The organism is Corynebacterium endometrii, assembly GCF_004795735.1.
GTDB lineage: Bacteria > Actinomycetota > Actinomycetes > Mycobacteriales > Mycobacteriaceae > Corynebacterium > Corynebacterium endometrii.
Genome location: NZ_CP039247.1, coordinates 687444 through 802786 on the forward strand (window position 1 = coordinate 687444; position 115343 = coordinate 802786).

100 protein-coding genes, 1 tRNA gene, 3 rRNA genes and 1 pseudogene (1 of these 105 only partly in view) are annotated in these 115343 nt (G+C 59.5%); 47 read left to right on the forward strand and 58 right to left on the reverse strand.

The features are described 5' to 3' along the window. Window positions 1-266: the 5' portion of an acyl-CoA dehydrogenase family protein gene (locus CENDO_RS03110; RefSeq protein ID WP_136140736.1), read on the reverse strand. Its footprint begins 1819 nt before the window's first position; 266 of the gene's 2085 nt are visible here — the first part of the coding sequence; its start codon is at window positions 264-266; its stop codon lies off the left edge, out of view. Window positions 267-315: 49 nt separating this feature from the next. After that, window positions 316-1629, reverse strand: a complete 1314-nt coding sequence (locus CENDO_RS03115) for an acetyl-CoA C-acetyltransferase (protein WP_136140737.1) — start codon at window positions 1627-1629, stop codon at window positions 316-318. 98 nt (window positions 1630-1727) lie between these two features. On the opposite strand from CENDO_RS03115, the gene CENDO_RS03120 reads away from it, so the two are divergent. From CENDO_RS03120 to rrf, 11 genes are all read left to right on the forward strand, one after another. After that, window positions 1728-3053, forward strand: a complete 1326-nt coding sequence (locus tag CENDO_RS03120; RefSeq protein ID WP_136140738.1) for a 3-oxoacyl-ACP reductase — start codon at window positions 1728-1730, stop codon at window positions 3051-3053. Between the two features lie 5 nt (window positions 3054-3058). Further along, complete coding sequence (locus CENDO_RS03125; protein ID WP_136140739.1) at window positions 3059-3973, forward strand: MaoC family dehydratase; 915 nt, start codon at window positions 3059-3061, stop codon at window positions 3971-3973. A gap of 477 nt (window positions 3974-4450) precedes the next feature. Further along, complete coding sequence (locus CENDO_RS03130; protein ID WP_136140740.1) at window positions 4451-6097, forward strand: AbgT family transporter; 1647 nt, start codon at window positions 4451-4453, stop codon at window positions 6095-6097. Continuing rightward, window positions 6097-7476, forward strand: a complete 1380-nt coding sequence (locus tag CENDO_RS03135; protein ID WP_425456196.1) for a M20 family metallopeptidase — start codon at window positions 6097-6099, stop codon at window positions 7474-7476. Before CENDO_RS03130 ends, CENDO_RS03135 begins: the two co-directional genes overlap by 1 nt. Before the next feature lie 178 nt (window positions 7477-7654). Further along, a complete protein-coding gene (locus tag CENDO_RS03140) occupies window positions 7655-8662 on the forward strand; it encodes a siderophore ABC transporter substrate-binding protein (protein WP_136140741.1) in 1008 nt (335 codons plus the stop codon). Window positions 8663-8806: 144 nt separating this feature from the next. Next, window positions 8807-9835, forward strand: coding sequence for an ABC transporter permease (locus tag CENDO_RS03145; protein ID WP_136140742.1), 1029 nt, complete (start codon window positions 8807-8809; stop codon window positions 9833-9835). Next, window positions 9825-10880 (forward strand): iron chelate uptake ABC transporter family permease subunit, encoded by a 1056-nt coding sequence (locus CENDO_RS03150; protein ID WP_136140743.1) that lies wholly within the window; start codon window positions 9825-9827, stop codon window positions 10878-10880. Before CENDO_RS03145 ends, CENDO_RS03150 begins: the two co-directional genes overlap by 11 nt. Continuing rightward, window positions 10877-11632: an iron ABC transporter ATP-binding protein gene (locus CENDO_RS03155; protein WP_136140744.1), complete on the forward strand. Its 756-nt coding sequence runs from the start codon at window positions 10877-10879 to the stop codon at window positions 11630-11632. Before CENDO_RS03150 ends, CENDO_RS03155 begins: the two co-directional genes overlap by 4 nt. A 714-nt stretch (window positions 11633-12346) precedes the next feature. Further along, window positions 12347-13868 (forward strand): 16S ribosomal RNA (locus CENDO_RS03160). Window positions 13869-14330: 462 nt separating this feature from the next. Then, window positions 14331-17401, forward strand: a 23S ribosomal RNA gene (locus tag CENDO_RS03165). A gap of 108 nt (window positions 17402-17509) precedes the next feature. Beyond that, window positions 17510-17627, forward strand: a 5S ribosomal RNA gene (rrf, locus tag CENDO_RS03170). Together the 16S, 23S and 5S rRNA genes form the textbook arrangement of a ribosomal RNA operon. Window positions 17628-18126: 499 nt before the next feature. On the opposite strand, the gene CENDO_RS03175 is transcribed toward rrf, so the two are convergent. The 4 genes from CENDO_RS03175 to CENDO_RS03190 form a co-directional block, all read right to left on the reverse strand. Continuing rightward, window positions 18127-19275, reverse strand: a complete 1149-nt coding sequence (locus CENDO_RS03175) for a pyridoxal phosphate-dependent aminotransferase (protein ID WP_136140745.1) — start codon at window positions 19273-19275, stop codon at window positions 18127-18129. Beyond that, complete coding sequence (locus CENDO_RS03180; protein ID WP_136140746.1) at window positions 19276-19914, reverse strand: DUF3239 domain-containing protein; 639 nt, start codon at window positions 19912-19914, stop codon at window positions 19276-19278. Between the two features lie 2 nt (window positions 19915-19916). After that, window positions 19917-21557, reverse strand: coding sequence for a DNA repair helicase XPB (locus tag CENDO_RS03185; protein ID WP_136140747.1), 1641 nt, complete (start codon window positions 21555-21557; stop codon window positions 19917-19919). Window positions 21558-21657: 100 nt separating this feature from the next. Next, the gene (locus CENDO_RS03190; protein ID WP_136140748.1) at window positions 21658-23802 is read right to left on the reverse strand and encodes a helicase-associated domain-containing protein; all 2145 of its coding nucleotides are present in this window, start codon (window positions 23800-23802) and stop codon (window positions 21658-21660) included. Between the two features lie 65 nt (window positions 23803-23867). On the opposite strand from CENDO_RS03190, the gene CENDO_RS03195 reads away from it, so the two are divergent. Continuing rightward, window positions 23868-24059 (forward strand): hypothetical protein, encoded by a 192-nt coding sequence (locus CENDO_RS03195; RefSeq protein WP_136140749.1) that lies wholly within the window; start codon window positions 23868-23870, stop codon window positions 24057-24059. Window positions 24060-24241: 182 nt separating this feature from the next. Here CENDO_RS03195 and CENDO_RS03200 read toward each other — a convergent pair whose 3' ends face one another. Then, window positions 24242-24868, reverse strand: a complete 627-nt coding sequence (locus CENDO_RS03200; RefSeq protein WP_136140750.1) for a resuscitation-promoting factor Rpf1 domain-containing protein — start codon at window positions 24866-24868, stop codon at window positions 24242-24244. A gap of 514 nt (window positions 24869-25382) precedes the next feature. Between CENDO_RS03200 and CENDO_RS11335 the strand changes: the two genes are divergently transcribed. Next, entirely contained in the window at window positions 25383-25766 is a 384-nt protein-coding gene (locus CENDO_RS11335; protein ID WP_136142119.1) for a cold-shock protein, read from the forward strand. A gap of 84 nt (window positions 25767-25850) precedes the next feature. On the opposite strand, the gene CENDO_RS03210 is transcribed toward CENDO_RS11335, so the two are convergent. Together CENDO_RS03210 and CENDO_RS03215 are read right to left on the reverse strand one after the other, a co-directional pair. Beyond that, on the reverse strand, window positions 25851-26450 hold the full coding sequence (locus CENDO_RS03210) for a DUF2771 domain-containing protein (RefSeq protein WP_136140751.1): 600 nt from the start codon (window positions 26448-26450) through the stop codon (window positions 25851-25853). Window positions 26451-26480: 30 nt separating this feature from the next. Continuing rightward, window positions 26481-27341, reverse strand: coding sequence for a glutaminyl-peptide cyclotransferase (locus tag CENDO_RS03215; protein ID WP_210726561.1), 861 nt, complete (start codon window positions 27339-27341; stop codon window positions 26481-26483). Window positions 27342-27369: 28 nt separating this feature from the next. Between CENDO_RS03215 and CENDO_RS03220 the strand changes: the two genes are divergently transcribed. From CENDO_RS03220 to CENDO_RS03230, 3 genes are all read left to right on the forward strand, one after another. Beyond that, window positions 27370-28071 carry a DUF3027 domain-containing protein gene (locus CENDO_RS03220; RefSeq protein ID WP_136140752.1) on the forward strand — a complete coding sequence of 234 codons (702 nt, stop codon included), beginning with the start codon at window positions 27370-27372 and terminating at the stop codon, window positions 28069-28071. A gap of 101 nt (window positions 28072-28172) precedes the next feature. Further along, window positions 28173-29597: an NCS2 family permease gene (locus CENDO_RS03225; RefSeq protein WP_210726562.1), complete on the forward strand. Its 1425-nt coding sequence runs from the start codon at window positions 28173-28175 to the stop codon at window positions 29595-29597. Between the two features lie 18 nt (window positions 29598-29615). Next, entirely contained in the window at window positions 29616-30422 is an 807-nt protein-coding gene (locus CENDO_RS03230; protein WP_168707160.1) for a TrmH family RNA methyltransferase, read from the forward strand. A 17-nt stretch (window positions 30423-30439) separates the two neighbouring features. Here CENDO_RS03230 and CENDO_RS03235 read toward each other — a convergent pair whose 3' ends face one another. The 3 genes from CENDO_RS03235 to serC all read right to left on the reverse strand — a co-directional run bounded on the left by CENDO_RS03235 (window position 30440) and on the right by serC (window position 33818). Continuing rightward, the gene (locus CENDO_RS03235; protein ID WP_136140754.1) at window positions 30440-31339 is read right to left on the reverse strand and encodes a DUF6928 family protein; all 900 of its coding nucleotides are present in this window, start codon (window positions 31337-31339) and stop codon (window positions 30440-30442) included. A gap of 51 nt (window positions 31340-31390) precedes the next feature. Then, a complete protein-coding gene (sepH, locus tag CENDO_RS03240; protein ID WP_136140755.1) occupies window positions 31391-32560 on the reverse strand; it encodes a septation protein SepH in 1170 nt (389 codons plus the stop codon). 115 nt (window positions 32561-32675) lie between these two features. Next, window positions 32676-33818, reverse strand: a complete 1143-nt coding sequence (gene serC / locus CENDO_RS03245; protein WP_136140756.1) for a phosphoserine transaminase — start codon at window positions 33816-33818, stop codon at window positions 32676-32678. Window positions 33819-34119: 301 nt separating this feature from the next. Between serC and CENDO_RS03250 the strand changes: the two genes are divergently transcribed. The 6 genes from CENDO_RS03250 to CENDO_RS03275 all read left to right on the forward strand — a co-directional run bounded on the left by CENDO_RS03250 (window position 34120) and on the right by CENDO_RS03275 (window position 40392). Next, entirely contained in the window at window positions 34120-35412 is a 1293-nt protein-coding gene (locus CENDO_RS03250) for a citrate synthase (RefSeq protein WP_136140757.1), read from the forward strand. A gap of 187 nt (window positions 35413-35599) precedes the next feature. Then, window positions 35600-35956, forward strand: coding sequence for an FKBP-type peptidyl-prolyl cis-trans isomerase (locus CENDO_RS03255; protein ID WP_136140758.1), 357 nt, complete (start codon window positions 35600-35602; stop codon window positions 35954-35956). Window positions 35957-36076: 120 nt separating this feature from the next. Beyond that, window positions 36077-36943 (forward strand): aldo/keto reductase, encoded by an 867-nt coding sequence (locus CENDO_RS03260; RefSeq protein WP_136140759.1) that lies wholly within the window; start codon window positions 36077-36079, stop codon window positions 36941-36943. Window positions 36944-37400: 457 nt separating this feature from the next. Further along, a complete protein-coding gene (locus tag CENDO_RS03265) occupies window positions 37401-37745 on the forward strand; it encodes a DUF485 domain-containing protein (RefSeq protein WP_136140760.1) in 345 nt (114 codons plus the stop codon). Between the two features lie 3 nt (window positions 37746-37748). After that, window positions 37749-39395, forward strand: a complete 1647-nt coding sequence (locus CENDO_RS03270) for a solute symporter family protein (protein WP_136140761.1) — start codon at window positions 37749-37751, stop codon at window positions 39393-39395. Between the two features lie 82 nt (window positions 39396-39477). Further along, window positions 39478-40392: a hypothetical protein gene (locus CENDO_RS03275; protein ID WP_210726563.1), complete on the forward strand. Its 915-nt coding sequence runs from the start codon at window positions 39478-39480 to the stop codon at window positions 40390-40392. Here the strand turns inward: CENDO_RS03275 and CENDO_RS03280 are convergent. The 3 genes from CENDO_RS03280 to moaA all read right to left on the reverse strand — a co-directional run bounded on the left by CENDO_RS03280 (window position 40355) and on the right by moaA (window position 43019). Continuing rightward, entirely contained in the window at window positions 40355-41344 is a 990-nt protein-coding gene (locus CENDO_RS03280) for a DUF1906 domain-containing protein (protein WP_136140762.1), read from the reverse strand. The two genes, CENDO_RS03275 and CENDO_RS03280, sit on opposite strands and share 38 nt — an antisense overlap. A 115-nt stretch (window positions 41345-41459) precedes the next feature. Then, on the reverse strand, window positions 41460-41981 hold the full coding sequence (locus tag CENDO_RS03285; RefSeq protein ID WP_136140763.1) for a P-loop nucleotide/nucleoside kinase family protein: 522 nt from the start codon (window positions 41979-41981) through the stop codon (window positions 41460-41462). Between the two features lie 3 nt (window positions 41982-41984). Next, window positions 41985-43019, reverse strand: coding sequence for a GTP 3',8-cyclase MoaA (moaA, locus tag CENDO_RS03290; RefSeq protein ID WP_136140764.1), 1035 nt, complete (start codon window positions 43017-43019; stop codon window positions 41985-41987). A 93-nt stretch (window positions 43020-43112) separates the two neighbouring features. On the opposite strand from moaA, the gene modA reads away from it, so the two are divergent. The 3 genes from modA to CENDO_RS03305 are packed head-to-tail and all read left to right on the forward strand — an operon-like array spanning window position 43113 to window position 45812. After that, window positions 43113-43829, forward strand: a complete 717-nt coding sequence (gene modA, locus CENDO_RS11260; protein WP_136140765.1) for a molybdate ABC transporter substrate-binding protein — start codon at window positions 43113-43115, stop codon at window positions 43827-43829. After that, a complete protein-coding gene (locus CENDO_RS03300; protein ID WP_246014361.1) occupies window positions 43822-44628 on the forward strand; it encodes an ABC transporter permease in 807 nt (268 codons plus the stop codon). Before modA ends, CENDO_RS03300 begins: the two co-directional genes overlap by 8 nt. Before the next feature lie 5 nt (window positions 44629-44633). Beyond that, window positions 44634-45812, forward strand: coding sequence for a molybdopterin molybdotransferase MoeA (locus CENDO_RS03305; RefSeq protein WP_136140767.1), 1179 nt, complete (start codon window positions 44634-44636; stop codon window positions 45810-45812). Here CENDO_RS03305 and CENDO_RS03310 read toward each other — a convergent pair. Continuing rightward, complete coding sequence (locus CENDO_RS03310; protein ID WP_168707161.1) at window positions 45800-47569, reverse strand: molybdopterin-binding protein; 1770 nt, start codon at window positions 47567-47569, stop codon at window positions 45800-45802. The genes CENDO_RS03305 and CENDO_RS03310 overlap by 13 nt on opposite strands. A 63-nt stretch (window positions 47570-47632) precedes the next feature. Here CENDO_RS03310 and moaC point away from each other — a divergent pair, with 63 nt between their 5' ends. Both moaC and CENDO_RS03320 read left to right on the forward strand, forming a co-directional pair. Beyond that, window positions 47633-48106, forward strand: a complete 474-nt coding sequence (gene moaC / locus CENDO_RS03315; protein WP_136140769.1) for a cyclic pyranopterin monophosphate synthase MoaC — start codon at window positions 47633-47635, stop codon at window positions 48104-48106. Beyond that, window positions 48106-48579: a MogA/MoaB family molybdenum cofactor biosynthesis protein gene (locus tag CENDO_RS03320; RefSeq protein ID WP_210726564.1), complete on the forward strand. Its 474-nt coding sequence runs from the start codon at window positions 48106-48108 to the stop codon at window positions 48577-48579. The genes moaC and CENDO_RS03320 overlap by 1 nt, the downstream gene beginning before the upstream one ends. Before the next feature lie 18 nt (window positions 48580-48597). Here the strand turns inward: CENDO_RS03320 and CENDO_RS03325 are convergent, their stop codons facing one another. The 5 genes from CENDO_RS03325 to CENDO_RS03345 form a co-directional block, all read right to left on the reverse strand. Next, window positions 48598-48957, reverse strand: a complete 360-nt coding sequence (locus tag CENDO_RS03325) for an antibiotic biosynthesis monooxygenase family protein (protein ID WP_136140771.1) — start codon at window positions 48955-48957, stop codon at window positions 48598-48600. A gap of 145 nt (window positions 48958-49102) precedes the next feature. Continuing rightward, window positions 49103-50623, reverse strand: a complete 1521-nt coding sequence (locus tag CENDO_RS03330) for a tripartite tricarboxylate transporter permease (protein ID WP_246014363.1) — start codon at window positions 50621-50623, stop codon at window positions 49103-49105. 30 nt (window positions 50624-50653) lie between these two features. Further along, window positions 50654-51241, reverse strand: a complete 588-nt coding sequence (locus tag CENDO_RS03335) for a tripartite tricarboxylate transporter TctB family protein (protein ID WP_136140773.1) — start codon at window positions 51239-51241, stop codon at window positions 50654-50656. Then, entirely contained in the window at window positions 51238-52203 is a 966-nt protein-coding gene (locus CENDO_RS03340) for a tripartite tricarboxylate transporter substrate binding protein (RefSeq protein ID WP_136140774.1), read from the reverse strand. Before CENDO_RS03340 ends, CENDO_RS03335 begins: the two co-directional genes overlap by 4 nt. Window positions 52204-52238: 35 nt before the next feature. Then, window positions 52239-53237 (reverse strand): MBL fold metallo-hydrolase, encoded by a 999-nt coding sequence (locus CENDO_RS03345; protein ID WP_136140775.1) that lies wholly within the window; start codon window positions 53235-53237, stop codon window positions 52239-52241. Between the two features lie 112 nt (window positions 53238-53349). On the opposite strand from CENDO_RS03345, the gene CENDO_RS11420 reads away from it, so the two are divergent. From CENDO_RS11420 to CENDO_RS03365, 4 genes are all read left to right on the forward strand, one after another. Further along, complete coding sequence (locus tag CENDO_RS11420; protein WP_168707162.1) at window positions 53350-53589, forward strand: helix-turn-helix domain-containing protein; 240 nt, start codon at window positions 53350-53352, stop codon at window positions 53587-53589. Continuing rightward, window positions 53526-54308 carry a LysR substrate-binding domain-containing protein gene (locus tag CENDO_RS03355; RefSeq protein ID WP_168707163.1) on the forward strand — a complete coding sequence of 261 codons (783 nt, stop codon included), beginning with the start codon at window positions 53526-53528 and terminating at the stop codon, window positions 54306-54308. The genes CENDO_RS11420 and CENDO_RS03355 overlap by 64 nt, the downstream gene beginning before the upstream one ends. 106 nt (window positions 54309-54414) lie before the next feature. Further along, window positions 54415-54837 carry a YidH family protein gene (locus tag CENDO_RS03360; RefSeq protein ID WP_136140778.1) on the forward strand — a complete coding sequence of 141 codons (423 nt, stop codon included), beginning with the start codon at window positions 54415-54417 and terminating at the stop codon, window positions 54835-54837. Then, window positions 54838-55203, forward strand: coding sequence for a DUF202 domain-containing protein (locus CENDO_RS03365; protein ID WP_136140779.1), 366 nt, complete (start codon window positions 54838-54840; stop codon window positions 55201-55203). A gap of 327 nt (window positions 55204-55530) precedes the next feature. Here the strand turns inward: CENDO_RS03365 and CENDO_RS03370 are convergent, their stop codons facing one another. The 4 genes from CENDO_RS03370 to CENDO_RS03385 form a co-directional block, all read right to left on the reverse strand. Further along, window positions 55531-56253, reverse strand: coding sequence for a maleylpyruvate isomerase family mycothiol-dependent enzyme (locus CENDO_RS03370; protein ID WP_136140780.1), 723 nt, complete (start codon window positions 56251-56253; stop codon window positions 55531-55533). A gap of 4 nt (window positions 56254-56257) precedes the next feature. Further along, the gene (locus CENDO_RS03375) at window positions 56258-57085 is read right to left on the reverse strand and encodes a fumarylacetoacetate hydrolase family protein (RefSeq protein WP_136140781.1); all 828 of its coding nucleotides are present in this window, start codon (window positions 57083-57085) and stop codon (window positions 56258-56260) included. 3 nt (window positions 57086-57088) lie between these two features. Then, window positions 57089-58207 (reverse strand): cupin domain-containing protein, encoded by a 1119-nt coding sequence (locus tag CENDO_RS03380; RefSeq protein ID WP_136140782.1) that lies wholly within the window; start codon window positions 58205-58207, stop codon window positions 57089-57091. Between the two features lie 160 nt (window positions 58208-58367). Next, window positions 58368-59120 carry an IclR family transcriptional regulator gene (locus CENDO_RS03385; RefSeq protein ID WP_136140783.1) on the reverse strand — a complete coding sequence of 251 codons (753 nt, stop codon included), beginning with the start codon at window positions 59118-59120 and terminating at the stop codon, window positions 58368-58370. A gap of 114 nt (window positions 59121-59234) precedes the next feature. Between CENDO_RS03385 and CENDO_RS03390 the strand changes: the two genes are divergently transcribed. Together CENDO_RS03390 and CENDO_RS03395 are read left to right on the forward strand one after the other, a co-directional pair. Then, the gene (locus CENDO_RS03390) at window positions 59235-60554 is read left to right on the forward strand and encodes an MFS transporter (protein WP_136140784.1); all 1320 of its coding nucleotides are present in this window, start codon (window positions 59235-59237) and stop codon (window positions 60552-60554) included. Between the two features lie 54 nt (window positions 60555-60608). Next, complete coding sequence (locus CENDO_RS03395) at window positions 60609-61943, forward strand: FAD-dependent monooxygenase (protein ID WP_136140785.1); 1335 nt, start codon at window positions 60609-60611, stop codon at window positions 61941-61943. A gap of 66 nt (window positions 61944-62009) precedes the next feature. Here the strand turns inward: CENDO_RS03395 and CENDO_RS03400 are convergent, their stop codons facing one another. Together CENDO_RS03400 and CENDO_RS03405 are read right to left on the reverse strand one after the other, a co-directional pair. Continuing rightward, on the reverse strand, window positions 62010-62651 hold the full coding sequence (locus CENDO_RS03400) for a YczE/YyaS/YitT family protein (RefSeq protein WP_136140786.1): 642 nt from the start codon (window positions 62649-62651) through the stop codon (window positions 62010-62012). Window positions 62652-62844: 193 nt separating this feature from the next. Next, entirely contained in the window at window positions 62845-64089 is a 1245-nt protein-coding gene (locus CENDO_RS03405) for an IS256 family transposase (RefSeq protein WP_136140787.1), read from the reverse strand. A gap of 337 nt (window positions 64090-64426) precedes the next feature. Between CENDO_RS03405 and CENDO_RS03410 the strand changes: the two genes are divergently transcribed. Beyond that, complete coding sequence (locus tag CENDO_RS03410; protein WP_136140788.1) at window positions 64427-65551, forward strand: MFS transporter; 1125 nt, start codon at window positions 64427-64429, stop codon at window positions 65549-65551. A gap of 498 nt (window positions 65552-66049) precedes the next feature. On the opposite strand, the gene CENDO_RS03415 is transcribed toward CENDO_RS03410, so the two are convergent. From CENDO_RS03415 to CENDO_RS03440, 6 genes are all read right to left on the reverse strand, one after another. Further along, window positions 66050-67393, reverse strand: coding sequence for an MFS transporter (locus CENDO_RS03415; protein WP_136140789.1), 1344 nt, complete (start codon window positions 67391-67393; stop codon window positions 66050-66052). 93 nt (window positions 67394-67486) lie between these two features. Beyond that, the gene (locus tag CENDO_RS03420; RefSeq protein ID WP_136140790.1) at window positions 67487-68497 is read right to left on the reverse strand and encodes an amidohydrolase family protein; all 1011 of its coding nucleotides are present in this window, start codon (window positions 68495-68497) and stop codon (window positions 67487-67489) included. 49 nt (window positions 68498-68546) lie between these two features. Further along, window positions 68547-69074 (reverse strand): 3-hydroxyanthranilate 3,4-dioxygenase, encoded by a 528-nt coding sequence (locus tag CENDO_RS03425; protein ID WP_136140791.1) that lies wholly within the window; start codon window positions 69072-69074, stop codon window positions 68547-68549. A gap of 66 nt (window positions 69075-69140) precedes the next feature. Next, complete coding sequence (locus CENDO_RS03430) at window positions 69141-69554, reverse strand: RidA family protein (RefSeq protein WP_136140792.1); 414 nt, start codon at window positions 69552-69554, stop codon at window positions 69141-69143. A gap of 43 nt (window positions 69555-69597) precedes the next feature. Further along, window positions 69598-70374 (reverse strand): 2-keto-4-pentenoate hydratase, encoded by a 777-nt coding sequence (locus tag CENDO_RS03435; protein ID WP_136140793.1) that lies wholly within the window; start codon window positions 70372-70374, stop codon window positions 69598-69600. 42 nt (window positions 70375-70416) lie between these two features. Next, window positions 70417-71871, reverse strand: coding sequence for a 2-hydroxymuconic semialdehyde dehydrogenase (locus CENDO_RS03440; protein WP_136140794.1), 1455 nt, complete (start codon window positions 71869-71871; stop codon window positions 70417-70419). A gap of 147 nt (window positions 71872-72018) precedes the next feature. Here CENDO_RS03440 and CENDO_RS03445 point away from each other — a divergent pair, with 147 nt between their 5' ends. Together CENDO_RS03445 and CENDO_RS03450 are read left to right on the forward strand one after the other, a co-directional pair. Continuing rightward, window positions 72019-72978 (forward strand): LysR family transcriptional regulator, encoded by a 960-nt coding sequence (locus CENDO_RS03445; RefSeq protein WP_136140795.1) that lies wholly within the window; start codon window positions 72019-72021, stop codon window positions 72976-72978. Window positions 72979-73383: 405 nt separating this feature from the next. Continuing rightward, window positions 73384-74298, forward strand: coding sequence for a 3-hydroxyacyl-CoA dehydrogenase (locus CENDO_RS03450; protein WP_136140796.1), 915 nt, complete (start codon window positions 73384-73386; stop codon window positions 74296-74298). 93 nt (window positions 74299-74391) lie between these two features. On the opposite strand, the gene CENDO_RS03455 is transcribed toward CENDO_RS03450, so the two are convergent. Continuing rightward, the gene (locus CENDO_RS03455; protein WP_136140797.1) at window positions 74392-75456 is read right to left on the reverse strand and encodes an alpha/beta hydrolase; all 1065 of its coding nucleotides are present in this window, start codon (window positions 75454-75456) and stop codon (window positions 74392-74394) included. A gap of 777 nt (window positions 75457-76233) precedes the next feature. Then, window positions 76234-76465 (reverse strand): annotated as a pseudogene (locus CENDO_RS11425) (transposase); the annotation flags it as partial. A 228-nt stretch (window positions 76466-76693) separates the two neighbouring features. On the opposite strand from CENDO_RS11425, the gene CENDO_RS03465 reads away from it, so the two are divergent. Together CENDO_RS03465 and CENDO_RS03470 are read left to right on the forward strand one after the other, a co-directional pair. Then, window positions 76694-76921, forward strand: a complete 228-nt coding sequence (locus CENDO_RS03465; protein ID WP_136140798.1) for a hypothetical protein — start codon at window positions 76694-76696, stop codon at window positions 76919-76921. A gap of 117 nt (window positions 76922-77038) precedes the next feature. Beyond that, the gene (locus CENDO_RS03470; RefSeq protein WP_136140799.1) at window positions 77039-77356 is read left to right on the forward strand and encodes a hypothetical protein; all 318 of its coding nucleotides are present in this window, start codon (window positions 77039-77041) and stop codon (window positions 77354-77356) included. Between the two features lie 628 nt (window positions 77357-77984). Here CENDO_RS03470 and CENDO_RS03475 read toward each other — a convergent pair. From CENDO_RS03475 to CENDO_RS03505, 7 genes are all read right to left on the reverse strand, one after another. Next, complete coding sequence (locus tag CENDO_RS03475; RefSeq protein ID WP_136140800.1) at window positions 77985-78194, reverse strand: hypothetical protein; 210 nt, start codon at window positions 78192-78194, stop codon at window positions 77985-77987. 1462 nt (window positions 78195-79656) lie between these two features. Continuing rightward, window positions 79657-80991, reverse strand: coding sequence for an IS256 family transposase (locus CENDO_RS03480; RefSeq protein WP_210726520.1), 1335 nt, complete (start codon window positions 80989-80991; stop codon window positions 79657-79659). A 267-nt stretch (window positions 80992-81258) separates the two neighbouring features. After that, window positions 81259-81331 (reverse strand) — tRNA-Arg (locus CENDO_RS03485). A 149-nt stretch (window positions 81332-81480) separates the two neighbouring features. Next, window positions 81481-81762, reverse strand: a complete 282-nt coding sequence (locus tag CENDO_RS03490) for a mycoredoxin (protein WP_136140802.1) — start codon at window positions 81760-81762, stop codon at window positions 81481-81483. Beyond that, complete coding sequence (locus CENDO_RS03495; RefSeq protein ID WP_136140803.1) at window positions 81763-82317, reverse strand: dihydrofolate reductase; 555 nt, start codon at window positions 82315-82317, stop codon at window positions 81763-81765. After that, complete coding sequence (locus CENDO_RS03500; protein ID WP_136140804.1) at window positions 82317-83120, reverse strand: thymidylate synthase; 804 nt, start codon at window positions 83118-83120, stop codon at window positions 82317-82319. Before CENDO_RS03500 ends, CENDO_RS03495 begins: the two co-directional genes overlap by 1 nt. After that, the gene (locus CENDO_RS03505; RefSeq protein ID WP_425456197.1) at window positions 83120-83884 is read right to left on the reverse strand and encodes a 3'(2'),5'-bisphosphate nucleotidase CysQ; all 765 of its coding nucleotides are present in this window, start codon (window positions 83882-83884) and stop codon (window positions 83120-83122) included. The genes CENDO_RS03500 and CENDO_RS03505 overlap by 1 nt, the downstream gene beginning before the upstream one ends. A 67-nt stretch (window positions 83885-83951) precedes the next feature. Here CENDO_RS03505 and CENDO_RS03510 point away from each other — a divergent pair, with 67 nt between their 5' ends. From CENDO_RS03510 to CENDO_RS03520, 3 genes are all read left to right on the forward strand, one after another. Continuing rightward, entirely contained in the window at window positions 83952-88871 is a 4920-nt protein-coding gene (locus CENDO_RS03510; RefSeq protein WP_210726565.1) for an ATP-dependent helicase, read from the forward strand. Window positions 88872-88933: 62 nt separating this feature from the next. Further along, entirely contained in the window at window positions 88934-90181 is a 1248-nt protein-coding gene (locus CENDO_RS03515; protein WP_136140806.1) for an alpha-hydroxy acid oxidase, read from the forward strand. Further along, window positions 90174-91022 carry a DNA-formamidopyrimidine glycosylase family protein gene (locus CENDO_RS03520; protein ID WP_136140807.1) on the forward strand — a complete coding sequence of 283 codons (849 nt, stop codon included), beginning with the start codon at window positions 90174-90176 and terminating at the stop codon, window positions 91020-91022. Before CENDO_RS03515 ends, CENDO_RS03520 begins: the two co-directional genes overlap by 8 nt. Here CENDO_RS03520 and CENDO_RS03525 read toward each other — a convergent pair. Continuing rightward, window positions 91019-91669, reverse strand: a complete 651-nt coding sequence (locus CENDO_RS03525) for a DedA family protein (protein WP_136140808.1) — start codon at window positions 91667-91669, stop codon at window positions 91019-91021. The two genes, CENDO_RS03520 and CENDO_RS03525, sit on opposite strands and share 4 nt — an antisense overlap. A 78-nt stretch (window positions 91670-91747) precedes the next feature. Here CENDO_RS03525 and CENDO_RS03530 point away from each other — a divergent pair, with 78 nt between their 5' ends. Together CENDO_RS03530 and CENDO_RS03535 are read left to right on the forward strand one after the other, a co-directional pair. Next, entirely contained in the window at window positions 91748-92161 is a 414-nt protein-coding gene (locus CENDO_RS03530) for a YccF domain-containing protein (RefSeq protein WP_136140809.1), read from the forward strand. Window positions 92162-92385: 224 nt separating this feature from the next. Continuing rightward, window positions 92386-93258, forward strand: coding sequence for an SDR family NAD(P)-dependent oxidoreductase (locus tag CENDO_RS03535; protein ID WP_246014366.1), 873 nt, complete (start codon window positions 92386-92388; stop codon window positions 93256-93258). Between the two features lie 65 nt (window positions 93259-93323). Here the strand turns inward: CENDO_RS03535 and pgi are convergent, their stop codons facing one another. From pgi to CENDO_RS03555, 4 genes are all read right to left on the reverse strand, one after another. Next, window positions 93324-94961, reverse strand: a complete 1638-nt coding sequence (pgi, locus tag CENDO_RS03540) for a glucose-6-phosphate isomerase (protein ID WP_136140810.1) — start codon at window positions 94959-94961, stop codon at window positions 93324-93326. Between the two features lie 145 nt (window positions 94962-95106). Beyond that, window positions 95107-96141 (reverse strand): S1 family peptidase, encoded by a 1035-nt coding sequence (locus CENDO_RS03545; RefSeq protein ID WP_136140811.1) that lies wholly within the window; start codon window positions 96139-96141, stop codon window positions 95107-95109. Window positions 96142-96394: 253 nt separating this feature from the next. Further along, the gene (locus tag CENDO_RS03550; RefSeq protein ID WP_136140812.1) at window positions 96395-97753 is read right to left on the reverse strand and encodes a Na+/H+ antiporter family protein; all 1359 of its coding nucleotides are present in this window, start codon (window positions 97751-97753) and stop codon (window positions 96395-96397) included. 72 nt (window positions 97754-97825) lie between these two features. Further along, the gene (locus CENDO_RS03555; RefSeq protein WP_136140813.1) at window positions 97826-98143 is read right to left on the reverse strand and encodes a chorismate mutase; all 318 of its coding nucleotides are present in this window, start codon (window positions 98141-98143) and stop codon (window positions 97826-97828) included. Between the two features lie 296 nt (window positions 98144-98439). Between CENDO_RS03555 and pcrA the strand changes: the two genes are divergently transcribed. After that, window positions 98440-100923 (forward strand): DNA helicase PcrA, encoded by a 2484-nt coding sequence (gene pcrA, locus CENDO_RS03560; RefSeq protein ID WP_136142124.1) that lies wholly within the window; start codon window positions 98440-98442, stop codon window positions 100921-100923. Between the two features lie 27 nt (window positions 100924-100950). On the opposite strand, the gene CENDO_RS03565 is transcribed toward pcrA, so the two are convergent. From CENDO_RS03565 to CENDO_RS03585, 5 genes are all read right to left on the reverse strand, one after another. Further along, the gene (locus tag CENDO_RS03565) at window positions 100951-101712 is read right to left on the reverse strand and encodes a M23 family metallopeptidase (protein WP_136140814.1); all 762 of its coding nucleotides are present in this window, start codon (window positions 101710-101712) and stop codon (window positions 100951-100953) included. A gap of 408 nt (window positions 101713-102120) precedes the next feature. Beyond that, the gene (locus CENDO_RS03570) at window positions 102121-104883 is read right to left on the reverse strand and encodes an ABC transporter permease (RefSeq protein ID WP_136140815.1); all 2763 of its coding nucleotides are present in this window, start codon (window positions 104881-104883) and stop codon (window positions 102121-102123) included. Between the two features lie 2 nt (window positions 104884-104885). Continuing rightward, window positions 104886-105581 carry an ABC transporter ATP-binding protein gene (locus tag CENDO_RS03575; RefSeq protein WP_136140816.1) on the reverse strand — a complete coding sequence of 232 codons (696 nt, stop codon included), beginning with the start codon at window positions 105579-105581 and terminating at the stop codon, window positions 104886-104888. Between the two features lie 5 nt (window positions 105582-105586). Further along, entirely contained in the window at window positions 105587-106177 is a 591-nt protein-coding gene (locus CENDO_RS03580; protein WP_342773422.1) for a PadR family transcriptional regulator, read from the reverse strand. Between the two features lie 531 nt (window positions 106178-106708). Continuing rightward, entirely contained in the window at window positions 106709-107503 is a 795-nt protein-coding gene (locus tag CENDO_RS03585; protein WP_136140818.1) for a M23 family metallopeptidase, read from the reverse strand. Between the two features lie 486 nt (window positions 107504-107989). Between CENDO_RS03585 and CENDO_RS03590 the strand changes: the two genes are divergently transcribed. From CENDO_RS03590 to purH, 3 genes are all read left to right on the forward strand, one after another. Then, the gene (locus tag CENDO_RS03590) at window positions 107990-109744 is read left to right on the forward strand and encodes a cell division protein PerM (protein WP_136140819.1); all 1755 of its coding nucleotides are present in this window, start codon (window positions 107990-107992) and stop codon (window positions 109742-109744) included. Between the two features lie 87 nt (window positions 109745-109831). After that, on the forward strand, window positions 109832-110440 hold the full coding sequence (gene purN / locus CENDO_RS03595; protein ID WP_425456209.1) for a phosphoribosylglycinamide formyltransferase: 609 nt from the start codon (window positions 109832-109834) through the stop codon (window positions 110438-110440). Window positions 110441-110499: 59 nt separating this feature from the next. After that, window positions 110500-112062 carry a bifunctional phosphoribosylaminoimidazolecarboxamide formyltransferase/IMP cyclohydrolase gene (purH, locus tag CENDO_RS03600; RefSeq protein WP_136140820.1) on the forward strand — a complete coding sequence of 521 codons (1563 nt, stop codon included), beginning with the start codon at window positions 110500-110502 and terminating at the stop codon, window positions 112060-112062. Window positions 112063-112298: 236 nt separating this feature from the next. Here the strand turns inward: purH and CENDO_RS03605 are convergent, their stop codons facing one another. The 6 genes from CENDO_RS03605 to rpmB all read right to left on the reverse strand — a co-directional run bounded on the left by CENDO_RS03605 (window position 112299) and on the right by rpmB (window position 115195). Then, window positions 112299-113054 (reverse strand): TetR/AcrR family transcriptional regulator, encoded by a 756-nt coding sequence (locus CENDO_RS03605; protein ID WP_136140821.1) that lies wholly within the window; start codon window positions 113052-113054, stop codon window positions 112299-112301. 109 nt (window positions 113055-113163) lie between these two features. Beyond that, entirely contained in the window at window positions 113164-113940 is a 777-nt protein-coding gene (locus tag CENDO_RS03610; protein WP_136140822.1) for a hypothetical protein, read from the reverse strand. Window positions 113941-114219: 279 nt separating this feature from the next. Next, window positions 114220-114468, reverse strand: coding sequence for a 30S ribosomal protein S18 (gene rpsR / locus CENDO_RS03615; RefSeq protein ID WP_070767894.1), 249 nt, complete (start codon window positions 114466-114468; stop codon window positions 114220-114222). Between the two features lie 14 nt (window positions 114469-114482). Next, complete coding sequence (gene rpsN / locus CENDO_RS03620) at window positions 114483-114788, reverse strand: 30S ribosomal protein S14 (RefSeq protein ID WP_136140823.1); 306 nt, start codon at window positions 114786-114788, stop codon at window positions 114483-114485. A 3-nt stretch (window positions 114789-114791) separates the two neighbouring features. After that, window positions 114792-114956, reverse strand: a complete 165-nt coding sequence (gene rpmG / locus CENDO_RS03625; RefSeq protein ID WP_040085297.1) for a 50S ribosomal protein L33 — start codon at window positions 114954-114956, stop codon at window positions 114792-114794. A 2-nt stretch (window positions 114957-114958) separates the two neighbouring features. Then, a complete protein-coding gene (gene rpmB / locus CENDO_RS03630) occupies window positions 114959-115195 on the reverse strand; it encodes a 50S ribosomal protein L28 (RefSeq protein ID WP_136140824.1) in 237 nt (78 codons plus the stop codon). Between the last annotated feature and the right edge of the window lie 148 nt (window positions 115196-115343).

Genomic DNA, 115343 nt, shown 5'->3' on the forward strand with positions numbered 1-115343 from the left:
AGGAGCGGTATGAGGGCGTCGCGGTTTTCATCCAGGGTGCCCTCGACTTGCGGCAGGAAGAACTCGTCGTCCAGCATGCGGCGGATCTCCTCGCGGATTTGTCCGAATTGCCCGTCCAGAATCATGCGAAGGTCCTTGGCCGCGGCCGGATCCGGTGTGGTTGGCAGGGTGTGTGGAATGCGCGCTTCGCGATTGTTGCCCTTGGATTCTGCCTTGGCTGACTCGTCATCTGGCTTGGAGTTGCGGTGAATGGTTGGGATAGCCATGGTGTGTGCCTTTCGGTAATCGAGAGGAAAGTTGGAAAAGAAATGAGGATTAGCGTTCGATAATCGCGGTGATTCCCTGTCCGCTTGCCGCGCAGATGGAAATGAGGGTGCGGCCGCCGCCGTTTTCGGCCAGCGTCTTGGCGGCGGTGGCAAGGACTCGAGCGCCGGTGGCGGCGAACGGGTGGCCCGCGGCAAGGGAGGAACCCTTGACATTGAGCTTCGACCGGTCGATGGCGCCTAGGGCACCGTCGAGGCCGAGGCGCGAGCGGCAGTAATCGTCAGACTCCCACGCGGCGAGGGTGGCCAGGACCTGGGAGGCAAACGCCTCGTGGATTTCGTAGTAATCGAAGTCCTGCAGCGTCAGTCCGTTGCGCTCGAGCAATCGTGGGACCGCGTACGTGGGCGCCATGAGCAGACCGTCACCTCCATGTAGGTAGTCCACGGCGGCGGTTTCTGAGTCCACCAGGTAGGCCAGCGGCTCGATGTTGTGGGCGGTGGCCCAGTCATCGGACGCGAGAAGCGCAACAGATGCGCCGTCAGTAAGCGGGGTGGAGTTGCCCGCGGTCATGGTGGCTTGTGCGCCGTGGTCTATGGCATCCTGCTTGCCGAATACAGGCTTGAGCTTGGCCATGGACTCCGCTGACGCATCCGGGCGCAGGTTGGTGTCCCGCGTCACGCCAAGGTAGGGCGTGACCAAGTCATCGAAGAACCCGGCGTCATACGCGGCGGCCAGGTTCCTATGAGAGATGACGGCCAGCTCATCCTGGTCCTCGCGGGTGATACCAAACTCACGCGCGGTGATGGCGGCATGTTCACCCATGGACAGGCCCGTACGAGGTTCGGAATTGGCGGGCATCTCCGGCGCCAGCTGACCCGGACGAATGGAACCGGCGAGTTTCACACGCTCGGCCGTGCTGCGAGCGGCCGCGAGTTTGAGCAGCGTGCGGCGCATTTTATCGCCAACGGCTAGGGGTGCATCGGAGATTGTATCGGTGCCGCCGGCTAGCGCCACGTCATAGCGGCCCGCGGCAATCCCGTCCGCAACGAGGATTGCCGCCGCTAAGCCGGTTCCACACGCCTGCTGTACGTCGATGGCGGGGGTGTATGGCGAAAGCGTGGAGCCCAGCACGGATTCGCGGGTCAAGTTGAAATCGCGGGAGTGCTTGAGCACGGCGCCGGCGGCCACCATCCCCAGTTGTTCATCTTGGAGTCCGTAACGGGCAACAAGTCCATCGATCGCGGCGGTCAGCATGTCCTGGTTAGAGGCATCCGCGTACTCGCGGTTCGAGCGGGCGAACGGGATGCGGTTGCCACCAAGGATTGCTACACGGCGTGGATTGCCAGCCGGTGAATTACTAGACATGGAAACTCCTTTTGTATTTAAAACTGTATGGCGTCCGTCACGTATGGGTGATAGTGTAGCGCACATCACGATTTTTTGAAGAAGGGACTATCGACACAATGTCCAACTCTGGATTGATTGAGAAATTCATCAACTCTGACCTCGCGGGAAAGCTCGGGGTGCCACAGGGGGTGGAGCTCCGCCGCCACGAACCTGGAAAGCCCGCTCTCGACGGTCCTGTGGCTATAGCTGGGGGTGGACGCTTCGGATCTAAACTTGAGGAAACCCTCAAAAATGAATACAAATTCATTCCAGTCGAGGCGGACACCCCACGCGCCGGAATTATCCTCGACGCCACTGGCATTACTAGGCCCGAAGAGCTTGAAACCCTCTACAAGTCCATGCACCCGCAAATGCGGAAGATTAGGAAGAATGCGCGCGTGGTGGTCATCGGCCACACGCCGGAGTTGGTGGGGGATATCGACGCCCGCATAGCGGCCCGTGCCCTTGAGGGCTTTTCCCGTTCGCTCGCTAAAGAGCTGCGATACGGTGCCACGGCGCAGCTGGTCTACGCCGCGCCGGAAGCGGGGGTGGAAGATGTTGAATCCACGCTGCGCTTCCTGTTGTCAGGAAAGTCCGCATTCGTCAACGGGCAGGTGATCCGCGTGGGTGCCGAGGGGGCTGCGGCTGACGTGGATTGGTCCAAGCCGCTTGCGGGCCGCGTCGCCGTGGTAACCGGTTGCGCCCGTGGTATTGGCAAGACTATGGCTGAGGTGCTGGCTCGTGACGGCGCATCGGTCATCTGTGTGGATGTGCCGGCGGCGGGGGAGGCGCTGGTAGAGACCGCGAACGCGGTCAAGGGCACCGCACTGCCGCTCGATGTGACGGACAGCAACGCCGCCGAAGCGCTGGCGAGCCACGCGGACGCGCGTTACGGCAGGAAGATAGACATCCTTGTTCACAACGCCGGCGTGACCCGGGACAAGCTCCTAGTCAACATGGATGAGGGGCAATGGAAGATGGTTCAAAACATCAACCTGGTTGCGCCGGTGCGGATTACCGAGGCGCTCCTTGAGGCTGACGCGCTGGGCGAGAATCCAGCGGTCATCGGGGTTTCTTCGATCGCGGGCCTGGCGGGCAACCGCGGTCAGACCAATTACGCCACCACCAAAGCCGGGATCGTGGGAATGGTCGACGCGCTGGCCGGCCCGCTCGCGGAGCGTGGCGGCACCATCAATGCCGTGGCCCCCGGGTTCATCGAAACCGCCATGACCGCGGCTATGCCCACGGTGCCGCGTGAGGTGGGGCGGCGCTCCAGCACCCTGAACCAGGGCGGACGGACGGTGGACGTAGCGGAAACCGTGGCCTACCTGGCCGCTCGCGCATCCGGTGGGGTCAATGGGAACGTGATTCGCGTCTGTGGCCAATCCATCTTGGGGGCGTAAGCGATATGGACTTCAAGACTCTCGACAAGATTCCTGACCTCGGAGTGGAGTTCCGCAAAATAGTTGCCGATAAGCTGCCTGGAGTAGGAGTAAAGCGCGTAGCGGATAAGGATCCAGCAACCGGCGTAGAGGTCAATGGCGTGACCGTAGACCCCCGTCATCTTGCCGCCTACAATCAGGCGGTTGGATTAAGGACGGGCTCAGAGCTACCCGTGACCTACCCCTTTGTGTTGAGCTTTCCATTGGTCATGCGCGTAATGCGCTCCGGAGACTTCCCGTATTCGCCCATGGGGGCCGTCCATATCTCGAACCAGATTGAACAAACGCGCGCCTTGCGGCTGGGCGAAGAGTTCAAGCTCAGGGTTCACGCCAGGAACGTTCGTGAACACCGTCGCGGTCTACTTGTGGACTTGGTTACGGAAGTCATCGTTGGGGCGGAAACGGTATGGGCTCAGACCTCGACCTTCCTGGGCATGGGGGCCAGACTGGATTCGGCGGCACCTCAGGAGATAAAGGACCGCGGACAAGAGCGCGGAACGTGCCTTCCGGCGGCCGGGGAGGAGCCGGATGTGGCCCAAACGGCGCTGTGGAGGGTGACTGCGGAAGATATCAAGCAGTATGCGGAAGCCTCCGGTGATAAGAATCCCGTCCATGTCAGCGGAATTGGCGCGAGGGCGTTTGGCTTCCCGAACGTCATCGCCCACGGCATGTGGACCGCAGCCAGGATGCTGGCCCCGCTAGAGGGGCGCATCGGTGGGGCGCTGCGCTACACCGTCGATTTTGCCAAACCCGTTGTCCTACCCGCCCGCGTTGCCTTCTGGGCCCGGAGGGATCCGGATGGTGGTGCCTGGAAGCTTGAGGTGCGCAAAGCCAAAAAGCCGGAAAGTGTGCACGCGGTGGCAGAGGTTGTAGAGCTATAGCCCGCCGGCTTCTCTGGACACGCGGTTGTCTTCCCGCCTGGAAGCTCGCTTTCCAGGCGGGCCCCGCACGGGCCGAAATGTGGGCCGATTTTCAACGCCTGGAAATTCCTTGGCCCGCCATCGGGGCCAGTTCCTTGGAACCCGGATTTCCGTGGGGCCACATTCCCTTTGGAAAGCGAGCAAAGTGGGCTTTGCGGCCCTACTGCATCTTGGTGTGGCCGGACTCTGTTCCGCCGCTCGCGCCGTTTGGTCAGTTGAACGGGCCGGGTGCATAACGGTTCTTAAACAATTTTCGGGCGGAAAACCGCAATACCTTGCCGTAGTTAAAGCGATCTCCTAGGGTATAGCCATCTAGTGTGAACTAGGTAACATCCTGTGTTTTTCATGGCACAGGCCAATAAAAGCTGCGCCATCCCGGCCACCATTCGAATTTAGGGCGGTAGGGCAGAGATGGCGCCCCAACGGAAAGGCTTGGCCATGAGTTCAGAGGCTAAGGGCAACGCGGTTACCGTGAACGGAACCGGGCACGGCTCGGATGCACAGGGCGCTTCAAAGTCAGGCGCCCTCGATAAATTTCTTAACGCAGTTGAGACTGTAGGCAACAAACTGCCGCAGCCATTCACGCTGTTTCTCATTCTTTTTCTTATCACGGGCGTGTTTTCATCCATCATGGCGTGGATGGGGACCACAGTCGTTGTTCCCGGGACCAACGAGGAACAGGCCGTTAAGGGCCTGTTCACAGGCGAGGGATTGACTTGGCTCACCACCACCCTGGGCGAAAACTACCTAGGCTTCCCGCCACTAGTTACCGTCCTCCCCATTCTCTTGGCGGTGGGCGTGGCGGAGCGCTCCGGCATGCTTGCCGCGCTCATTCGTAAGCTTTTTGGCTCCGCAAAGCCGGCCGTCCTGCCATACGCTGTGGGAGTTATTGGTGTGACCGGCTCCATCATGGCGGATTCCGCATTCGTGGTCATCCCACCGCTGGCGGCCATGGTGTTCAAGGCGGCGGGCCGCCACCCCGTCGCGGGGCTTATCGGAGGTTTCGCGGCGGTGGGCGCCGGTTATTCCACGGCACTGGTGCCCACGTCCTTGGACGCCCTGTTCGCCGGAATCACCAACGCGGTCATGGAGACCCTGCCCAACTTCGAATTCGCCGATGTTAACGCGGTCTCCAACTATTTCTTCAACATCGCCTCGTCCATCGTGTTGGGTATTCTGGCTGGCTTTATAACTGACAAGATCATTGAGCCGCGCATGTGGAAACAAGATGTCCCCACCGAGCAATCCATGGATGAGGCTGAAGCCGGGTCCAGGGGTGACGTGGACGCCGAAGGCAACCCATTGACCGCCGAGCTGAACAAGGCAGAAAGCAAGGGATTGGTATGGAGCGGCATTGTCGCCGTGCTCCTTACCGCAATCATTTTGGCGGCGACCCTGGTTCCCAATTCGCCGTGGCGCAATGAGGATGGCGGCTTCCTGCCGCAGTCCCCACTGCTGAGCTCCATCGTTTTCATCATCTTCCTCTACTTTATTGTCCTGGGCTTGGTCTATGGCCGCTGTGTGGGCACCGTCAAAGGGGTCAAGGACATGGTGGAGATGATGATGGGCGCCCTAAAGGATATGCTCCCCTTCTTAGTCTTGGCTTTCATCCTGGGCCAGTTTGTGGCGCTGTTTTCCTGGACGGGCATTGGAACCTGGACCGCGGTCAAGGGCGCGGCATTCCTGGAGGCCATTGGGCTTACGGGCTTCCCGGCGATTTTGGCCTTCATTGCCCTCGCGTCCCTGCTGAACCTGCTCATTATCTCCGGCTCTTCGATGTGGACGCTGATGGCCGCGGTATTCGTTCCAATGTTCGCGTTGCTGGGTTACGAGCCGGCATTCATTCAGGCGGCGTTCCGCGTGGGTGACTCCGCCACCCAAATCATCACCCCACTGAATCCATACATGATCGTGATCCTTGGGCTGCTGCAGCGCTACGAACCAAAGGCGGGCATAGGAACCTTGATGTCACGCATGATTCCATTCGTGATCCCGTTCTTCGTCGCGTGGGCGGCGCTTTTGGCAATCTGGTTCTACGCAGACCTGCCGCTTGGACCAGGAAACGCCATTATGATTGGGGGCTAATGATGAATTCTCCAGAACCGCCCCAGTATCCGTCCACCCCTTCGACTGCCTATCTAGACTCAATGCAGGCCGATATCGATGCCGGTATAGCCGCCGCAACGGTTGACCAGCCCGCTGATCGCGAGCAGGAAGCCTACGAAGGGCAACGCCAGCTATGGGAGGTGGTGACTGGCGTGGGGGAGAGCCTCACGGATACCTTGACCCACATCGTCAAGGATTTGCACGCCCACCCCGAGGTTGCGTTCAAAGAAGTGCGCTCCATGAATGAGCTGGCAAACATAGTCGAAGATGCCGGCCATCCGGTCACCCGCGGGGTCTACGGGGTAGACACCGCCTTTGAGGCCGTATGGGCCTCTGATGGCTTTGACCCCCACAGCCATCCGACTATCTCCATCATGGCGGAATACGATGCGCTTCCTGGCCTGGGCCACGCGTGCGGCCATAATGTGATCGCGGCAGCGGGGGTTGGGGCCTTCCTGGCGGCGTCGGAAGTGTTGAAGGGCTCGGGCTTGCAGGGGCGGGTGCTGCTGCAAGGCACGCCGGCGGAAGAGGGGCACACCGGCAAGGAGTACATGATTCGCGGCGGCGCGCTCGAGGGGGTCGATGCCGCGGTCATGGTCCACGGGTTCGGCTACGACGTTGGCTCTCACGCATGGGTGGGCCGCCGAAGCGTGAGCGTGACGTTTAAGGGAGTCGCCGCTCATGCCAGCTCGCAGCCGTTTATGGGGCGAAACGCTCTAGATGCCGCCACCCTGGCCTACCAGGCGATGGGTCTTTTGCGCCAGCAGATGCCGCCTAGCGATCGCCTTCACGCCATTATCACTGAGGGCGGAGACCGGCCCTCCATCGTTCCGCCGGAAGCGAAGATGGATATCTATGTGCGTTCCCTGGGCAACCGCACTTTGATGGATTTGTCTGAGCGGATTGATGACATTATTGCTGGTGCCGCACAGATGACCGGTTGCGGTGTCGAGGCTCGCTGGGATCCTCACCCTATGAGCCTTCCGGTGCGCAATTCCGCCACGCTGGTTGAGCGTTGGACCGCGACTCAGGCCGCGCGCGGGCGCGTCGCGTTACCCGCCGGTACGGTGCCGGATACCCTGGCCGCATCTACGGATTTTGGCAATGTGTCTAATCTTGTCCCGGGTCTGCACCCAATGGTGAAGGTTTCCCCGCCTGAGGTGGCATTGCATACCGAGGCGTTTGCTCATTGGGCGCAGACGGATGACGCGGTGAAGGCGGCCGTGGATAGCGCCATTGGCCTGGCGCAGGTAGCCGTTGACCTGCTTGCCGATGGGGCATTCCTCGAAGCGGCTAAACAGGAGTTCGAGGAAACCGGTGGGGCGGTGTCCGTGACGGAGCTGCTGGCCCAACCCTAAGGGGGTAGAGATCACCCCCGCCCCTCTTTCCAGCAACGGGACTGGAAAGAGGGGCTTTTTGGGTTACGGGAAGGTTTATACAATAAAAATGTTGCGAAAACCTTGTGAGGTTAACCTTACCTAGGTTAGGGTTGCCTTGTTCGAAAATTTCAATGAGCTTGAAAGGCTGTCCATCCTAATGAAGATCCGTCACACGATCGTTGCATCAGCTGCTGCTTTCTCCCTAATCCTCACTGGCTGCTCCGCATCCGAGGGCGGAGAGTCCACCACTGCTTCCTCCGCCGACGCGGCTGCCTCCGCCGAGGGGGTAATCACCGTTGAGGACAACTTTGGCACCAAGGAGATTCCTCAGCCGCTGGAGCGTGTTGCCGCTACGGATAACCGCTCCTTCGAGATCCTGGCGGATTGGGGTATCGAGCTGGTCGCAGCTCCGGTGAACCTGATTCCAAAGACCGTGGATGCATACTCCGAGGAGACCGTGGGGGTTAACTTGGGCTCCCACCGCGAGCCTGACCTCGAGGCACTGGTTGCTGCCGAGCCTCAGGTAGTCATCAACGGCCAGCGCTTCTCCCAGTACCAGGAGGATATTGAGACCCTGGTACCTGACGCGGCGGTAGTGGACTTCGAGCCACGCGACGATAAGGATTTCTTCGCTGAGCTCATCCGCCAGACTGAGGGCCTGGGTACCGTCTTCGGTAAGGAAGAGGAAGCCGCAAAGCTGGTAGAGGATTTCAATGCCGCCCTCGAGCGCGCCAAGGCTGCCTACAACGGTGAATCCACCGTCATGGCGCTGAACGCTTCCGGCGGCGAGCTGGGATACATCGCCCCAGGCGAAGGCCGCTTCTACGGCCCAATCTTCGACGCCCTGGGCCTGAAGCCTGCGCTCGAGGTGGACAACTCTTCCGATGACCACGAGGGCGATGACATCTCCGTTGAGGCGGTTGCTGAGTCCAACCCGGATTGGATCTTGGTTCTGGACCGCGACGGCGGCACCAGCGCGGCCGATGAAGAGGGCTACGTGCCGGCGGAGACCCTCATTAAGGACAACGCGGCGCTGAAGAACGTTACCGCAGTCCAGGATTCCCAGCTGGTCTTCGCTCCCGCCGATACCTACACCAACGAGAACATCATCACCTACACCGAGGTGCTCAACGCCATTGCTGATGCATTCGAGGCACAGCAGTAGTTTCCCTCACTAGAGAGAAAATAAGCCCGGCATATGCAGTGCCGCGCATACAGTATGTCTAGGAATACCCCCTAAAACCGAAAGTCCCCGCTGGTTAACGCCGTGCGGGTGCACTTTCGGTTTTCGGCATGATGGAATGATTTTATGACTGCACTCAACACCACGGCGGGCAATGGGCCCAGCGGTGCACCCAGCGGCAAGGCCACGCCTGCCCGCGTGTCTCGAGGGAAGCTGGTCAACTGGAAGCTAGCCCTAGGCGCGATACCGGTAGTAGCGCTGCTGGTGGTGTCCTTGTTCATCGGCGAGTTTGATATCTTCAACGACGAATTTGGCCGGGAAATGTTCGGAATAACCCGCATTCCCCGAACCATCGCCCTGGTTCTAGCCGGCGCCGCGATGGCCATGTGCGGCCTTGTCATGCAGCTGCTGACCCAGAACCGCTTCGTCGAACCAACCACCACGGGTACCACCGAGTGGGCCGGCTTGGGCCTGCTAGTGGCACTTGTAATGTTCCCGCAATCGACCGTGCTGGAAAAGATGATCTGCGCGGTGGTCTTCTCCTTCGTGGGAACCATGATCTTCTTCACGTTCCTCCGCCGAGTGACCCTTAAATCCTCCCTGATCGTGCCGATTATCGGCATCATGCTTGGCTCCGTTGTCTCCGCGGTATCGTCTTTCTTTGCCCTGGCCACGGATACCCTGCAGCAGCTTGGCATCTGGTTTATGGGATCCTTTACCTCGGTCTACTCCGGCCAGTATGAGGTCCTCTGGGTCGTGCTCATTGTCCTTGTGGCCGTCTTCTTCTTTGCCGATAAGATCACCGTGGCCGGTCTAGGCGAGGACGTTGCTACCAACGTGGGCCTGAACTATAACCGAATCCTGCTCATCGGCACCGGGCTAATTGCTGTGGCCACCGGCGTGGTGACCGTGGTGGTGGGCTCTCTGCCGTTCTTGGGCCTCATCGTGCCAAACATTGTATCCATGTTCCGGGGCGATGACCTGCGCTCCAATCTCCCATGGGTCTGCCTGCTAGGCATCGCCATCGTGACCATCTGTGACATTATTGGCCGCCTGATTATCTCCCCGTTCGAGATTCCAGTATCGGTAATCCTGGGCCTTGTCGGCGCAGTGGTGTTCGTAGTGCTGATTGTGAGGTCCACTCGTGACAAGTAAACCTACCTTCACCACCCCCACCGCATCCGAGATCCCCGATGCGGATCGCAACGTGGGCGCCTTCCAGTCAAAGAGGGCGGCCCGCAAGTATTGGATTCTGCTTATCACCATGGTGGTCCTCGGCGCGCTGTCTGCCTTTGGATTGCTGGCTTATGACAACCCTCTGGAGTACGGCACCCGCGGTTTCTGGCTCATCGCTCAGCGCCGGGCGGATTCGGTTACCGCCATGGCGATTGTGGCGGTGTGCCAGGCCATGGCCACGGTTGCGTTCCATACGGTGACCAACAACCGTATCCTGACGCCGTCAATCATGGGTTTTGAATCCCTCTACGTGGCCATTAACACCGCGACCATCTTTTTCCTTGGCGCGGTGGGGCTCAACGAGGCGCGCAACCTGGGCACCTTCCTGATGCAGATGGCCATCATGATTGCCCTGTCGCTGCTGCTGTATTCCTGGCTGCTCACGAACCGCACCAACAACATGCACGCCATGCTGTTGGTGGGCGTGGTTATCGGCGGCGGATTAGGATCACTGTCCACATTCATGCAACGCATGCTCACGCCTTCGGAGTTTGACGTGCTCACCGCCCGTCTCTTCGGCTCCGTTAACAACGCGGAGACGGAGTATTACCCGTTCGCGATTCCTATCGTGGTGCTGGCTACGCTGGCTCTATTCCTTAACTCCCGCCGCCTCAACGTCATCTCTTTGGGCCGCGATGCGTCCACCAATCTGGGCGTAAACCACAAAACCAATGCCATCTTCACCCTGGTTCTGGTCTCTCTGCTCATGGCCACCACCACCGCGTTGGTGGGCCCCATGACCTTCCTTGGATTCCTGGTGGCAACCTTGGCCTATCAGTTCGCGGAAACCTACGACCACCGCTTCATTTTCCCGATGGCCGTGGCCACCGCCTTCTTCGTGCTCACTAGTGCATACTTCCTCATGCAGCACGTCTTCTACGCGCAGGGCGTAGTATCCATCATCATTGAGCTTGTTGGTGGTTCCGTATTCCTGTTCGTCATCTTGCGAAAGGGTCGCTTGTGATTACTCTGTCAGACGTCACCAAGGCGTATTCATCTGAAACGAACATTGGTCCAGTTAACCTGGAGATTCCTGCGGGCGGTATTACCGCCTTGGTGGGGCCAAACGGTGCTGGCAAGTCCACTCTTCTTACCATGATTGGCCGCCTGCTCGGCATGGACCAGGGTGAGATCAAGGTGGCGGAATACGACGTTTCCACCACCAAGTCGAAGGACCTGGCCAAAATTATTTCCGTGTTGCGCCAGGAAAACCACTTCATCACCAAGCTGACCGTGCGCCAGCTCGTGGGCTTTGGCCGATTCCCGTATTCGCAGGGCCGGCTGACGGAAGAGGATGAGGCGATCATCACCAAGTACATCGACTTCCTGCACCTTGGCCCGCTCGAGGACAGGTACTTGGATCAGCTCTCCGGCGGCCAGCGCCAGCGCGCATACGTGGCCATGGTCCTATGCCAGGAGACGGATTACGTGTTGCTAGATGAGCCACTCAACAACCTTGACATTGCGCATTCGGTGGAAATGATGCGCCACCTCAAAGACGCCGCGCGTCAATTCGGCCGGACCATCATCGTGGTGCTGCATGACATCAACTTCGCCGCACGTTACGCGGACTACATCTGCGCGGTAAAGGACGGGCAGATTGTCGCCTTTGGTTCCCCGCAGGAAATCATGCGTGATGAGATTTTGACCCCGATCTTCAACACGGAGATCAAGGTCATTGAGGGCCCAGAGGGCCTCTTAGCCTGCTACCACTAGCGAGAATGCACAGGGCGTCACCGGTTTATATCGGTGGCGCCTTTTATGCATCTTGCAATCCGGTGCCCCTCTGCGCGGCAGTAGCGGTAAATGCGTTGTTTAACTACAGTTAACCCGCGTAAAAAGCCGCTTTTACCAGGCGATTTTGTAAAGGTGATGGGGAGTGTGTAACTTAGTTCAAGTCGCCAAGAGCGGTTCGGACAAAGAACACCTCAGGGGATGACAACAAAAATTAAACAAGAAGTTGACACCAATCAAACGATTGTGTAACTTTGATTGAGCGCCGCAAAGTGGAGAGTGCTTCTAAAAATTCTCAAAGCTTGTGTGCCAATGATGTTTGAGAACTCAATAGTGTGCCAATGTACTTAATTTTTTCTGCAATGGTTTGTGTTGTGGTTGGTTTGTTTGTGCTGGCTGGGCTTGTGTGGTCTGGTTGGTTGGTGTGTGCCGGGTGGCGTGTTTCGATATGTGCGTCACTGTAAATAATGAATATTGTTTATCGGCTATCACTTGGATGAATCGCTGCAATCTTCGATTGCATGGCCAAGCCTGCTGTGACCCCGTCGGGTAGGGGGTTTGGTTGATTTTTCTTTAGTTATAGTAATTTTGGTCAGCTTTTCAATGAGCGTGAGCTTGTTGAGTAAGTTTGTCTTTATTTTTTGTTAGGTATTGGGCTTTTCACGGCCTTTGGTCTTTATTTTTCTTATAGAGATTTTTGTGGAGAGTTTGATCCTGGCTCAGGACGAACGCTGGCGGCGTGCTTAACACATGCAAGTCGAACGGAAAGGCTTCTAGCTTGCTAGAGGTACTCGAGTGGCGAACGGGTGAGTAACACGTGGGTGATCTGCCCCTAACTTCGGGATAAGCTTGGGAAACTGGGTCTAATACCGGATAGGACCATGCTTTAGTGTGTGTGGTGGAAAGTTTTTTCGGTTAGGGATGAGCCCGCGGCCTATCAGCTTGTTGGTGGGGTAATGGCCTACCAAGGCGTCGACGGGTAGCCGGCCTGAGAGGGTGTACGGCCACATTGGGACTGAGATACGGCCCAGACTCCTACGGGAGGCAGCAGTGGGGAATATTGCACAATGGGCGGAAGCCTGATGCAGCGACGCCGCGTGGGGGATGACGGCCTTCGGGTTGTAAACTCCTTTCGCCAGGGACGAAGCGTTATGTGACGGTACCTGGATAAGAAGCACCGGCTAACTACGTGCCAGCAGCCGCGGTAATACGTAGGGTGCGAGCGTTGTCCGGAATTACTGGGCGTAAAGAGCTCGTAGGTGGTTTGTCGCGTCGTCTGTGAAATTCCGGGGCTTAACTCCGGGCGTGCAGGCGATACGGGCATAACTTGAGTGCTGTAGGGGAGACTGGAATTCCTGGTGTAGCGGTGAAATGCGCAGATATCAGGAGGAACACCGATGGCGAAGGCAGGTCTCTGGGCAGTAACTGACGCTGAGGAGCGAAAGCATGGGTAGCGAACAGGATTAGATACCCTGGTAGTCCATGCCGTAAACGGTGGGCGCTAGGTGTAGGGGGCTTCCACGTCTTCTGTGCCGTAGCTAACGCATTAAGCGCCCCGCCTGGGGAGTACGGCCGCAAGGCTAAAACTCAAAGGAATTGACGGGGGCCCGCACAAGCGGCGGAGCATGTGGATTAATTCGATGCAACGCGAAGAACCTTACCTGGGCTTGACATATACAGGACTGGTGCAGAGATGTATCTTCCCTTGTGGTCTGTATACAGGTGGTGCATGGTTGTCGTCAGCTCGTGTCGTGAGATGTTGGGTTAAGTCCCGCAACGAGCGCAACCCTTGTCTTATGTTGCCAGCACGTTATGGTGGGGACTCATGAGAGACTGCCGGGGTTAACTCGGAGGAAGGTGGGGATGACGTCAAATCATCATGCCCCTTATGTCCAGGGCTTCACACATGCTACAATGGTCGGTACAACGCGTTGCGACATCGTGAGGTGGAGCTAATCGCTGAAAGCCGGCCTTAGTTCGGATTGGGGTCTGCAACTCGACCCCATGAAGTCGGAGTCGCTAGTAATCGCAGATCAGCAACGCTGCGGTGAATACGTTCCCGGGCCTTGTACACACCGCCCGTCACGTCATGAAAGTTGGTAACACCCGAAGCCAGTGGCTCAAACTCGTTAGGGAGCTGTCGAAGGTGGGATCGGCGATTGGGACGAAGTCGTAACAAGGTAGCCGTACCGGAAGGTGCGGCTGGATCACCTCCTTTCTAAGGAGCATTTATTTTTTGCCTGCAGTTGCAGGTCCCGCACAGTGATGTGTGGGTGCGTATTGAGTAGGCGAGTGTTCTACTGTGCGCTTTATTTTTTTAATCGGGTGGAGACACACCACACGATGAACATGTCAATGGTTATGCGGCATGAAGTGTTGTGGAAAAGATTGTTGTGGGTATGTTGGTGCATTGTTGGGTGTCTGGGGCATTATTGTTCCTGGTTTAACCCCGCTAGAGTGATGCTGCAGATAGCACGTGTGTGTTGTGTGTGGTTGATGGTTGGTGGGGGTGTTGTGTGAGAACTGTATAGTGGACGCGAGCATCCATCACGCTGATGCATTGTTGTGTGTTGGTGTGGTGAGTGTATATTTCTTTATTCTTTTTGTGTTTTGTGTAGTTCACCGTGCATTACATGGTCTTCTTTCGCTTTTTGTGTAGGGGTTGTGTGGTGTGCGTTGTGTGTTCGTTATGAAGGGCGCATGGTGGATGCCTTGGCATGCTAAGCCGATGAAGGACGTGAAAGGCTGCGTTAAGCCTCGGGGAGTTGTCAATTAAGCGTTGATCCGAGGATGTCCGAATGGGGAAACCTACTTGTCGTTATGGGCAGGTACCTGCAAGTGAATTCATAGCTTGTGTGGGGGTAACGCGGGGAAGTGAAACATCTCAGTACCCGTAGGAAGAGAAAATAATAATGATTCTGCTAGTAGTGGCGAACGAACGTGGATGAGGCTAAACCGTGTGTGTGTGATACTTGACAGGGGTTGCGCATGCGGTGTTGTGGGCCTAGGCGTATCACAGCTGTTGATGTGGTGCCGCAAGTGATGATTGTTAGTTGAAGTGGTTTGGAATGACCCGCCGGAGAAGGTGAGAGCCCTGTAGGTGAAGGTGATTGTCGTGTGGTTGTCTAGTTGCCCGAGTAGCAGCGGGCTCGTGGAATCTGCTGTGAATCTGCCGGGACCACCCGGTAAGCCTAAATACTTAGCGTGACCGATAGTGGATAGTACCGTGAGGGAATGGTGAAAAGTACCCCGGGAGGGGAGTGAAATAGTTCCTGAAACCATGTGCTTACAATCCGTCAGAGACCGTGAGTGTGGTTGATGGCGTGCCTTTTGAAGAATGAGCCTGCGAGTCAGCGGCATGTCGCGAGGTTAACCCGTGTGGGGTAGCCGTAGGGAAACCGAATCCTAATAAGGGTGATTTTTAGTGGCATGTCCTGGACCCGAAGCGGGGTGATCTACCCATGGCCAGTGTGAAGCGATGGTAAGACGTCGTGGAGGCGCGAACCCACGTAGGTTGAAAACTGCGGGGATGAGCTGTGGGTAGGGGTGAAAGGCCAATCAAACTCCGTGATAGCTGGTTCTCCCCGAAATGCATTTAGGTGCAGCGTCGTATTAGCTTGTTGGAGGTAGAGCTACTGGTTGATTGAGCGGGACTACAATCTTAGCAATGTCAGCCAAACTCCGAATGCCAGCAATGTGGTGTACGGCAGTGAGACTGTGGGGGATAAGCTTCATAGTCGAAAGGGAAACAGCCCAGATCGCCGGTTAAGGCCCCTAAGGGTGTGCTAAGTGGAAAAGGATGTGGGATCGCGAAGACAGCCAGGAGGTTGGCTTAGAAGCAGCCATCCTTGAAAGAGTGCGTAATAGCTCACTGGTCGAGTGGTTCCGCGCCGACAATGTAGTGGGGCTCAAGCACACCGCCGAAGCCGCGGCAATATTTTTATATTGGGTAGGGGAGCGTCGTGTACTGCGTTGAAGCGTTACCGTAAGGCGGCGTGGAGTGTATACGAGTGAGAATGCAGGCATGAGTAACGAATTGAACAGTGAGAATCTGTTCCGCCGGATGACTAAGGGTTCCTGGGTCAAGTTCGTCTTCCCAGGGTGAGTCGGGACCTAAGGCGAGGCCGACAGGCGTAGTCGATGGACAACCAGTTGATATTCTGGTACCCGTAAACACGCGCCCATGGTAAAGCAGTGATACTAACCACCCACAATGTTTCCCGCCTTACTCTTTGAGTAGGTGGGTTACTGCGTGCGTGGGGCCTAAACTGTGGTCCAAGCGATGGGGTGACACAGGAGGGTAGCCAAGCCACTTATTGGATTGTTGGTGTAAGCGTGTAGCCGATGGTGTAGGCAAATCCGCACCTGGTAGGTCAGACGTGACGCATAGCCCTAAACAGGGTGAAGTTGGTGATCCCATGCTGTCGAGAAAAGCCTCTAGCGATGTGTGTTTATGGCCCGTACCCCAAACCGACACAGGTAGTCAGGTTGAAAATACTAAGGCGTTCGGGTGAACTGTGGTTAAGGAACTCGGCAAAATGCCCCCGTAACTTCGGGAGAAGGGGGACCACACGAGGTGACAACCCATGCGGTTGAAAGCGTTGTGTGGTCGCAGAGAATAGAGGGAAGCGACTGTTTATCAAAAACACAGGTCCATGCGAAGACGTTAAGTTGATGTATATGGACTGACGCCTGCCCGGTGCTGGAAGGTTAAGAGGACCGGTTAGAAACCTTTGGTTTCGAAGCTGAGAATTTAAGCCCCAGTAAACGGCGGTGGTAACTATAACCATCCTAAGGTAGCGAAATTCCTTGTCGGGTAAGTTCCGACCTGCACGAATGGCGTAACGACTTCCCTGCTGTCTCAACCACAGGCCCGGTGAAATTGCACTACGAGTAAAGATGCTCGTTACGCGCGGCAGGACGAAAAGACCCCGGGACCTTCACTATAGCTTGGTATTGGTATTCGGTTCGGTTTGTGTAGGATAGGTGGGAGACTATGAAACCGTCACGCCAGTGATGGCGGAGTCGTTGTTGAAATACCACTCTGATCGGATTGGATACCTTAACCTTGGCCCATGATCTGGGTTGGGGACAGTGCCTGGTGGGTAGTTTAACTGGGGCGGTTGCCTCCCAAAAAGTAACGGAGGCGCCCAAAGGTTCCCTCAGCCTGGTTGGCAATCAGGTGGTGAGTGTAAGTGCACAAGGGAGCTTGACTGTGAGAGAGACATCTCGAGCAGGGACGAAAGTCGGGACTAGTGATCCGGCACCAACTTGTGGATGTGGTGTCGCTCAACGGATAAAAGGTACCCCGGGGATAACAGGCTGATCTTCCCCAAGAGTCCATATCGACGGGATGGTTTGGCACCTCGATGTCGGCTCGTCGCATCCTGGGGCTGGAGTAGGTCCCAAGGGTTGGGCTGTTCGCCCATTAAAGCGGCACGCGAGCTGGGTTCAGAACGTCGTGAGACAGTTCGGTCTCTATCCGCCGCGCGCGTTGAAACTTGAAAAAGGCTGTCCCTAGTACGAGAGGACCGGGACGGACGTACCTCTAGTGTGCCAGTTGTTCCGCCAGGAGCACCGCTGGTTGGCTACGTACGGAAGGGATAACCGCTGAAAGCATCTAAGCGGGAAGCCTGTTTTAAGATGAGGTTTCATTCGAGGTCCCCTAAAGACTATGGGGTTGATAGGCCAGACATGGAAGCATCGCAAGATGTGAAGTCTACTGGTACTAATAGACCAAAACAAACACTTATAAACAACACAAACACCAAAAACTAGAAACACGCACGCCGTGCACGCGTCCACTATGCAGTATCTGACACAACACCAGGCCAGCACACACATGTGCCCCGGTGACTTGTCGGTGGTCAATAGCGGCAGGGAAACGCCCGGACCCATTCCGAACCCGGAAGCTAAGCCTGCCCGCGCTGATGGTACTGCAACCGGGAGGTTGTGGGAGAGTAAGTTACCGCCGACACCAAACATAAACAACTACATAAACAACGAGAAAGCGCCGGTAGCCATCATGGCTACCGGCGCTTTCTTCGATCTTGAAACAAAGCCGCGGTTCGGGAAGCCCTGGCTTCTTGCGATCGTTCGGGCCTTTTCTCCCTAATCGCGTTCTTATTCGGTCCTAGCTGGCTTATCACAGGCTCATCACGTCCGCTGCTGGGATAATTTTCGAGGGCCTATCTTTGGTCCGCGTGTGAGCCGCTAGGCAATCGTTGCTAGTCCTTGTAGCATCTAGCCCTAATTACGCTTTTGGCTGGGCAGGGCTTCATTCTTACTAGATGTAGTGGCGAGGTTAGTGGGTTTGATTCTTTCCGGGGTCGCGCGTCTTGCGGTCGCCGCGGTACCCACATTTGGCCAAGGGCTCGGGGCGTGGAGGCGTCACTTACGCCTATGCGAAAGGGCCGTTGCGTTAACTGCGTTGTGTTAGGGCAACGGCCCTAGAGCGGACTCGGGGGAGTGGCGGTCTATATAGAACGCTTCTCAGCGAAAATCTTGAGGCGATTTACTGCCTCCGCGATGACCTCGGGCTTTTTGCAGAAGGCGAAGCGTACCTTGGTGCTCCATTGTTCGGGATGGTCGGTAAAGACCTCCACGGGGATTGCGGCTACCCCGGCTAACTCGGGCAGATCCATGCAGAAGTCAATTCCGCTGGTGTATCCCATCGTCGCGATATCAACGACAATGAAATAAGTCCCGTGGGTGTCGTAGACATCGAAACCGGCGTCTTTAAGGCCCCTGGCCAAGATTTCGCGGCACTGGTCCAGGCCGGCAACCATGCCGGAGAGCCATTCGGACTCCTCGTTGAGAGCGTGGGCCACGGCGGGTTGGAACGGGGTGGCCCCAACGTATGACATGAACTGCTTCGCTTTGACCACGCCATCGAGTAGCTCGGTGGGTGCAATAGCCCATCCGGTCTTCCAGCCCGTTGCGTTGAAGCTCTTTGCCGCGGAGGAAACAGTCACGGTGAGCTCCCACATGCCGGGCAATTCAGCCAATCGGGTATGCTGCGCATCCCCGTAGCGGAGGTTTTCATAGACCTCGTCGGAAAGAACGTAGAGGTCATGCTCAATGGCTAGGCGCGCTAATTCCTCCAGGGATTCACGGCTGAAGACGGAGCCGGTGGGATTATGCGGGGAATTGACCACAATCATGGACGTCTTGTTCGTTATAGCGGCCCTCACGGCTTCCACGTCCACATCCCATGTCCTGCCTACCTCTTTGAGGGGCACCGCGATGCGGGTCGCGTTGGCGAGAGCGATGGCCGCAGCGTAAGAGTCGTAATAGGGTTCCAGCACGATGACTTCGGAGCCGGGTTCTACCAGCCCCAGAACCGTTGCCGCAATCGCCTCGGTAGCGCCCACGGTGATAAGAACGTTGTCCGCCTCCACCCCGCGGTAGGCGGCTACGGCGTCGCGGAGTACCTGCATGCCCATGCCTGGGCCGTATTGGTTGTTGCCGCCGGCGATTTCCTGTTGGGCTATTTCCAGCATCCGGTCTGGGCCGTCAGAATCGGGGAAGCCCTGGCCTAGGTTGATAGCGCCGTATTCCACCGCCCGGGCGGTCATGGTGGCAAAAATAGTTTCAGCGAAAGGCTGCAGGCGTTTGACTACCATTTACAACACCAACAAATCGTATTTAGTGGCCTTGACATCGTTAAGGCGCTTGCGGGATCGCTCGAGGCGCTGCCACTGATCCTGCGGGATGGACTTGCGGGCCACGTTGACCACTTCCTCGTCCGGGGTGCCCCACGCGATTGGCATGGGGGAAATCTGCTGCCAGTGGCCCTGATCGCTTGACGAGTGGTGGCCGCATACGGCAGCCACGGGAACCTTAGTACCAACCACGCGCTTGACGCCGGGAATCTGGTTAATGCGGCGCAGCGCCAAGCCCCAGCGAGGGGTCAGATCCGGATCCACGTTCGTATTGACCAAGGCTAGCAGCACCATGTCGCGGTCCGTGACCTCGGCGATGACTGCCGGGGCTAGCGGGTAAGAATCGTAGAGCTCTTGAGCACCGCCTACCTTGTTGGCCGCTACCACACCGATGATGATGGTTAAGATGCCAAAGACCGTCAGGCCCAGACCAATGGTCAGGTGCCAATCGGACTCAATGAGGAAGAAAGCCGCTATGCCCGCGGCGATGAGCAGGCTGCCCAATAGTATTCCTGAGAGTCGCAACCGGCCCGAATCCCGGAGTAGTTCGTTGTGTTTCTTTGCGAAGGTCTCATCGACCTGGAACTTGAAAATTTTCATTGTTACAAGTCTACTGCGTCAACGAGCCTGTAGGCATAGCCTTGCTCTGCAAGGAATCGCTGGCGGTGGACGGCGTACTCTGCGTCGATGGAATCCCTGGTCACTAGCGTGTAGAAGAAGGCCTCGCGGCCATCGGCCTTGGGGCGCAGGAGGCGGCCCAAGCGCTGCGCTTCTTCCTGCCGGGAGCCGAAGGTGCCGGAGACTTGGATGGCCAGGGCGGCCTCCGGCAGGTCGATGGAAAAATTGGCCACCTTGGAGACCACCAGCGTGGTCAATTCGCCATCGCGAAAGGCCTGGAAGAGCTTCTCGCGCTTGGAGTTGGAGGTCTTTCCATCAATGACGGGGGCACCGATGCGCGCACCTATTTCCTCTAGCTGATCCAGGTAGCCGCCGATGATCAGCGCCTGTTGGCCCTTATGTTGCGAGAGGATCTTGTCCACTACCCGTGGTTTCGCCGATGCACAGGCGGCGATGCGGTAGCGGTCCCGGGAGGAGGCGGTGGCGTAGAGCATGCGTTCATCGGCGTCCATGTTGCAGCGGACCTCCACGCATTCGGCGGTGGCTATGTAACCCTCGGCCTCGAGCTCCTTCCACGGAGCGTCATAGCGTTTGGGCCCGATGAGGGAGAATACGTCGCCCTCCATACCGTCCTCGCGCACCAACGTGGCCGTAAGCCCCAGGCGGCGCCGCGACTGCAAATCGGAGGTCATGCGGAAGACGGGCGCGGGCAGCAAGTGCACCTCGTCGTAGATGATAAGGCCCCAATCCCGGGAGTCGAAGAGCTCCAATGCGCGGTACTCACCCTTGGTCTTGCGCGTGACCACCTGGTAGGTGGCGATGGTGACCGGCTTGATCTCCTTTTTCTCACCGGAGTATTCACCAATCTCATTTTCCGTCAGCGTAGTGCGCCGCAGCAGCTCGTCCCGCCACTGGCGCCCGGCCACGGTGTTGGTTACCAGGATCAGCGTGGTGGCCTTGGCCTTCGCCATGGAAGCCGCGCCCACAATAGTCTTGCCGGCGCCGCAGGGCAGGACCACAACCCCGGAGCCGCCGGACCAGAAGGACTCGGTGGCGTACTGCTGATAATCACGGATCTGCCATCCGGTTTCGTCTAGATCTATGGGGTGGGATTCGCCGTCCACATAGCCGGCTAGGTCTTCTGCGGGCCAGCCCGCCTTGAGCAACTCCTGTTTGAGCCTGCCGCGTTCGGACGGGGGCACGGCGAAGGTCTCATCGTCAATGCGGGCGCCCAGCATGGAGCCGATTTTCTTATGCCGGGACAGCTCCTCAAGTATGGGGGCCTCGGTGGATTCCAGGATGAGTCCGTGGGCCGGGTGGGAGTGGATTCGCACGCGGCCGTAGCGGGACATGGTCTCAGCCACGTCGATCAGCAGCGGTTGGGGGACGGGGAAACGCGAATACGTTTCTAAAACGTCAACTACCTGCTCCGCGTCGTGGCCGGCCGCGCGGGCATTCCACAGGGCCAGCGGGGTGATCCGGTAGGTGTGAATGTGTTCCGGGGCGCGCTCTAGTTCGGCAAACGGGGCCAGCGCGGCGCGGGCCTTGGCCGCGGAGGGATGGTCAACCTCAAGCAAAACCGTTTTGTCAGATTGAACAATTAATGGCCCATTACCCAATGCCATTCCGGCTCCTTGCTTGTCTCCTCATTCGTGCGGCTTCTTTCGCGCCGTATAGCGCCGCGCTCCCCGCGATTATTCCATGTGGGGTGGGCAGGCCCTCACATTAGGCCAGCTCCACGGACGTAATGCGGTGGAGCGGGAATCGAACTGGGCGTCCCCCGACGCTGGCGTCTACCTGGCCACCGGCCACGGAGAGCGGCACGGCGGTGACCTCTTTCAAGGAGCCGTTTTTATCCGCGTAGCCAATCGCTACGGTGCGCCCGCTCCTGGCCGCCGAGTGGAGCAGATCCAGGTCCGGTTCGCTCGCCGCGTTCGGGGAGTTGGCTTCCTCTTGTCCATCCGCCGCACGCACGGCGGCCACGGCGGCGCTGACGCGGTTAGCCGTGACGGCGGGTTCCCGGGGCGCCTTGGCCCGCGGGGTGGGTAGCACCGCGGGTTGCGGGCGCGCGTCAATGGAAACCCCGTGTTCGTCCTCGGCCGCTGGCGCAAAACCCGCGGCGCGCAAGGCTTCTAACACGCTGGCTACCGGCACGGTGGCAATCGCTACGGTGGGCGCCAGTAACCGCAGCTCGGCGACGCTGGCCGCTGCCTGAGCGATGAGGCTTTCATCGTCGCTGCGAACATAAGCCAGCGCGGGACCAGACCGCAATGTGCCGTGCCGGCGAGCTACGTCATCGATGAGGAAGTCGATGGTCTGCGGGACCTCACCCATGTTGTGCTCGCGGAAGAAGTCGTGGATTTCTTGGCCGCTTAGCCCACCGTCCATGCCGCGGCGGATGGAGGCGTCCGTCACGCGGTAGACGCTCGCCAGGCCGGGGGATTCCAGGTCCGCCACCATCTCCACGAGGCGCTGGAGCTCCGGGGTCAGGGGGCCTGGGGCTAGTATCGTCATGTCCGCCTGGGAGATGAATTTATCCACGGTAGGCGGGGTCAGCGCAGGGGCGCACCCTGCGTCCGACGCCACCCCGCTGGCCCGCCCCATCGCCACCACGCCCAGCCACTGCGCCTCATAGCGAAGCTGGTCGATAGTCTCCGTGCGGGTGCGGGAGGCGAAGATGGGGTGGCTAAACCGGAGGTCCTCCCAGAAGTCTTCTTCAGACAAAGCCACCGTGGCGCGGCGGTAGACGTCGATGACCTGGCGGCGCTGCAGGGGCAGGCGCTCGTGAGCGGTATCCGGGTCGAGGCCGCGGGCGGATTCCCATGTGGCCCACGGGGAGCTGAGCCACGTTTCAATCAGCACCTGCCAGCGCTCGCCCAGTGGCTGGTCGTGCCAGGCATAAAACAGCTCGGTGGGGGCTAAGAAGTTGCCTTCCGGCCCGCCCTTTGGTTCACCGCGCCCCAGCAGGCGGGCGTGGAAACCCAAGCCGATGAGCCGCGCGGTTTCCTCTGCGCTCAGATCTATCTGCTTCGCTAACGCGCCGAGTGGCCGGATGCCTACGGTTTTGTCTTTTAGGAGGGCGATGGGGTGGTGGCCAAGCTCCTCGCCCAAGCGGGTCATCGCGCGAACCACATCGAGGCCCGCCGCGGCGCCCGCGTGGTTTACCGATTCATCCTCGACGCCCGTCAGGGGTTCGTCCGCCAGCCGCCCGGAGGGCGTCAGCGGAATGGCGGCGGCGGTGTGGCCGCTTAACGCGGCACGCACGGAGCGCGGCATGCGCACGGTGTGCGTATCGATACGGTGCAGCATCCCCGCCGCGATGAGCTGGGGGACTGGCCGCGACGGATCGGCATCAGGAGCGGCATCCTTGGTTGCTCCTACGCCCCCGCCGGTGAGCAGCGTCTCCAGGATGGCCCGTTGGTCGGAAGGGAGGTCACGAACGTCGTCCGGGGTAAAAGTCGTGGTATCGAGCAACGACCAATCGCCGGGCAGGGCGGGCATGACCTCGAGCGGCACGCGCACCTGGTTCCCGGGCTCTGGGGTATACACAAGGGCTTTGGCGGATAAAGACTCGACCAGCTCCGGGGTGGCGTGCTGCGGCAGCGAGTCCAGCCCTACGGGGTTAATTTCCGCGCCGGCGATCACCAGCGCCTCGAGGGCCGCGAGCTCCGCAGCGGTGCACGAGGTGAGCGCCTGGGCGATGGAGGCGCGCAGCAGGAGGCGGGTGGCTAGGGAGGCGATGCCTGGGGGTAGGGGGAATGCGGCATCCGGGCGCTGGTTCAGGATGGACTCCAATGCGGAATCATCGAGCGAGGCAAGCCACCGGCGGAATTCGGCGGCGGAGGATGGAGAGGTATGTGTGGCTTTCATTGTGGGGTTAATTTTAACGCCGATTCGAGTTACTTTTTCGGCCGGGGTTTGGCAGAATGAAGGGTATGTCGAATGTAGAGAAGAAGGGCCACGTTTCCCCGTCTTGGCCTAAGAACATGGAAGACCGTCACCACGCCGTAACCGAGCTTGTTGCGCCGTTCGCTGGAGCTTCCAGCCCGTGGGGTGATGACACCGTTTTGCCTATGGATCCGGCAAAGCTCAACTACGTTCACCCTTACACCCGCATCAACCGCTAGCCAAAGCGGCGGCGCGGAGCTAGCGTCGGCGGATTTAAAAGGCAGCCCCCACACCCAGGCGGTGTGACGGGGCTACTTTTCGTATCCAGATCCGGAGCGCGCTGTATGTTCGCGGCCCCAAGGAACGCGCAAGGGGATACCGGCTGCATAGCCGGTATCCCCTTGTCTTTTGCGAAGCGAGATTACTTCAGGTCAGCAACCACTGGATCGATGTAGGCGCGGTTAGCCGAGTAGAAGGCGTTGAAATCGTGGCGGTTGGCCTTGTAGAAATTGGTGATCTCTACGGGAACCTTGACGCCGTACCGGGCCAGGGAATCAACGATAGCCGCATACAGGGTGTCCACTGCGAGCTCGTTGGAGGAGGCGGCCGCGGACTGCTTGACTATTGCTGGGGCGTCAGCCGGAGCCTGCGGGGCGGGGGCATTGGGGTGCGGGCGGTCGGTGTTAGCGGCGGAGTTCAGGCCCAGCTTCGCGGAGCATGCGGGCCATGCGCCCCAACCCTGGCCGGCCAGGGTGCGCTCGGCGATGAAGATCTGCTGCTCGCGGGTTGCCTGGTCCGCGGTGGGGGCAAACTCGCCGCCGCCGTATGCCTGCCAGGTGGATGCGGAGAACTGCAGGCCGCCATGGTATCCGTTGCCGGTGTTGATGGCCCAGTTTCCGCCGGACTCGCACTGGGCTAGGCGGTCCCAATCGGAATCCGGGGCTGCGGAAGCGGTTGGAGCCAAAATGGCTGCCGCTGCGCCCACGGCAACGGTGGAGGCGGCAAACTTGGTGGCAATGGAGTTGTTCTTAGCGGAGTGGCGTCCCATAAATAGTTATCCTCTCTAAGCCCGCATAAGTGTCAAAGTTCTCTACGTGTGATGCACGTGAATGCGCTGGATGTGAAGAGTTCATGCCTTGCGGGTGAAAGACTTCTTCGTGAACCGGCTACCAGTTCCATCCCCGAAAATGCGTTTTCGGCGGCGCGAAGTGCTTGTTGGACACTGTAACGGTTTATAACGAAATAGTCACGTTATGAACGCGGTTTTGTTTCGATTGTGATTTCAGGGGTTGGAGTGGCTGGGGGAGACCGGTTAAAAGCACTGGACAATAGGGGGTTTTGGAATCTATCGCGCTGGTAAGTGATTTGGGTCACTTGATGGTGGCATGTTGCGGGTTGAAGGCGGGGAGGGGGCTAACTATTGAAAAATGCTCCGACACGATACACTCATCCTTTCCCTGCCCTTGAGTAAGGATGAAATCTCCTAGAATGGTGACCATGTCCTGCTGAAAGTCATGCAGGACATTGATACGTATTCCATCAACGAGAAAGTGGTGAGCCCCGTGCCAATCGGCAAGGTGAAGTGGTTTGACGCTGAGAAGGGGTTTGGTTTTGCATCCAACCCTGGAAACGAGGATGTCTTCGTTGGTCGAGCTGTGCTGCCTGAAGGTGTAGATGAGCTCCACCCCGGCCAACGCATAGAGTTTGATTTCGCCGCCGGACGCCGCGGCCCACAGGCGCTGCGGGTCAAGGTGCTAGATAGCCCCCGCCGCAAGCATGGGCCCAGCCGGAAGCCGGAGGAATTGGGCAGCATGCTCGCAGACGTGATGACTATGCTGGAAACGCACGTGCAGCCGGCGCTGGATGCCGGCCGCTATCCGGAACGCAAGACCGGCCGCCAGGTGGCCGAGATCCTGCGCGCCATCGCTAAGGATCTTGACGCCTAGGCCGGTTAAACCACGAGAAAAGCCCTTCTGCGCACCACCTGAATTTGAGTGGCGTGCGGAAGGGCTTTTTGGCACTGGGGGAATTTAACGAGCTTCTTGTTCGCCGTTTTGCGGGGCGTTTTGCTCCGCGGCCAATTCCTCATCGGTCATGGTGGACAGGGACCACACGGTGGTAAAGGGCGCCTCTTCGCCGTTGGCGTCAGTGCCGATCATGACCGAGGTGATCTCCACAACCTTAAGCTGCGGGCGCTGGCCAGTCTCCCCGGAGGTGGAAATGTCAATCACGTCCACGGATCCCGGGACCTCTACCTCTGAGGTCTCATTGGCACCGTGGAGTTTTTCATCGTTGGCGGCCACATCATCGTAGATGGTGAGAATCTTCCATTGGTGGTTGGAAACCTCCTCGGGGATCTCGATCTTTAACGTCTCATCCGGCCCCACGGTCAGGTTAGGGACCTCACCCTCCGGGCATTCGAGTCCGGGCTCGCAGGCGATGTAAGGGAAAACCTCCATCGAGTTATCGCCCACCGTGGCGGTGATGGCCACGTCCTTAGGCTCCGCCCCTGGGCGGTTGTTTATCCAGCTCTGGAACAAGACCACGCCCACGACAATGACTACTACGGCAATAATCAGTGCCAAGATCTGGAGTAGGGACTTGCGTTGCGCCTCTTTACGTGTAGCCATGTCAGAAATCCTATCAATTACTCAAATCAATTACTCAAAGGTAACGGTGTACAGGTCCGGCCACCGCTTACCGGTGAGGTAAAAGGCGTCCGTATCGGGGATGTGGGCTATTCCGTTGAGCACGTTATCCGGGTCCGGTTCCGCATTGTTAGCCACCTCGGTGGTATCGATGACCTCGGTCACCGCGCCCGTGGTTGGGTCGATGCGGATAATCTCTTTCTCCATCCAGACGTTGGCGTAGATCTGGCCATCCACGCATTCAAGTTCGTTGATATTGCCTACCGGCTTGCCCTCGAGGGTCACGGTGACCCGGGAGATTTCCTCAAAGGTGGCGGGGTTGAGCAAACGCAGCTCGGGGGAGCCGTCGGACAAGGCAAGCTCATTGCCGAGGTTGCACAGGCCCCAGCCCTCGCCCTCGTAGGACGCCCGGGAGATTTCCTTTAACGTGGACGCGTCGCGCTGGATGGCCTCGCCGGCCTTCCAGGACAGCTGCCAGATAGTGTCATCCACGCGGGTAATGCCCTCGCCGAAAAGGTCCGGCTCCATATCCGCTTGCTGCCTGACCTCCATGGTGGCTGGGTCCACTCGATAGATGGCGGACTCGCCATACTGGCCCGTGCCGATGAGCAGGCTGCCATCCGCGTCCACCTCAAGGCCTTGGGTGAAATACTCCGGGTTAAACGCGCCTACGGACTGCACCTTCGCCGTGAGGCGCTCCGGTGCCTGTGCCTGCCGTCCGGATTGACTGCCCGTTGGGGCGGGCGTGGGGCCGGCAGAGGGGCCACCGCTCGAACAGCCCGCTACCAGCGCGATAACAAGGCCCATGGCCGGCAACGCAAGGACCCCGGTGGCCGGCGAGAGGGGCTGAGATATGCCATTTGGTGTGCGCATGTTATCTATTCTGCCCCACTAAGACATAATGGTGGACGTGTCCCCATCAACTAATCACTCCCGGAACAGAAAACGCCGCAAAGCGGGGCGTAACCCACTCATCGACTCGCGGGCGGTAGCCATTGCCCGCGAGGCCCTAGAGGAATTGGGCGAAGGCGATATTGGCGCCCACATCGGTGTGGGTGGCCTAGGGCCCAACGTGGCTACCCATCGGTTTGCGGCCAGCGTGCCCGGATACGCGGGGTGGGAATGGCAGGCGGTGGTGGCCTGCGCGGAGGGCTCGCGCTACGTCACCGTTAACGAGGTGGCCCTGGTGCCGGGCGAGGACCGGGACGCCCTGAAAGCCCCGGACTGGGTGCCGTATGCGGACCGCGTCCTGCCCGGCGACCTAGGCCCGGGTGACCTGATGCCGCCGGAACCGGACGACCCGCGCCTCGATGGCGAAGGTAATCTAACGGAATTCGCCATTAGGGAAGCGGAAAAACGGTGGCGCACGGGCGAATTCGGGCCGGGCTCTGAGATGGCCTCCAAGGCGCCGATGCAGTGCAAAACCTGCGCCTTCTACGCCCCGTTCAGGCCAAACTTCGGCGTCTGTGTCAATGAATACAGCGCGGACCAAAATGTGGTGCATGCCACTTATGGCTGCGGCGCGCACTCAAAAACCAAGGTCAAGGACATGGAGTCCCAGCCGGTGGCCGAGGCCTTCGACGATGAGCGGCCGATATACTAGCCCCATTGCGGGGGTAGGAGTCTCTTCCTATTCGGGGCGGCGGCCTGCGAAGATGAATCGGTAATTTAATCCTCCTGGCACTAGGTAAAGGGGCTACATCTATGACCGATGTTCTCGACCGATATTTCAAACTAAAAGAACGCGGCACCTCAGTAGGCACCGAGGTCCGCGCGGGCATTGTTTCCTTCTTCGCAATGGCCTACATCCTTCTCCTCAACCCACTCATTCTGGGCACGGTCGAGGACTCGAACGGTGACGTCCTAGGCATTCCACAGGTGGCCGCCGCAACCGCCCTGGTCGCCGGCGTGATGACCATCCTGTTCGGCGCAATCACCAACTACCCGTTCGCCATCGCAGCGGGCCTGGGAATGAATACCTTCGTCGCGGTCACCCTGGTAATGGGGGAGGGGTTGACCTGGCCAGAGGCTATGGGGCTCGTGGTCATTGACGGCATAGTCATCGTGCTGCTGGCCGTCTCCGGCTTCCGCTCCGCGGTCTTCAAGGCCATCCCGGCCTCCATGAAGTCCGCAATGGGCGTGGGCATCGGCCTGTTCATCGCCATGATTGGGTTTGTGGACGCGGGCTTTGTCAAGCGAATTCCTGACGCGGCGGGTACCACCGTCCCCGTTTCCCTGGGCGATAACGGCCACATCAGCGCGTGGCCCACCGCCATCTTCGTGGTTGGCCTCATCATCTGCGGTTTCATGGTGATCCGCAACATTCCCGGCGGCCTGTTCCTAGGCATTGTGATCACCACCATCCTGGCCGTTATCACCGAGTCAATCGTGGGCGCGGGTTCTTCCGCCGACAATCCAAAGGGATGGAACCTGGCCGTGCCGCAGCTGCCAGAATCCCTTGGGGGTATGCCTGACCTGTCCATCGTGGGCGCCGTGGATCTAGCGGGCGCATTCGTGCGCGGGGGCGTGCTGGCTACCTCCCTGCTGGTGTTCGCATTGGTCCTGACCAATTTCTTCGACGCGATGGGCACCATGACCGCCCTGGGCAAGCAGGCCAACCTGGCCGATGAGGAGGGCAACCTGCCGGACATGAAGAAGGCCCTGATTGTTGAGGGTATAGGTGCGGTTGCCGGCGGCGCGGGTTCCGTCTCTTCCAACACCGTCTACGTCGACTCTTCCGCGGGCATCGCGGATGGCGCGCGCACCGGCCTGGCGAACATCGTCACCGGCGTGCTCTTCCTGCTCGCAATGTTTTTGACCCCGCTCTACGAGGTGGTGCCAATCGAGGCCGCGGCGCCCGTCCTAGTCATCGTGGGCGTGCTCATGGCCACGCAGATCACCCAGATCGATTGGAACGAGCTCCACATCGCGATCCCCGCATTTTTGACCATCGTGGTTATGCCGTTTACGTATTCCATCGCGCACGGCATTGGCGTGGGTTTCATCGCCTACGCGTTGATGACCACCTTTGCCGGCAAGGCGAAGCAGGTGCACTGGCTGATGTGGCTGATCGCGGCCCTGTTCGTGGTCTACTTCGCCATGGACCCAATTCTGGCCCTGGTGAGCTAGCCCGGTAATCTTGAGCGCATGACGCGCATCGTGATTGACAACCCTGAAGACCCTCGCCTAGATGACGTTCGCGACCTGAACAGGTCCGATTCCTCAGGCGAGGGTCTTGTCATAGCCGAAGGGCCCTTGGTGGTCTCCCGCCTGGCGCAATCCCGGTTTCCGCTCCGCTGCCTGGTGGGTTTTGCCCCGAAACTGGATGCGTACATCGAAGAGTACGGCGCGCCGGGATGCCCGGTTTACGAGGTGACCCGCGAGACGCTCAAGGCCGTGGCCGGCTTCGATATGCACCGCGGGCTCGTGGCGGCGGCGGACAGGGCGGAGCCGCTGGACCTGGAAGACGTCATCGCCTCCTCCAAGACGGTGGTGATCATGGAGGGCGTTGGCGATCACGAGAACATCGGCTCCATATTCCGCAACGCCGCGGGGATGGACGTAGACGCGGTGCTTTTGGGATCCGGTGCTGCTGACCCGCTCTACCGCAGGAGCGTGCGAGTGTCCATGGGGCATGTGCTGCGCCTGCCTTTCGCCCGCTTCGATGGCGGGTTCACCACGTGGCAGCGCGGACTGCAGCAGCTCGCCCAAAAAGGGTTCCGCTTGGTCTCCCTGACCCCTCATGAGGATGCGGTCCATCTGGCGGACGCCATGGACGGGGCGGAAAAGGTCGCGTTGCTTGTCGGCGCCGAAGGACCGGGGCTTACCGAACACGCAATGAGGGCAACGCACGTGCGCGCCCGCATCCCGATGGCGCCCGGAACTGACTCCCTCAACGTGGCGACGTCCGCCGCGATTGCCTTCTACGAACGTCAACGTTCCTTGCGCGGTTAAGACTGCGCGCCCGCACGCTACTTGTTGCGGTTGTGAAGCCTTTCGGCGAGTGATTCAGACGCGTGGGTCAGCCCGCGGCCGAGCTTCTTTAACAGGACCTTGCCCTCGCGGCCCACGCGGCGGGCCGCATCCGTCGAGGCGGCCTTAAGGCGGGCGAATTCATCACCGGTGGCCGGCTCTGGGGCATCCACGTGCGATTCATAATCGTCATAATCCGAATGGGCGGAGCCCAAGCCAAGCTTGGAAGCGGAGGCGCTGGCTACCTCGGTTACGGTCTTAGGGCTAGGCTTTGGCTCGTCCACCTTTGGCTCGGGGCGTCCGTCTACGGCGTAGCCCACTACCTGGAGGTCCGGGCCGTCCTCGCCAACCTCGACTCCCAGCCAGTGGCGCTGGGCGGACTCCATGAGATCCTGCGGCTGAAATGGCAGCGCGATCCCTCCCTCGGTGGTGGATTTCTCACCCGCCCAATAGGGCCCCTCGAAGGGCTCAGGGAGGCCTTCATCCTCGAAGATTTCGTAGCGGGTGCCGCAGAAGGAGCGCTTCAGCGTGCTGCGATGCCAATGGGCAAAGCCCGCGTAGTCCTCATTCTCATTTGATGCGAAGACAAACACGTCCCTCGCCGGGACCGCAAACAACAGGAGAGGGGACAGCTTGGATAGGCAGAGGCCATCATCCATGATGACGGTCTGAACCACGGTCACGCCGGGGTAGCCGCCGATGTAAAACTCGCCCACGTCGGCCTGGGCGGAACGGTTCAGCGGAAACTGGCCGATTGGGGTCACCGGGAACGCCGGATTGAGCTGGGCCAAGTACTTGCGGCCAAACCCGCGATCAGCCTTGGGCTCCGCTTTCAACACAGCAGCGGGGTCAGCAGCGTTGATGTACCACAGGGTGACAACTGCGCGGGACACATTCACTGGGGCGCTCCTTATGAGTTTGTGAAATTAGATAGCGAATAAGGGTTAGGGTTAATCGCGTGGGCGCTTGGTGTTAGCACGCACGCCCAGAAGAACGTCTTCCCAGTGCGGGGTGACTGCCTTGCGGCGGCGATTCTTTGGCTTTGGTTGTGGGTCGGGATTCTGCAGGAAGTCCTCACCTGCTGCCGAATCCTCAGGCGCCCCGGCCTCCTTCGACTCTCCGCGCTGCCCGCCACGGCCCTTGCCGTCCTTGCGGCGGGCGGCGCGGCGGGACTCAACGGTTGGGATGTCATCGCGGGTGATTTCAGTAGGGGACTGCGCCGAGTTATCGGCGAAATCCTTGTCCTCTGTGGCAAAGCCCGCCGTGTACTCCGCATCAGCGGCATCGTGAGGGGCGTCCTCGAACTCGTCGTAGTACGAGTCATGGCCATCGATGGCCTTGTCGTAGCGGGAACCGCGGCCCACGGAGGTCAGGGAGCGAACCGGCTGAACGAAATCCGGATCGGTCAGGTCTGCGGCCACGGAGTTGCGTGCCACCACGGTTGCCGGGGAGGTCATGGACTGCTTGAAGGTCCACACTGCCTCATTCTCGGACAAGCCAGCCCGCCACGTCACCTTGACCACCCAGGGCTCGCCCTTTTCACGCACGGCGTCCCAGGTTGCCTCGCTCAAGGAATGCCCGCGGGCGGCAAAAGCGGTGGCGAGAATCTCCCATAGGGTCAGCTTGGCGGGGCCATCCTCACGCACCGGGTGCGCCTGCTTTGCCAGCTCGGAGATGCGCTCGCGCTCCAGCATGACCGGATGGGCGAAGGACTCCACGCGGGATTCCACAACTCCCATTTCTTCCGCCAATTCCGCCGCGGTTGCGCCTGCGCGGATGCGGTGCTGGACCTCGGCGGGGCTCATGGTGAGATGTTCAGAGCGCCGCGGCTCAGAATCCGCAGCGGGCTGTGAGCCCGCAACGCGCAGGCCCGTGGGGCCCGCCGAGCCCTCAGCCGCCGCACCCGTGGGCTCGGTGGTCCGCTGAGTTTCTTCCGTGGTACCGCCCTCATTGGTCTCAGAAGGGTTGCCCGCGCCCGCTTCACCATTGCCTGGAACGAGGAGCTCTTTGAGATCATCGGTGACGGCGAAGAAGAACTCTTCGCCCGTATCTGCATTATCGGCACGGAAAACTAAAGAAGTCTCAGTGGACTCGTGACGAGCGAGGAACAACTCGCGCATGGGCACTCCTTTATTAGGGGCATGTGACTAGTCCCACCTTAACGCACAATGCGCCCTCCCCTTCGATGGGTCAGGCGCATGTTGGCGGGGTTGAAACCCCTGTGGCTGTTGTGATTTACGCGTTGGCCGCACCAGCGTCAACGATAAAATCGATTGCCTTAGTTAATTTCACGATGTCAGACGGGTCAATCGCGGGGAACATGCCGATGCGTAGCTGGTTCCGGCCCAGCTTTCGGTAGGGTTCCACGTCCACGATGCCGTGCGCGCGCAGGATCTTCGCAAGTTTGGCCGCGTCAATGGAATCCTCGAAGTCAATGGTGCCCACGACCAGGGAGCGCTTGGCCGGGTCCGCGACGAAGGGCGTTGCCCCGGCCCGGCCCTCGGCCCAGTCATACAACGCGGAGGAAGACTCTGTGGTGCGGGCCACCATGCCATCAAGGCCGCCATTCTCGTTCATCCAGCGAATCTGGTCCTCAAGCATGAGCAGGGTGCCCACGGCCGGGGTGTTGTACGTCTGGTTCTTGCGGGAGTTATCGACCGCGGTCTTAAGGTCCAGGAATGCTGGAATGAAGCGGCCGGAAGCCTTAATCTTCTCGATGCGCTCAATGGCGGCGGGGGACATGGCTGCAAGCCACAGGCCGCCATCCGAGGCGAAGCACTTCTGTGGGGAGAAATAATAGACGTCGGCGTCCGCCATGTTGACGGGGAGCCCGCCCGCGCCGGAGGTGGCGTCTATGACTACGAGCTGCTCCTTATTATCTGGGTTGGGGCGGAGCACCGGCACCATAGCGCCGGTGGACGTTTCATTGTGCGCCCATGCAATAACATCCGCGCCCTCGGCTTCTGCCTCGCGCGGATCGGGGGCATCGCCGGCCGGCGCCTCGGTGATGAGCGGGTCTTCAAGCCACGGTGCCGCACTGGCTGCCTTGGCAAACTTCGAGGAAAACTCCCCATATGTAAGGTGAGCGGACCGGCTTTCTATCAGGCCGAAGGTTGCGGCGTCCCAGAACGCGGTGGCGCCCCCGAGGGAGAGGACAATTTCGTAGCCCTCAGGCAGGCCGTACAGGCAGCTCAATCCCTCACGGATGGAACCTACAACGTCCTTGACCGCCGCCTGGCGGTGAGAAGTACCAATGATAGAGGTCGCGCCGTTGACAATTGCATCAATCTGGGAGGGGCGTACCTTGGACGGGCCGCAGCCGAAGCGGCCGTCTGCTGGGATGAGCTCTGGGGGGAGCTGAAGCTGTTCGTTAGTCATGGGGGAAGTGTACTTACTGGCCCCGGCCTGAGAGGGGTTAATGTCAAAATCACCTAAAACGGGTGTACGCGCCCAACGCCGCAAAACATGCGACGGTTCCGCTCTGCCTAAAAGTAACGTTTGCGTCGATTTGTAGGCGATATCACAAGTTATTGGTAAAGTGGTCGGCGGTGTGCGGTCTGGTACTCTAGACCCATAAAAATCCAATTAAACAGGGCGCTAATAGGCATGCGTACCAATCTCAGACTACGATTGCTGCCGTTAGTGTTCGAAAGTTGTTTTAATAAGAAAGGAATTGCACGTGGCTTCTGAAGACAACAAGGTTGTCCTCCAATACCCTGGTGGCGAATATGAAATGAACATCAAGGAGTCCACCGAAGGTGATTCCGGCTTCGATATTGGCAAACTCCGCAACGAGACTGGCCTAGTTACCTTCGACCCGGGCTACGCCGCCACCGGCTCCACCGAGTCAAAGATCACCTTCATCAATGGTGAAGAGGGCATCCTCCGTCACCGCGGCTACGACATCGCAGACCTGGCGGAAAACGCGACCTTCAATGAGGTTTCCTACCTGCTGATTAAGGGCGAACTGCCAACCCAGGAGCAGCTCACCAAGTTCAACGATGAGATCCGTCACCACACGTTGCTGGATGAGGATTTCAAGGCGCAGTTCTCCATCTTCCCGCGCAACGCGCACCCAATGGCGGTACTGGCTTCCTCCGTTAACATTTTGTCCACCTACTACCAGGATGAGCTCAACCCACTGGACGAGGCTCAGCTGGACAAGGCAACCGTTCGCCTGCTGGCGAAGGTTCCAATGCTCGCCGCATACGCTTACCGCGCGTCCCAGGGCAAGCCCTACATGTACCCAGACAACAAGCTGAATGCGCGTGAGAACTTCCTGCGCATGATGTTCGGTTACCCAACCGAGGAGTACGAGGTAGATCCGGTTGTCACCAAGGCTCTGGACAAGCTGCTTATCCTGCACGCTGACCACGAGCAGAACTGCTCCACCTCCACCGTCCGCATGATTGGTTCCGCACAGGCCAACCTGTTCGTCTCCATCGCTGGCGGCATCAACGCCCTGTCCGGCCCGCTGCACGGCGGCGCTAACCAGGCGGTTCTCGAGATGCTGGATGACATCCAGGCAAACAACGGCGGTGACGCTACTGACTTCATGAACCGCGTGAAGAACAAGGAAAAGGGCGTCCGCCTGATGGGCTTCGGCCACCGCGTGTACAAGAACTACGATCCACGCGCGGCCATCGTCAAGGAGACTGCACACGAGATCCTCGAGCACCTCGGCGGCGACCCAATGCTGGATCTGGCCATGGACCTCGAGAAGATCGCTCTGGAAGACGAGTACTTCGTGTCCCGCAAGCTGTACCCGAACGTGGACTTCTACACGGGCCTGATCTACCGCGCGATGGGCTTCCCAACGGACTTCTTCACCGTGCTGTTCGCCATTGGTCGCCTCCCGGGCTGGATCGCTCAGTACCGCGAGCAGCTTGAGATCAACACCAAGATCAACCGCCCTCGCCAGATCTACACCGGCGAGACCCTGCGCAAGGTAACCCCTCGCTCGGAGCGTTAATTTCACGGTAATTTATGCCTTAAGATTCAGGAAAAATGAATCTTTTTGCAGGGCCGAACTTCGCCTTGTGAGAATACCCAGGTAGAATCACAAGACGGAGGTTCGGCCCTGAGCCGTTTGCATACCTCTTTATAAACTTTGTGGAAACACGAGATGTAAATCGAGAAACTCTAGAAAGAGGGTTCCCATGGAAAAGCCAATCATTGAGCCAAAGTCCGGGCCAGCTCCTGTAGACGTAACTATCGAGGACATCGTTGTTGGTGACGGCGCCGAGGCACAGCCGGGTGGCGTAGTGGAGGTTCACTACGTAGGCGCTGACTACGAGACCAACGAAGAATTTGATTCCTCCTGGGACCGTGGCGATTCCATCGAGTTTCCACTCTCCGGCCTTATCGCCGGTTGGCAGGAGGGCATCCCCGGCATGAAGGTTGGCGGCCGCCGCGAGCTGATCATCCCTCCAGAGGCCGCTTACGGCCCCGCAGGCGGCGGCCACCCGCTGTCCGGCCGTACCCTGGTCTTCGTCATTGACCTGCTGCGCGCCTAATTCATTCCGGGGTCCATAGCGCGCGCCACCCTAGCCTCCTTCGCGGCATCCATCAAGGATGTGGCGGGGGAGGCTTTAGTTTTTCTGCGCGCGGGGGCCGAAACGGGCACAATGGAGCCTATGGCTGACCTATCACAAATCAATGTCCCGACCGTAACGCTTAATGACGACCGAGAAATGCCGTTGTTGGGCCTTGGCACGTATAAGCTCCGTGGGGCCGAGGGGGAGAAAATCGTCCGCCAGGCCATCGAGCTGGGCTATCGCAAATTTGATACCGCGTCAATGTATGCCAATGAGGACATCGTGGGAAAGGCCATTAATGACGCCGTCGCGGCCGGTGACGTGAGCCGTGATGAAATCTTTGTCACTACCAAGTTGTGGAATGATGACCAGGGCCGGGACAACGTGGCCCCGGCGTTCCATAAGTCCCTGACAAACCTGGGTCTTGACTACGTGGATCTATACCTGGTGCACTGGCCGTGCCCGGCGAAGGGGCTGTATGCGGAGACCTTCGATGAAATAGCCCGGATGCAGGGGATGGGGCAGATCGCCTCCATCGGCGTAGCGAACTTCTATGAAGAGACCTTGCGTGATTTGGCTTCTAAGACCGGTGTGGTTCCGGTCTCCAACCAGGTTGAGCTGCATCCGGGTTTCACGCAGCCAGAGCTGCGAAAGGTGCATGAAGAACTGGGCGTGGTGACCGAAGCCTGGGCGCCTATCGCCCGCGGTGCCGTGCTGGATAACCCTGAGCTCAAGCAGGTGGCGGGCGAATTGGGCGCCACCGAGGGGCAGGTGGCCCTGGCTTACCTCATGCAGCTTGGAATTTCCGTGATTCCAAAGACCGCCACGCCGTCACGCCTGGAGGAGAACCTTGGGGCGGCGGGCGTCACGCTCTCCAGCGCACAGATGGATGCCATCGCCGGCCTCGAGGGGCGGGAGGGCTTTGGCCGCATGTTTAACGATCCGCGCCAGTGGCCAGAGGATTAGGCGCACCTTCCGTCAGTATCCGCATACCGCGGGATAAAGCACTGAGGGTGCATAACCTAGATTGATTTAGCCGCTTCCTTAACCCGTAAGGGTAGGGGGCGGCTCTTGCTTGCCTTGGGGCTTGCGGCGCATTTCGGGGGCCCGGTGAAGCGCATGGCCTTGTTAAGGCGGCGAAGGGGTGTGATTCTTGCAACTTTCTAGTTCGCTAAATTCGCAAAATTTTTATGTATGCAAGTCGGGGGTACTTCGCAAGGGGACAAAACGCGACGAAAATTGGCGTAAAGGGGGTAGTTACATCTTGTTAATGTGAATGTTGTAATGGTTGTTTACAACGTTGCAATGTGAGGAAGGTAACTTAACTGGTAGCAAAAATTGTGACGGACTGCACTGTCTAAGTGGAGTGTGACGCAAGTGCTCGAGAATCTAGCCCAAACCAAGCACAGTAAAGGAGATACCGATGTCTGCAACGCCAGCGACCCCATCGCATAAGCGTGAGCCTGCGGCCGAGGATTTCATCGCGATGCGCGATAGCCAACAGTTCGGCGAACTGCGCGGCTCGTATCGCAAATTCGCCTTCCCCATGACCGTGGCTTTCTTCGTCTGGTACGTGGTCTACGTGGTGGCGGCGGTGTTCGCACCGGATTTCATGGCCGTCAAGGTTGGCGATACCTGGAATGTGGCCCTCATCTTTGGCCTCCTCCAGTTCGCTACCACGTTCCTCATCACGTGGATTTACGTGAAGTATGCAAACAAGAATATCGAGCCGCGCGCGGCCGCAATCCGTGAAGAATTGGAGGGCTAAAACATGAATTCTGTGATTCTCGCTCAAGAAGAAACCGCGGCGGGTAACCCAATCCTTAACATCGCGGTCTTCGGCGCCTTCTTGGTCATCACCATGTGGATGGTGCTGCGCGCCGGCAAGACCACCAAAGAAGCCTCCGACTTCTACACCGGCGGCGGCTCCTTCTCGGGCCGCCAGAACGGCCTTGCGATTTCCGGTGACTACCTCTCCGCGGCCTCCTTCCTGGGCATCGTCGGCGCGGTAGCGCTCCAGGGCTATGACGGCTTCCTTTACTCCGTTGGCTTCTTCGTGGCCTGGTTGGTTGCATTGATGCTGGTGGCAGAGCCGCTGCGCAACGTCGGCCGCTTCACCATGGCGGACGTCTTGTCCTTCCGCCTCAAGCAGAAGCCGGTCCGCGTGGCCGCGGCCATCGCGACCCTGTTCGTGTCCCTGTTCTACCTCATCGCCCAGATGGCCGGCGCCGGTTCCCTGGTGTCCGTCCTGCTCAACATCCATGACTTTGTCTGGCAGGCAGTAGTGGTGGGCGTAGTGGGCATCATCATGATCATCTACGTCCTCATCGGCGGCATGAAGGGCACTACCTACGTGCAGATGATCAAGGCCGTCCTTTTGTGCACCGGCATCGTCGTTATGTGCGTCCTGGTATTCTTCGCGGTCAAGGGCGGCTTTGGCACCCTGTTCCAGTCCGCTATCGATATGCACGCAAACTCTGACTACATCAAGGAGGAGGGCTACGCGGCCGAGGCCATCATGGAGCCCGGACTGAAGTACGGCGCGACCACCACCACCAAGATTGACTTCATCTCCCTGGGTATTTCCCTGGTTCTGGGCGTGGGCGGCCTGCCGCACGTGCTGATGCGCTTCTACACGGTTCCTACCGCCACCGAGGCGCGCCGCTCCGTCACCTGGGCGATTGTCATCATCGGTTCCTTCTACCTGCTGACCCTGATCCTGGGCTACGGCGCGGCCGCCCTGGTTGGTCCTGACCGCATCCTCGCGGCGCCGGGTGGCGCAAACTCCGCGGCGCCGCTGCTGGCCCTCGAATTGGGCGGCTCCGTCTTCATGGCCGTTATTTCCGCGGTGGCCTTCGCTACGGTTCTCGCCGTGGTCGCAGGCCTGGCGATTACCGCATCCGCATCCATCGCTCACGATGTGTACCACGCGGTCATCCGGAACGGTGAGTCCACCGAGGCCGAGCAGGTGAAGGTCTCCCAGATAACCGTGGTCATCCTGGGCATCGTGTCCATCATCCTGGGCATCCTGGCCATGACCCAAAACGTTGCATTCCTGGTGTCCCTGGCGTTTGCCATGGCGGCGTCCGCAAACCTGCCAACCATCCTTTACTCCCTGTACTGGCGCAAGTTCAACACCACCGGCGCTGTAGCCTCCATCTACACCGGTGTGGTTGCAACCCTGCTGCTCATCTTCTTCTCCCCAGCGGTCTCCGGTTCCGCAACCGCTATGTTCCCGAACGCCGACTGGGCTATCTTCCCGCTGTCCTCCCCAGGTATCGTCTCCATTCCTTTGGCCTTCCTGGCCGGCTGGATTGGCACCCTGGTGGGCAAGCCGGACAACCTTGAGCACCTGGCCGCCGAGATGGAAGTTCGTTCCCTGACCGGTGTTGGAGTCGAAGCCCCGGTTGACCACTAAAATCCCGCTCTCAGCGTGAATAATTCAGCGCCGCCTCGCCTTTTTATAAAAGTGCGGGGCGGCGTTAGTAATATGATCCTTCGTGTCTAGCCAAACCCCATCCCACAAGCCGGTCCGGCGCGTTATCGCGATCGTGGCAGCGGCCGTTGCGCTGATGGGATTTTCGTTTTATGTGGGTCGGGTCAGCGCTCCGGAGGACCAGGCCCCACGGCCGCTGCCGGCGGTGCAGCCCCTAAAGGCCGGGCCGGGTAGCCCTAGCAATCCCGCACTAAAGAAGTTTGTGGACAATCCCACGGCCTCCCAGCTGAGCTACCTTCGCCTTTCGGACGGTATGCGCATCGGTACCGCCACGGAGCGCTACGCCCGGCCGGCGTTGAGCCTCATCAAGCTCTACATTGCGGAATACGTGATTGAACACGGCACGGAGGAAGAGAAGTTCGAGGCGCTGGCCATGGTGAGCAATTCTTCCGATTCCTCCGCGGAGGCTTTATTCGAAAAGTACCCGGACTCCATCGATGATGTGGCGAAACGCTACGGATTACATTCCACGCGCTCCGATGAACGCTGGGGCTATTCCGTTACCTCCACCTATGACGTGGTGAACTTCATCGCTCAGCTCAAAGAGAAAAACCCAACGCACCCCATCCTCGTGGCCATGAGCCGGGCGGATTCCGTTGCGGCGGACGGCTACCGGCAGAATTTCGGCACGGCGAAGCTGCAAAACGTCATTGGCTCAAAGTTCGGCTGGTCGGACGACTTTGACCTGCATTCCTCCGTCTCGTTCGGTGAGAACTTCGTGGTGGCCGCCGCGGTCAACGGCAGCGCCGATGACCTGACCAGCTTCGTCAAGACCCAAATCACCGGCGAAAAGCTGCGTGAGGCAAGCCTGTACCACGTCAACAGGAGCCGCGCGCAGCGGGGGCTGCCGCCGCTTGAGGGGGATAGGGACGCCGCCGCTACTACCTCACGGCGTTCCGGAGATTCGAAGCAAGATTAGCTATCTGGTTAATCTGGTCCGCGCTCACGGAGGATCCGCCGTAGCTTATTCCGCCGTTGGTTACGCGCGGCAGATTGGGCACGCCGGGCAGGGACTCGACCTGGGAGCTGAGCTGGTTGAGCAGGTCGGCGGTGGCCGGGGTGGTGCTCGGAGCGGCTGGAGCAGCCGGAGCTGCCGGGGTGGTGCTCGGGGTGGCCGCCCCGCCTGGGGTCCACTGGCCCCAGTCGCGGGCGTAGACGTTATTAATGTCCACGGTAATGCCGTCGATGACCCGCTGGCGGCTTTGCGGCAGCTGGTGGATGGTGGTGCGCGGGTGGATCCTGCCGCCCGAGCCCCAGTCATGCATCCAGAAGTAGGTTCCAATGCCATCGGCGATGGCCCAGTCGATCACGTTGTAATTGCCGTACACGCCGGTGGAGTAGCCCGCGGCGGAGAGGGCCGCGGAGAACGCGCGCAGGTACGGGCGGATCTGGTTGTCATACTGGGCGCGGGAGGGGTTGTCATCGATGGCGATGTAGATTGGGCGTCCGGTGGGCCCGCCCGCGGCCCTGTGGAGGGCGATTGCCTGCGGCGCGTGGACCGCGGCACCGGCAGCGCCCTGCAGCCAGTCGGCGGTGTTGGCGCGTCCGTACTGGTAAACGGACGCGGTGGCCAGGCCGGATGCGGCGAAGGACTTGGTCTCGCCGAGCGTGACCGGCTTGCCCGCCATCCACTGGGCATCGGGGCGGCGCTGGGAGACGTAGCGCACGGCGCCCAAGTGCCCCGCGTTTCTTACCGACGCCGCCGAGGGAACGCCCGCCGAATAATCAATAACCGTGCCCAGGATTGGGCCTAGGGCGTGTGCGTGTGCCGCGTTGGCGTTCGCCGCCAGGCCGGTTGCCCCGGCGGCAATGGCGAACGCGCTGGCCTTGAGGAAGCCGCGGCGGTTGAGCGCGGAGGGTGATGTGGTCATAGGGGCTCCTGTTTCCATGATCGCAATCATGAACTCAAATCACTTGAGTCACGGCGGTTAACAGGCGTAACTCTAACACGGCCCGGCGCCGCGCGCATCGATCCACGCGCGCCGCCTAGAGGGTGTTGATCACCAGATTGCGTGTGTCGGCTTCCCAATCGCGGTCGATGACGGTTGCAATAAGCCCCGCCCGGCCCATTGCCTCGCCAAACCGGGCGTTGCCCGCGATGAGTTCATCCCCGCAGAGGCATAGATCATGTGGCCTTCGCTCGGCGGAGTGCGCATGGTCCCGGATTGCCTCGATGTGCTCCCGGATATACCCCTCCGTCATGACGAGGCACACCAGGCGAGTGCCCGGTGGGAGGGCATGCAGGTCGCCGAAGTCCACATAGCAGCCCTCTATGATGACGGACTGGCCATTTTCGTGGCAGGTCAGCGCCATTTCCCGGATGACGGGCCATAGCCACGCCGTGATGGAGGCGTCTGGATCGGTGGGCGAGGCGCCTACCAGGCCGGCCCGGATGAGCCCCATCTTGATGTGGTCCATGGAGACTACTGACACCCCGGTCTCCCGCATCATGCGCTGGCCCAGCGTGGTTTTGCCGGTGTGGGTATCCCCGGTGATGATGGTGATCAACGCCTAACCCCCAATGGCGCTCATGGTCCGGTCGGGCTGCACAAAGCTCGGGGAGCCCAGGGAGGTGACTTTGTTCGAACCGTAGGCCCTTGGCTTGGCCCACATTGCCTCACGCCAGCGGCGGGCTATGGCTTCGTCGGAACTGCCATCGCGCAGCAGCTCGAGCAGGGAGGTCTCCTCGTGGGAGAACAGGCAGGAACGGATGGTGCCCTCCGCGGTGATGCGGGTGCGGGAGCACTGCGCACAGAAGGACTCGGTGACGGAGGCGATGATGCCCACTTGGCCCAGGATTGGACCGCCATCAGCGCCGCGCACGTCCCACAGCTGGGCGGGGGAGGAACCGCGCGGCGCCGCATGCTCGGTGAGTAGGAAGCGCTCACCCAGGCGCGCGCGGAGTTCCGCGCCGCTTACCAGGTTCTCCTTGGCCCAATTGTGGTCCGCGTCCAGCGGCATCTGCTCAATAAACCGCAGCTGCAATCCGCGCCTTAAGCACCATTCCAATAGCTCGGGTGCGTGAGCGTCGTTTATCCCGCGCATCATCACGGCATTGACCTTGACCGGTTCCAGGCCCGCATCCTTGGCCGCCTCAATCCCGCGAATGACATCACCGAGCCGGTCTCGCCGCGTCACGGCGGCGAAATCCTCCCGGTTGACCGTATCCAGGCTGACATTTATCCGGCTAAGACCGGCCGCCTTGAGCCCCTCCACGCGCGCCTCGAGGCCTATGGCGTTGGTAGTAATCGCCACGGGGATCTCCGGATGCAACGCGCGCACCCCGGCGATGATCTCCTCTAGGTCCCGACGTATCAGGGGCTCGCCGCCGGTAAACCGGATGTCAGTAATCCCTAGGCGGCTGACTCCAATATCGGCAAGCCTGATGGCCTCCGCGGCGGTGAGCAGGCTGGACTTTTTCAGCCAGACCATCCCGGCCTCCGGCATGCAGTAGGTGCAGCGGAGATTGCATTTGTCCACCAGGGAAATGCGCAGGTCAGAAGCTATGCGGCCGAAGGAATCCTGCAACGGGCCTTCCGTGACCATGCCAGCCTCCTTCACATGGAACAATGGGATAGAAACGGTGAGTTGGCGTAGAGTTACAAGCCAGACTACAGGGTAGGCCACAAGGAGGGTTGCGTGAGAAAAGCGGCTGTCATCGCTGCGGCCTTCCTCGTCTCATCCTGCGGCGCGGGCCAGCAGGAAGCGGTGGTTTTCGCGGCTTCGTCCCTCAACGGTGTGGGGGAAGAACTCGAGGAGGCCTTTGAACTTGCTAATCCCGGCACTGAAATCACCATGAGTTACGCGGGCTCCGCCGAGCTGGTGCGCCACCTTGCCGCCGGTGCACCCGCGGACGTGCTAATTACGGCCGATGAGATAAGCGCCGAAGAATCGGGGCTCGACGCCCGCCCCGTGGCCACCGGCCGCCTGGTGCTCGCCCTGGCGCAAGGGAATCCGGCGGGCCTGACGGACCCGCGGGATGTGGGCTCGGCCCGCTTGGCGCTGTGCGCCCCCGAGGTCCCCTGCGGCCGGCTAGCCCGCCAGTTTCTCGAGGGCCCCGCGGCAGGCCAAGAACTTGCCCTTGAACCGAGTATGGAATCCAGCGTGACGGACGTGGCCACCAAGGTCACCACCGGCGCGGTCGATGCAGGTTTTATCTACGAGGCTAACGCGAAGGCTCTGGGCCTTACCTACCTGCCCTTGGACGGGGTGGCGGCGAATGTCTACCCCGCGGCCCTTACCAGTCGGGGCGCTGACAACGAAGCGGCCCAGGCCTTCTACCATTGGCTTACCGGCCCCGAGGCGCAGGAGATATTCAACCGGCACGGATTCGAAACGGTGGGCGGCGGTGAGTAGGGGAGCAAAGAACTACTCCACGCCTACCGGCTCCGGGGGCCTCGTAGCCGCCGCCCTGGCGTTTATCCTCAGCCCGCTCATAGCTTTCGTCGCGGCCGTACCGTGGGGCGGATTGGGCACCGTGCTCGGACAGGAGGCATGGGCGGCCCTAGGGTTATCGGCCGGCACCTCGGCGTTAAGCACCGGACTATGCGTGCTCTTCGGCCTGCCCGTGGCCCTGTGGTTGCGCCAGGTTGGCCTGCGCCGGCCCGTCCTGGCGGGGGCAGTCAATCTCGCGGTTCTAATACCGTTGGTGCTCTCCCCGGTGCTCACAGGCCTATCCCTCACCCTGCTGTGGGGGCGAACCGGGGTAGTAGGAGGGGCCCTCGACGCGCTAGGGCTTCCCGTGGCCTTTAGCCCCGCCGCCGTGGTGATAGTGCAGGTGTTTGTGTCCCTGCCATTCTTCGTGGCGGCCGTAGGGGCCGCGCTGCGCGCGGTAGACCGCGAATGGGAAGAGGCCGCCGCGCTGGATGGAGCCACGAGAAGCCAAACGCTGCGCTACGTGGTCATTCCGGCCGCCGCGCCGGGCATCATCACCGGTGCGGTACTAAGCTTTGCCCGTGCGCTGAGCGAATATGGCGCCACGCTCACCTTTGCCGGAAATATCGCCGGCAAGACCCAAACCATTCCCTTGCTGGTCGCACTGGGGCTGGGCGCCAACGATATGGATGCGGCCCTAGGCGCCGCCGTGCTGCTGCTGGGGCTGTACGTCCTGGTGATCGCCGTTATCGTAGCCATATGGCTGTCACGAAAGGACTAACCGTCATGGGACAATCGCGCACTCCTGAACAACACGTGGACGCCGTTAAAGCCCTGGTGGGGCGGCGCCCGCAAGTGAGCCTATCCCCAGTCGAGGCACTGGGCAGGGCGTTGAGCAGGGACGTGGTGAGCCCGGGGGATTCGCCGGCCTTTGATAACTCCCAAATGGACGGGTACGCGCTGGGTGAAGCGCACCTGGCCGGCGGCTCCTTTACCGTGGGCCCCTCAGTGGCCGCGGGGGCAGACCCTGACGCGGCGGTCCCGGAGGGCATCGGGCAGCAGATCATAGCGATCATGACCGGGGCCAAGCTGCCTCGCGGAACGCGGGCAGTGGTGCCGGTGGAGCGGTGCCGGCCGCCGGAGTTTATCGAGGAAGGCCCGGTGATGGTGCCGGCCACCCAGCGGGGACAGTTTGTACGCCGGCGCGGTAGCGACATCCGCGAGGGCGCCGTCCTGTTCGAGGCAGGCCACGTGGTTAACGCGCGCACGGTTGCCGCCTGCGCGTTGCTGGGCGTAGACGTCCTGCCCGTTGAGCGCCCGGCGTCTATTGTGGTCTGTACCGGCGGCGATGAAGTGGGCGGTGCCGGTGCGGCCTCGATCCCGGACGCCAACGGACCGCTCATTGAGTCCATGGCGGCCGATGCGCGAATAGAGGTAACGGCACGCATTTCGACTCCGGATGATCCCAGCACCTTGCGCGCGCGCCTAGAAGAGGCGGTGGCTAAACACAGCCCCGACGCGGTAGTGACATCCGGGGGAATCAGCCACGGAAAGCGGGAGGTGGTCCGCCAGGTGCTGGAGCCAACCGGTGGATGGTTCGGCCATGTCTCGCAGCAACCCGGCGGTCCACAAGGTTTGAGCAGTTTCAAAGGGACACCGGTGATAAGCCTGCCCGGCAATCCCGTCTCCACCGCCGTAAGCTTCCGGCTGTTCGTGGCCCCGGTCCTTGGCCACGCGCCAGGCACCATCCGCGCCGAACTAGCAGCGCCGGTCCGCGGGATTGAGGGTCGCGATTGCTTTTACCGCGGGGTCCTTGAGTTTGACAAGGCGCGCGCGGTGGCGCGCGTCCTAGAGGGCGCGGGGTCACATCTGATCGCCCAGTCGGCCGCGGCGACGTGCCTTATCCGAATTCCCGCCTCCGCCGACTACCAGGCCGGAGAAAGCGTCGCGGTCTACCCCTGGTGAAGCGGCAGATAGTTGACTAAATCACCGGCCTTCGCACCGGCGGGGTCAATGACTAGCAGGCAATCCGCGTTGGCATAACCGCTGAGCATGTGGGAATTAGTATTGGCCATGGGGGTGGCCCTGCCGCCGCCGAGGCTGGCCGGGATGAGGCGGACCCTGTCGCGGTGAAGCGCATGGAACTCGCCGTCAAGCGTGCAGGTGCGTACCGCCGGGAATCCTTGGCCGCGGGCGCCGGCAAACGCGGGAGCGGCAAAAGAATGCAAAGCAACGTGGGCGGCCAGGGGGTTGCCCGGCACCCCGATAACCAACTGTAAGCGTCCCCGCACACCGCGGCTGGCTATCAAGGTGGGGTGTCCGGGCTGGCAATGGATGGAATCGGCGAGGATTTCATCGGCGAGTTCGGTGATGCACGTCCGCGCGAAATCCTGGCCGGAACGTCCCGAACCACCGGTGACCAACACCACGTCCGCGGTGGAGGATGCCAGCCACTCCCTGACCTCATCCGGCGAATCCGGCAGGCGGTCCATGCGGCCGACCCGCGCCCCCATTTCAGAAATCAGCGTGGGGAAGGAGGAGCTGAAAGCATCACGGACCTCCCCCGGGCCGGGGATACCGGAGGTGATGACCTCGTTGCCGGTAAAGGCGCAGTCCACCGTCAGCGGCCTATCCGCCACCACGCTGTCCACACCGCACGCGGCGAGCAACGGCAGGTGGCGCGCGTGCAGCACCGTGCCAGCCTCAATTATGACGTCTCCCTGGGCTAGCTCCTCGCCAGCGTGGCGGACATCCGCGCCGGGGCTTATGGCGTGGCCATCGAGCAGTTCCACGCCCTCGCCTACCATTCGGGCGTGCTCGGCGCGGACGATTGCCTCGGTCCCATCGGGCAGGACGGAACCGGTCAGGATCGGCAGAGCCTGCCCGGGGCGCAACCGGCCGGATTTGCGGTGAATATTGCGGCCCTGTGCGCCTGTGGCCGCGGGCTCTAGCAGGCGCCACGGGCCGGGACCGGCAACGGCGAATCCGTCCATGGCGCTAGAGGAGTAATGGGGGACGGGGATGGGAGTGCACGCAGGTTGGGCGAGCCGGAGCCCAACCGCGGGGACCTGCTCCTCCGCACGATTTAGCCCTATTGACCGCCCGGCGTCATAGACCCGCTGGCGCGCAACAACCCAGCGCGCAGCCCCTGGGGCCACCCCGAAGCCGGCGTTCGTCGCGTCATCCCACGTGTCCACGTCCCGAGCGGCATCGTCACCCAGGGCAATCTCGCGCAGGTCGAGCCCGTCAAGGCAGCGTTTTACGGATCCGCCGCGTACCCCGTCGAACGCGGTGCGCGCGGCATCGAGGCGTAGCCGGCATAGCAGCGGCTGGGGATACCCGCCCGCGACGGCGATGAGCCCGTCCCCGTGAAGTTCGGCCTCGAGGAGGCCAGCAACCTCCGGGGAGGGCATGTCCGCGGCGAGGATCAGCACGGAATCTTCAGGGCCGCCGCCAATCGTGGCCAGCCCCGCGGCGATGGCCGATGCCGGCCCGCTTTGCGGGGGAGCCTCCCGCACTCGCCTCACCCCGGCCGGCAGATCCATCGCGGGGCCCACTACCACGCGCCGGGCGCAGCCCGCGGTGACTCTAAGCGCCACATCGATCAGGCGCTCGCCGCCGTCCATACGCTGGAGAAAAGGCTTGTCAGGCACCATGATGGGGGCGGACCGGTGGACGCGCGAGCTGCGGCCGCCGGCCAGGATGATTGCGTAGGTAACCATGTCTGCAACTATATAGATACTCTGGAGATACTCTGGTGAGGACAAGAGAGAGAAAGGTTGCGCATGTCTGATTCGCTCACGCACGTTCGCGCGGATGGTTCCGCCCATATGGTTGACGTCACCGCCAAGGCGGAGACCTCCCGTACCGCCGTGGCCACCGGCACGGTGCACATGCAGCCCGAGGTCCTCTCCATGCTCTTCGATGCCCAGCTTCCCAAGGGCGACGCCCTGCCCGTGGCCCGCGTCGCCGGAATCATGGGAGCTAAGAAAACCCCGGAGATCATTCCGCTGTGTCACCCGTTGCCGCTGGGGAAGGTCACGGTGGATTTCGAGCGGGGTGACGGCTGCGTGGTCATTACGGCGAGTGTGAAGACCCGTGGGGTAACAGGCGTGGAAATGGAGGCGCTTACGGCCGTGTCCACGGCGGCGCTGACCGTCTATGACATGATCAAGGCCGTAGACAAACACGCGGTCATTAGCGGCATTCGCGTGCTGTCAAAGTCAGGCGGCAAATCCGGTGACTGGAGCGTTAAATAGTGGCACGCGCTCTCGTTGTCGTGGCGTCCACGCGCGCGGCGCGCGGCGAGTACCGGGACCGCTCCGGCGCCCTGCTAGTCGATTGGCTGCGCGACCAGGGCTTTGAGGTTGGGGAGCCCCTCATAGTCGCCGACTCCGATATGCCCTCCGCTATGCAAACCCTTTTTGCCGGCGACCCGCCGCGCGTGGTGCTCACCACGGGAGGAACGGGAATAACCTCCGATGATCACACGGTAGCGGCCGTGCGCCCCTACCTCGATAAGGAATTGCCCGGCATCATGACGGAGTTTTTCCGCCGGGGAGTAGAAAAAGTCCCCACCGCGATTCTCAGCGGTGGGGTAGCGGGGATCGCCGGGCGCACGTTCGTCATGACGCTGCCGGGCTCTACCGGGGGCGTCAAAGATGGAATCGCCGTGCTTGAGCCGGTCCTAGACCACATAGTTGCGCTGCTTGAGGGAACGCCCGGGCACTAGGGCTAAAATCCGCAGCTGTTAAGGCCTGGATTCAAGTACAACCTCGAATTCCAACAAATCCGCGCCTGTGGCCACGGGCTTCTTGCCGCCGGTGTGGGCTCCGCCGTGGGAGGCGCGATTGCGCTCTACGGCTTCCTCGCCGGACTCGCCCGGCTTGCGGGTGTGCGGGTCTGAATCGCGCCACGCGGCGAAAGATTCTTCATCGGCCCAGCGGGTTACCACGAAGTAGCGGTCATCGCCGGCGACAGGGCGCAGGAGTTCAAACCCCTCAAAGCCAGGGGCGGAATCCACTGCATTCTTGCGGGCGGCAAAGCGCTTCTCAAGTTCCTCACCAGCGCCCGCCGGGACGGAAATGGCGTTAATCTTTACGATAGACATGGTCCCAGCTTAGCCGAGGAATCTTTCCATCGGGCGGCCCCGGGCAATTCCCATCAACCCGCGCGCCATGCATAGATAACGCCCCGCCTTCTAAGCGGTGAAGGCAGGGCGCTTGCTTCGGTGGGCGGGGCACTAGGCCATCGCCTTAACCGATGTACATGGTGTGGTCAGGGTCATGGGCCTTCTCACGCAGTTCGGCCTGGCGCTTGCGGAGTTTATTGACGGCCGGGGCGATCAGCGAGATAGCGATGAGCATGACGATTGCCAGGAACAGCGGGCGCTCCAGGAAAGTGCCAAGGTCGCCCTCGGATACCAGCATCGTGCGGCGGAACTCCACCTCAAGGATTGGGCCGAGGATGAAGCCCAGGATGAATGGGCCCAGCTCAAAGTTCGCCTTACGCAGGATGTAGCCAATCACGCCGAAGATAATCGCGGTGATGACATCGAACAGGGAATTCCGGACGGAAAATACGCCGCAGATTGCCACGATGATAATGATCGGCGCCATGATGGAGCCGCGGATGCGCAGCATCTGAACGAACACGCCCACGAGCGGCAGGTTGAGCGCCAATAGGAGCACATTGCCGATGTACATGGAGGCAATCACGCCCCAGAATAGCTGCGGGTGATCGTTGATCAGCGTGGGGCCCGGGGTGATGTTTTGCAGCAAAAGCGCGCCGAAGATCAGCGCCAGCACGGGGTTCGGCGGAACACCCAGGGTTAGCAGCGGAATGAAGGCGGAGTTCGACGAGGCGTTATCGGCCGTCTCAGTGGCCGCCAATCCCTCGATGGCGCCCTTACCAAATTTTTCCGGGCGCTTGGAGACCTTCTTCTCCACGCCGTAGGAGACCACGGAGGCCACGGGTCCGCCGCCGCCAGGAATCATGCCAATAATCGTGCCAACCACGGCCGCGCGGAGGATGGCGAAGCGGGCGAATACCCAGTCCATCTTTGACGGCAGCTTAGGCTTGACGGGGAGGTCCTTGGTGCCGGTGTAGAAACCGTGCTCCGCGTTGTAGATGAGCTCGCCGATGCCGAACAAGCCCACGGCCACGGCGACGATGTTGATGCCGCCGAGCAGCTCGAGGGATCCAAACGTCAGGCGGGCGTTACCGTCGATTGGGTCGATGCCGATCATCGAGACGACGATGCCCAGGCTGCCGATGATGAGGGCCTTGGCCTTGGAGCCCGATCCGAGCATCACAATCATGAACAAGCCGAGCGCGGCCAGGATGAACATATCCGCGGAAGTGATGGAACCGGCGATGTTCGCCATCGTTGGCGCCATCAAGGTCAAGGTCAAAATGGCGATGGTGGAACCGATGAACGAACCGAAGCCGGTGAGGGACAGAGCCTCGGAGGCGCGGCCCTGCTTCGCAAGCGGGTATCCATCGAATGTCGTTACCACCGCGGCGGCGTCACCGGGCAGGCGGAGCAAAATTGCGGGGATGCGCCCGCCATACATGGAACCGTAGTAAATACCGGCCAGCATCATGATCGCGGTAGTCGCATCGAGCTCGTAGGTGAGCGGCAACAGCAGAGCGATGGCGGTAACCGGGCCCAGGCCCGGAATCAGGCCGATGACGGTACCGACGACTACGCCGATGGTGACAAACAGGAGGTTCGTCGGGCTAAAAGCCACCTCGAACCCACTAAAGAGGTTCATTATAGAATCCATAATCGAAGGCCGTCCTTTCTAGAGCCAGCCCGGGGCCGGGTTCAAAGAAACCTGGAAGCCCAAGACGAAGATGAGGTAGCACGCAGCCGGAACCGCGATGGATAAAATGATCACGTTTCGCCACGACTCCTCGGAAGACCAGCGAGAAATGATCAAGGTGGCAATGACCGCCGCCACGAAGAATCCGCCTGCCCAATACAGCACCACGAATGCGGCCAGGCCCAGCATCATGGCGCCGGAATGGCTGACTCGGTGCGGGTTGAAGATCTCAAACTTTTCCTTCAACAACCAGGTAAAAGGCAGGCAGATGGCGATGATTATGCCGGCAGCCAGCAGCAACAATCCCGAGCCTGGGGCCGCCAGCGTGCCGGTTCCCAGCCGGAATGAGTAGGCAATCAAGAAGGCGGCCACCGCGGCCAAACCCAACATGATTATGAGAAACATCGGCGTGTTGCCCTCGCGCATGCCGGACGTGTCGATGCCTAGGCCTTCCATCTCCTGGATGTCAGCCCCTGCGTCGGCCGCCCCGGCCGTTGTCTGCCGCACGTCTTCTGCGGGGGTGAGACGCGGATCTGAGCCCAGCTTAGGGGTGCGTTCAATGCTCATCGTTTCTCAATTCCTAACTCGGCATAGTCGGCAGAAAGACGGTTCTGTTCCTCAGGAACGTATACGTTCATCCAGTCGGGGCCTTCAATTTGGGGAAGCTCGTAATGATTGGCCTCGAGGAACTCCTGGTAGCTTTCCGAATTGATGGCCTGTTCGGCGACCTTCGTCAGTTCCTCCAGGCGCTGGGGATCCATGCCGTCCGGCACGGCTAGGGCTTGGGAACCGAGGTACTCCGAGCCGGGAAGACCCAGTTCTTCAACGGTAGGAACGTCGGGGAGGGCCTCCAGGCGCTTTTCACCGGTCACGGCCAGAATCCGGGTCTCGCCGCCCTTGGCGCGGGACATGGCGGTGGAAACGTCCGTAACCGCGAAGTCCGTTTCCCCCGACACTGTGGACTGAATGACGTTGCCCGAGCCGTCGAAAGGAACCGCGCGGCCGGTCACGCCCTGCTGCTTGAGGATCATTCCCAGTAGAGCCTGGCTGGCATGGCCCACTCCCAGGGTGGCGTAGGACGCCGAGCCGCCTAGGGCATCGAGCTGCGTCAAATCGGTAATCGGGGAGTCAGCCTTGACGGAAATGGCGAAGGGGGTTTGGCTCAGGCCCACTACCGTTTCGAAGTCCTGCGGTGAGAATTCCACATCCTGCAGCAGCTGGGCGGAGGTGAAGGCCGCTACCGGGGCGAAATAAAGGTTGTAGCCGTCCGCCTCTTTGAGCATGGCTTCGGTAGAGCCCACGATTCCGCCGGCGCCCGGGCGGTTGACTACCAGGACGTTGGCGCCGGTGATTTGCTCGAAGCTTTCGGCGAAGGCGCGGGCGACCACGTCATTGCCACTGCCGGCGCCGTATGCAACTAGTAGCTCTACCTTGCGGGAGGGGTATTCGCCATCTTCCTGTGCGCAGGCGCTCAAACCGCCTGCCGCGACCAGGCACATGAGCCCAGCTAGTACTTTCTTCCTTGTCATGAGTGTTTACCTTTGTGCTTACGCGGACATCACGTCTAGAGCGGGATGATGTCCATGTCATTGGGAATAAGGAGTTTTCCGCTATACGTAGAGGTGGCACGCTCCCACACTTGGTTCGGCGAGGTACCCGGAACCAGGTGGTGGAGGGCGAGGGTGCCCACGGAGGCGTCTGCGGCAACGCGCCCCGCATCCTCTGGCAGCGTGTGTGATTTTTTATGGTGGTCGATCGCTGCGCGGCCCATCTCGGTGTTGACATCGTTGAACCGGTAAATCCAATCCACGTCAATAGCCTCGTGCAGGAGCACGTCCGAGCCCTCGGAAAGACGAGTGAGGTTCTCGCTGTGGCGGGTATCGCCGGAGATCACCACGGACTTGCCATCGCGAGTATCAAACCGGAAGGCGAAGGACGGGGCAATGGGCGGGTGAACCACCAGCGTGGCGGTGACGGTAACCCAGTCATCCTCGTGGATCACGAAGGGGGCCATGTCCGGGTGCGGATTGTCATTTGCGTCGAAGCCGCAATCCTCCGGTAGCTCAATGTCCACGCCGCGCCAGATTTCCAGCGGGTTGGGCCGCAGATTATCGAGCACTCGGTCGTTGATGTCCGTGGCATGCGAGCGCAGCGTGTAATCAACGATTTGCTTCATACCCGGGGTGGGGTCATCCGCGAATACCGGTTCCACGTTCTCGGTGGCGCGCGGGGAAACCGGTGGCAGCGCCCCGCGATTGCCCGGACCGTAGACCGGCACCTGCGGAAGCGGGCGGGTGAAATTGGGGAAGGAGAGGGCCAAGACGTTGACCAGGTCAATCGTGTGATCAGAATGCAGGTGAGTGATGAAGATGCCGCCGAGGTTGTTGATGTTGAGCCCGGCCTTCATGATCTGGCGGTAGACCGATTGGCCGCAATCGACCAAGTACCAGCGGTCACCGACCACCACCGCGGTGGCGATTCCGCAGCGCGGCTCCGCCCCATCCGCGGGGGTCCACACGCGTGGGCCGCCTGCCGTGCCCAGCGTGATGATAGAAGACTCCATGTTTCACCTGCCCTTTCACATTTATCTACTGATTAATAGATATATAATAATTTGTCTGAAGAGCAAGGAAAACGTGTTAATATTGTGCTTCCAACAAACCTGGGGTTTAGATATGGGTAACAACATCACGCTGCGCCAGCTCGAATATTTCGTAGCGGTAGCAGAGCACGGGTCTATTGCCGCGGCCGCCGAGGTTGTCCATGTCTCTGCGGTCGCGGTAGGAGCGGCGCTAACGGAATTAGAACGCAGTTTTCCGTACCCCTTCTGGTGCGCGAGCGCTCAAAGGGGGTGCAGCTTACGGACGAGGGGCGGGCCGCGCTGGTTCAGGCGCGCGACATTCTTCGGCGGGTGACCACGCTGCCGGCCCTCGCCGGGTTCCATGCCCAACGGCCCACGACGCTACGTTTGGGCATCTTTGGGGCCTCGTCCGCCCTCGTGTTGCCCGCGGTGGCCCGCTATTTCGCTGAATTGACGCCGCCCGTCCCGGTGGAGTTCAAGGATGGCTCCCTGGACGAGCTTGCCGAACTGATGAACCAAGGCGAACTGGACGTCGTGGTGGGCTTTCTAAATCAGCTCGCCCCCGGCCTCAAGGCGCTTCCAATCATGCACGTGACCCCGGGCCTCATTGTTCCGCCGGGGCATCCGCTTGCCCAACGCAGCCGAATCCGCCTCGCGGATCTTGCCGACGAAAAATTGGTGTTGCTCAGGCTTGAGCCCGCCTACACCATCATCAAGCGCCTGCTGGATTCCCGAGGGGTGGGGCATACGGTTAGGGCGGCGTACCGCAGCGTGGAAAACATCAAGTCCGCCGTGGCCGCGGGGCAGGCCGTGGGTTTGCTGTATTCAATAGGCCCGGACTTGCGCAATGCTGAAGGGCAGCCGCTATCAGTCATAGCCATCGAGGACCTCGAACTGGATAACGCGCTGAGCATCATGATCCCCGATTTCATGGAACCTGCGCCGGTGCTCGACAATCTGGCCGAGGCTGTGCGGACTATCACCCTAGGCTCGCCCCACACCCGATTGGTTGACCCGAGCGAATACCAGTGGGTCAGGCGCCCGTTGGAGTAAGGTCAATGAGACCGCGCGCGACAGGGCGGATCTAAGATTTTAGTTTGTTTCTAGACAGTTTTAACCATGGTGACACGTGGTAGCGAGCGGGTTAAACTCTGGGCTTATGAGTAGTACGCCTCCCACCTCCCAGAACGCCGCTGTGGGCGATTCCGAGACGGACGATGGCCGCTCCGCGCTGACGCGGGCATTCTTCCCGGACGGTTCCGAGCCCGATCCGCGTTTTACCCTCGCTAATGAGCGCACCTTCCTGGCTTGGACCCGCACCTCTCTGGCGTTTCTCGCCGCCGGCGTGGCCCTGGAGGCCTTCCCGATTAACGGGCTCTCCGAGGTGCTGCGAACCGCCCTTGCCATTGTGGTGCTCGTGGTGGGCGTCTTCATCGCCGGTGGCGCCGCCGTGCGTTGGCTGCGGGTGGAGCGCGCCATGCGCCGCAGCCAGCCGCTGCCGGCCCCGGCGATCGTGCCCTTCCTCTCCGCGGCCGCTCTGGGGGCCGGAGTCACCGCCATCATCATTTTCTTGGGCTTTTAGATGGCAAAGATCCCATACTCCTACGCCGCACGGAGGCGGCCTCTGGATGTGCCTTGGCATGAGGACGTGGGCGTGCAGCCCGAGCGCACCGCGCTCGCCTGGACTCGCACCGCGATTTCGCTAGCCGTGGTCTCCAGCGTCTTCCTGCGCTGGGCGCGCGAGTTTGGCCCGTGGATGCTCCTTATCATCTGCGGCTATATGATTTCCGCCGCGCTTATCGTGGTTACCTCGCGGCGGCGTTATTCGTTAGGGGTCCACGGGATCATCAAGGAAAAGGTCCAGCCCAACACCCTGGCGGTGGTTATGATGACGGCCTCCAGCATCATCATGGGGCTGCTGACGCTCATCCTGGTGATCACTCACTAACGGTCCGTGGGCCCTAGGCCGCGGGCTCTCAGTGGCGGGTCTATTACCTCGACTGGAGCGACGGAGCATTTCGCGCTGTGTAAAAGAGTGAACTACGTAAGCTAGTCGATTCTGGAGCGCCTAACAGGGAGTTCAAATTCGTAGTTAGGGATTGCAGAAGACTCCTAGGCGTAAATCTGATTTCCTAAGACAGTCTCGCTACACGAAGTCCACCATGCAAAAGTGCCCCATTTCTTGAAGCGTCGCCACAGATGGCTAAAAGAAACGGGGCATCAAGGAGGCAAGCTCGGAGCCTTTTGGGCTTAAGCTACCTAGAATTGCGTTGAACTAAAGCCAACGCGGAGGTGAAGGCACCTTGCCCTGCGGCGATTCTACGCCGGCGTCACCGCGTCCTGAGGCCCACCGAGCTAAGCCGGCTAGGGTTCCGTGAATCTCAATCGATGCGGTCTCGCTAGCTTCGTAGCTATTGCCGGAATCGGAGTCGATCAAGACTAGTCCTGCTCCATCACCGTTGCTGCGCCACTTTTGTACGATTTCTGGAACCAGCGTCTCTAATATTACTCGTGGGACATCAGAGAAATTGCCAGTCTTATTCAAATCGATAGCATGAAGCCAGACTTCACGGGTGCGCATCCACAGTGTCTCAGAAGCCTGTACAGTTCGTCCCTGAGCGGTACGAACCTCGCTTGACCATGCTGCATCGTCGGCATCGCGCCATGCTACATCGAGGCGCACGAGTGTGTGGTCGTGCAAGTTGCGAATTGCATCTGGGATAAGGGTAGAACCAAACTCAATTTCCCGATTTCGTGCCTCCGGAGAGGAGTACATGGGGGTTTCCTCACCAGTGCTAGCCCAGTGCATGAGGTTGCACAACGCGTTAGCGTTGTAGGCGACGTGCGCGGCTAGGTGTGCTACGTCCCAGTCCTCTAAGAGAGTGGGATCGCCGAACTCGTGGTTGCCGATTAAAGCTAGCTGGCCAGAGTAGAAGGCGGTGCCCCGGCGTGTGAGGGTAAGCCTTTCACTTATCGGTAGATTGTGGAAGTTAACCATCGGTTTACTCGAATACAGTCTTGTTGGCTACTTCGCCTAGGCCCTCAATGGTCACGCGGGTGACGTTGCCATCCTGGATGTACTTCTTGGGGTCGCGTGCGTGGCCCACGCCTCCCGGAGTACCCGTAATGATCACGTCGCCGGCATCCAGTGGGTAAATATGAGAAATGTACTCGATCAGCTTGGCTGGGGTGAAGACTAGATCATCGGTCGGGGTAGACTGAACTTTTTCGTCTTCGAGGTAGGTAGCCAACTCACCGCCAAATTCGAAGGAGTCCTTGGTAGTCATCCAAGGGCCAAAGCCTGCAGACTTCTCCAAGGACTTGCCTTGATGCCATTGCAGGGTGCGGTACTGGTAGTCGCGGGTGGTGTAGTCATTCATTACTGCGTAACCAGCGATGTATTCCTCAGCTTCGGATTCAGCTACGCGGCGGGCACGCTTACCCACGATGACTGCCAACTCGCCTTCCCAGTCAAGCGCACTGTTAGCGTAGTCAGGAACGTTAACATCATCGTAGGGGCCGACGAGTGCGTCGGGGAATTTTACAAACAGGGTTGGGAACTCTGGCAATTCGCGGCCCATTTCCTTGATGTGGTTTGCGTAGTTTAAGCCTACACAAACAATCTTCTTTGGAGCTGGGACTACGGGCGCAAGATCGGTTTTAGTAAAGGTGATTTCTTCGCCGGCAGCGTCCGCAGCAATCTGCTCCCACTTTTCCTCTTGGAGCAGGGCGCCTAAGTCCGGATAGCCATCGATTACAATCGCGGTGGTCTCGGACTCGACGCGAGCGGCGACGGTCAAATCGTTACGACGAATAGTTGCAAGACGCATTATTTAGATACCTTTCGGAATGAATACTCGAGCCAAGTCGAGCTTTTCAAAAATTGGGAAATCGGAGAAACAGAACAGATCTAGGCCATCGGTGTCGGCCTGAACTGACCACTTTTGCCAGGATGGAATATTTACAACGTCACCCTTGGCTACTTCGAAGGACTTTTCTCCAACGTTGATAGTACCGGTGCCCTCGAAGACCTGGAACACGCGATTGCCCACCTCGTGGGTCGGCTCGGTCTCTGCAGAAGGCCGGAGGCGGTGAAACTCGCATCGAATCGTGCTCATTACGTCGCCACCGGTGGTGGGGTTGGTGTAGCGGATTGCAGCATGGCCAGGGCCTGCAACGCCGGGGAACCCAGCATCCTCGAGTGCAAGTTGGTCATTAAGTGCGGCGTCCGTATGCGCCCAAGAATAGCGGCCGATTGGGGAGGAAGAGGTCTGGCCAGGGAATGCCAATGGGCGTAAGCCTGGGTGGGCCCATAGCTTTTCCGAGCGTGAGAACTCAGGTGTGGACTCGTCAGTCAAGGCCTCAGAGCCATACTCGAAAAATCCGGTGTCCATTTGGTGCTGGAAGGGGATATCTAGTCCGTCGAGCCAGGCCATTGGTTCGGTGGCGATATTATGATGGCCGTGGAAGTTCCAGCCAGGAGTCAGTAGGAGATCGCCTCGTTTCATCGGCACTGCATCACCGTTGACCACCGTCCATACGCCCTCGCCTTCGATGACGAAGCGGAAAGCATTCTGGGAATGGCGGTGCTCTGGAGCATTCTCTCCAGGTGCAAGGTACTGGATCGCGGCCCACAGAGTCGGGGAGATATAGGTATTCCCACCTAGGCCGGGGTTGGCAAAGCCCAGTGCCCTACGCTCGCCGCCACGTCCTACAGGGACTAGTTCGCCGGAGCGCCGCGCGAGTTTGATGAGGTCCGCCCAGACCCACTTGTGGGCTACTGCGGCAGGCTCTGGGGTATTAGGCATGAGACCGCCAATCTGGCGCCATAAAGGCTTGAGGTAGGTCTCATCCATCTTTTGGTACATGGTTTCCAGTTCTGCAGCCTCTTCAGGGGTGGGCTCGGGAACCTTGAATTCCACATGTTTGTTGGAATAATCGCTATCTGCCATGTTGTCCTCCATGCAATTCTCGTGCGATTTATTTCTGTGAGCGCCACCATATTCCGCACCACACGTGCTCTCAACAACTTTCCGTAATGCGGAATAAAGGGGGTAAGCTAGTGTTTGAAAGCTGGGAAACATTCGACTTAGGCGCGATATATGTTTGGTTTTAACCCTGGTTGGGTGTGGTGGTGGGGGAAGTAGGGTGTACAAAATCCGCCAGTTGGAGATTGAGTTCGGTGGCATAAGTTCGTAGCGTTTCAGAAGCTAGCGCTGACATTTCGGAGAAACGTATGCTGGGCATCGATATGGTGACTGCTCCTAACACGTCCCCCATATCATTGACGAGCGCGGCACCGACGGCGGATACGTCTTTCTCTGCCATCTGGTTGTTGACTGAGAAACCGCGTTCGCGTACGCGGCGTAGTTTCCGCCGTAATTGCTTAAAGTCCTCCAAAGTCCAGTCTTTGTATAACTCCCGTTGCTCACGGGAGGATAGTTCCGCAAGGCAGGCGAGGCCCCCGGAATTATTCTCAGCAGGAACAACCTGGCCTTTTCGTGACCCAACGCGTACGGCTTTGATTCCGTCAACCGTGTCAATGAAGTGGGTCTTGCGTCCCCGTGTGATGGTCAGATGAGTTGTCTCTCCAGTGGCTGCAGTCATGAGTTGCAGGTAGGGGCGGGCTATCTTGGACAACTGCATTCCGAGTCTGGGGGTGAGCGTGCTGGTATTGAGCGCTGGCCCTGCCAGGTAGGTGTGGGCGATGGTCGGCACCGCAAAGCCGCGGTAAACCAGCATTGCTAAGGAGCGGTGAACCGTGGATTGGCTGACCCCATATTCCCTGGCTACTTCGGAAATCTTAACCTCCCCCGCACTGTTGAGCTGCTGAAGAAGTATCAGGCAAAGGTCCACGCTACGCATGTATTCCTTAGGTTTTGCTCCGTAGAAGCTTTGAGGAAACACCGACTTAACCCCGCCTTTCCGCTATACGAAATTGTATTGATTGTAACATGGGTCACTGGTTGGCTCTAAGGCATGACTACGACACAATCTACCCGGACTAACGGGTTTACGTTGCTGGGTATTTCCGGCCGTCCCCTGGCGGCAGTGTTGCTCGGCTGGTTCTTTGTAATTTTCGATGGTTATGATCTCATTGTCTACGGAACGGTCCAGACTCGGCTTATTGAGCTATGGGGCATCACCGATGGTCAGGCTGGCACCATTGGCTCCACCGCCTTTATCGGCATGGCGTTGGGAGCTATTGTGGTGGGACGTTTATCTGACGCGATTGGCCGTAAGAAGGCCATTATTCTGTCAGTTTTAATTCTTTCCGTTTTCACTACATTATGTGCGCTGGCACCAAATCCCTGGGTGTTCGGTGCTCTGCGCTTCCTTGCTGGCTTAGGCTTAGGCGGTTTAGTTCCTTCTGTGAACGTCATGGTGTCTGAACTAGTACCTCACGAGCGTATGGCGGCTTGGTCCACGGTAATGATGTCCGGCGTTCCGTTGGGTGGCTCTATTGCCGCCATATTGGCTCAGTACATCGTGCCATCTTCCGAATATTGGGGTTGGCGTGCAATGTTCCTCGTTGCCCTGATTGCGCTTGTTGTGGGTTTGCCGCTCGCGCTGAAGGTATTTCCGAATGATGCTGAGATGCGCGCGCTGAATGGCCGCCCGGCAAGAGTTATCACTACGGCACCTGAAGCCACTGCCTCTTCCGTGTCGTCCGATCGCCCAACGACTGAGGTGCAGCCTAAGTTCTCCACACTTTTCTCTGCAAAGTACCGTGTAATCACCTTCTGGTTTACTGCCGCAACTTTCGTGACTCTCTTTACCTGGTATGGCCTAGGTACCTGGCTACCACGGCTTATGCAGACGGAAGGCTACGACTTTGGTGCAGCCCTGCGCTTTACGCTTGCTCTTAACCTGGGTGCCGTGTTGGGCTCCGTGATCACTGCCTGGGCGGGGGACAAGTTCGGCCCTATTCGCGCAGGTATCGTTGCAGCTTTGCTCGCTGGCTGCGCGTTGATGTTGCTGTTGACATATCCGCCGGTATGGGCCGTTTACGTGATTCTAATTTTTGCTGGTGTGGGAACGCATGGAACCCAGATTCTCATCATCGCTGCAGTGACCCAGTCCTACCCGAACCTCATGCGAGGTACTGCACTTGGATGGGCAATGGGCGTGGGGCGCATCGGTGCTGTCATAGCCCCGCAACTGGCGGGTCTATTACTGCAGTGGGGCCTAGGTGCACGCTCAAACTTCCTACTATTTGCTGCCATGGCTCTGATTTCCTTTAGCTGCCTGCTGATAATTAATGCCATATTGTCCAAGCGTCAGCGCAGCGTCGCCTAAATATCCCTTTTTCTTTTTATTCCGTTCTTTTAGCGAAAGGACAGTGTATTTCCCATGTACACCTCCCCGATTTCTAGCGAATTAGCTGGCCAGAAGGTCATTATCTCTGGTGGAGGCATTGGCGGTGCAGCCTGCGCCGTGGCGATGGCTTTGCGAGGCGCCGAAGTGGAGCTTTACGAGCGCGCCGCGGAATTCCGGGAAGTGGGTGCTGGAATCCAGATCGGTCCCCACGGATGGCGTATGTTGAAGCAGTTTGGCCTCGAGAAGGAAATGGTCGACCTAGGCTTTCTTCCGAAGCGCATGGTGTTTAAGGACGCCATCAGCACCGAAGACCTCTTGACCCTGAATTTCGATGACGAGTTCGAGGCTCACTATGCCGGCCGCTACTTGGTCATCCACCGCTCCGACCTACTTGGACTACTAGTAGAGGCCGCACAAGCACTTGGAGCTAAGCTCTACAATGGAGTGACCGTTACCGGCGCTGAGAATACGGAGAATGGTGCGGTAGCCACACTCGAGTGGGCCGCCAGTGATGGCCCGAACACTGCAGAGGGGGATATCTTCGTAGCCTACGACGGCATCCACTCCGTTCACCGCAAACGCTTCGTAGATGATGTCCCCGTGGGGTCCGGGTACGTGGCTTACCGCGGCACGTCTGATCGTTCCGAGGATACCGAAATGTCCGCTCTCGAAGACGTGGTCGGATTCATTGGTCCGAAGGTCCACTTCATTCAATACCCTCTGCGCGGTGGCAAGCTCCTTAACCAAGTGGCTGTGTTCGAATCTCCGCGTTACCTAGAGGGACTGCAGTCCGACGATATTCCGGAGGACTGGGGTAATAACGACGAGTTCCGCGGCGCCTTTGGCCATACCAATGAGTTCATTCAGGGCCGTCTTGACCACATGTGGCTTCATACTTGGTGGCAGATGTCCGACCGGGAACCACTTATGGAGTGGGCCGATGGCAATATCATCGTGATGGGTGATGCGGCTCATCCACCGCTGCAGTATCTTGCTTCGGGCGCAGTGATGGCCATTGAGGATGCTGAGGCGCTAGCCTCCTACGCCGCCGATGCTGTCAACAGTGGCACCCTGGTTTGGTCTGAGGTGCTTAAAGAGGTGGAAGCCGAGCGTGGCCCACGCTGTGCGCGCATCCAGACTACTGGTCGTTTCTGGGGCGAGTTGTGGCACGTCGACGGCCTTGCCCGTTTGACACGCAACGAGCTATTCCGCTCAATCAATGTAACTGGATGGACGAAATACGCAGACTGGCTATGGAAGTACGATGTCGCAGACCGCCATTACATTAAGAATCCTGAGGCCGGTCAGCTGCCGAAAGAAATCGCTGACTGGCGCTACCGCGTCGGTGAAATCGCTAAGAATATTTAAGGGAGAACCCTAAGGCCACTCGCTAGTCTCCCCTCACCGCTCCTTTCCATTAGAGGGAAGGAGCGGTTATTTAGCCTCGTCAGCGACGAGCTTCTTCGTGTAAGGCAGCATAATGCCTACGATTGGGGAGAGGGCGAATAGCGTGATTACGGTCGCCTCGCGCACCACCTCGAAGTGATGAAGGACGAATGCGGATAGGGCAAGCGCAAATGTGAGCAAGGTAGCATCGAAAATTGCCTTGGCCTTCGGGAAAGAAATCCGTAGCTGAGTGGCAATCAGGTTTGTTATGCCCTCATTGGGTACGTAAATGTAATTCGCCGCGGCCACCAGTGCAACCCCTAAGCCCAGTATGAAAGTCCCCAGTAAGACTACTGCAAGCTGGGCAATGTAGTTGGTGGGATTTAGCCAACCCAGCGCCCACATCCAGATATCGAGTGCGGGTGATGATATGAGCGTGGCCGGAATCTGCAACCAGCCCGAGCGCGGGAATTCGCCTCGCAGCGTAATGAGCTGAATTACGAGAAAAACGGCGCTGATGACAAAGAACCAGCCGCCGAAGCTCAATCCGCCAATAAGTGAGAGAGCGTATTGGGGCGAAGCGACCGCCGTGGTGCCCAAGCCAGCCTTAGTGGTTACTGCGATACCACCCATGAGCACGATGAGACCGACGATCGAGATTAAAAGGCGGCGCGGTGAGGCTAGCTTCATGGAGCTATTGTAAACGCGGAGTGTGCTGTGGTGGGCTCAAAATGGTTCATATATTGCGCGCAGCAGGAAGTGGTTGAAACTTGGCCACCTGAGACGGTCAAGTCCTGGGTAGTGGTGTATCTGTATTTCGAATCTGGGGTTAGTTTCATGGCGGTGGTTTAGGGGCCGTCTCGGGGATGGGGGGTGAGGGTATTCACGCGGCGTTTTCCTGGTTGTTGTCGCGGTCCTCGTCGATGACCCCAGCGGCGATGATCTCTTTGGTCTGTGTCAGGCTGGCCAGTGACATATAACGCTTCTGTTGGATCCAGTCATCGTGCTGTTCGGCCAAAACCGCCCCAACAAGGCGCACAACAGCGTCTCGGTTTGGGAAGATTCCTACGACATCGCTACGCCGGCGGATCTCTCTATTGAGCCGTTCAGTGGGGTTATTCGACCAGATTTTGCTCCACACCGCTTTCGGCGCAGCGGTAAACGCCAACAGCTCGTCGAGACACTCCTCGAGGTAGTCTGCCACGTTCGGGAACTTGTGCTGGCAGAACTCCACCACATCCCTGGCCTGGACCCACACGTTGGTGGCATCGGGTTGCTGGAAGATCGTGTGAAACATTGCTGATAGGGTCGGCCACTGGGTCTTCGGTACCTGGGCTGATAGGTTCTTCGCGAAGTGGGTGCGGCACCGCTGCCAACTAGCCTGCGGCAGGCAATCACCCACGGCTGCTTGAATACCAAGATGGGCATCACTGGTGACCAGGAATACCCCGGTGAGGCCACGGGCGATGAGGTCGCGGAAGAACCCGGTCCACGACGCGGTAGATTCCGCTGTAGCAACCTGCATGCCAAGCAGTTCGCGGTAGCCGTCAGCGTTGACACCTGTGGCCAGTAGCACGCTGGCTTTGACGACTCGGCCGCCTTCGCGCACTTTCATCGTCAACGCGTCACAGGAGAGGTAGTAATACGGGCCCTGGTCCAATGGTCTGGTACGGAATTGTTCGACCATCGTGTCAAGCTCTTTGGCCATCTCGCTGACCTGTGATTTCGATAGGTTGTGGATACCGAGTGTGGCGACTAGGTCGTTCATCCTGCGGGTGGAGACCCCCTTGAGGTAGCAGGTGGCGATAACTGTGGTCAGGGCGCGTTCGGTGCGGCTGCGGCGCTCTAGCAGCCAGTCGGGGAAAAATGAGCCGGTGCGTAGCTTCGGGATTGCCACATCGATACTGCCGACGCGGGTATCTAGCTGTCGGTGACGGTAACCATTGCGGGTGTTTGTACGATCCGGCGAGACTGTTGCATAATCTGCCCCGCAGACGGTGTCTGCCTGGGCGGAGAGAATCTGGTTGATGAAGTCAGTGAGCATTTGGCGCATCAGGTCTGGGGATGCTTGAGTCAGTAGCTGTTCGACATACGCGGTCGGATCGATATGATTGGGGTCAGCGGCCATCGCAGGGTACTTCCTTTCGAGGATAGGTAAGAGTTGATTCGAAAGGTACCCGCGATGGTCGCCTCATTGTGCACCGGCACAAGGCCTACCGCGGGCTACAGATACACCACGCTAGCGGACGCAACCCCTGAGACGCACCAAGGGGAATTTGTTTTTAGACTGCGCCGATCTTCATTCCCTAAACAACCTGGAGCATATCGCTGATTTTAGTTATTCAGATGAACTTCTTTTGCGAGCGAGACAGGGAAGCAGTTATTCAGATTCGGTATAGCTCTATTCACATCTCTTAGGCCCTAGCACCGCTGCTGAGCCAAAGCGGCGGCTAGAGTCCTATTACATGAATTCATACCCCCCTTATCAGCGTTGGGCCATCTACGTGGGAGGCTTCGTAGGGCCATTTTCTGGCCAGGCGCTGGGGGTTGTGCTGCCGGAGTTCGGTCAAAGCTTTGGAATTGGCGTATCCACGGCCTCCATCACATTGTCGGCGTACCTATTTCCATTCGCCATCGTAATGCTCTTTTCGACCCGGCTTATCGCGGGGCTTTCTCCCTCAAGGGTCATCATGTGGGCTTACGCGGTGACCCTGGCGGCGGCGGTAGTGCTCGTCGTCACTCCGTGGTGGTGGCTGTTCCTCGTGGGATATTGCATCATGGGCGTGGCCAATGCTTTCACCACGCCCGTGCTCCAAATTGTTCTCAAACGGATCACCCCTAGCAGTGAGATTGGTTCAGCGCTGGGCACGTATACGGCCATGCAGTCCCTGGGTATCCTGTCCGCGCCGCTGATTGCGGGCGTGACGGCCGGACTGAGCTGGCGCCTGATCTTCCTGCTAACGCTCGCCGCGGTCCTGGCGATTCTGCTCATTCGCGTCCCGAACATCCCCGCGGAGCCCCCGCGGCGCGTAAGCGGCGGAAGCATCGCCGTTGCAGGGGTGGCGGCGAAAATGCTGGCCTGCTACGCGGTGGGATTGTGCGTCATCGGCCTAGCGTTCATCGCCGCCCTTCACGCCGGTGAGCGTTTTGGGTTGGATGCTTTCCAGCGGGGCCTGGTCATCATGTGCGGCGGCCTGCTAGCGTTCATAGTCTCGCGTTCGTTGGGCCGGCTGGGGGACCGCATAGGCGCCCAGAAGATGCTGGTGCTGAGCCTCATCGCCGCGGCCATAGGCCTGGCCCTGTACCCGGCGGTGGGATCACCGTGGCTGTTGGCGTTGTTATGGGCCGTGACCGTCACTGCGGCCCAGGCCGCCCAGACCTCAATTAACGTCACAGTATTATCCGCTGAGGGAGGGGAGAAATTTCTCTCCACCGTTCAGGCATTTCGCTATTTCGGTAGTTCGTCCACGCCCCTCCTCATTCTCCCAGTATTTAACCTCCACGCCTCCTGGGGCTTTTTCATCCCCGCGGCGCTGTTAGTCGTGGCGGCGTCAGTCCAGCCGCTGCTGCCCATGGGTAAGCAGCGGTAGCAGCCGTAAATGTCCCCTCACCTTTCGCGGCGCTGCGCGCCGGGCTCGACGGGGCCAGGCGGTGGCGGCTTTTAGCTGCACAGGCCTAGCGCGCAATCCCCGCCCGCGGGTGCGTTCGTTGCCTATTCCGTAGTATCCGAATACCCGCCGGTGTCTGCCGTAGGGTAAGTCAAAAGTCGGGGCAGCGCACTGGTAACGGCCGGCCGCACGGTCGAACCGGTTACATGCACCCACGAGCCTGCTGTGCTCGTGTCGCCGGGGCGCCATACTTGGATATGTAGGACTAGGGGGCTGAAAACCACGAGGGGCCGCATGGGGTCAGGGAGAGGTTTGGTTACGTTTGCCCGGCGGGTAGAGGCCGGTGATTAGACGTGGTGCGCTAGAAAGTCGAAGCGGGGTGGAGGCGCCGTACGAGTTGGGCGCAGAAGAAGACCCCCGCGCCGGAGAAGGCGAGGGGGCCAAGGTGCGCCTTAGGTTGGGACGCGGATTGGTGAACGCTTAGTTCTGGGATTCGTGGGTTGGTTCTGGGTTGAAACCCTGCTTCTTGCGCACGATACCCAGGAGCCAGAAGGCCACACCCGCGAGAAGCAGCGGAACGGCGAACATCTGGTAGACGTTGGCGGCCTCGACTCCGGCGGCCAGCACGTAACCCACGATGATCGGCGCGGCGATGGACGCTAGGCGGCCGATGCCCATCAGCCAGCCAAAGCCCGCGCCGCGGACCTTCGTAGGATAAAGCGGAGGGCCAATCAGGTAAATACCGGCCACGCCGGCCACCGCAGCCATACCGGCGAGCATGCCCACGAGCATCATCGCGAAGGTCTGGTTGAGGAAGAATCCGAAGAGGAAGTAGGTGGCAGCGCCGAAGATCATGGTCAGCCCCAACAGGCGGCGTGGCATGATCTTGATGGCAATAAGGCCAAAGATCGCGGAGCCAAAGATACCACCGGCGTTGTACAGCACGTTGGCCGTCACGCCAAGGTTGGAGTCGCCAGCGGAATCCGCAACGATCTTGGTGGTCCAGGAATTAGCGAAGTAGAAGGATGAGGAAATTAGCGCGTAGCCAATCCACGCCAATAGCGTTTGCATCCACATGCCGTTGCCGAACACGCCCTTGAATAGGTCGCCGAGTGTGGTTTCCTCACCCTTCGGAACCTCGGGCAGGCGCTCCACCGGCTGCTGGCCCATCTTTGGCAGAATCTTGTTCAGGCGCTCCTTGTTCTTCGCGCCACCCTTGTGGATCAGGTAATCATATGATTCTGGCAGCAGGAACACACAGGCCACGAGCAGTGCGGCGGTAATGAAGCAGCCCAGCCAGAAGCCTTCGCGCCAACCGGTGTTGGCGATGATGACGCCGGCCAGGGCACCACCCAGGGTGGCGCCCACGGGATAGCCCGCAGCGTAGATTCCGGTGGCCAGCGCCGCGTGCTTGCGGTTGGAGTATTCGGAGACGGTCACAGACAGGTTGGCCACCATACCGCCGACGCCGATGCCTGCGATAATGCGCGATACGAACAAGACCGTCAGGTTAGGGGACAGGGCGCCTATGGCCATACCCGCCGTGGCGAGAATCAGCGCAATGAGCATAACGTTGCGCCGGCCCAGGAAATCAGATATTGGAGCCAGGGCGAAAGCGCCGATGGTCATGCCGATCAAGCTGGAGCTGAGCAGGTAACCGAGGAGAACGTCATCCACGCCGAACTCCGCCGCTACCTGTGGCGCGGACAGCGGCATGATGATCACGTCATAACCGTCGACCATGTTCAGCAGGAAGCAGATAGCGATCGCGCGTACCTGGAAGGAGGTCATCGGGGAGGATTTAATCCGCTCTTTGAGATCCACGGGAGACCACCTCGCTTTCTTAGAGAATAGATGATTCGGGCAGGGGAGAAAGTCAGAGTAAGTGGAGGAGCGATAGGGAAGAGGGAGGGGCGGTTACTTCAAACCGAGGAAGCGCTGGGCGTTTCCACCCAGGATGGCCTGGGTTTGCTCCTCTGTGAGGAAATCCGCGCCGCGGACCAGGTTGCCCACCGGGGTCTCGCCCAGCGGGTAGGGGTAATCAGAGCCCAGCATGACGCGCTCTGGGCCCATCACGTCGAGCAGCAGGCGCAGTGATGGTTCCTGGAACACCACGGTGTCCACGCTGAAGCGATCCACGTAATGTGATGGCGGATGCTCAGAGGTCGCGATGAGATCCGGGCGGCGGTGCCACGCGTTTTCGAAACGGCCCAACCAGTAAGGGAAGGAACCGCCGGAGTGCGCGAAGCACAGCTTGAGGCTCTTAGGCAGTTTGTCGAAGGCACCGCCAAGGATGAGCGAGATGATGGACAGGTGGGTTTCCTGCGGCATGCCGGCAAGCCAGCGCGCCATCCAGCGGTTGAGTCGTGGGGACTCCGCCATATCCCACGGGTGGACGAAGACCGGGACATCGCGCTCGGCGCAGTGGGCGAGGAATTCAACGATGCCTTCGTCATCGAGGTCCCTGTCACCGACGTGATTGCCGATTTCTACGCCCTTGTGCCCGTTATCGATGCACCGGTCCAGCTCCTTGATAGCCTCCGCGGTGTCCTGGAGAGGCACCTGGCAAAATGGGATAAGGCGGCCTTCGCCCTCTTCAGCGATCTCTAGGGCGAGATCGTTGAAGATTCGGGCGATGGTCGCGGCCGTCTTGCCGGATTCCTCGTAGGTAAAAAACAGTGGGGTGGGGGACATGACTTGCACGTCCACCTGATCCGCGTCCATTTCCTCCAACCGCAGTTGGGCGTTCCATGAATTATCGGTGATGGGACGGAACTCCTCTTCGCCGACCATCATCATGGCTTCACGCTCGGAATCGACCCGGAGCCAAGGCCAGGGTTTTTCGGGCTGGCCTGTGGCCTGACCAAGATCGTCCCAGCCCTTGGGGACAAAGTGGGCGTGGATATCGATAACGGGGGAGGTGTTCACTGGATTTTCCTTCACTGTTTCCTACGAGAGGTCATTCACAAAGCGCGCTTTACTTAGCGATGCGCGGTGGGTGCACGGTGCCGCAGTTGGAGCAGGTGCGCTGCTCATCGGTGGTCTTGGAGAACTCCTCGTAGACCAGTGGAAGGTCCTTTTCGATGTCCTCGAGCTGTACCTCGATTTCATAGACCTTGTTTGCGCACTCCTGGCAGAACCACTGGAAGTACTCGGTCTCGCCCGGACGGCGGACCTGCTCCACGACCAGGCCGATGGACCCTTCCTCTGGGCGCTGAGGGGAGTGGGAGGTATTCGGCGGCAGCATCCAGGTCTCGCCCTCCTTGATGTCTACGCGGCGAATCTTGCCGTCCTCGATGATGTTCACGTGCATGTTGCCCTTGAGCTGGTAGAACCACTCGGAGTATGGCTCGTGGTGGTAGTCAAGGCGCTCATTAGGGCCGCCCACAATCATGATGATGAAGTCTTCATTGACGATCATCGCCTTGTTGTTCACTGGTGGCTTGAGGGACTCCTTGTTGTCCTCGATCCACTGCATGAAGTTGAATGCGCCTGGGATGGCCATGGCGTTGTCCTTTCGGTAGGGGGAATGTGTGAGTGATAAGACGGTATTAAGTTGTAAGTTCTGGGACTAGGCCTGCGGCTTGTAGGCCACGGCCTGGATCTCGATTACCAGGTGTGGGTGGGGCAGCTGGTGAACCGCGACGGTGGTGCGGGTCGGGCCGTTTTCATCGAAGAACTCCGCGTACACCTCGTTGTAGCCGCCGAAGTCATTCATGTTCACCAGGTAAGCCGTGGTTTGCACCAGGTCTTCGAGGCCGGCGCCTTCTTCCTTGAGAATCTTTTCGATGTTCTCTATCACGGCGCGGGTCTGGGCCTTGATGTCTACCTTGGTCACTCCCATTTCGTCAGCCTCGGCGCCGATGAAGGTGTTATCCGGCCGGCGGGAGGAGGTGCCGGAAACGTAGATGAAGTCTCCGGCGCGCTTGACGTGCGGGAATCGCCCGCGGGGCTTGGCCAGGTGGCCAATTACTTTTCCACTCATGAGGTGGGGCTCCTTAAGAGATAGTGGGTGGGTTTATCTGTGGCTAGCCTGCGATGGTGACCTGCAAAGGCTCGAATCCCTCGATGTGAGCCTCGATATTCTGTCCAGGCTTGAGCCATTGGGCGGCGGTGACGGAGCCCGCCAGGATGATGGCGCCGGCCGGGACCTCAAAGCCGTACTTGAGGATCATCTCGGCCAGCTGGTTGAAGGCCTCGAGGGGGTTGCCGAGGATGGCGTCCGTAGTGGCGGAGCCCACTTCTTCGCCGTCGATGAGGAATTTGACGTCCAGCCCGGCTACCTCGCGGGGGAATTCCTGCCAATCGCCCACGATGAATTTCGCCGCGGAGGTGTTGTCCGCTACCACGTCGGCCAGGGAGAATTTGAAGTTCTTGTAGCGGGAATCGATAACCTCCATGCCGGCGGCCACGTGGGTCGTTGCCTCGCGCAGGCGCGTGGCCAGCTCCTCGGCGCCCTCGCCTTCAGTTGGGGTGATTTCCTGTCCAATCTTGAACACCAACTCGGGCTCGATGCGGGGGTGAATCAGCCCCTCGAGGCTTAGCGGCTCACCGGCCGCGTGGTGCATGGAGTCAGTGAGGAAGCCAACGATGATGTTGTCCACGCCCATCTGCTCCATCTTCGCCTTGGAGGTAAAGCCCAGCTTAGGGCCGATGTAGTTCTCCCCGCGCTCCGTGCGGGCCGCCAGAATTTTGGACTGGATTTCGTAGGCCTGGTCGATGTGCAGTTCGGCATCGAGCTGCTCGGTTTCGCGTGCCTGCGCTTGGGCTTCGTCGAGGGTGTGGGCGATTGCGTTGAGATCCATAAGGTGTTCCTCTCCTTGGGTAAGCGGTGGGGTAGGGGGCGGTTAGCCCAGCTTGATGGCTACGTTGACGGGCTCGGTGTAGAAATCGAAGGAATGCTGGCCACCCTCGCGGCCGATGCCGGAGAGGCCGGAGCCGCCGAACGGGGCGCGCAGGTCACGCAGGTACCAGGTGTTGACCCAGGACAAGCCCACATTCATCTTCGGGGCCACGCGGTGTGCACGCTCGAGGTTCTGGGTCCAGATGGAAGCGCACAGGCCGTATTCGGTGTCGTTAGCCAGGTGGATGGCCTCTTCCTCGGTATCGAAGGGAATCAGGCCGGCGACGGGGCCAAAGACCTCCTTGCGCATGACCTCGTCCTCATGCGCCAGGCCCTTCCACAGGGTGGGCTCGAACCAGGAACCGCCGTTGAGCTCGGCGCCCATGTCAGGCACGCCGCCGCCCAGGAGGGTCTCGGCGCCGTTCTTCTCGGCCAGGTCGCAGAAGGACTGGACCTTCTCGCGGTGCTTGGCGGAGATCAATGGACCAAAGTCGGTGCCCTCGGCGAATGGGGCGCCCAGCTTGAGCTTCTTGGCGGACTCGATGAGGCCATCGACTACCTCGTCGAAGATTCCACGCTGGATGTACACGCGTTCCGTACACATGCACACCTGGCCGGAGTTGGTGTAGAGGGAGCGCGTGAGGCCAGCAACCGCCTCTTCCACGTTGCAGTCATCGAAGACCAGCGCGGCGTTCTTACCGCCGAGCTCGAAGGATACCGGCAGCACGCGGTCTGAGACGGTCTTCATGATGATGGAACCGGTCTTTGACTCGCCGGTGAAGGTGATGCCATCAACGTCCGGGTGGGAGGTGATGTGGGCGCCGGTGTCACCGTAGCCGTGCACCACGTTGTAGACGCCCTCCGGAAGGCCCGCCTCGGCCATGATCTCGCCGAGCAGGGTGGCGGAGGCTGGTGTCTCCTCGGACGGCTTGACCACAACGGTGTTGCCGGTTGCAAGGGCCGGTGCGACCTTCCAAGTCAGCAGCAACAGTGGCAGGTTCCACGGGACAATGACGCCCACCACGCCCAGCGGCTTGCGTACGGCGTACATCAGTGCGTTGTCACCGTTGGCCGGCTCGGTGAGGTAGGAATCGAGGCCGGCGGAGGCCACGGTATCGGCGAAGGAACGGAAGTTGGCGGAGGCGCGGGCCACGTCCACCGCGCGGGCCAGGCCTTCTGGCTTTCCGGTGTCGGCAATCTCGGCCTGCAGGAGGTCCTCGAAGCGCTCATCGATGCGGTCCGCGATCTTGCGAAGCAGGTTGACGCGCTCCGGGGTGGACATCCTGCCCCATGGGCCTTCGAGCGCGGTGCGGGCTGCCTTGACCGCCTTGTCCACGACGGCGGCGTCGGCCGTATGCACGTTGCCGATCAAGGAACCGTCTACCGGGTTGATATCGTCGAAGGTGCTGACACCATCGACGTATTCATTGTTGATGAAATTGCGAATTTCTTGAACCATGGTGTGCCTTTCGTGAGGGCCGGTGGGAATGGGTAATTAATCCGATTCGGCTAATACGTAAAATCATGCGCCCCTGCGGCTATACCGTCTACTATCAATTACTGATACCGCTATCCAATTTCGGCATATCCAAAGGTGAGGTGGGAAATGATTGACGTTGAATACGCCGATTTTTTTCGCGGAAGACTCAAGCTGCGCCACTTAGTTGTCATCATCATGATTGTGGAGGAAGGCACCACCATCGCCGCCGCGGAGCGGCTGCACATAAGTCAGCCGGCGATCACCCGCATCCTGCGCGAAGTCGAAGACATCCTGGGCGTCGAACTGTTTGAGCGCACGCCGAAGGGCATGCAGATGACGGCGTTCACGGAGCCATTCCTAAAACAGGCCCGCGCGGCGCTATCCCACATCCGCACCGGCGTTCGCCATTTGCAAGAACTTGCCGACGGCGAATCCGGCCACGTCTACGTGGGCGTGCACCTCTCCGGCGCCGGGCACTTGCTCTCGAGCACCATCCGCAGGCTGAAAGAGGAAAGCCCGCACATTACGGTGCACGTGCGCGAGGCTAACCCTTCCGGTTTGCGCAGCCTGATATCCAGCGGGGAGATCGATTTCTACATCTCCCGCTTTACCGAATCCGACCCACGGACACTGCCCAATGGCGAACCACTACACTTCGAGCCGATGTTCCGCGAGCCGATTTCCGTGGTGGCCGCGGAGGAACACCCGGCCGTGGCTGCCGGTCGCCCCCTGAGCCTGCGGGAGCTGGCGGAGCACAAGTGGGTCCTACCGGTGAAGCAGACCACGCTGCGCAAGGAATTGGACAAGGCCTTCTCCCTGGCGGAAGTGCCTTTCATCAAGGACGTGATTGAATGCTCGACTTTCACCATCCTGCATGACCTAGTGCGCCAGGGTAAATACCTGGCGGTGGTGCCACAGACGATGTATCAGCTGATGGATGGCGTGGAGGCGCTCCACGTGCAGGATCTGGATTTGGGTTCCCACACGGGCATGGTGTGGGCGGCCGATTCCCCCTTAAGCCCCGTTGTGCGCCGCTTCCAGAGCCTGCTGTTAGACGGCGCCCGCAGGCTCCGTGAGCCGCTGTGAGATTAATTTTCAGCTGGGTCGACCACTCCCCAAGGGTGCGTAGCCAGGCACTGCCAACTGTTTAGCCCCTGTACGCCTCCCCATTGCTGGCCGGACATGCGTGAAGGTGAGGGGACAGGCGGCAAGGGGTTGAGCGCGGGGAACACCGGCTTAGCGACTAACGTGGGCGGGCAGGATTGAGTCCTTGGATTAAGAGCCGGGACACTACGAGTTGAGCACCGTCGCGCCGCGGGAAGGCTGCGATGCTAGCACGGCGAGGAGGATATTTTGGGTGTACGGTGGGGCTTGTACCACGAGCGGTTGAGTTCCAGTTCCTCCCGCCGAGAGGTTATCGCCGGCGGGTTTGGCAAAGAACCACCGCTTTCCACTAACACCTCCCACAACTAACTGGAAGGGAAAATTAAGATGGCAGAATTTACAAAGTTTGACAAGGTCACCATCCTTGGCGCCGGCGTCTTGGGCTCCCAGATTGCCATGCAGGCTGCGTATCACGGAAAAGAGGTAGTCGCGTATGACCCATTCCAGGAGGCTCTCGACAAGCTTCCTCGCCTCTACAACTGGATGCGCCAGCGCTACTCTGAGGATTTGGGCGATGGCTACGATGAAAAGCGCTTCGATGAGGCGGTGGCCCGCATCTCCACCTCCACCGATTTGGCTGAGGCGGTGAAGGAGGCAGACATCGTCATCGAGGCCGTTCCTGAAAACCTGGAGCTAAAGCGCAAGGTATGGAAGGAAGTCGGCGAAAACGCCCCCGAGACCACTCTGTTTGCAACGAACACCTCGTCGCTGCTCCCGTCGGACTTCGCGGATGCTTCTGGTTACCCAGAGCGCGTGGTTGCCATCCACTACGCAAACCAGATTTGGCAGCGCAACATCGCCGAGGTCATGGGTACCGATAAGAGCGCTCCCGAGGCAGTAGACGGTGCCGTACAGTACGCCGAGGAAACCGGCATGGTTGTCAGCCGCATCCGCAAGGAACAGCCGGGCTACTTCCTTAACTCCCTGCTGATCCCATTCCTCAACGCCGCAGCCAAGCTGTACGTCAATGAGGTTGGTACGCCGCAAGACATTGACCGCAACTGGGTAATCTCTACCGGCAGCCCATACGGTCCTTTCGAGATCTACGACTTGGTGGGCTTCAACGTGGCTGCTCACATCTCTAGCCAGAACGAGGATGCTGACATCCGCCGCTTCTCCGAGCTGCTCAAGGAATCCGCCGACAAGGGCTGGACCGGCCGTGCCGATGGCAAGGGCTTCTACACCTACGATGAGAACGGCAAGAAGACCGGCGTTGTGGAGGAGTGGAACAACTTCGCCTAAACGCGTTGGCCTAGCCAACCCCCGATAGATCCAAGTAGCCGGCCCCTTAAACGGTGATAAACCGCTAGGGGCCGGCTTTGCATTTAGATGGCTTTAGCGGCTCGATGATGCCGCAGCGTCCGCCAAAGCGCTGCCGAAGCTGAGGGAGCTGCCGGCTAAGCCCTCGGACGAGCCGATTCGGCCGGTCTCGTACGAGGCCTTGTTGGCCTCAAGGTCGGCCACGGCGTAGGCGGGCAGCGCTGGCTCGGCGTTAACGCGGGGTTCGAATAGAAGCTTCACGTACTCAAGCAGGCTTCCGGCGAGCGTGAGCGATTGGGCGGGGTTAACGCCCGGTGCAACCAGCCGCGAGCAGTCAACGTTGGTTAGGCGGGCTGGGTCCGCGGAGCCCTCATTGCCCAGCGCATCCATGACTACGGCGTGGGCGGCCGGGTCCGACAGCAGCCCTAGGTGTCCGGGGAGTTTGGTGGTGCACACGTCCTGGACGGCTATATTGCTTGCGCCATCCATGTGGGAGACCCTATGCGCCGGCTGGATTCCATAATCGGTACGTGAGTACACCGAGGTCACGGAGACATTCTCGGGCAGCGGCTTGGCGTGAAGCGCCGTCATGAAATCGCTGCCGATGCGCATCTGCCAGCCGATAGCGGGGCAGCTGCCGAGGACCTGGCACACCGCGCCGACAAAAGTAGTACCGTGCAGTGCGCCGGCCAGGGAGATGAAATCGTCGACCTTTGCGGCCGCGTCAGCGTCGTAGCGCAGCGCCCATAAGGTCGCCGTGGGCCCTCCGCTGTGCCCAATAACGGAGACCGGCTTGCCGAGGCGTTCGTGTGCCAACTTGATGCCTGAGGAAACGTAGTCCGCCGACTCGGTAAGGTCAGCCCGGCCGCTACTTGGCAGATCGATGAGACAGACGTCATAACCGGCGTCGCGTAGGGATTTTTGGTAATTCCAGGAGTAGGTTCCCTCGCCGTTGGTCCCCACGCCGTGGACAAGAAGCACGGTCTTTTTCGCATCTGATGGCACAGTGTCAGAATCGCAGTAGAAAGCCTGTTGATGGGCGGCCGGGATGCCTTGGGACACTCCGGAAGCTGATGCCGTTGCCGGAGCAGATAGCAATCCGATTGCGAGCAGCGCGCTGGCCAGGAGAGAGCGCTTCATGGTGGATCCTTCCGTTTATTAACGTGGTCAGGCGGAAGCCTGCACTTAGCTTTGCCATCGGTCTGTGGGGCGGTTTGAACAAGAACGCTGTATAAGCAAAAAGCCGCGCCTAGAGCTTTAACGAGCCTTACATCGCGAGCGTTACAAAGCGCTGGACGCTACAGTGAGCCTCCACGGCTTTCCGCCGCGGCGCTAACGGTCGCGTACCCCGCCTTTCAGTGACCGGCGCGGGTGGGTTCCGGCGCGGCGGATGCAGGGGGAGAGGCGTGAAGAATGAAACTTATCTCAGTAACGGGGGTAGTTTGGGAGCGTATTTATATCTTTAGAAGCGGGCCCAATTGCGGTATCTACCCGGTGCTATGGGCTAAAACTGCAACAATCCCGTTCGATCAACGCACGGTGACCCCCGCGCACGGCACGATCGAACGGGATTGTTGCATCACGCGCCGCGGGGAACGCGAATGAGGCGCGAATGACCCGTGACCCGCGGCGCCCCAAACGGAAAATCGCTTTATTTCTAAGAATGGGCGCTAGCGCTGGTAGGGAATTTCTACAGCGGCGCCGGTCAAGTCCACGCGAGCGGTGTATCTGCCTTTTCGATAAAACAGGCAGCATGACGATCTTAAGGGACCGGCACGAGCCCGGTGTTGCGGCTGGCTCATGCGACCTCCTGAGTGGATTCGCCGGCGTCGATGACGTTGGCGTTCATCATGGTCTTCGCCTGGTCCAGGGCCGTCAGCGACATGTAGCGCTTCTGCTGGCTCCTTCTCACTCGTGCTGCTCAGCCAGCACCGCCCCGACCAGGCGCACGACGGGATCTCGGTTCGGGAAGATCCCCACCGCATCGGTGCGCCGGCGGATCACCCCTGTTCAACCGCTCGGTGGGATTGTTCGACCAGACCTTCGTCCACACTGCTTTCGGGGCGTGGGTGAACGTGAGTAGCCCATCCAGGGCTTCTTCCAGGTAGTCGGCCACGCGCGGGGACTTCTGCTCACAGAAAGTCACTACTTCCCGGGCCTAATTCTTAGACCGCTCCACCCCGAAGCACCTCTAAGAGGTTCAGCGCAGGCAGACGGTCTGCTATGAAGCCCCAGAATCAAATATACGAAAGTATATAAATAGGAAAAATACAAGACAATCACCATCATTCCCCATAACCTTAAGGTTGATGCCGGAACTGAAAGTATTGCCCTACCTAAAGGGGTAACAAAGCATCGCAACCTGAAGGAGAGAAGCATGAAAGAAAACATGCCAAAGCATCTCGCTGCAGTTAGCTTCATTATTTGCGCCATCGCCATTGGCATTGGATTTTCAACGAATGGAGGTAGCATTTCTGGACCCAAAGGTTGGGCAGCTGCTATAGGAGTCGTTCTACTCATCTCGACCGTTGTAGCTTTTGCAATTTGGGTATTCAGCCGCATGATTCTTGCCGGAAAGCGACACAATCACCGAGAGGAAAACTAAACCCAGGACGCTTCAACTGGTGGTGCAGGTGGTCTTGCCTGTAGCGCAGCTGTAGGCACTGGTATTACAGCCGCCAGCTGCTAGTAATTGGTGCGGAGATAGGAAGGAATTTAAGAAATGGGTGAAGTATCGGGCGGAACTGTTGTTAAGACCCCAGCAGGGTTGAAGGTTCCGTTGTTTCTGTATGCTGTAGTAATTTCAGTGCTAATCTCTGCCGGGTCGGCGGCTGCAATGTATAAAATCAACTACCCCTGGTGGGTGTGGATTGTAGAGGCATTGATCCTTTTGCCTATTGTTTACGGGATTTCTCGTAAATTGACCAGCGTCGATAGCTCTGGCGACTACGTAATTGTTAGCCGACCGAAGGTAATTTTATTTTCCACAATTTCAGCAGTTGTGATCGTCATGTTGATTATTGTCACCGTTGTCTTGTAAAAATTTGTTCTCTTTTTAGCGGGGCACAGTTTGTTCTGCGTTGCCGACACAGGGGTTACTTCTTCCAGGTATAAAGAAGTAAACCCTGTGTTGGCTTGTTTAATAGGTTTAGTGACTCTTCGCAATATGTAGGGCGATGGCTGGGGCGAGGTTAAAATCTGCGGAACACTAATCTGCCCAAACCAAAAAGAAAGCGGCAATACGAATGTCGTTAACTGGGCTCATGTTACTAGCCTGCGAAGAAGGAATTTCACCTTTATCCTGAAAAAAGAAAAGTTATCAGCACTTGCTGTAGGGGTGTTAAAAGCATGCAAGCAGCAATAATTACACCAATATTTTTAGCTTTTTAAAGGTTGATTAGTTATTTTTGCAGTAAAATAAAGTAGCATTCCCTCCCATACTTGGGTAGAAGAAATATTTACGCGTTAAGCTAATGGCCATACCGAAAAAGTATGATTGAAATAAAATCCTGCAATTTTTTCGAGATGCTAATTAAAGGCTAGGATATTCAAAGATTTTCTGGGAAGAAAAATTCTCGGCATACGTAAACAGTATTAGCCGGAAAACCAATCAGCACACCGTAATCTGTTACCCCTTTGAGGGTAACAGATTTTAATAGGCTTTTACTTTAACGCTCTGCTTGGCTGTGTGTAGAATTCTGGCTTTTCTGGATTTCGTGAATCTTACGAACGGCTATGACAGTCGTTACTAACCAAGCTAAACCAATCACTACGGTCGCATACGAAAAATCAGACGCAAGAATTCCACCCAAAGCTATACAAACAAGAATGAAGCTCGCGACCGCTAAAGCCATTTCCCTTTTCTGCTGGGCAGTCATCGTATTACATCCAATTCCGAAGTTAGAGATTTAAAAAGATATCGTGAAGGTATCTTTGAGGTTAACCCTTGCCGATTGTAGCGCACTCATACGAGGCCATCCCCGCAGTGCCGCCCGCTACCGCATTTGCCGGCCACGCACTTACGCCAGCCGTCAGAGGGATACTTGCTATCGAGCCAATTGTTGCGACAGTACCAAAGACGCATCCAGCCACGCCTTGAGTAACAACAGGAACACGTTCTCCTTCGACAAGTGACTTAAAATAGGGAGCTGTGATGATGTTGCCATCAATCCTGTAAGAGACTTGCTCTACTGAGCCGTCAGAAAACAGGAACGATGATCGAAGCTTTACTTCGCTGCCATCTTCATTGGCGATGGTGATAGAACCATCGTTATGTTTAGTGACAGTTCCGTTTCCACGGAAAATACCATGCCATTGTTGGTTGCTTCTTTACTGTAGACTTTTGTGAAGCTCTCATTCATAACTTTTGCTGTGGCATGGGTGGTTAGATCGCTAGCGTTGGCGGTAAAAGCTTCCGGTCCAGAAATGACGCCAGAAGAGACGACAGTGGAAATTAGTGCAGCCGTTAGATCCGCGTTTTTACCTAGGGGCATTTGAACTTTCCGGGCTGGTAGTGGACAGCTTCAGAGGATACCGTCGCCGTTTCTTTCGGGAGATAGTCGTCCAATGAGAGAATTCCAAAATAAGAAGGTAAGAATGAGTAAAAAATCAGCCGTAATGTCGTTCATCGCCGTCCAATTGCTCAGTTTCCTGGGGCTTCTCCTGTCTGGGATTCTTTGGGCACCGGTATCGCTAGGCGTTAAAGCGATGGCAATCCTAGGTTCTGTCGCTATCGCCACACTCGTCTGGGTCCCAGTCTTCTACTTCATCACCAAGTACAATCAGGAAAGGGGTTCAGCTGCAAGATAAAAATTAACAATATGCAACCCTTCGAAACGACAAAGCCAAGTATTATCCCGACGATCCCTACACCGCCCCGGAGGATCGCAACATTTTTGTGGAGTACAAAGCGAGGGGAACATTCGGATACAGGAGCTCGAAACTCACGCGGACGAACTGGAGTTTTACTACTCAAGAGATCACAGGGGCCTTCAGTCTGCTGACCTGTGCTGCTACATCTACCAACGTCAGCTGACTGTCACGGTAGAAAAGAAGAAGATGCTCGCAACGTAGAAAAAGATGCGGAGTTGTACAAGACGTGCAATCTCTACGAGAGATAGGTCAGTATATAGCCAAGGGATAATTCAAGATGACACGCCAATCGGCATAGGCGCTGTGGTTGCCTTTTGGGAGTGGCAGGCGAAGGATATTTCGGAGTGATACGCGTGTGTGTTGTCCGCGGAACAATTGAAGCCACGAACCGGACCGTATTCGAGGTGATTTCTGCATTTTGCTGCTTAAAAGGAGCGTGTCAAGTTGTTTGTGTGTGGGGTTGATTTCTTATAGATATAGGTCGAAGCGCTCGGGGTAGGCTACAGCCATTTGGTTGATGGCTTGTTTCCAGCCAGCAACTCGTGCGCCTTCAACGAGCCTGCCGGCGGTTGCTGAGGCGCGTTTTCCTTCTTTATCGCGACGAGCAGCGCGTTTGTCTTCAATGTTGCAGATCATCAACCACAGCGTCTTCAGCGCTGATTCATCGTTAGTAAACTGCACCCTGTTACGGGTGGCTTTACGCAACTCGTTGTTCAACGATTCGATGGAATTAGTCGTATAGATGACTTTCCTGGCTGCCGGCGGGAACTGCAAAAACGGCACAAACCGCTCCCACGCGTCCTGCCAGACCTTGACTGACCTTGGGTATTTCTCGCCAAGCTCAGAGGCCTCAAAATCTGCCAAGGCTGCAGCAGCACTGGATTCATCTGGGGCAGTGTAGACCTTTTTGAGCGCGGCTGATACTGCTTTGCGGTCACCGTAGGACACCCAGCGGTTAGCAGCCCGAATCAGATGCACTACACAGGTTTGAACCATTGAGCCTGGCCAGGTTGCCTCAATAGCCTCAGGCAGGCCTTTAAGCCCGTCACAGCAGACGATAAACACATCACGTACGCCGCGGTTAGCAAGGTTGGAGCATACCTGCGCCCACAACGATGCGCCTTCTTCTTTGGCAATCCACAAGCCCAGAATATGCTTAACACCGTCGATGTCCACCCCGATGGCCATGTAGGCGGATTTGTTGACCACTCGGCCGCCGTCACGGACTTTAATGCGTAGCGCATCGAGGAAGATGACGGGGTAGAACTCGTCAAGCTGGCGGTTTTGCCAGATCATGACCTCGTCAAGCACAGCGTCGGTGATTGCGGAGATGGTTTCATGAGAAATATCGACTCGCATCGCAGTGGCCAGGTGATGCTGGATATCGCGGATGGTCATTCCGCCGGCATACAGGCTAACGATCATGTCATCGACGTCTGTTAAACGCCTGGATCCTTTAGGGACCATGGTTGGGATATAGGTCCCGGCCCTGTCCCTGGGGATATCTACGGTGACCGGCCCGTAGTTAGAATCAACAGTCTTTGGATACGAGCCGTTGCGGTAATTGTCCGTACCAGCAGCGGCTTTACCATCCCGGTCACCAGCCTGGTATCCCAGGTGAGCGTCCATCTCGGCTTCCAACCCCCGCGTGATAGAAGCTTGCAACATGCCTCTGACTAGGTCATTGGCATCCGTAGTGGAGGTTCCAAGCTGATCAATAAGCTTGGCGATCTCGGGGTTGGCTAAAAGCTTTTTCTCAATCGCGTCAATCTTGGCCTTATCAGCCGGATCTCGTCGTGCCATAGTTGTCATTCTGGCTCATCTCCTTATGCGGGATAGATTCCCACACACAAACCATCTGACACTCTCCTTAAAAGCCCCGGTGAGGGACAATTGTTATCCTTATCCTCACTCGGTGGCGGTTTTAGTTCCTAGCAGCTTCAGAGGGCGCTCCAAATCCCACGACAATCCCACTACATGCACCGCAATAAACGGCCTTAAACGGCTGCATGGCAAAACCGAAAACACCCCACCACCAGGGTTTTACTGACAGAGGGGTGTGAAGAAAAGCGCCCCAGAGAGGAATCGAACCTCCGACACCGGCTTTAGGAGAGCCGTGCTCTATCCACTGAGCTACTAGGGCCAAACGGGTGGCTAGCGCAATCGCTTCCCATGCCATCCGCAAATAGACTACCCGAGGTGCGGGTAGAACTGAAACCGGCGTGGGCTTGACCGCCCTGAGCGTACGGGGGCGATGGGGGTTGGGCAGCGCTCGGCGGCCCAAGCTGGGTTCTATTCCTGGCCGGTTAGTTCGCGCAGCTTCGCGCGGACCGCGGAGGCCTCAGGGTTGGTAGCATGCTCGCCGTCGGAGTAGAGAACGGTAGGGACAATGCGGTTGCCGTCATTGACGGACTTGATCCACTCGTTGACCTCGTCCATACCGTCAGCCTCTACGTCAATCAAGTCATACGGGGTCTGCGTGCGGTCCAGGCGTTCACGCAATTTCTTGCAGAACGGGCACCAGTCAGCTGCGAATACGGTCACGTGGGACGAGGTCTTAGGGGTGGTTGCCATTTATGCGGCGTCCTTTCTTTCGTAGGTCATGAAACGATACCTCAGTGGTAAATCGGAAGGCTCCTGGCCCGGAATTTCCAGCCTACCCTTAGTTGAGGTCTGCCAGCCGGTGTCGCCGGTCAGGCTGAAGTGAGCCGGGATTTCGGGAGCATAGACGGCGGCGCTGCCGTAAACATCGCCGATATTGGCGCCCATGAGTGTGAGTTCAACGAGATCCACGTAGGGCAGCGCCGCGGCGTAGAGCTGGCCGCCCCCTATCACCCATGCGTCCGCATCGCCTATGAGATCGGGGAGTTGGGCGAAGTCATGGATTACCCGCGCGCCCTGTGACCAGGTCCCGGGGCGGTTACGGGAGAGCACGAAATTATCCCGGCCGGGCAACGGGCGGAAACGCTGTGGGAGGGACTGCCAGGTTTTGCGGCCCATTACCACGGGAGAGCCTAGGGTCACCGCCTTGAAGTGGGCTAAGTCCTCCGGCGCGTGCCACGGCATGGCGGCACCATCGCCAATGATTCCGTCCAGCGATTGCGCCCAGATTGCGCCCAGGGTGCCCATTACACCGAAACCTGCGCCTTGATGGCCGGGTGAGGGTTATAGCCGATTATCTCAAAGTCATCAAAGTCGTAGTCGAAGATGCTACCGGCCTTGTTGAGTTTTAGCTGCGGGTACTCACGCGGCTCACGGCTAAGCTGCTCCCGGACCTGTTCCACGTGATCGTTGTAGATGTGGCAATCGCCGCCGGTCCAAATGAGTTCACCCACCTCGAGTCCGGCTTGTTGTGCAAACATGTGGGTCAAGGCGGCGTAGGACGCGATGTTGAAGGGGACGCCCAGGAATAGATCAGCGGAGCGCTGGTAGACCTGCATGGAGAGCTTTCCGTTCGCCACGTACAGCTGGAACATCAGGTGGCAGGGCATCAGCGCCATCTTGTCCAGTTCGGAGACATTCCAGGCAGAGACCAGGTTGCGGCGGGAGTCCGGGTCTTTTTTGAGCAGGTCGAGGGCGCCCTGAATCTGGTCGATGTGGCCACCGTCAGGGGTTGGCCACGAGCGCCACTGCACGCCGTAGACCGGGCCCAAGTCGCCGTTGTCATCCGCCCATTCGTTCCAGATGCGGATTTTGTTCTCCTGCAGCCACTTGACGTTGGAATCGCCCTTCAGGAACCAGAGCAGCTCGCCCAGAACGCCGTGCCAATAGACCTTCTTGGTGGTCAGCAACGGGAAGGAATCGCTCAGGTCATAGCGCAACTGGCGGCCAAACACCGAGGTAGTCCCGGTGCCTGTGCGGTCACCCTTGCCCACGCCTTCATCGAGTACCTCGCGGAGGAGATCCTCATAGGGGGTGTTAATCTTCGCCATTAATCCAGCTCACCGCCGTTGTCCTTGGCGTACTGTGCCGCGTGGGCCAAGATTTCGTCGGCCAGCTCGGGGCGACACACAAGGATATCCGGGATGAAGGTGTCCTCATTGTTGAATTTGATGGGGGAGCCATCCAGGCGCGAGCAGTGCAGGCCCGCGGCCATGGCTACGCCAACCGGCGCGGCCTGGTCCCACTCATACTGGCCGCCGGCGTGGATGTAGCCGTCAAAGTCACCGAGCAGCACGTGCATGGCCTTGGCGCCCGCGGAGCCGATGCCCACGGTCTCATAGTCCATCTTGTCCGCGATGTATTGCGCCACCTGCGGCGGGCGGTTGCGCGAGACGGCAAACTTGCCGGACATCGGGCCGGTCACGGCGCGGGCCTCGGAAGATTTGAAGGTAACGCCCAGATCTGGCAGGCCCACGGCGGCATATTCGGGCACCCCGTTGATGACTAGGGCAATGTGCACGGCCCAGTCCTGGCGGCCGGTGGCGAATTCCTTGGTGCCATCCAGCGGGTCAACAATCCAGACGCGTTCCTTATTCAGGCGGTCTAGGTCATCGTGTGCTTCTTCAGATAGGAACCCGTCATCGGGGCGGTGCTGGGCCAGCACGCGAGAGATCCAATCCTGCGCTGCGGAGTCACCGGAATCGCCCAGGGCGCGGTTGCGCAGGAGGCCACCCTTGCGCACCCCCTTGAGGATCTCGCCGCAGCCTTCGGCGATGGTGTTAGTCAAACGGGAATCTGATAGCTCTGGACTCATGCCCATAAGCCTACCTTTCGCAGGCCACGGAATCGATTCGGTGGCCCATTAGGCTAAAGTGGTGCGCATGTCTCAGGAAATCCTTTCTCGCTTCCGCCCCCAAGTTTCCGGGTGGTTTGAGGAAGTATTTTCCCGGCCCACGAAAGTCCAAGCCCAAGCCTGGGACGCCATCTCATCGGGGGACCACGCGTTGGTCGTGGCCCCCACCGGATCCGGTAAGACCCTGGCGGCATTTCTGTGGGCACTGAATAATTTGGTGGAGCGTGAGGGGCAGACCGCGCTGCCCGTTGCTTCGCCAGCTCCAGCTGACGCCGAATCCGCAGGCGTTCGCGTCCTATATATCTCCCCGCTCAAAGCACTGGGCGTGGACGTGGAGAATAACCTGCGCGCGCCCTTGGCCGGTATCGCACGCATGGCCCAAAAACTAGGCCTGGACGTGCCGAACGTGACGGTGGGCGTGCGCTCGGGGGATACACCGCAGGCAGAGCGCAGCCGCCAGGTGCGCCGCCCGCCAGATATTCTCATCACCACGCCGGAATCCGCCTACCTCATGCTCACGTCCAAGGCGGCGGGAATCCTGGCCTCCGTGGACACCGTCATCATTGATGAAATCCACGCCCTGGCCGGGACCAAGCGCGGCGTGCACCTGGCCCTGACCTTGGAGCGCCTGACCCAGGTGGCCGGCGAGTTCCAGCGCATCGGCCTGTCGGCGACGGTTCGCCCGCTTGACGCGGTGGCCAATTTCCTTGGCGGCGGGCGCCCCGTGGAGCTCATCGCGCCGCCCGCGGCCAAGCAGTGGGAGCTAGGCGTCCACGTCCCCGTGGAGGACATGGCCGATCTGCCCACCCCGGAGCAGGGGTCCAGCATCGGTGAATCCACGGTCGATGACCCGTTAGGGTTGACCACCGGCCCCCAGGACGCAGACAAGCTGGCCGCGGATTCCGCACTGCCCACCGCGAAGAGCATCTGGCCGTTTATTGAACAAGAGCTTTACCGGGAAGTCATGGAGCACCGCTCCACCCTGGTCTTTGTCAACTCTCGCCGCACGGCGGAACGGGTGACCAGCCGGCTCAATGAACTCTATGCGCAGGAGCATGACCCCGAGTCGCTGTCCGCGCCCACGCGCCGGGATCCGGCGCAGCTGATGAAACAGGTAGACGTGGCGGGGAAGGCCGCCCCGCTTATCGCCCGCGCCCATCATGGATCCGTATCGAAGGATGAGCGCGCGCTGACGGAGACCATGCTCAAAGAGGGCACGCTCAAGGCGGTCGTGGCCACCAGCTCCCTGGAATTAGGCATCGACATGGGAGCGGTTGATCTCGTGGTGCAGGTGGAATCCCCGCCCTCTGTCGCATCCGCGCTCCAGCGCGTGGGGCGCGCCGGGCACTCCGTGGGCGCCGTGTCCCATGGTTCCTTCTATCCCAAGCACCGCGCGGACCTGCTTCAATCCGTGGTCACGGTCAAGCGCATGCGTGAGGGGCTTATCGAGGAGATGCATTCCCCGGTCAACCCGCTCGATGTGCTTGCGCAGCAGACCGTCGCCGCCGTCGCCGCGGCGCCGGACGGCCTCCACGCGGATGACTGGTACGTCCTGGTGCGGCAGGCGTGGCCCTACCGCGATCTGGCGCGTGAGGTTTATGACTCGGTGCTGGACCTGGTCAGCGGCGTCTACCCGTCCACGGACTTCGCCGAGCTCAAGCCCCGCGTGATCTACGACCGGGTCACGGGGCTGATGACCCCTCGCCCGGGAGCGCAACGCGTGGCCGTGACGTCTGGCGGAACGATTCCGGACCGGGGAATGTTCGGCGTGTTCCTTGCGGGCGGTGAGGGCGCCCCGCGGCGGGTGGGGGAGCTGGATGAGGAGATGGTGTATGAATCCCGCGTGGGTGACGTGTTCACCCTGGGGGCCACGTCGTGGCGGATCGAGGAAATCACTCGCGACCAGGTGATAGTGACGCCCGCGCCGGGCCACACCGGCAGGCTGCCTTTCTGGACCGGTGACCAGGCCGGCCGCCCGTATGAATTGGGGCTGGCCTTGGGCGCCTTCCGGCGCGAGGCGCATGGAAACCCCTCGGCAATAGCCGATGCCGATGCCTGGGCCAGGGACAACCTGCTGGCCTACCTGGCCGAACAGGAAGAAGCCACGGGCCTGGTCCCGGATGAAAAGACCCTGCTCCTCGAGCGCTTCAAGGATGAACTGGGGGATTGGCGCGTGGTTTTGCATACCCCGTTTGGCCGCGGGGTGAACGCGGCGTGGGCGTTGGCCCTGTCCGCGCGGGTGGCCGAACAGACCGGCATGGATCCGCAGGCGGTGGCCGGCGATGACGGCATTGTCCTGCGCCTGCCGGAGGGGGAGCGGGAACCGGATGGCGCGCTGTTTATGTTTGATGCGGACGAGATTGCGGACATCGTGACGGAACAGGTGGGCGGCTCCGCGCTGTTTGCCTCCCGCTTCCGGGAATGCGCGGCCCGCGCGTTGCTGCTTCCGCGCCGCAACCCGGGAAAGCGCGCCCCGCTGTGGCAGCAGCGCCAGCGTGCCGAGCAGCTGCTGGACGTGGCCCGCAAGTATCCCTCGTTCCCCATAATTTTGGAGACCGTGCGCGAGTGTCTGCAGGACGTCTACGACCTGCCGGCGTTGGAATCGGTATGCCGGGATTTGGCCCACCGCCGCATCCGCATCGCCGAGGTGACCACGCAGCAGCCGTCGCCGTTTAGCTCATCGCTGCTGTTTAATTACACCGGCGCCTTTATGTATGAGGGGGATTCGCCGCTCGCGGAGAAGCGGGCCGCGGCCCTGGCCCTGGATCCGGCCTTGCTGGCCAAGTTGCTGGGCACGGTGGAGCTGCGGGAATTACTGGATCCGGAGATCATCGAGGAGGTCCATACCCAGCTCCAGCGAACCCACCCGGAGCGTCGGGCGCGCACGGCGGAAGAGGTAGCGGATCTGCTGCGCGTGGTTGGCCCTGTGCCAATCGATGAGCTTGCGGAGCATACAGACGTGCCGCTCGCACACATCGAACGGGCGCTCGCGGGGCGCATCATGCGCGTGCGTGTGGCGGGCCGGGAGCACCTGGCCCAGGTCCAGGACGCGCCGTTGTTGCGCGATGGCTTGGGGGTGCCCGTACCCCCAGGCGTGGCGGCGCAGGTGGAGACCATTACGGACGCCCTTGCCCAGCTCGTGAGCCGCTGGGCGCGAACTCGCGGTCCGTTTATCCTGCGGGAGCTGGCCGATGCCTTTGGCCTATCCGTATCCATGGCCCATTCCGCGCTCGCTGGGTTAGACACGGTCATTGAGGGCCGCTACCGGCAGGGCATCGATGAACAAGAGTATTGCGCGGCGGAGGTACTGCGCACCATTCGCTCGCGCTCCCTGGCCGCGGCGCGCGCTGCCACTGAACCCGTGAGCCCCGCGGCATTTGCCCGCTTCCTGCCGGACTGGCAGCAGGTGGCCCCGGCCGGTCAGCGCCCAGCGCTCCGCGGGGCCGACGGCGTCTTCACCGTCATTGAACAACTCGCCGGAGTGCGGCTTCCCGCGTCCGCATGGGAGTCGTTGGTGCTGCCCGCGCGCGTGGGGGACTATTCGCCCCGGATGCTCGATGAACTTACAGCCGGCGGCGAGGTCCAGATTCTGGGTGCCGGCAAGGCCGGCGGGGCGGACCCATGGATTATGCTCCTGCCGTCTGATTACGCAGCCCAGCTCGCGCCCGAGCGCGCCGAGGAGCCCCAACTGTCCGGCCTGCAAGAATCCATCGTGGCGATTTTGGGGCGCGGCGGCGGATTCCTCTTCAGCGACCTGCTGCGCGAGGTCACCGGCGATGATCTGGGGCTAGTCACCGGGCAGGTCGGCGGCGACGAGCTGCGTGAAGCATTGTGGGGGCTGGTTGAAGCCGGCCTCGTGGCGCCGGATTCCTTTGGCCCTATCCGCGCGCGGCTGGCCGGCGGAGGTTCGCGTTCCCAGGCCGCGCACCGCGCCAAGCGCCGGCCAACCCGCTCCCGCCTGCGCATGGGGCGTACGTCCTTTGCACAGACGCAGCGGGCGAACACCACGCCTCCGGACATGTCCGGCAGGTGGGCGTTAGCGGTACGCCCGGCGCAGGACGCCACCTCACGCTCGGTTGCGCACGGTGAGGCGTGGCTCGACCGCTATGGCGTTCTCACCCGCGGCTCGGTACAGGCCGAGGACGTCATTGGCGGTTTCGCGCTGGCGTACAAAGTGCTCTCCGGCTTCGAGGAATCCGGCAAGGCAATGCGCGGATACGTCATCGAAGGTCTGGGCGCGGCGCAGTTCTCCACGCCGGCTATCATCGACAGGTTGCGCGGCGTGGCCGATTCACCGGACGTGACCGGTTGGCCATCCGGCACGCTAGAACCCAAGACCTACGTGATAGCCGCCGCGGATCCCGCCAACCCCTATGGCGCGGCCTTAGGCTGGCCGCAACGCGATGAAAGCGGCGGGCAGGTCTCCGCGAGCCCCTCGCGCGCCGCCGGCGCACTGGTTGTGCTCATAGACGGCCTCTGCGTTGCCCACCTGACCCGAGGGGGTAAGACGTTATCCACGTACTTCGACGCCCTTCCGGAAGGCATTAGCCAAGGGGACGTGGCCGCCCTCATGGTCGGCGCACTCACGGAGCTCGTTAGCGCCGGACGCCTATCGCCCCTGGTCATCGAAAAGGCAAACGGGCAATCCATCTTCGAATCTGCCCTGGCTGGACGGTTGCGGGAGGCCGGGGCCGGAATCACCCCCAAGGGCATCCGGATTTCCGCCAAGTCCCCGGCCCCGCGCACCCCAAGCGGTCCCCAGCGCGGGCGCCGGCTAGCGGAGGCATTGACGGAACTCAGCTTCGATGATGACCCCGCGGATTCAAGTGAAGGCCCCTCCGCGCCACCGCGCCCAACCGGGCCCCCTCGTCCATCCGGGCCCGAGCGGCGGGAAGAACCAGGCGCCGGCGGAGGGGGTTTCCGGCCGCGGCGGGGGCCGCGCCGCTAGCCCGCTTTTTGGGGGTGGATGCTCCGGGCGAAAAGCGGGCGCGAAGGACTAAAGTAGCTGCCATGAAGATAAACAGGCAGCCACCGGATATCGCGGAGCTGAAAAACCTCATGCGATTCGAGCGTCCCCACCTCGATCGCAGGGCAGCGCGCCTGGACAAGGCGGCAGACATCTATGACCTCCGCGCCATCGCCAAGCGGCGCACCCCGAAGGCGGCGTTTGATTACGTCGATGGTGCCGCGATGCGTGAGGTGAGCCTGGCTGAGACGCGCGAGGCATTTACCAAGGCGCGGCTTCTACCAAGGATGCTTTCCGGGGCAGTGGAGGTGGACACCTCGGTAGACATCGCCGGCGGAACGTCGGCCCTGCCGTTCGGGATCGCGCCCACGGGGTTTACCCGCTTCATGCACGCCGAGGGCGAGGACGCGGGAGCCGCGGCCGCGCGCGATGCGGGAATCCCGTTTGCCCTGTCCACCATGGGGACTAGATCCGTGGAGGAGACGGCGAAAGTCTCGGGGCGCGGCCGCCGTTGGTTCCAGCTGTATCTCTGGAAGGACCGCGCGGCCTCCCTGGATTTGGTACAACGCGCCTGGGACGCGGGTTATGATGCTTTGATTGTCACCGTGGACACCCCCGTTGCGGGCCAGCGCCTGCGCGACACCCGTAATGGGATGCGCATTCCGCCGCGGCTGACCGCTGGAACCGTCGTTGATGCCGCCTGGCGCCCGGAGTGGTGGTTTAACTTCCTGACCACCGAGCCGGTGACCTTCGCCTCGCTGACTTCCACCACCGGCACCCTAGGAGAGCTGGTCAACGGCATGTTTGATCCATCCCTCAACTATGGGGATCTAGCCTGGATCCGCGAGCAATGGCCGGGCACGCTCATCGTGAAGGGCATCGTCAACCCCGCCGACGCCCGCACTGCCTACGAGCTCGGCGCGGATGCCATCCAAGTGTCTTCCCACGGCGGCCGCCAGCTAGACCAGGTTGTTAATCCGCTGCAAGCCTTGGAGAAGATCCGCGCGGAGCTAGGTGCTGACGCGGACATAATTTATGACTCGGGAATCATGTCCGGCAATGACATAGTCATTGCGCTAGCCCTAGGCGCCGATTTTGTCATGGTGGGCCGCGCCTACCTCTACGGCCTAATGGCCGGTGGACGCGAAGGCGTGGACAAAGCTATCGAGCTTCTCGCGGGCCAGGTATCAAACACACTTCAGCTTCTGGGCTGTTCCAGTGTGGCGGATCTTAAACGCTCCCATGTGATCGCTCCGTGGGACGGCGACAAGAATGTAGGCGGCCATGCCTGAGGGTGATTCCGTCCTCCAATTAGCCCAGCGCCTGCAATTTATGTCCGGCCGGGAGGTCACACAGACCTCCGTGCGCGTGCCCCGATACGCGCTGGCCAATTTCGACGGGCTAACGTGCGAACGCGTCTGGCCCTACGGCAAGCACCTGTTCATGCAATTCGGAGAGGAAATTCTCCACACCCACCTGAAAATGGAGGGAACCTGGGCCATCCACTACGCCGGGGATAGGTGGCGCAAGCCCGGTCACTCGGCCCGAGTGGTACTCCGGCTGGCGCACCAGCCCCGCGATATCGAGGTGGTGGGCCATTGGTTGGGCATGGTGGAGGTCTATCCGCTGTCTCATTATTGGGACCGCATAGGCCACCTTGGCCCCGATATCCTGGCCGATGACTGGGATGAATGGGGCCGGCAAGAAGCGCTTTCGCGGCTTCTTGAACGCCCCGAACGTTCCATCGGCGCCGCGTTGCTCGATCAGAAGATAGTGGCAGGTATAGGCAACGAATATCGCGCAGAGGCATGCTTTATTGCGGGGGTCCACCCCGCCGCGAACGTTGGGGACGTGGACGCAGAGAGAATCCTAGACATCAGCCGCAAAATCATGTGGGCCAATCGCAATTCACCCATTCGGGTCACCACCGGCGTCAAGCGCGCCGGGGAGACCAGCTACGTGTTCGGCCGCTATCGGAGACCATGCCGGCGGTGCGGGGAGAAGATTGAAAAGTCCGTTCTCGGCGGCGTGGATGCGGGCGGCGATGAGGGCGAGTTAGAACGCATCATCTGGTGGTGCCCCCACTGCCAGCCGGCGCCGGAGGGTTACGTTCCTTTACCCGTCGATTTCTAGGGCTCATTTGGCGATCCACTTGGGGGATAGCCATCCTTCTTGGCACGCACGCTGCGGCGAATCATAAACCCTATTACCGCCACAATAGCTAGGGCGATGACCGCATAGATTACGGAGGAGAATTGGTCAATCGCGTGGCCTACTTTCTCGTAGCCTGCGCCTAGCCACACACCAAGCCCAATGAGTACCGCGTTCCAAATGAAAGACCCCAGCGCGGTCCATCCAATGAATTGCCACAGGGGCATCGCATTGACGCCGGCGGGGATGGATATAAGGGAACGCACGCCCGGCACGAACCTGCCGAAAAACACCGAGTGAGTGCCATACTTAGTGAAAAATCTGAGTGATGCGTCCACGTCAGAGGGTTGGGTCAGGGGCATCCTTTCGGCAATCGCCCGTAGGCGTTGCGCGCCGAACTTTCGGCCCACCCAATACAGCATGAGGCCGCCGACGACGGAACCAATGGTTGCCCACACGAGGGCCGCTGCAAAGGACATCTTGTCCTGCGATACGGTAAAACCGGCCAGCGGCAGGATTACCTCAGAGGGGATCGGAGGAAAAATATTTTCCAAAAGAATCGCAATGCCTACGCCAATAGCACCAAGCGTGCTCATAAGCCCCACAACCCAATCAATGACGGCAGTCATCAACCCTCCTTGCCCACCTCGGTTTATCGCGAATTACCCCAGCCTACCCACATCCCATCCTTTGACTAGGCTGGGGCTATGAAACTTATCTTAAATATCATTTGGTTGGTAACCGGTGGCTTATGGCTTGCCTTGGGCTACATGTTGTTTGGCCTTCTGGCGTGCCTGCTAATCGTAACCATTCCGGCTGGCGTGGCCAGCTTCCGCATGGCCAACTACGCTCTGTGGCCGTTCGGGCGCACGGTGGTGGAGCCACGGCATGGATCCAAGTCCATGTCCACGGTCGGTAATGTAATTTGGTTTATCTTTTCCGGCCTTTGGCTCGCTATTGGCCACGTAACCACCGCGGCCGCCCAAGCCGTCACCATCATCGGCATCCCACTGGCCATAGCGAACATCAAGATGATCCCGGTGACGTGTTTCCCATTCGGCAAGCAGATCGTGCCGAATGACCAGATCCCGTTCGGCTACCGCCCCATGGTGAAGATGTAACCAAGATCTCTTCTGCCGCATAACCGCCCCGTTTGCATAGCAGTGTGCAAGTTCCTGCACGCGGGGCTACCGGCCCAGATTGACTCGCCAAGTAGGGGGTGTGCACGTTTTGCAGTCGCCGACGTAGGCCTTGACACGTGTACTACTTAGTCTGACTGGAGGCGGGAATGGATAAGGTAGTGGTCAACGCGTAAAAATTTATGACAACCCAAGGAGCGTGGCCGATGATTGATTCGAAGTTCATTAAAAAAGTTACCGGTACGGTGAGCGCGAAGCTCGGCAAGAGTGCCGGCTCGGAAGGCGAGACCATGGACCTGGCCGGCAAGGCTATTGTGGTTACTGGCGGGGGCAACGGCATTGGCAAGGAGGTAGTCTCCCAGCTGCTTATCAAGGGGGCTAAGGTCTATGCCTTGGACCTTAAAGTCGACGGACTGACCCAGCTGCAGGCGGCGTATGGTGACATGCTCAAGGCAATAGAGTGTGACATCACCGATAAGGACCGCATAGATGAACTGGCGGCCGAGCTTCAAGATACCGCCGCCGTTATCAACGTGGCCGGTATCATTCAGCAGTTCATCCCGGTGGCTGAGCTTGACCGCGCAACCATGGAGCGCGTAATGAACGTGAATTTCTGGGGCACAGTGAATGTCACCACCGCGTTCCTCCCAGTGCTTCAGGCCAAACCGGAGGCGGGCATCATCAACATCTCCTCCATGGGTGGCCTTGTCCCCGTCCCCGGGCAGAGTTTCTACGGCGCCTCCAAGGCGGCGGTGAAGCTTTTCACCGAGGGCCTCTTCGCCGAGTTGCGTGAGACCTCCGTGCATGTGGGCGTGGTCTTCCCCGGCGGCGTGGCGACGGACATCATGGGCAACTCCGGCGTCGAGCGTAAGTCTTCCGCAGAGGAGAAGAACACCGAGGAGGCCGTAGCGTCCCTGACCACACCACAGGATGCCGCGGCTCAGATCATCGAGGCGCTGGAAAACAAGCGCGTCCGCACCACCATCGGCAAGGACTGCAATGCCGTGGACAAGATGGGGCGCGTAGCACCGGTGAAGGCGATTGAGCTTATCGCTAGGAAGATGAAGGACGTGGGCTAAAGCCCAAACATGTTAAAGCGCCGTGGGGATTGTCATTTATCCCCACGGCGCTTGCGCTTTAGTAGTTAAGCGCGATGGGCGCGGTACCAGCCAATGAGTTCATCGGTGGAGGAATCACCGGAGTTGGCTGCTTCGGCTCCGGATACGGCAGGAGCCAGGTCATTTGCCTGCTGCTTGCCCAGCTCGACGCCCCACTGATCGAAGGAATTAATGTCCCAGATAACGCCCTGGACAAAGGTGATGTGTTCGTAGAGGGCAATAAGAGCGCCCAGGACTGCTGGGGTTAGCTCTTCGGCCATGATGGTGGTAGTTGGGCGGTTTCCTGGCATGACCTTGTGCGCTACAAGGTTTCCATCCACGCCCTCCGCGGCGATCTCCTCTGCGGTCTTGCCGAACGCCAAGACCTTAGTCTGGGCGAAGAAGTTGCCCATGAGTAGGTCATGCATTGAACCGGTGCCGTCTGCGGTAGGGAAGTCCTCCTTGGGGCGGGCGAACCCAATAAAGTCAGCCGGGACTATGTGGGTTCCCTGATGAAGCAGCTGGAAGAACGCGTGCTGCCCATTTGTTCCGGGCTCACCAAAGTAGATCTCGCCGGTTGTGGTGGTCACTGCTGAACCATCGTGGCGCACGGACTTGCCGTTAGACTCCATAGTCAATTGCTGCAAGTAGGCTGGGAAGCGGGCGAGATCCTGGGAATAGGGCAGAACGGCGTGTGCCTGAGCGCCGAAGAAATCCGTGTACCAGATGCCCAGCAGACCCATGAGAACCGGGACATTGTCCTCCAATGGGGTGGTGCGGAAGTGCTCATCCATGGCGTGGAAACCCGCGAGGAAGCGCATAAAGTCCAGCGGGCCGATGGTGCACATCAATGACAGTCCAATAGCCGAGGAGACGGAGTAACGGCCACCAACCCAGTCCCAGAAGCCAAACATGTTGGCCGTATCGATACCGAATTCTTTGACCTTTTCCTCATTGGTGGACACGGCAACGAAATGCTTGGCGATGGCGGACTCATCGCCGTCAAACTGCTCCAGAAGCCAGCGGCGTGCGGCATGCGCGTTGGTTAGCGTTTCCTGGGTGGTAAAAGTCTTCGAGGCGACGATGAAAAGCGTCGAGCCCGGATCCAGTTTTTCGAGGGTGGAGGCCATATCCGCTGGGTCGACGTTCGAGACGAAGTCTGCCGAAATGCCCGCCACCTCGTAGGAGCGCAGAGCCTTAGCGGCCATAGCAGGGCCCAAGTCAGAACCGCCGATGCCAATATTCACGATCTTCTTGATGGTGTGGCCGGTATGGCCCAGCCACTTGCCGGAACGCAGGGCAGTGGCAAAGTCGCGCATACGGCCCAGGACTTCATGAACGTCGGCCGCGACGTCCTGGCCATCCATCTTTAGGTCGCGCTCTGGTGGCAGGCGTAGTGCCGTGTGCAGTACCGCGCGGTCTTCAGTGTTGTTGATGTGCTCGCCGGCAAACATGGCGTCGCGCTTGGATTCCAAGTCCGCAGCCTTAGCGACCTCAACCAGAGCGTCAATGGTCTCTGCATCGACCAAGTTCTTAGACAGGTCTACGTGCAGACCCGCAGCGTCGAATGAAAGGGAAGACGCACGCTGCGCATCAGCGGCGAACAGTTCGCGCAGGTTCAGCCCCTTCTTGGCGTCATAAAGCTTGGTGAGCGTGTCCCACTGTGGCTGTGCGGTGATGTCCATGTCAGAAGTCTTTCTGGGTGCGTGGGCACCCGAATGAAACGGCGAATGATTACATATTCAAACGTAGTCAATTTCGCCGCCGCTGGCAGGACTTCCAAGCGGTGGTATAGCCCCGGCTAAGGGCAGTTCACTGCGATGTCAATGTCTAGAACACCGATAACCCAAAGTGCTGCATGGTGGTGTAGATTTCCATGCCACCAGCGTAGCTATTGGCTGATGGGGGAGCATCAGTTTCTACATAGGATGCAACGCCAACGGCATACATATCGCCGTTGGGGTGAACCGCGTAGATTGCGCCGCCACTGTCGCCCGGGCGGGATTGGTTGCCGTATTCGAACTGGCCACCGTCAATCTGGTGGAGGTAGTTGCCACAGGACAGGCCATCGGTTGAGCCGATGCGGCACAGGGCCATGCCGTTGGCCGCGACGTAATCCAGATCGGCGTAGCCCACAAGATTACCGGTGATTGGCGGCACCGACGTCCACCGTGCGTGCGGGTTAGTGACTTCGATAATGCCGATGTCATAGGCGCCGACGCGGCCCAGGTTCTCTTCGCCGGTATAGGCGCGTTCGACCATTTCACCGAATTCGATCCATTGACCGGATGGGTCTTGGTAGGCCCAACGCGAACCCAATTCGCCGCAGTGTCCCGCAGTCATGATAAACAAGCGGGAGCTAGAGGAATCCGTCACGAAATGGCCGGCGGAACAGCGGCCTTCTTCCTCAATGTTGTAAATCGCGCCACCTGGAATCAGCATTCCCGGGTTGATGAGATAGTCAGCCAGTTCAGGTTCCCACGTATCCACGCGTGGCTGTGCTTGGTATTCACCAAGGCCCACCTGCTGACCGGCGGACGGGGCTTGGGCTAGTACTTCATCACTGCCGTAATCAGAACCGTAATCACTGTCCAGGCTGTCGTCATTGCCAAAGTCGTAGTCGCCATCACCATCGGCTTCGTCGTACGTGATATCCGCGTTAATGCCGGCTTCAACGTCGCCGGATTCTTCACGCAGTTCGACGGTGCATGTTAGTTTGCCTTCGAATTGGTAGTTTTCATTCGCATGCCACGCGCTGAACGTACCGGAAATAACGGCAGGGTTGCTGACATCGTCATAGCCGTTGTCCAGATCTACCAGCAGTAGTTCGTGGTAGTAGCCATTGTCATCAAGCGTTTCTTCCAATGCCGACTCACAGGCACTGGCTGCCGCAATGCCAGAAATAGTGTCTGGTTTTTCCTGTGTATTTTGAGAGGCGGTCGCCGACGACGCCGAACTATCCGAATCCGAACACGCGGATATCGACACAACCAATGGCAGGGTACACAGGGCAGATAAGACGCGATGACGTAACTTCACGACTGAAAAACTCCAAATGAAGGGAAAGGGGAAAGGGTTAATTCAATACTAAAACATCGCGCCAACGCTGCTCACGGTTTTACAACACCATTGCCGCAACCCAACCAGCGATAAGCAGTGGGATGTTGTAGTGGATAAACGTTGGGATGACGGAGTCACGAATGTGATCGTGCTGACCGTCGGCATTCAAACCAGACGTTGGGCCCAATGTGGAGTCAGATGCAGGGGAACCAGCATCGCCCAGTGCACCCGCGGTGCCGATAATCGCGATGGTGGCTTGCGGGCTAAAGCCCATCGACATACAGAGTGGGACGTAGATGACGGTGATGATCGGCAGGGTAGAAAAGGACGAACCAATACCCATGGTGACGACCAGACCGACGAACAACATGGCGCCCGCAGCAGCGAACTTATTGCCGGCAAACATGTCGGTGACGGTGGTGACCAACGATTCGACTTCGCCGGTTTCTGTCATGACGGACGCAAAGCCCTGAGCGGTAATCATGATGAAGCCAATGAGCGCCATCATCTTCATGCCGGAGGTAAATACGTCGTCGGCTCGGTTCCATTGCACCGCGCCGGACACCAACAGGATGGCCAGGCCAGTCAGTGCACCAACTAGCAGGCCGTCTGATTCGAATCCCATGGACTGCATGACGACCTGGACTAAGAATGTGGCGACGATGGCGATCACAGCAATCCAGATTTTGTAGGAAGAAATTGATTCCTCTTCGTCAGCCTCAGCAGTCAGCGGTACGTCGTTGTAGTCGCGTGGTTTGCGGTAGCTGAAGAAAACAGCAATGAGCAAGCCGATGATCATGCCGACGGCCGGGATGCCCATGATCGACATGATTGATGTATCGGGGAGAGCTAGTCCGGCCCGTTCAATATTGGCCAGCAAAATGTCATTCAGGAAGATAGAGCCAAAGCCAACGGGAATGTACATGTAGGTCGTGACCAGACCAAAGGTCAGCACACAGGCCACCAGGCGACGGTCGAGCCGCAACTTATTCATCACGGATAGCAGCGGTGGCACGATAAGCGGAATAAAGGCGATGTGAACCGGAATCAGGTTTTGGCTCATGATCGCCATGGCCAGCAAGCCGGCAACAAGGAGCCATTTGGTTGCAGCGACCGCACCCGCTGCAGCCGAGGTTTCCGCCCCATCCCGACCGATTTTCGCAATCAGCACGTTGGCCAGGATTTTCGGCAGGCCGGTAGATGCGACACCCATGGCAAACGCACCAAGCAGCGCGTAGCTCAACGCGATTTTGGCGCCGCCACCTAAGCCGTCTTGGAAGGCAAGCATGGTGCCGTCAAGGCCCATACCGGCAAGAAGGCCGCCCATCAGAGCGCCGATGAACAACGCCACGACGACGTGGACGCGCGCAAGCGCAAGGACCAGCATGACGAAAACTGCAATCAACACCGCATTCATGGCTATAACGTTAAGGTATGAAATGCAGCTGAGTGAAAATATGCCGGTCCCTTTTGGGGGTATACGCTGGGATTATCCCAGTTTGCCACGCCCCATGCGCAACAGTGCGGAGGCGATGGCTGGGCCTTCTTCACCTAATTCGTCGCGGAATTGGTTCAGGATGGCAATTTCGCGGGTGTGCACCAAGCGCGTGCCGCCCGAAGTCATCCGTGTCTTACCAATCGCCCGCGATACTTCCGTACGGCGTTTAGCCGCATCGAGAATAATGCGGTCCATGCGGTTAATCTCTTTGCGGTATTCCTGGATTTCTGCGTCGCTCAGAGGATCATCGGTGCCTGAAGGCATGCGGATTTCGAAGTCTGGCTCAACAGGTTCGACGGTGTCACTCATAGAGACATATTCTGCCACAATTCCACAGGCTTGGCGGTGGCACGTGCGACTTGTCCGGACCGCCTTGTAAGTTGGAAGTCACTATGACTGATTCTTCTCCATTTGGTAATCCATTTTCTGGCAAGGGCGCTGGTGGGCAGTCCGCTGAGCAGCCGGATCTATTCGAGGCTAACAGCCCATTTAGCAAGCCATCCGCGGCGGCTGGCGATGATCGCGGCGCCCGCGACTTGCCGGTCTTCGGTGAGCCTTTAGAAGCCCCAGAAGAGCCAGCCCCTGAAGACGCACCGCCGGAAGATATGTATGAAGAATTATCTTTTGCACCGGCGGGCAATTACCCTGTGGCTCAACCGGCGGATCGATCTGCCGGGATTAACACTCCAACTCCTATTCCGGGCCAGCCTGATCCGCTGCTAGAAGGGCTCAATGACCAGCAGCATGCAGCGGTGACTCACATTGGTTCGCCACTGTTGATCGTCGCTGGTGCAGGCTCTGGTAAGACCGCCGTGCTGACCCGCCGCATCGCATACTTGATGCGCAACGGGGGAGTAGCACCGTGGCAGATTCTGGCGATTACCTTCACCAATAAGGCCGCGGCCGAAATGAAGGAACGCGTGGGCCAGTTGGTGGGGCCAGTCGCCGAGCGCATGTGGGTGTCGACATTCCACTCCACTTGTGTGCGCATCCTTCGCCAGCAGGCGCAGCTGGTGCCGGGGCTAAATTCCAACTTCACCATCTATGACAGTGATGACGCCCGCCGCCTGCTGACTATGATTGCCAAGGACATGCAGCTGGACCTTAAGAAGTTCACTGCGCGCGTGTTGGCGAACCAAATCTCTAATCTTAAAAACGAATTGGTGGGGCCCGAGGCGGCGTTGGCTGAAGCCGAAAAGACCAAGAATCCGTTCGAGACCACGGTGGCCAAGGTCTTTGAGGAATATCAGCGCCGCCTGCGCGCGGCCAATGCCGTTGACTTTGATGACCTCATCGGTGAGGTGGTGCGGATTTTCCAGGAGCACCCGCAGGTGGTGGATTTCTACCGCAGGCGTTTCCGCCACGTGCTCATCGATGAGTACCAGGACACAAACCATGCGCAATACGTCTTGGTTTCAGCTCTCGTGGGGCGTGGGGAGGATGCCCCGGAATTGTGCGTCGTGGGCGATTCGGATCAGTCCATCTACGCTTTCCGTGGGGCCACGATCCGCAATATTCAGGAATTCGAGCGGGACTACCCAGACGCCACCACGATTTTGCTGGAGCAGAATTACCGCTCCACCCAGAACATTTTGAACGCGGCCAACGCGGTGATTGCCAAGAATGACAATCGCAGGGAGAAAAATCTGTGGACCGCGCATGGGGATGGCGAAAAAATCATCGGTTATGTGGCCGATAACGAGCATGATGAGGCCAAATTCATTGCCAGCGAGATAGATGACTTGGTGGATAGGGGCCGCGACTATGCGGATATAGCCATCATGTACCGAACCAACAACGCCTCCCGTGCGCTGGAGGATATCTTCGTGCGCTCTGGCATCCCGTACAAGGTGGTTGGCGGCACCCGCTTCTACGAGCGCCGCGAAATCCGCGACATGGTTGCGTATCTGCGCATTATCGATAATCCGGATGACACCGTGAGCCTAAGGCGCATCATCAACGTGCCGAAGCGCGCCATCGGTGACAAGGCGCAGGGCCAGGTAGCGCTGTACGCGGACAACCACGGGGTGAGTTTCGGCAAAGGCCTAGAGGCCGCGGCGGCAGGGGAGATCGACGGGCTTAATACCCGAGCAACCAATGCTATTTCCAAGTTCGTCGAGATGATGGAAGGTATTCGCGCCCAGATTCCGTCCATGATCAATGAGGTTACGGGCCAACCAGATCTCGGCGAGCTGCTCAGCGCGATTTTGGATGCGACCGGTTACAAAGCGGAATTAGAGGCGTCCAATGATCCCCAGGACGGCGCCCGCCTGGACAACCTCAACGAAATGGTCTCCGTGGCCCGCGAGTTTTCCTCCGAGGCCGCAAACCAATTGGCGTTTACTGGGGCGGACGCGGAAGAGAGTCCTGAACTAGCCGAAGGGGAGGCGGCGCCTGGTTCCTTGCAGGCTTTCCTCGAAAAGGTGTCTCTGGTTGCCGACGCGGACCAGATTCCGGAGCACGAGTCCGGCGTGGTGACGCTGATGACCCTGCATACCGCTAAAGGCCTTGAGTTTCCCGTGGTGTTCTTGACCGGATGGGAGGACGGGCAATTCCCGCATATGCGCTCGCTCGGTGATCCCAAGGAGCTTTCTGAGGAGCGCCGCCTTGCGTACGTGGGAATCACCCGCGCGCGGGAACAGCTCTACCTGACCCGGGCAATTCTTCGCTCCTCATGGGGTAACCCCATGACGAATCCGGCCAGCCGCTTCCTCGCCGAGGTCCCTGAGGACCTCATCGACTGGCGCCGTGAAGAACCCGAATCACAGTATTCAAGCTCGTGGGATGAAGATTCTTACTCATACGGCCGGTCCTACGGTTCGGACTGGTCCGGATGGGGTGGAAGCTCGCGGCGCGCTGCGTCTTCCCCTTCGCAACGCACGCGCAAACCTGCACCCGAGACTTCAATGCCCAAGAACAAGAGTCTCAATTTGGTTGTTGGCGACCGTGTCAACCACGCCAAGTATGGCCTGGGAACGGTGATATCCGCGGACGGATCCGGTGCACGCGCCACCGTGACCGTAGATTTTGGCTCCGCGGGAAAGGTTAGGCTCATGCTCATTGGCGGCGTGCCAATGGAAAAGCTCTAGGCCAACCCCGCGGCCGGCTCGGTGCATCTAGACGTTGATGCCTCGGGCCGCAAACCAAGCCTGCGGGTCAGCAGGGCTGACGCCATCCGGCCAGATTTCGAAGTGCAGGTGAGGTCCGGTAGACCTTCCCTCATTACCAATGGCGGCGATTTGCTGGCCTGCGGAGACGCGGTCACCTACGTTAACTAGCAGGGATGAGGCCTGCATGTGGCCGTACACCGAGATAGAACCGTCATCGTGCTGGACGCGAATCCAGTTGCCGTACCCCTGGGCGGGGCCGGAGTTGATGACCGTGCCGTCCATGATGGAATAGATTGGCGTACCGATTGGGTTGGCTACGTCAATACCGTTGTGCATCGCACCCCAGCGCATGCCGTACGTGGACGTCAGCGTGCCGGAGGTAGGGAACACCACGGTGCGCCCCGCAGCGTCCTGGCCGCGTACTGGAGAGAGCTGTGTGGGGATGGCCGGAGCAAAAGCGTCGGCAAGTCCCGGGATGGCGGACGGGTCCAGCACGATGGTGATTTCCCCATCGGACTGCTTGATCTGCGGTACCACCGCTCCGGAGGCAAGGCCCGTCGCGGTTTGGGCCAGGCCAACGGCTGCCTTGAGCAGGCCGCTTGGATTGACGCCGCTAATGGTTGGCTGTGAGGAACCGGTGGAGAGGTCCACGCTCGCCGCTGGCTGATTGGCGGCGGCCATTGAGACTCCGGTGGTGGACGCAACGGCGGTAGCTAGAGCCAAAGCCCCGGCAACTGCGGCGGTGCGTGCGCGGTGATTGCGCTTCATAAATGAACCCTTTTCTTTCACGTTGGTTTGTGCGCCTCGTTCGACTCGGAGGGGTGTGTAACCCTTCGTCACGATCCGGCAACGGGAATAAAGTTATCCCGCTTGATGTTGCGGCGCAATCAGTTGAAATTGCAGGTAAAAGGGCCATTCGTTCGAAAATCTATCGAACATCGCAGGTTGTTACGCGTGTTACAAAAGTGAATGTTGTGAAGAGTGTGAAGTATGGGTTTAAGCAATGGGGGCGCCAAACGGGGGTGATTTCGCGGCCGACCGGCGTGTCGCGGCGTAGTTGGCCGTCAAGTTATTCAACTTGACTGGGTTTGCGTAAGCGTCAAACCCCTCCGTGGAGATGGCTCTGTGCGGAGGGGCGAGGGGCAATCAGGCAACTAGGGGGTCAGACTGGTGTCCTTAACCTAAGAATCGGTCCGTTGCGCGATCGCGGGCGAGTAACGGTTGAGACTCGCGGGGGCGGTGGACCATCCAGGCAATTCCGGCGGCTATAAGTGGCACCACCACTGCCGTTCCAATGAGCCACCAATCCGGGCGGAAGAATGCCAGCTGGCCGTATTCCAATAGATCGCCGTTGATGTTGTAGCTATTGCGCGATGCGCTCAAGACCACAGCCAGGTGTCCACTAAGTACGCCCGCGAACATCGCCGCGGTGCCCACAGCCCACGACTGCAGCGCCGCGATCTTGGCTGTCATACCGGGATGTGCGCCAACTGCGTGAAGCACACTATCCTCACGGCGGATGCTTTGTGCGCTTAACGCAATGATAAGTACCAATGCAACTAAGCTTATCGCGCCAACCCAAAGCGCCACTATCCATCCGTTATTCGAAGAGTAACTGGTATAGCGAATGAAAGTGTTGGGGAAACGTTCATTTACCTGCTCATAGATACGGTCCTGTTGTGGCGGGTATTCGGTGAGCAATGCAGCGGTGCCTACGTATCCCACGGGGAGTCCCAGACTGCGGGCTGCCTCGCGAGAAACGAGTAGTGGGGTGGACTTCGCCGGCAATGCCGCCACGGCAAGGACCTCGTGCGGGGTCCAGTCTTCGGGGGTATCGAACTGGCCGTTTACCCCGATTACGGTTTTCTGCGGGGTCTGGCTAACTACGCCATCTTTGGAGGTAACAATTCCACCCCGGCGTAGAGTCGTTAGCGCGAGTTGACGGTCCGCCGGGGATTCAAAGGTCCATAAATCGAGGTTGGATTCATCCACGATTATGGCCGATATCCCCGAGGTCTCCAACGGGCCGGACGAGTAGATATCACGCATGAGGGGCAGGCAGGCATCCGCGGCCCCGGGATCCGTTCGCGGATCCCCGCCATCCGCAGCCTGGTAGTAACCATCGCTTGGGCTACCTACCCAGTGGCAGGCACCCTCCAACTCGGGGCCACCGGGGAAATCGAACTGAAGGCTCGCACCATGGGGTGTATCGAAATAGGAGGATTCGAAGACCCCCTCCAGCTCCCAGGAGCGGGTGACCGTCGCATTGCGCCCAAGGATTTCCAGCGCTCTTTGAGAATCTTCGCGCGGGGACTTGGATCCTTCGGAGGTGATCAACGCAACCTCGCCCGGGTGGAACAACTGCGATAGAGTTTTATCCTTCCGGGAATGGGAATTGGCGTCAGTGGTTACAAGAACTGCGGTGAACGTGAAAGCGGTAATCGCCGCGATAGCCGGGATGGAGCGCATGGAAGAGCGCAGGAGGCCTCGGCCGGCGAATCGACCTGTAAGGCCCGCCTTTCTAAGGAGCTGAGATTTACCAAAGGTTAAGGCTGGCGCGGACGCTGCGATTGCTATAAGGGATATTAAGACCGGGGTTGGGCCTAAGACCATGGGTCGTAATATAGGGCGCAACGGTTCAAAAGTACTTGCCCATGCTAGGACCGCCAGCACCACGAGAATCGCTGGTCCATAGGCCATCCACCTCCTCCAATGGACAATTCGGTCCGGTTCGGCGCCACCGAGGGCGGCGGCTAGCGCTGATCGCGCTGCAAGGCGCGCCGGAATAAACGCAACAGCAACCGCGCCAAGTATGGCAGTGAGCCAGATCAGCATTAGCGTTGGCACGTATGCCTCAAGGTCCCAGCCTGGATAGGTCAACGACCAGTGGATCGAGCCTGCAATTCCGCCCACGCAACCTCCCAAGGTTGCGCCAAGCAACCCAGCGAACAGGGCATAGGTAAGTACGGCTAGAGCAATTTGACCGGGCGTTGAGCCCTGAGTGGACATCAGCGCGAACATGCGCGTGTGGCGGTTTAAAGCCAGGGCAAAGACGGGGGAGATTAAAAGGAGGACAAGCAGCAGCCCAATGCCGTACATGGAGGCCCACGTGACCACAGCCCAGAGTTCACCTAAGATTCCGCCCGATCTGGCGGCGGTGTCTGCAAATTCGTAGGCGGAGTAGCGTTCGGAAGCCGGTGGAGGGTTATCCATGAGCTCCTCGGAGCGAACAACAAACCCGGCTTTATTCAAGGCTTTTACATGGGCCCAGGTAAGTGGACTTGGCCCGGTGATGGACCACTGGGTAGCGGCATCAATCTCCTCAGAGGGAGTTACCGGCGCGTTGAGTGCGCGTAGCGTCGGGCTGGTCACCCATGCACTGGAACCTGGGCCGGTACCAAGAACGGTGAGCTGGATGGTGGTGCCGTCGGCCAAGGCGGCAGTGATGCGGTCCCCCTTATCGACGCGCAGAGCCTTTGTGACATGAGCCGGAAGATAGACTTCACCGGGACCAGGTAAAACCGGCGCAAGAGTGCTAAAAGTATCAGGGGTGTGTTGAGCCATCTGCACGGCGGCGGACCGCGCTTCGTGGGTCAACGTTACATTCCCAGTATCCACGCGGTGAACCCGGAAGCCGGCGGGCAGGTTTTCCTCGAGCAACGCTTGCAGCCCAGCGGACGGTGAACCATCTTCATTCCTACACTCCGCTTGGTAACCATCGACGGATTGGGTGCACGTGCCGCCGGAGTAGCTCGCCACCGTGGAAGGGCTGAAGGAGTTTACCACGGTAGTTACGCCCCGGGACGTGAGAGAGGCGTATACCAAAAAGCCAACGGGCAAGGCTACTAGGAGGACCGCTGCCAGCAGGCGCCACGGGGCACGGAACATGTCGCGGCGCATGGGCCTAGTGGCCGCTACGGCGGAATTAAAGACGGACATGGTTACTTCTCTCGCGTAATTCGGCCGTCGCGGACCATGACCACACGGTCTGCGTAAGCGGCGAAGCGGGGTTCGTGGGTCACGAGCAACCCGGCTGCGCCGGCATCGATGCGTCCGCGCAATACTTTCATAACCTCATCGGAGGTAGCGGTATCGAGCGCTCCTGTGGGTTCGTCCGCCAAAAGGATGCGGCGGGGGCCAATCAACGCCCTAGCAATGGCCACGCGTTGGGCCTGGCCACCGGAGATTTCCTCTGGAAAGCGATCCCCCACCCCGGCTAGGCCAACCTCCTCTAGGGCGGGTTCAGCTAGTCGGCGACACTGTGAAGCAGGCATGCCGTCAAGCTCGAGTGGGAGAGTTACGTTTTCTAAGACGCTTAACGAAGAGACCAGGTTGAAATTTTGACAGACAAATCCAAGGTGGCGGCGGCGAAGCTCAGCGGTGCGTTTTTGGGACATTTCGGCCGCGTTGTGGCCTTCGATAATCACACGGCCAGCCGTAGGTGGTTGGAGCAGCCCGGCGACGTTCAGTAGCGTCGATTTACCCGAACCGGATGGTCCCATTACCGCCACTAGTTCACGTGGATGGAGGACGAGATTGACGGAGTCTAGGGCCGTTACTTTGCGAGCGCCCTCACCGAATGTACAGGAGATATCCTGCAACTCAATGGGGAAGGTTGGGGGATTGGGTTGAGTCATCGTGGTTAATCCTCCTGCGAGAAGAAATTGGGCGGTGCCTGGGGTGCCGGCAGGGACTCGATGCGGTCAAGCCATCGCAATTGGGCTTCTAGTTCGAAAATGCGTTTCTCGATTGCCAGCCGGTGGGAGTTGCGGTTGCTAGCTGTTTCATCGGCTTGCCTATTAAGGGAGCGAAGCGCGCGGAGTGCGGCGTAGCGTTGAGCGTCAAGAATTTCGATGAAGTCAATGCCATCCCGGCCGTCGTGCTGCGCAGCGAGGGCAAACTTAATCACCAGCTCATCGCGATCCGTGGCCGCCGTGGTAACGGTTTCTGACCACCAAGAGTCAAGCTCCCTTAACCCAGCCGGGGTTATTTCATAGAGGTCCGCGTGCCGACCATTGGAGCTGATGGTCTTCCCGCTGATCGTGACTAGGCCATCCCGTTCGAGGCGAGCCAGGGTTTGGGTTACCTGGCCCATGTTGAGCGAGTATAAGCCCCCGAGTTTTAACTCGAACGCTTTGCGGGCTTGTGCCGCACTGCGCGGCGCTTCCCTCAGGAGCGCCAAGAAGGAATGCTTGACTGACACAAGGCATTGTCCTCTCATATTCAAGCTCATAATTAGGTTTGAAGGACTGCGCAATGAAGTCCCTGGCCACGGAATGGTTACCGGGTAACTTACGGTAGAAACTACCCGGCAACTAGTGGAGCGTCAAGGGGGTTGTGAGAAACCACGCTTCTTAGATTTTTCGGCATGGAGGTACCTGCACCGTCGCGCGGAGGTCCGTTGTGCGGGGGTACGTGACATTCGGAGAACACACGTTTGTTGACGCGGCGGCGTCCGGTTCGGCCGAAAGGGGATGGTGGCTGAAATGCCGCAGCGATTCTGAAAATCTTTATCTATGAGTCTAAAAGTGTTTTATGTCGCATTTGCTGACATGCTTTTGGGGCGGCGTTTCGGCGGCTGTGGCCCCGTCTGAGCGACCGTATCAGTAGCGGGGGCCGGCGAATCGAGAAATCACAAAAATCGGAGGGGGAGCCTCCGTTCTTCATGTTCTTGGGGGCAAAACCACCTACGGGGCGGTTCCTTAGAGGAACCGCCCCGTAGGTGGATGGGAAAGTGTTGGCTGCTACGCGTGGTAGCTAAAGTTTAGGAGATGGAAATGCCGCGCTCTGCGAACCAGGCGATCGGGTCAGTGGCGCCTTGGCCGGATGGGTGAATCTCAAAGTGCAGGTGGGTGCCGGTTGAGAATCCAAGGTTGCCCATTCCTGCGATGTTCTGGCCGGCGTGTACGCGCTCGCCAACCGCTACGGCGAGGGAGGACATGTGGCCGTAGACGGAGATGGAACCATCATCATGCTTGATGCGGATCCAGTTGCCGTAGCCGGATGCAGGGCCGGAATCGATTACCAGGCCGTCCATAATTGCCAGAATCGGGGTGCCCTCACCATTGGCAATATCGATGCCCGCGTGGAAAGTGCCCCAGCGTGGGCCGAATCCGGAGGTGAAGATGCCTTCTGCCGGACGGACTACGGAAGGGGCGCGTGCTGCCAAGTCCGCTGCCGCACGTTCCTTAGCGGCGACCACGGCCTTGTTGAGCTGTTCGTTGAGGTTGAGGACCGGCTTGGTCTCGGCCACTGCCAGGATCTGGGGTGCAGTTGCGGCAGCGTCCTGCACGGCTGCGCTAGCGTCTTCAGCCGCGTCAGATACGGCCTGCTCAGCCTGCTCAAGGGGATTGGAGTTGTTAGTCAGGTTGAACTCGAGGCTCTGCGCCTTGGTCTCTTCCTGCGGGGTAGCCTGTAGCTGGGCTGCAACTGCTCCGCCAGCACCAGCGGTAGATACTGCACCGGCTGCTGCTGCGACAAGGGCCATGCGGCCCTTAGCGGTCTGCGCGGGTGTTACTTTACGGTGACGACCTGCGCTGCGCTGAGTCTTGCTTCGCATTAATTCTTCTTCCCATTCTTGCCACTATCCGTGTGAGGATTCAGAACGTTACATTCTGTCACGCTTGGTTACGTGATTGTGACCTTCTTGTTACCAACGAGAGGTAACAATAGCGTCTCGAAAAGTTATCGGCAACCCGTTTGCTCGAGTTTCGCCAAATCTGTGGATTGAGTTTCTATTGTTACGTATCTGCAGCGGATATCCGCGGGGGTAGAGGGGTAGTTGGTAACCCTGGTCCTGGCGGAGGAGCACAGGGGGTAAGTGAGACTATGAGGGTAAGGGCGCGCAGGCCAGGCCAGGGCGGAAGCCCGCTTCTCCGCCTTCGTTAATTTTCGATCTGTACCTTATATATAGGTCTACTTCGCCCAGCAAGTTGTACTTGAAGGTTAAAGGATTAATTGAGGCCTTAAATCTTCATGTGACTTCCCGCGACTGTCGCCGCGCCGCGCCAGCGAAGAACCCTACCCGTGGCAAAGTGTTTAGGCGATGAGTAGAAACACCAGCCCCCAGTCGCGAGCCACCTCTGGTCCACGCCCTTCTCGTGGGCGCCTAGGGAAAGGCTCTATTTCTGAGCCTGCAGCGCGCGTTGCCCACAAGGCTGGCGCGCAATCCGCGGCGAGACGTAGAAACGCGCCAACGACGCTAGGCGGGCGCATTCGCCGCCTAGGCCTCATCGTGGGTATTCCGCACGTAGCGGCCATCTTAAGCATCATCGTCATTGCCTTTGCGGTGTGCCTTTTTACCGGCGCGCCGATGGCGTGGCTGCCCACCGCCATCGCAATGTGCCTGATGGTGGTCAATCTCGTGCCCCTGAGCGCCGGCGGCGTCACCATATCGGTGGTGCCGGCGCTGCCCGCGTTAATCCTGGGCCTGCTGCTGGCGGGCCGGATTAGAAGGGCGTTCGCTACCAAAGCGACGATTAAAGACCTGCTGATTTGCCTGGCGTGGGTGATCGGCCTGCCCATAGTGATTGTGCTTGTCGCATGGCTTATGTTGTGGGATGCCGGCAAGGTATATGACGTGGCCCCGCCATCGCTTCTCGCCGCGTTACCAAGGGTGGTGGTGCTACACGGCGCGGCGATGGTATTGGGAATGGGGCCAAAGCTTTGGGAGGCTTTGCTTTCGCGTTACAAGGTTCCGGTCTTCGTCCCCCAAGGGGCCACAGCTGCCGCCCGAATCATGATGTGGTTAGCCGCGGCCGGTTTCGCCGTAGTGATAGTAGCCCTGCCATTTAGCATTGGCCGGCAGCAGGAAATTCTCAATGCATATCCCAACATCGATGCGCCTGGGATTGCCGCGCTCTACGTACTGAGTGTGCTGTATCTGCCCAATGCGGTTTTAAATGCCCTGGCTATAATCATCGGCTCCGAACTAAATTTCGGTGGCGCTAGCCTGAGCCTGTTTAGCGTCCACACCGTGCCGTTTCCTCCGGTTCCGCTTCTAGGCCTCATCCCGGGGCAGGTCCACGCCTGGGCGCTGGCGCTTATGGCCATAGCCATGGGTGTGGTCCTGTATGTCCTGATTCGCTCGAGAGTCGGAATCTTGCACTCGCTCGTTGCGGGGGTATCCGCGGCCGCTCTAATGGCCGGCGCCGTGTATCTGGGCAGCGGTGACCTTGCCGCCTACGGATATGTAGGCCCAACTTTCCTCAGCGCCGTGGGGCTTGTAGCTATCTGGGTTGCAGTGTTGGGGGTCGCGGCGGCTGCCGTGTTCATGTTCGTGCTGTGGCGCAACGGCGCCGTGCCAAGTGTCGCCGCCGCTGAACGTCGCGCGGAGGAGCAATCCAATGGTAGTGAAGGCCCAGACCTCGACTCGGAAGAGGAGAGCCTCACAGCGTCGGAGAGCCATGAAGCCACTGGCGATGCGGGGGCAACGGTCGATGGGGAATTAGTCGATGAAGAAGCCCCACGCGCAGAGGGCCCACTGCCTGCCGCGGCGGAAGATGGCGATGGTCGAAATCCGGCCGTGCATCGGCCCGGGGAGGAAGACGAGTCAAGGGGTGGCCTAGAAGAGGGGTCAGATACGGACGGACTAGCAGATGAGGACCCAGAGCCTGAACCACAGTCCGCTGACCCGGAGGCGCTAGACGCAGAAACCCCGGACGCAGAGACCCCGGACGCAGAGACCCCGGACGCAGAGACCCCGGACGCAGAAATTCAAGACACGGAGACGCCAGCAGACGAGACGCGGGGTGGGCACCCGGGCTTAGAACTGCCGCAAGAAAAACCGGAGAAGGGCTAACGGAGAGCCTGTAAAGGTATTAAGCTTTGGCCCGTGACTTTTACGCAGAGCTCTCACACTGACGCGCCCACCGAACAGGCTACTGGCATAACGCACCCGGGGGACACGCGTACCCCAGGCAAGTCCGTGGTTGTGCTCGTATCCGGCACCGGATCTTTGCTGCAGGCTATTCTCGACAATGCGGATGACTCCTACCGGGTTATCAAAGTCATTGCCGATATTGAATGCCAGGGCATCGAGCGCGCTCAGTCCGCAGGCATTGACACTGAGGTCGTAACCCTAGGTACAGACCGGGAAGAATGGAATGAACGTCTGGCCGCCGCTGTAGGCGAGCCAGACGTTGTTGTTTCCGCGGGCTTTATGAAGATCCTAGGTAAGGCGTTCTTGGCCAAATACGAGGGGCGGACCATCAACACGCATCCTGCACTACTGCCTTCGTTTAAAGGGGCCCATGCGGTGCGCGATGCGCTGGCGTACGGCGTAAAGGTCACGGGTTCCACAGTGCACTTCGTCGATGCGGGCGTGGACACCGGTTCAATCATCGCGCAGCGTGCCGTAGAGGTTCGTCCGCATGATGATGAAGCCTCGCTCCACGAGCGCATCAAAAAGGTGGAGCGCGAACTCATCGTTGAGGTGCTGCGCGCCGCCACCGTACAGCGTGACGGTGTGGCACCGGTGCTAAGCATCGAGCTTTAGTCTATTTCCCAAATTCCTCTCGCTAACCCTGACGTCTAAAGAAAGGCCTTTGTTCACATATGAGTGATGATCGCAAGTCCATCAAGCGAGCGCTGATTAGCGTTTATGACAAGACGGGCCTCGAGGATCTTGCACGTACCCTCGACGCGGCCGGTGTGGAGATTGTGTCCACAGGCTCCACCGCGGCAAAGATTTCTGCCCTTGGCATCGATGTCACCCCGGTTGACCAACTCACGGGTTTCCCGGAATGCCTCGAAGGCCGCGTCAAGACCTTGCACCCACGCGTCCACGCCGGCATCCTTGCCGATACCCGCAAAGAGGATCACCTCGATCAGCTTTCCGAGCTCGACATTGAGCCCTTCCAGCTTGTAGTGGTGAACCTGTACCCATTCCGTGAGACCGTGGCGTCCGGTGCCGACTTCGATGGTTGCGTTGAACAAATCGATATCGGGGGTCCATCCATGGTGCGCGCCGCCGCGAAGAACCACCCATCCGTGGCCATCGTGGTGGATCCCGCGCGTTACGGGGACGTGGCTACCGCCGTTGGGAAAGGCGGCTTTACCCTCGATGAGCGCCGCAGCCTGGCCCGTGATGCGTTTACCCACACCGCCGAGTATGACGCGGCCGTGTCCGCATGGTTCGTGGAGCAGCTGGGTACATCCGCGTCCGATGAATGCAAGGCCGACCAGGACAGAGAAGTTGCCCTGCGTTATGGCGAGAACCCTCACCAGGCGGCGTCCCTTATCCGCGAAGAGGGCGGCAAGGGCCTGGCTAACGCCACGCAGCTAAACGGCAAGGAGATGAGCTACAACAATTATCAGGACGCTGATGCCGCGTGGCGCGCGGCGTGGGATCATGACCGCCCGTGCGTAGCGATTATCAAGCACGCTAATCCTTGCGGCATCGCCGTTTCCGACGAATCCATTGCCAAGGCCCACGAGCTTGCCCATGCCTGCGATCCAATGTCCGCATTCGGCGGGGTGATTGCGGTAAACCGTGAGGTTACCGTCGAGATGGCACGTCAGGTCAAAGACATTTTCACCGAGGTTATCGTGGCCCCTTCTTACGAGGATGAGGCGATTGAGATCCTCAAGACTAAAAAGAACCTTCGCCTGCTGGTATGCGAGCCCGATTTCTCAGACAAGGAAGTCAAGCTTATTTCCGGTGGCGTGCTGGTTCAGGACGCGGACCGTTACCAGGCGGAGGGTGACCCGGCCGCGACCTGGACCCTGGTGAGCGGGGAGGCGGCCGATGAGAAGGAACTGGCTGAACTCGAGTTCGCATGGCGCGCCGTGCGTTCCGTGAAGTCTAACGCCATCCTGCTGGCCCATGAGGGCGCAACGGTGGGCGTGGGTATGGGGCAGGTCAACCGCGTGGATTCCGCGAAGCTTGCGGTTGAGCGCGCCAACACCCTGGCCGACGGCGCCGATCGCGCCCGAGGCTCCGTAGCCGCGTCCGACGCCTTCTTCCCATTCGCTGACGGACTCCAAGTCCTCGCCGACGCCGGGGTGAAGGCAGTGGTATCCCCAGGCGGTTCCATCCGCGACGGTGAGGTCATCGAGGCCGCGAAGGCAGCCGGTATCACCATGTACTTCACTGGTACCCGGCACTTCTTCCACTAGGGATTACGCGGCAATAGCCGGCTGACAGCCTGCGTCAGCCGGCTATTGCTGATCGTGGGCTCGCCTTAGGCCGCTGATGGGCGGGTAGAACCTGGGGCGCGATGGTACTGGTTGTAGCCGATCTCCGCGTGCAAAGGAGTGGCGTTAACGGCTCAGCGCATCCGCCCCGGCACCATTGTGCGGTGGGGCGGGCACCCGGTTTGGCGATGCAAGAACTTATACGGGGCCGGAAAGGCTTAATCCGCTTCGGCGGTGGCGGCTTCTTTAGCCGCGCGGCGGGCCTCACGGGCGGCGGCCTTGGCCGCCTTTTCCGCCGCGACCTTGGCGGCGTCCTTGGCCGCAATGAGCTCCAAGGTCTCCTTCTCCCGGTCTTCGGGCAGCTCCGAACCCAACACATTGAGCACGGCATCGGCCAGCATCACAGACGTGGAGGGCAGGTGATCCGCAGAGACCTCGAAAGGGGGCTTGCCCGTGTTATCACGCATCTCAATGGCGGAGAGGGCGATGTAGAAGGGTAGCTCGACGCGCGGATCATCCGCTCCCACAATCTCGGACGACAGGGAGCGGAAAGCGCCCTCAAGCTTGTTGCGGGCATCGTGGTAGGCGCTAAATTCCTCGGAATTGGCCACCGGCAGCTGGTACAGGCGCCCCACGTTCCAGCCCGGGGTCAGCAGGAGCGCGGATTCCGCGGCAACGAGCGCCCACAGGCGCATCTCTGGGCCGGACTCGGAATCGGCGAGCTGATCGAGGAGGTCCAGAGAGGGCTCGATGGTGGAGTTGAGCAGGGTGAGGAAGATCTCCGTCTTGGAGGGGAAGTGGTAGTACAAGGAGGCCTGGCGGATACCTACCGCCTCCGCAATCTGGTGCGTTGAGGTGGTAGCAAAACCCTGGGTGGTAAACAGCTCGGAAGATGCGTCGAGGATCTCCTCACGAGCCGTGCTGCCGCGGCGCCGCGGGCTATTCTTGCGCGGCCTACCTACTGCACCAGCCATAGACGGGCGCCTCCTTATCGATGGACAACATGAAATCTCTGATCAGAAATTGTAGGGACATTGAACCCTGCACTCACCCAGGTGAGTCTAGCTTATATGAAAAACTATTCTATGACCGGTATTCGCGAGCCTCAAGCGAGGAAAGCACCTCGGAGACCGTGCGTGTCGCGGAACCGTAGGCGGTGCGAGTAAACGGGGTAAGGTCTGCCAGGACCACCGGATGATCGGATACGTGGTCATACCAACGCCCCAACTCTATCTTTAGGCCGGTCTCCCAGGCGGTGGTAAGCGCCTCCACCTCGGAAAGCTGAAGAAGCTCTCGCTCGCCGGCGATGGCTAGCCGGTCCGGAGTTGGGCGAGGGGACGGCGCTGCCCAGCGGGCGATGGCGGCGATGGGCGCCAGGAGGGTTGATTGAACATCTACCTCCACGTTGCGATCCGGCAGACCGTCGATGAGCCGGAGGGCCGGCGGGCGTTTGGCCAGGGCATCCCTGAGCAATTCCAGCTCACCGCCCGCTCCCACCGGGAGCCCGGAGTCTACGCGGCGGGCAAGGGTGTCGTCGGAACTAGCATGCTTCAAACCCACCGCATCCAGCAGTGAGGCCACCCGCTCATCCCGCCCTAAGTAAACGACCGGGATGGTTGGAAGCCCATCGCCGCGGCCAAAGGCACCGGTGAGGCGTACTGGGGAGGCCAGCGCGGGGGAGTGGATGACGTCCCCCACGACGCGGGAGAACCATGCCGCCAGCGCCACTTCCTTTTCTCCATGCTCTAGCGCGTTGCGGAGCAATTCCAGCGACTCAGCCAATACGCCCCGGGCAGATGCCTCCGATTCGCAACGAGGGGCAGCCTCGGCTAGATCCAGCAACGAAGGATGCAAAGCCATGTGTAAAGCCTTCCGCTAAAGATGTATGGAATAAACGTGGAGAAATGAGTCTAAGGGTTCTCGAAAAGCCAATCCTACGTGGTCAAACCCCATTGGGAAAATCGAGTGGGGACCGGATGCGCCAAGCGCGAACCTGACAATAAAACTAACAAAAGGCCCTGCCGGACCGACGTGATTCCTGATGATTCACGCGCGGCCTGCAGGGCCTTGAAGTTTTCTCTTACCGCGCACCTTAGGTTGCGTTCGGCAAAAGGTGCTGTTGCTCTTCCCGGCTAGTGTTTAGCGGGTGGTGAACGGCAGGAGAGCCATTTCGCGAGCGTTCTTCACAGCGGTAGCAACCTGGCGCTGCTGCTGTGGAGTCAGACCGGTGACTCGACGAGAACGAATCTTGTGGCGGTCAGAGATGAACAGACGCAGGGTCTTGGTGTCCTTGTAGTCCACCTTCTCGATGCCCTCAGCCTTCAAAGGGTTCTTCTTTGGGCGGCGGGTCTGCTCCATGCGGAACTTCTTGTGGTTATTGCGCTTCATTTTGCAATTCCCCTTTACCAGCTGGACTTACGGACGCCTGGCAGCTCACCGCGGTGAGCCATGCCACGCATGCGGACACGGGAGAGGCCGAACTTGCGGAGGTAACCGCGTGGGCGGCCATCGTGTGCGTCGCGGTTGCGAACGCGGGATGGGGATGCGTCACGTGGCTGACGGTTCAGCTCGAACTGTGCTTCCAGACGGTCCTCGTCGGAGGTAGCTGGATTCTTGATAATAGCCTTGAGCTCAGCGCGACGCTCCGCGTAGCGGGCGACGATTTCCTTGCGCTGCTCGTTCTTAGCGATCTTGGACTTCTTAGCCATTGATTATCGCTCCTCGCGGAATTCGACGTGCTTACGGGCGATTGGATCGAACTTCATGAGAGAAATGCGGTCCGGGTTGTTGCGCTTGTTCTTACGGGTCACGTAGGTGTAACCGGTACCCGCAGTGGACTTCAGCTTGATGATTGGACGGATGTCATTACGTGCCATCTTTAGACCTTCTCTCCACGTGCTCGGATCTTGGCGACAACGGACTCAATGCCGTCGCGGTCGATGATCTTCATGCCCTTGGTAGAGACAGTCAGGGTAATGGTGCGGCCCTCAGAGGGCAGGTAGTACCGACGACGCTGAACGTTGGGATTCCAACGACGCGAGGTGCGGCGGTGCGAGTGCGAGACCTGCTTGCCGAACTCCGGCTTGCGGCCCGTGACCTGGCAAATAGCCGACATGGGTTTTCTTTCTCCTAGCCGCCCACATCATGGCTTAGTGGCGCATCGACCTACCTTGTAAATAACCACTTACGTGGCTGTTATACATGCTCGAAATGTGAGGTGTGAGCGGGTAAGCGTGCTGCCTAACACCAGTTGACGGGGCGTT

Excerpts from the sequence above, each read along its gene's own strand:
- CENDO_RS03115 (WP_136140737.1), bottom strand. The coding sequence starts at position 1,629 with ATGTCTAGTAATTCACCGGCTGGCAATCCACGCCGTGTAGCAATCCTT.
- CENDO_RS03120 (WP_136140738.1), top strand. The coding sequence starts at position 1,728 with ATGTCCAACTCTGGATTGATTGAGAAATTCATCAACTCTGACCTCGCG.
- CENDO_RS03125 (WP_136140739.1), top strand. The coding sequence starts at position 3,059 with ATGGACTTCAAGACTCTCGACAAGATTCCTGACCTCGGAGTGGAGTTC.
- CENDO_RS03130 (WP_136140740.1), top strand. The coding sequence starts at position 4,451 with ATGAGTTCAGAGGCTAAGGGCAACGCGGTTACCGTGAACGGAACCGGG.
- CENDO_RS03135 (WP_425456196.1), top strand. The coding sequence starts at position 6,097 with ATGATGAATTCTCCAGAACCGCCCCAGTATCCGTCCACCCCTTCGACT.
- CENDO_RS03140 (WP_136140741.1), top strand. The coding sequence starts at position 7,655 with ATGAAGATCCGTCACACGATCGTTGCATCAGCTGCTGCTTTCTCCCTA.
- CENDO_RS03145 (WP_136140742.1), top strand. The coding sequence starts at position 8,807 with ATGACTGCACTCAACACCACGGCGGGCAATGGGCCCAGCGGTGCACCC.
- CENDO_RS03175 (WP_136140745.1), bottom strand. The coding sequence starts at position 19,275 with ATGGTAGTCAAACGCCTGCAGCCTTTCGCTGAAACTATTTTTGCCACC.
- CENDO_RS03180 (WP_136140746.1), bottom strand. The coding sequence starts at position 19,914 with ATGAAAATTTTCAAGTTCCAGGTCGATGAGACCTTCGCAAAGAAACAC.
- CENDO_RS03185 (WP_136140747.1), bottom strand. The coding sequence starts at position 21,557 with ATGGCATTGGGTAATGGGCCATTAATTGTTCAATCTGACAAAACGGTT.
- CENDO_RS03190 (WP_136140748.1), bottom strand. The coding sequence starts at position 23,802 with ATGAAAGCCACACATACCTCTCCATCCTCCGCCGCCGAATTCCGCCGG.
- CENDO_RS03195 (WP_136140749.1), top strand. The coding sequence starts at position 23,868 with ATGTCGAATGTAGAGAAGAAGGGCCACGTTTCCCCGTCTTGGCCTAAG.
- CENDO_RS03200 (WP_136140750.1), bottom strand. The coding sequence starts at position 24,868 with ATGGGACGCCACTCCGCTAAGAACAACTCCATTGCCACCAAGTTTGCC.
- CENDO_RS03210 (WP_136140751.1), bottom strand. The coding sequence starts at position 26,450 with ATGGCTACACGTAAAGAGGCGCAACGCAAGTCCCTACTCCAGATCTTG.
- CENDO_RS03215 (WP_210726561.1), bottom strand. The coding sequence starts at position 27,341 with ATGCGCACACCAAATGGCATATCTCAGCCCCTCTCGCCGGCCACCGGG.
- CENDO_RS03220 (WP_136140752.1), top strand. The coding sequence starts at position 27,370 with ATGGTGGACGTGTCCCCATCAACTAATCACTCCCGGAACAGAAAACGC.
- CENDO_RS03225 (WP_210726562.1), top strand. The coding sequence starts at position 28,173 with ATGACCGATGTTCTCGACCGATATTTCAAACTAAAAGAACGCGGCACC.
- CENDO_RS03230 (WP_168707160.1), top strand. The coding sequence starts at position 29,616 with ATGACGCGCATCGTGATTGACAACCCTGAAGACCCTCGCCTAGATGAC.
- sepH (WP_136140755.1), bottom strand. The coding sequence starts at position 32,560 with ATGCGCGAGTTGTTCCTCGCTCGTCACGAGTCCACTGAGACTTCTTTA.
- serC (WP_136140756.1), bottom strand. The coding sequence starts at position 33,818 with ATGACTAACGAACAGCTTCAGCTCCCCCCAGAGCTCATCCCAGCAGAC.
- CENDO_RS03255 (WP_136140758.1), top strand. The coding sequence starts at position 35,600 with ATGGAAAAGCCAATCATTGAGCCAAAGTCCGGGCCAGCTCCTGTAGAC.
- CENDO_RS03260 (WP_136140759.1), top strand. The coding sequence starts at position 36,077 with ATGGCTGACCTATCACAAATCAATGTCCCGACCGTAACGCTTAATGAC.
- CENDO_RS03265 (WP_136140760.1), top strand. The coding sequence starts at position 37,401 with ATGTCTGCAACGCCAGCGACCCCATCGCATAAGCGTGAGCCTGCGGCC.
- CENDO_RS03270 (WP_136140761.1), top strand. The coding sequence starts at position 37,749 with ATGAATTCTGTGATTCTCGCTCAAGAAGAAACCGCGGCGGGTAACCCA.
- CENDO_RS03280 (WP_136140762.1), bottom strand. The coding sequence starts at position 41,344 with ATGACCACATCACCCTCCGCGCTCAACCGCCGCGGCTTCCTCAAGGCC.
- moaA (WP_136140764.1), bottom strand. The coding sequence starts at position 43,019 with ATGGTCACGGAAGGCCCGTTGCAGGATTCCTTCGGCCGCATAGCTTCT.
- CENDO_RS03305 (WP_136140767.1), top strand. The coding sequence starts at position 44,634 with ATGGGACAATCGCGCACTCCTGAACAACACGTGGACGCCGTTAAAGCC.
- CENDO_RS03310 (WP_168707161.1), bottom strand. The coding sequence starts at position 47,569 with ATGGTTACCTACGCAATCATCCTGGCCGGCGGCCGCAGCTCGCGCGTC.
- moaC (WP_136140769.1), top strand. The coding sequence starts at position 47,633 with ATGTCTGATTCGCTCACGCACGTTCGCGCGGATGGTTCCGCCCATATG.
- CENDO_RS03325 (WP_136140771.1), bottom strand. The coding sequence starts at position 48,957 with ATGTCTATCGTAAAGATTAACGCCATTTCCGTCCCGGCGGGCGCTGGT.
- CENDO_RS03330 (WP_246014363.1), bottom strand. The coding sequence starts at position 50,623 with ATGAACCTCTTTAGTGGGTTCGAGGTGGCTTTTAGCCCGACGAACCTC.
- CENDO_RS03335 (WP_136140773.1), bottom strand. The coding sequence starts at position 51,241 with ATGAGCATTGAACGCACCCCTAAGCTGGGCTCAGATCCGCGTCTCACC.
- CENDO_RS03340 (WP_136140774.1), bottom strand. The coding sequence starts at position 52,203 with ATGACAAGGAAGAAAGTACTAGCTGGGCTCATGTGCCTGGTCGCGGCA.
- CENDO_RS03345 (WP_136140775.1), bottom strand. The coding sequence starts at position 53,237 with ATGGAGTCTTCTATCATCACGCTGGGCACGGCAGGCGGCCCACGCGTG.
- CENDO_RS11420 (WP_168707162.1), top strand. The coding sequence starts at position 53,350 with ATGGGTAACAACATCACGCTGCGCCAGCTCGAATATTTCGTAGCGGTA.
- CENDO_RS03360 (WP_136140778.1), top strand. The coding sequence starts at position 54,415 with ATGAGTAGTACGCCTCCCACCTCCCAGAACGCCGCTGTGGGCGATTCC.
- CENDO_RS03365 (WP_136140779.1), top strand. The coding sequence starts at position 54,838 with ATGGCAAAGATCCCATACTCCTACGCCGCACGGAGGCGGCCTCTGGAT.
- CENDO_RS03370 (WP_136140780.1), bottom strand. The coding sequence starts at position 56,253 with ATGGTTAACTTCCACAATCTACCGATAAGTGAAAGGCTTACCCTCACA.
- CENDO_RS03375 (WP_136140781.1), bottom strand. The coding sequence starts at position 57,085 with ATGCGTCTTGCAACTATTCGTCGTAACGATTTGACCGTCGCCGCTCGC.
- CENDO_RS03380 (WP_136140782.1), bottom strand. The coding sequence starts at position 58,207 with ATGGCAGATAGCGATTATTCCAACAAACATGTGGAATTCAAGGTTCCC.
- CENDO_RS03385 (WP_136140783.1), bottom strand. The coding sequence starts at position 59,120 with ATGCGTAGCGTGGACCTTTGCCTGATACTTCTTCAGCAGCTCAACAGT.
- CENDO_RS03390 (WP_136140784.1), top strand. The coding sequence starts at position 59,235 with ATGACTACGACACAATCTACCCGGACTAACGGGTTTACGTTGCTGGGT.
- CENDO_RS03395 (WP_136140785.1), top strand. The coding sequence starts at position 60,609 with ATGTACACCTCCCCGATTTCTAGCGAATTAGCTGGCCAGAAGGTCATT.
- CENDO_RS03400 (WP_136140786.1), bottom strand. The coding sequence starts at position 62,651 with ATGAAGCTAGCCTCACCGCGCCGCCTTTTAATCTCGATCGTCGGTCTC.
- CENDO_RS03405 (WP_136140787.1), bottom strand. The coding sequence starts at position 64,089 with ATGGCCGCTGACCCCAATCATATCGATCCGACCGCGTATGTCGAACAG.
- CENDO_RS03410 (WP_136140788.1), top strand. The coding sequence starts at position 64,427 with ATGAATTCATACCCCCCTTATCAGCGTTGGGCCATCTACGTGGGAGGC.
- CENDO_RS03425 (WP_136140791.1), bottom strand. The coding sequence starts at position 69,074 with ATGGCCATCCCAGGCGCATTCAACTTCATGCAGTGGATCGAGGACAAC.
- CENDO_RS03430 (WP_136140792.1), bottom strand. The coding sequence starts at position 69,554 with ATGAGTGGAAAAGTAATTGGCCACCTGGCCAAGCCCCGCGGGCGATTC.
- CENDO_RS03435 (WP_136140793.1), bottom strand. The coding sequence starts at position 70,374 with ATGGATCTCAACGCAATCGCCCACACCCTCGACGAAGCCCAAGCGCAG.
- CENDO_RS03440 (WP_136140794.1), bottom strand. The coding sequence starts at position 71,871 with ATGGTTCAAGAAATTCGCAATTTCATCAACAATGAATACGTCGATGGT.
- CENDO_RS03445 (WP_136140795.1), top strand. The coding sequence starts at position 72,019 with ATGATTGACGTTGAATACGCCGATTTTTTTCGCGGAAGACTCAAGCTG.
- CENDO_RS03450 (WP_136140796.1), top strand. The coding sequence starts at position 73,384 with ATGGCAGAATTTACAAAGTTTGACAAGGTCACCATCCTTGGCGCCGGC.
- CENDO_RS03455 (WP_136140797.1), bottom strand. The coding sequence starts at position 75,456 with ATGAAGCGCTCTCTCCTGGCCAGCGCGCTGCTCGCAATCGGATTGCTA.
- CENDO_RS03465 (WP_136140798.1), top strand. The coding sequence starts at position 76,694 with ATGAAAGAAAACATGCCAAAGCATCTCGCTGCAGTTAGCTTCATTATT.
- CENDO_RS03470 (WP_136140799.1), top strand. The coding sequence starts at position 77,039 with ATGGGTGAAGTATCGGGCGGAACTGTTGTTAAGACCCCAGCAGGGTTG.
- CENDO_RS03475 (WP_136140800.1), bottom strand. The coding sequence starts at position 78,194 with ATGACTGCCCAGCAGAAAAGGGAAATGGCTTTAGCGGTCGCGAGCTTC.
- CENDO_RS03480 (WP_210726520.1), bottom strand. The coding sequence starts at position 80,991 with ATGGCACGACGAGATCCGGCTGATAAGGCCAAGATTGACGCGATTGAG.
- CENDO_RS03490 (WP_136140802.1), bottom strand. The coding sequence starts at position 81,762 with ATGGCAACCACCCCTAAGACCTCGTCCCACGTGACCGTATTCGCAGCT.
- CENDO_RS03495 (WP_136140803.1), bottom strand. The coding sequence starts at position 82,317 with ATGGGCACCCTGGGCGCAATCTGGGCGCAATCGCTGGACGGAATCATT.
- CENDO_RS03500 (WP_136140804.1), bottom strand. The coding sequence starts at position 83,120 with ATGGCGAAGATTAACACCCCCTATGAGGATCTCCTCCGCGAGGTACTC.
- CENDO_RS03505 (WP_425456197.1), bottom strand. The coding sequence starts at position 83,884 with ATGAGTCCAGAGCTATCAGATTCCCGTTTGACTAACACCATCGCCGAA.
- CENDO_RS03510 (WP_210726565.1), top strand. The coding sequence starts at position 83,952 with ATGTCTCAGGAAATCCTTTCTCGCTTCCGCCCCCAAGTTTCCGGGTGG.
- CENDO_RS03515 (WP_136140806.1), top strand. The coding sequence starts at position 88,934 with ATGAAGATAAACAGGCAGCCACCGGATATCGCGGAGCTGAAAAACCTC.
- CENDO_RS03520 (WP_136140807.1), top strand. The coding sequence starts at position 90,174 with ATGCCTGAGGGTGATTCCGTCCTCCAATTAGCCCAGCGCCTGCAATTT.
- CENDO_RS03525 (WP_136140808.1), bottom strand. The coding sequence starts at position 91,669 with ATGACTGCCGTCATTGATTGGGTTGTGGGGCTTATGAGCACGCTTGGT.
- CENDO_RS03530 (WP_136140809.1), top strand. The coding sequence starts at position 91,748 with ATGAAACTTATCTTAAATATCATTTGGTTGGTAACCGGTGGCTTATGG.
- CENDO_RS03535 (WP_246014366.1), top strand. The coding sequence starts at position 92,386 with ATGATTGATTCGAAGTTCATTAAAAAAGTTACCGGTACGGTGAGCGCG.
- pgi (WP_136140810.1), bottom strand. The coding sequence starts at position 94,961 with ATGGACATCACCGCACAGCCACAGTGGGACACGCTCACCAAGCTTTAT.
- CENDO_RS03550 (WP_136140812.1), bottom strand. The coding sequence starts at position 97,753 with ATGAATGCGGTGTTGATTGCAGTTTTCGTCATGCTGGTCCTTGCGCTT.
- CENDO_RS03555 (WP_136140813.1), bottom strand. The coding sequence starts at position 98,143 with ATGAGTGACACCGTCGAACCTGTTGAGCCAGACTTCGAAATCCGCATG.
- pcrA (WP_136142124.1), top strand. The coding sequence starts at position 98,440 with ATGTATGAAGAATTATCTTTTGCACCGGCGGGCAATTACCCTGTGGCT.
- CENDO_RS03565 (WP_136140814.1), bottom strand. The coding sequence starts at position 101,712 with ATGAAGCGCAATCACCGCGCACGCACCGCCGCAGTTGCCGGGGCTTTG.
- CENDO_RS03570 (WP_136140815.1), bottom strand. The coding sequence starts at position 104,883 with ATGTCCGTCTTTAATTCCGCCGTAGCGGCCACTAGGCCCATGCGCCGC.
- CENDO_RS03575 (WP_136140816.1), bottom strand. The coding sequence starts at position 105,581 with ATGACTCAACCCAATCCCCCAACCTTCCCCATTGAGTTGCAGGATATC.
- CENDO_RS03580 (WP_342773422.1), bottom strand. The coding sequence starts at position 106,177 with ATGAGCTTGAATATGAGAGGACAATGCCTTGTGTCAGTCAAGCATTCC.
- CENDO_RS03585 (WP_136140818.1), bottom strand. The coding sequence starts at position 107,503 with ATGCGAAGCAAGACTCAGCGCAGCGCAGGTCGTCACCGTAAAGTAACA.
- CENDO_RS03590 (WP_136140819.1), top strand. The coding sequence starts at position 107,990 with ATGAGTAGAAACACCAGCCCCCAGTCGCGAGCCACCTCTGGTCCACGC.
- purH (WP_136140820.1), top strand. The coding sequence starts at position 110,500 with ATGAGTGATGATCGCAAGTCCATCAAGCGAGCGCTGATTAGCGTTTAT.
- CENDO_RS03605 (WP_136140821.1), bottom strand. The coding sequence starts at position 113,054 with ATGGCTGGTGCAGTAGGTAGGCCGCGCAAGAATAGCCCGCGGCGCCGC.
- CENDO_RS03610 (WP_136140822.1), bottom strand. The coding sequence starts at position 113,940 with ATGGCTTTGCATCCTTCGTTGCTGGATCTAGCCGAGGCTGCCCCTCGT.
- rpsR (WP_070767894.1), bottom strand. The coding sequence starts at position 114,468 with ATGAAGCGCAATAACCACAAGAAGTTCCGCATGGAGCAGACCCGCCGC.
- rpsN (WP_136140823.1), bottom strand. The coding sequence starts at position 114,788 with ATGGCTAAGAAGTCCAAGATCGCTAAGAACGAGCAGCGCAAGGAAATC.
- rpmG (WP_040085297.1), bottom strand. The coding sequence starts at position 114,956 with ATGGCACGTAATGACATCCGTCCAATCATCAAGCTGAAGTCCACTGCG.
- rpmB (WP_136140824.1), bottom strand. The coding sequence starts at position 115,195 with ATGTCGGCTATTTGCCAGGTCACGGGCCGCAAGCCGGAGTTCGGCAAG.